Below are 112,758 nucleotides of genomic sequence, written 5' to 3' on the forward strand. Positions count from 1 at the left end.
TCACCTGGCTGCCGAAATCGACGATGAGAACGGTGTCGGGATGGGCTGTCTGGGTCATGTCGGGCCTTCAAACAAGCTTGATCATGGCGAGCCTTTAATCAAAGCCCGTCCTCTGCGCAACGATTAGATTGCACCCCGACAATTCCGGGCTTTCAGAGCCGGATTTCGCCCGTGCCGATCGCTGTCTCAAGCCTGTCGATGACGCCGGCGAGCTTCTCGTCGATGACATCTAGATATTCCGTCCAGTCGTTGACGTGCTTGAGTTCCGCCTTACCGTCGGAAATGCCGCGAAGCGCGATGAGCGGCACGCCGAAAGACTGGCAGGCGCGTAGCACCGCATAGGTCTCCATTTCCACCATGTCGGCGTCGATGCCGTCATAGGCGGTGCCGGAGACGATGTTGGCGCCGGTCGAAAGCCGGGCCTCCTTGATCCCAGGAATGCGCAGCGGCAGCGAAACGACGGCGGGAAGGTCGAGAAACGGCGTCGCGCCTTTCTCGAAACCGAGCACCGAGGCGTCCATGTCGCGGTAGCCGACCGATGTCGCCTGATAGACTTCGGTCTGTTCAAGCTTGGCCGCACCCGCCGAACCGAGCGAGACGACGAGATCAGGCAGAGTGTCTTTGGAGGCAAGGCCTGCCAGCGTCTTCGTCAGCGTGACTGCGGCCTCGACCGGTCCGACGCCGGTCATCAGCGGCGCGATCCGTGCCTTGAGATGAGGACCGTACTCGGCATCGACAGCCATGACATAGAGAACCTTGCGGCCGGCGACGTCCTTCATTTCGACCTTCATCCTTCGATACCCTCGCGTCCGCGGATGACCATCATCGTGCCGGTCATCGAGGCGATCAGCTTGGCCGGCCCGTCCGAGCGGATGGCGTAGCCGCGCCCGTCGGAGACGATGATCGTCGTGCCGGGCTTGGTGACCTCGCCGCGAAACAGGAAGCGCTCGCCGCGCCCCGGCGACAGCAGGTTGACCTTGAATTCGATCGTCAGGATAGAGGCGTCGGGGTCGATGACGGAATAGGCGGCATAGGTGCCGGCCGAATCGAGCGCGGCGGAGATCACGCCCGCATGCAGGAAGCCGTGCTGCTGCGTCAGCTTTTCGTCAAAGGGCAGCTCGATCTCGACGGTACCCTGCTCGACCAGCGTCAGTTCTGCGCCGATCGTTTCCATGGCCGCCTGCCGTGCGAAGCTTTCCCTTATGCGCCTGCGGAAATCTGGGGGATCGCTGTCGTCCATCAGTCTGTACGGCCCTGGCTGTCGCGGCAGGCCCGATTGCCTCCCATATCGATCGACGGACAGTGGCACGGCCGCACCAGTGCGACAAGCTCAATTCATGAGGAAAATCGAGCCGTTGAGTACGGTCGCGAATGCCACCCAGGCGAGATAGGGCAGGAAGAGCAAGGCCGAAGCGCGGTCTCTTTGCCAGCTTGCGACGATGACACCGGCGACTGCGATCAGCAGCGCGATGATGACAATCAGTGCCGACGCGATGTCCTGCAGGCCGAAGAACAGCGGCGACCACAGGAAGTTGAAGATCATCTGCGCGAGCCACAATCGCATCGCGGCGGTACGGCGATGGTCAAGAAACAGCCGGGCGCCGACGATGCCGATCATCACGTAGAGCACCGACCAGACCGGGGCGAAGATCCAGTTGGGTGGATTGAAGACCGGCTTTGCCAGTGACTGGTACCATTCGCCGGGGATGTTGTTGTAGCCGATGAGAAGCCCGAGACCGAGAACGGCAGCGATGAAGACTGTGTAGACGAGGGGTCTGTTCATGGCGTCGACAGATAGAGTGCCCTGATGCGCTTTCCAGCGGGGGCTGCTGTTTCGAAGCGACCATGCGCCACCTATATCTCTGCCATGAAAAGCTTCCGACGCATCGACATCCGGCCGGCCGGTCCTGATGACATCATGATGATCGCTTCCGTCATCGTCGAAACCTGGCGATCGACGTTTCGCGGGCTGATTTCCGATGCCTTCCTCGATGCCATGAGCATCGAGGAACAGGCGTTGCGCCATGCCCGGCGCATGCGCGTTGTCGACGTTTTCCACCTGGTCGCGGTCGACATGAGCACGAACCGGGTGATCGGCTTTGCCAATTATGGAAAGGCCCGCTCGATGCCGCCGCGCTTCGACCGCGAACTCTATGCGCTTTATATCCTCAAGGAGTTTCAAGGGGCCGGCATCGGCTCGGCGCTCGTGCGCAGCGTCGCGGCCCACTGCCGGGAGCTGGGCGGCGCGTCGCTGTTTGCCTGGGTGCTTTCCAGCAATCCGAACCGAGCGTTTTACGAACGCCTGGGGGCGGTCGCCGTCGGCCAGGGCCAGGTCAGCCTCGGCGGTGAGAACCACGATCAGACCGCCTATCGATGGGACAATTTGGCAAAGCTGGCCGGCGAGGGTCGCTTCTCCGCGTGACGTGGGCCGTCAGTCCCGGCCGAGCCGGACGATATGCTGGTCCCAGGCGACACGGCTTTGACGGTCCTTGAAGCGGCCGTCATAGGACGACACGGCAAAACCATGCTCGGCCGCCGCGACACCGGCGGCGTCGGTCACGCGCTCTTGCCTCAACACCGCACCCGTGCGGGCATCGAGCGTCACGGCAACGCCACCCTTGGGCGAGGTGAGGCCGATCAATCCCTCCTGGCGGTTGACGGCTATGGCGCCGACATAATTGGCCAAGGCCTCGGTCGTGCTTTCGGGCAGCGACACGAAGGCGAGATCTTCGCCATGGGAAAAATGGCCGACGAGCGGCGGCAGGTCGTCGCGCGCACCTTCGTATTGGCAGGCAAACCAGATTTCGCCCTTCGGGCCGATATCGACGTGGCGGGTGGAGAGACGGTTGAGTTCGCCCGGCAGTATGTGTTTTTGGATCAGCGCGCCGGTCTCGGTGTCGACCAGTGTCAGGCTCGGTTCCATATGGTCGAGATTGAGCTTGGTGCGGCCGAAATCCGGATGAGTCTCGATGCCGCCATTGGCGATGGCCAGCATCCGTCCATCGGCGGAAAGCGTCATGTCATGCGGGCCGATGCCATAGGTCGGGAACTCGCCGATGCGGGCAAAATGTCGGCTGCCGTCGTAGATGCCGATCATGCCGCGATTGGCGGCAAAGTCGTTTTCGGTGGCGTAGAGCAGGCGGCCATCGGCAGAAAAGCAGCCATGGCCATAGAAGTGCCGGCCCTCGGCGGCCGCGATGACCACCGGCTCGGCGCTGCCGTCGGTCGCAAGGATCATCGCATAGGTGCCGGGGCGGCGGGAAAACGCCACCGTCCGTTTGCTGGCGGCTGAATGGGCCATGCCGTGGGCGCGTGCCGGAAGCGCCGTGCGCTCGACGATCTCGCCGGCCTCGGTCAGTGTGGCAACGCCATAGCTTCCGTCCGGCGCCATGAAAGCGGAGGCAAAGACCGCGTCGGCGCGCTCGAGCGCAAAGGCGCCGCGAGCGCCGAGCGTCGCCACCCAGGCGGCGCCGGCCATCTTGATGAAATTGCGACGGTCGATCAGACCCGTGGTGGCGCGCATGGCCATTCCTCGCCTGCCATCTTATCGGACCGGCACCGGAATTCCGCCGCCGATCCTTGTCGCTACGATGTAGCAGATGACTCTGTCAGAGCCAGCCCCGCCGCTTGAAGTAGAGGAACGGCACGATCGCCGAAAGCACCATCAGCGCCAGGGCATAGGGATATCCGAACTGCCACTGCAGCTCGGGCATGACCTCGAAGTTCATGCCGTAGATCGAGGCGACCAGTGTCGGCGGCAGGAACACGACGGCAGCGACCGAGAATATCTTGATGATCTGGTTCTGCTCCAGATTGATCAGGCCGAGCGTCGCGTCGAGCAAGAAGTTGATCTTGTTCGACAGGAACAGCGCGTGGTCGCCGAGCGATGTCGCATCGCGCTGGATCAACTTGATCCGCTGCCGGCTTTCCTTGGCCGCCTTGCGCGGACCGATGCCTTCGAGCGCCACGTGATAGGCGACCAGCCGACCGATGCTGACCAGGCTTTCGCGAATGATCGTCAGAAGGTCACCCTTCTGGCCGATCTGCTCGATCAGCGACTGCAAGTCGCGTGTCTTCTTGGTGGCGCTGGCATTGGTCTTGCGGAACACTTCACGCGAAATACCGTCGACCTCGCTGCCGGCCCGCTCGAGTGCGTCGGCGGTGCGGTCGATCATCGCTTCGAGAAGCCCCAGCATCGCCAGTTCGCCAGTTTCGCAGCCTTGGCCGTTGGCCTTCTGCAGCCGGTTGGCATAGGTCTGGAACGGCTTCGGGTCGGCGTGACGTACGGTCACGAGCGTCACGCCCTTGACGATGAAGGTCACGGGAACCTTGACCGGGTAGTCGCTGTCGAGCTTGGCAACGGCCGTCATGGTCATGAACTGCGCGCCGTCTTCCTGGTAGAGCCGGTCGGACAGCTCGATTTCCTGCATCTCGTCCCGGGTCGGGATTTCGATGCCGAGTTGGCCTTCGACCAGCCGGGTCTCCTCCACGGACGGATTGAGCAGGTCGAACCAGATGACCGGCGTCGGAGAGGCAAGGCCGTCGAGCATGTCGACGAGCACGAGATGGCTGTTCTGGCTTTTGTAGATGCGCAGCATTTTGGGCTCCATAGGGCGAGTCATCCGACCGCCACGAAGCCCTGATCAATCAGGACCGAGCGGTCGTGAGCATGAAGGCTCGACTTCGACTGTCGGGGTTCATTGCAAGTTGATCCTTGTGGTGAAACGTGGCCGCGAGAGCGGACACGGGAGCGCTTTGCGCCCAAACGGGGGGATTGTCAACAGCCTCGGCTAAGGGCTGTCTGCTCAGTCGCCGTCGGCAAAGGAGAAGCCGGCGCCAAGGCCGATGGCACCGCCGAAATCCTTGTTCAGCCGGTCGAGAAGATCGGCGGTGTTGAGCGTGAGAAAATCGAGCTTGGCCCGGCTCTTGTCATCGGCGATCGCCTCGCCGATCGGACCGTCGATGGTCTGCGAGATGCCGATGACCGACTTGAAGACGAAGTCTGCCGACCCGGCGACCGAGCGGCTGTCGTTCGGAAGCAGGCTTTCCATGTCGGCCACCTTGAACAGGGTATGCAGGCCGCGGAAGTTGGCGGCGATCGAGGGCATGGTGTTTTCCGACCGCCAGTAGATCGCCGACTTCGGATGTCCCTTGTCCTGCTTGCCGTCGACGGTTCCGGCATAGAACGGCTTCAGCCGCTGGTCCTTCACCATCTCGACGCCGTGCACGAAAATGCCGAGCAGCTCGGTTGCCGCCTCCTTGCTGTCGCGAAATTGAGGATTTCCAGGGCCCGGCTTTTTCCAGGCGGCCTGGATGCCCTCAGGCTTTTGCCACTCCGCCAGGAACTCGTTGGCGATGGCGTCGAGGTTCTGCGAGATCGCCACGCCGTAGCGGCAACGGAAATCGCCGTCCTTGCTCGCCAGCACATCGGAGCCATTGCCGTAGAGCACGTATTCCAGTGCGCCCAGTCCTTGCGCCGCGACGCTCTTGCCCTTGAGCGATGCGACGTCGGTCGCCGTCTCGTCGCCCTTGGCAAGAATGGCCTGCACCTGTTTCAGGCCCGTGCTCTTGCGGTCGGGGTAGAACAGGAAGCGCTCGAAGCGGTTCTGCTCGAGCGCCGGCCCCAAACGGATGATTTCGACCGTCGACCAGGCCTGTACCAGGTCGGAAAATGCTTCTTGCGCTTTCTCCTGCGATGCCGCCGACGGGACCTCGCAAAGGGCGGCCGACGCCTTCGTCAGCAGCGCGGTCTTGTCCGACAGGTTGCGGTAGCCGGGGATAATGAAATCGTCGACCGCCCTAGCCATCACGGCTGGCACGGCAGCCTCGTTGACGACACGGGGCGACAGCGCGCTTCCCTCCTGCGCCATGGCCGGCAGGGACAGAGCGGCCAGGCAAAGGCCGAGGGCAAGCGAAGGCATATGAGACATCAAAGAGACTCCAGGAATGCGAGGAGGTCACGGCGGTCACGTGTGGAAAGCGCGGCAAAGGCGTCTCGCGCTTTTTCGCCCTCTCCACCATGCCACAGAATGGCTTCGGTAAAATTGCGGGCCCGCCCGTCGTGCAGCAGGAACGTATGGCCGCTCACCGCCTTCGTCAGTCCGATGCCCCAGAGCGGCGGCGCGCGCCATTCGCGGCCATTGGCGATACCTACGGTCTGGCCATCGGCAAGGCCGTCTCCCATGTCATGGAGCAGGAAGTCGGAATAGGGCCAGATCAGCTGGAACGCCTGTGCCTTGTGGGCAGCGTCGCGACGCGTCACGTATTTCGGGGTGTGGCAGGAAGCGCAGCCGCTCTGGTAGAAGATCTCCTTGCCGCGCAGGGTTTTTGGAAAGCTCGCCTTGCGCCGCGCCGGAACGGCCAGATTGGCCGAGTAGAAGGTGACCAGTCCCAGCACCGGGTCCGGAGCCTCGACCGCGCCGAGACGCGCCTGGACGCCGGTCGGCAGGCCGAGGCAGGCCGTTTGCCCTTCGGTGCAGTCGCCAAAACTGCGGTCGAGATCCGGGGTCGAAAGGCCGATATCGGCGGCGAAGGCATCCGCCGTCTGCTGGCGCACCGTCGGGGTCTGTGCCTTCCAGCCAAAGCGACCAAGCGCAATTTCTCCGGTCGCGCGATCGCGAACCAGCGAGGCGCGCCCGCTGATGCCGTCGCCGTCGGCGTCATCAGGGTCTGCACGGGAAAGGATATCCGCCTCATGGATCGCCTCGATCAGTCCCAATCCGATCATCTGCGGCGCCACCCGCGGCGAAAGCGTCGTTGTCGGATCAAGGGCGCCGTAGGCGAGATCGCGCACCGCATAGGTCGGCTTGCGCAGGAAGACCAGTTCGCCGTCCGCCAGCGTGACCGGCAGCTCGGAGTAGGTCATCTTCATCTGACCTTCGGCGGCAAGCCCCGGCACCGCCCTGTCCTGCAACTGCGCGCCGTAAATCGGGTCGGGGAAATTGGCCATGTCGTAGGTCGCCAGCATCTGCCGTTCGCCGTCGTTGCGCGGCGCCCGGGCGAGCCGGTAGAGCATCGAGGTGCCGTCGCTGGCGCCTTCGGGCGGGCCGCCACGCCCATCGCGCGGATGGCAGCTGAGGCAGGACCTTGCATTGTAGAGCGGCCCCAGGCCATCGGACGCCTGGGTTGACGAGGGCGAGGACACCCAGAGCTTTTCGAACAGCGCATCGCCCAGCTTGAATCCCTCTTCATCCTCGAAAGCCAAGTTTGCGGAAAACTGAGTGAAGCTGTCCTGATCGTTCGGGGCGATCGACGTTCCGGCTCCCGCCGACATCGCCTCGTATCGTTCTGCCTTGGAGAAATCCGTGACCGGCACAGTGATCGCCTCGACGCGGCGAAGGTCGGCCTCGGAGAGATCGTCGCGCTTGTGCTTGAGCGCGGAGGTATCGTCTGACGCCTGAACTGCCGCCGCAACAAGAAACAGCGCCAGGAGCGACTGCAGAAGGGAGCGGGCAATGCATGCGTTCATCGATTGAGGATCGGGCCGCGTCCGTAACGGCGCGGCCCGCCTTTTCAGCTTATTGGAAAACAGCGTTAGGATTATCCAAGCTGTCGGAACCTTCAAGCTCAATCGTGCCGAGGTCGAGCGACGCGATGACGCGCTGCACGGTCTTGGCCTGGGCGATCAGGCCGTCGATCGCGGCCTGGACGGTGGCGTTGCCCTCGGCATTGCCTTCGCCGATCATCTGGTCGTAGGCCTCGACGGTTTCGGCGCGCTTGGCCATCGCCTGCATCTTCTCGACCGTGGTGGCGAGATCCTTGGTCATTTCCTTGTCGAGTGCCGCGTCCTTGGTGGCAACGAGTTCGGAAAGCGAGGCGCCGGTCAGCTTGGTGCCGTCGACGCGGGTATATTCGCCGGTATAGGCCGACTGGATGCCGATCGCGTCGTGCAGGTGCGAGTTGTGGGTGTTGTCGGAGAAGCAGTCGTGCTCTTCTTCCGGGTCATGCAGCAGGATGCCGAGCTTCATGCGCTCGCCTGCAAGCTCGCCATAGGAGAGCGATCCCATGCCGGTCAGGATGGCGGTCAGGCCAGCCTTCGGATCGGCTTCGACGGCCTTGGTCGCCGCGCCATCCGGCGTCCAGTTGGCAACCATTTCCTTCAGGTCCGAAACGAGCAGTTCGGATGCAGCCTTCAAATAGGCGCCACGCCGATCGCAATTGCCGCCGGTGCAGGCCTTGGTGTCGTAATCCGTGTAGGGGCGGTTGCCGGCGCCAGCCTTGGTGCCGTTCAGGTCCTGGCCCCAGAGCAGGAATTCGATGGCGTGATAGCCCGTGGCGACGTTCGCCTCGATGCCGCCTGCTTCCTGTAGGGTACCCGCCAGCAGTTCCGGCGTGATGTTGGTGGCGTCGACATCCTTGCCGTCGATCTTGATCGTCTTGTTGGCGATCACGTTGGCGGTGAAGAGACCGTTCTCGTCGCTCTCGCTGCCGTAGCTCGGATCGACATAGTCGATCAGGCCTTCGTCCAGCGGCCAGGCGTTGACCTTGCCTTCCCACTCGTCAACGATGGCGTTGCCGAAGCGGTAGACTTCCGTTTCCTGGTAGGGGTGGCGGGCCTTGAGCCAGGCTTCGCGCGCCGCCTTCAGCGTTGCTTCGCTGGGGGTCGCGATCAGCGCGTCGATTGCCTTGTCGAGCGCCTCAGCGGTGATCAGCGCATCTTCGAACTTGGCGTGCGCGACGACGGTGTAGTGCTTTACAACGGCGGCCGCATCGGTGGCGGCCTGCGCCGGCTGCAGGGCCAGCGTCGACGTTGCCGTCATGAGCGCCAGCGCCGCGGCGCGGATGAAATTCTTGGTCATGACCCTCTCCTGTTCTTCTCCCGGCGTGACCGGAACGGACACCGCGGGACGGCGTCATTGCTCGGCAATGGGTCGTGGAAAATCCCCCGCCGACCCGCCGGAGCTTGATTGTCATGAACCAAAAGTAAACTGGTGTCAAAGTGTATAGTTTAGAACGTTTTCAATCTGATGCCGGCGGTTTGGCGCAGTGTCGAAGCCGCCGGCGAGGCGCTCAGGCCTTGCGCTGCATCAGGCAGAAGAAGAAGCCGTCGGTGCCGGTGGAAGCCGGCGTCAGCGTCACCGTCTTCATGTCGGCGGACCATGGCTGCGGCTTGTCGGTACCGAATAGCCCGGCCCAGATGTCGGCGGCCGACAGGATCTCGAATTCCGGATTGTCTTCGCAGAAGCCGTAGACTTGCGCCTCGTTCTCCTCGGGAAGCACCGAGCAGGTGACGTAGATCAGGTGTCCGCCCGGCCGCACGAACTGCGCAGCACTTGCCAGCGCTTCTTCCTGCTGGGAGATCCGCTCTTCGAGGTTCTTCTGGTTGAGCCGCCACTTGGTGTCGGGGCGGCGACGCCACGTTCCGGTGCCGGTGCAAGGCGCATCGACGAGAACCCGATCGAAACGGCCGGCAAGCGGCGCCAGGCTGTCGGCGGAATCGTGTACCTGGACATTGCGCGTTCCAGCGCGCTTCAGCCGTTCGATGATCGGCGCCAGGCGCTTGCGGTCGGTGTCGTAGGCGTGCACCTGGCCCTTGTTGTTCATCGCAGCCGACATGGCGAGCGTCTTGCCGCCGCCGCCGGCGCAATAGTCGAGCACCTGTTCGCCTTCCTGCGGGAAGGCGAGATCGGCGACGATCTGCGATCCCTCGTCCTGGACTTCGAACCAGCCTTTCTGGAAGGAAAGCTCGGCGGTGACGTTCGGCAGGCGCGAGGCGCCTTCGCCGGCGGGAATACGAATACCGTTGCGGGCGATCGTTGCGGCTTCAGCGCCGCTGCGCTCCAGCGCCTTCAGCACCTTGTCCCGGGTCGACTTGAGCGTGTTGGCGCGCAGATCGAGCGTCGGACGCCCGGCGAGCGCCTTGGCTTCGTCGAGCCAATCCTCGGAGAAGTTTTCCTCGAAGGATGCCTGCACCCATTCGGGAATGTCGCCCTGGATGTGGGGCGCGGCATCATCGAGGCGGCGCGTCGCGAAGGCCTGCGCCATGTCGGCGGACGGCATCTCGGGTGCGAATTTGTCGCCATCGAGTTCGGCCGCCAGCGCTTCGGGGGAAAAGCCCCACTGGCGGTACATCACGGCGTGGCCGAGAGCGGCGGCGCTGTCGCTGTCCATCAGGTAGGCGTGGGAGAGCTTCATGCGAAGCGCGTCATAGACGATGTTGCCGATCGCCGATCGATCGCCGGAGCCGGCGAAGCGATGGGAAAGGCCCCAGTCCTTGAGTGCGTCGGCGACCGGGCGCTTCCGCTTTTCGATGTCCTCAAGAACCTCAATGGCTCCAGCGAGCCTGCCGCCCAATCGCATCTTCGATCAACTCCTTTTTCGCCGTGGTAGCGGCGATGGCATCGAAGAGCAAGACGCTGGCCGGGATTAAACGCGGGGAAGTGGCGAGGAACAGTACTTCTCAAAGCAGAACCGCCCGGATCGGATGCCGGACGGAAGTATTTTACGATCAGGAATTGACGACGCGATAACAGATGCTGGCGTGGCCGGAGCTGATCATGCCGATCTGCGAGGCGGCTGCTTTGGAAAGATCGATCACACGGCCACGGATGAACGGGCCACGATCGTTGATGCGAACGATTACACTCTTGCCGTTGCGCTTGTTGGTGACCTGCACCTTGGTGCCGAATTTCAGACTGCGATGGGCGGCGGTGAGGCGGGCGGCGTTCATACGTTCGCCGGAAGCCGTCTTGGAGGTCAGCGCATACCAGGAAGCACCGCCGCAGCCGGCGCCTGCTGCCTGGCTGTCGGAAACGGAACCGAGGCCGATCCCGGCGGTGAACAGCGCTGCCGCAGCAACAGTCTTGATTTTCGCTGGCGTCAAACTGGCGACCCTCGGTTAGAGCTCTTGGGCTGGAGCTCTTGGTTAATTCTGTCGAAGATCGCTAATTGGGGCGAAAAATGGCGAAAACGTGCTTCAACCATTTACGTTTTATTAGGATCTATTAAAAAAGGACGAAAATTAAAAAACGAAGATTGTTTGAAATAGTTTAAATAGAACCCGGAAGTTCTTTGGAATCAGCGGTTGAACGCGCTAAATGCGGCGCGCACGCGAGCCGAGATATCGGCTTAACGAAAAAAATCATTAAAAATTTCGAATTGAACGAATCGTCCGGAATCCGGATGGTCAAAAATGCGTCACTACCGCTGTGGTTGCATTCAATTCGCCGAGTATAGAATGAATATCTCACGAAGGTCACAATTAAGCGCCTCCGTGAGATCACCATTACTAACGATCATGCTATCGACAATGTTCCATTGCGAACGGAATATTTTGACTGGTTCGCGCAGCAATTGTTCATTGGCCGCGCCAGCTGTCCGTCTGCCACATTTGCGCAAGCGAGACGCGATAATCGGGATAGGCGAGTTCGAAGCCGGTTTCCCGCAGGCGTGCATTCGAAACGCGCTTGTTTTCGCCATAGAAGGATCGGGCCATCGGCGAAAGCTCGGCGGTTTCGAACGGCATCTCGGGCGGCGGCTCGACGCCCATCAGCCGCGCGGCCTCGGCAACGATATCCTGCGGTGGTGCCGGCTCGTTGTCGGTGATGTTGAAGATCCCACCCTGAAGTCTTTCGGAGAGGTAGGATGTGGCAGCGCCGATATCTTCCACACGAATGCGATTGAACACCTGGCCGGGCTTGATCAGCCGGCGGGCCGTGCCGTTGGCGAGATTGCAGAAGGCGTTGCGTCCGGGGCCGTAAATGCCGGAAAGCCGTAGCACAGCGACGGGAACAGCGTGTTTGGCGCCGAAGGCAAGCCAGGCGTCTTCCGCCTCGACTCGCTCCACCGAGCGCGCCGAGACCGGTTTGGACAACATGTCTTCCGTCACCCACTGACCGCCATGGTCGCCATAGACGCCGACGGTGGAGAGATAGCCGATCCAGCGAAGGGCAGGGGCAAGCGTGGCGAGGTCGGTGCTGCCGGGGCGGAACATCGGGTCGCCGTCGCGGCCGGGAGCGATCGACTGGATCAGATGGGTCGCCTGCCGCAAGGCGTCTGCCAGTTCGTCGGAAACCGTATCGCCGTCGAAGACGATCGGGCGGATGCCCGCTTTTGCGAGTTTGGCAGCCTTTTCCGCACTGCGGGTCGTACCAGTGACGCTATCGGCCTTGTCGGCCAGTGCGCGCGCGATCGCCATGCCGGAATAACCGGCGCCAAGAATCAGGACATGCATCGGCTTACTCCCGCCATTTGCCATTCGGACAACACTTCTTCGTCGCTCTCCGCACCGCATTGCCTCTCATGGGCCGCAAGCGCATCGGGCGAGATCAATAGTGACAAAGCCCACACCGCCATCGCCCTCACCATCGGGGAGGTATCGCTGGTCAACGTCTTGCAGGCTGCGACCAGGCTGTCATCGCCGGAATTGCCCGCTGCGATCAAGACATTTCTGACGAAGCGGTCACGCCCGATGCGTTTGACCGGCGAGCCCGAGAAGAAGGTCCTAAATGTCGGGTCGTCGAGGGTCAGGAGAAAGGCGAGCGACGGCGCCTTCAGGTCATCGCGCGCCTTCAGTTTCATCTCCGACGCCTGCTGCGCGAACTTGTTCCAGGGGCAGGCGGCAAGACAGTCGTCGCAGCCATAGATGCGATTGCCGATCAGCGGACGCAGCGTCGGGTCGATCGGCCCCTTGTGCTCGATTGTCAGGTAGGAAATGCAGCGCCGCGCGTCGATGCGGTAGGGGGCGGGGAAGGCAGCGGTGGGACAGGCGTTGACACAGGCACGACAGGAGCCGCAATGGTCGCGCTCGGCGGCGTCGAAGGCAAGTTCCGCCGTGGTGAACAGGCTGCCGAGAAACAGCCAGGAGCCGAACTCGCGGCTGACGAGATTGGTGTGTTTGCCTTGCCAGCCGATGCCTGCCTTTTCGGCGAGCGGCTTTTCCATCACCGGTGCCGTGTCGACGAACACCTTCACGTCTTCGCCGGCACGTGCCGCAAAGCGGGTCGCGACCTCTTTCAGGCGGCCCTTGATGATATCGTGATAGTCGCGGTTCTGGGCATAGACGGAGATCGCACCGCGATCCGGCTGGTCGAGGATGCCGCGCGGGTCTTCCTCCGGGCCGTAGTTCATTCCGAACATGACGACCGAGCGCACGTTGCTCCAGAGGGTTCGCGGATCGGAGCGGCGCTCCGCCGTTTCGGCCAGCCATTCCATCGTGCCGTGGAAGCCCTCGTCGAGGAATTCCACGAGCCGCGCCGGCGCCTCCGGTATGGCATCGGGCCGGGTGATGCGACAGACGTCGAAGCCCTTGTCGGCCGCCTCGGCCTTCAGGAATTCCGTCAGCTTCTGCCGCCGTCGCTCCTGGTTTTCAGCCTTGGCAGCACTGCCGGGCACGGCACTATCCTCAGAAATCGAGATCCGCATAATGCGGAACCGGTGTGATACCGCGCACGCGCTCGGAGAGCAGCGGGCGGAAGGAGGGGCGGGACTTCAGCCGCTGATACCATTCCTTGGCGGTCGGCGCGTCCGACCAGTCGATCTCGCCGAGATAGTCGAGCACCGAAACCGTCGCGGCCGCCGCAAGGTCGGCATAGGAGATCCGGTCGCCTGCAAGCCAGGGCCGCGACCCGGCAAGCCACGACAGGTACTTCATGTGCTGGCGGATATTGGCGCGCGAGGTGCGCAGCACCTTGCTGTCAGGTGCGCCGCCGCCCTGGTCCGGCGTCATCTGCAGTTTGAAGATGCGCTCGCGCACCAAGGGGCGCGTCACGTCGGCTTCCATCTTGTGAAGGAACCATTCGGCCAGCCGGCGGATTTCGGCGCGCTGGAACGGATCTTCCGCCAGAAGCCGCCGATCCCGCTTCATGATGCCGTTCGTCTCGTCGAGATATTCCGAGATGATCGTGGCGCCACAAAGCGCCCTCATACTGTCGTCAACATAGACCGGTAACGTGCCCGCCGGATTCAGCGTCAGAAAGTCTCGCCGGTTTTCCCAGGGCTGTTCCTCGGTCAATTCCGTCTGGTAGCCGTATTCCGAAAGGATCAGGCGCACGAACCGCGAAGCGGAGGACATGGGGTGATGGTACAGTGTCGGCATCGATGATCTGGCTTCTTATGGTCTTTTTTCAGGGAACGTCAGCGTGGCGGCGCATGCGTCTGGCCACGGCTCATCAGAAAAAGCTATAGGAACTTGTGGTGGCAAACACAAGCGAATCAGCCTTTTCCTCCCACTCCAAAACTTGTCAGGAAAATCTTATATATGGCGGATCAATCGATCATCAGCGCGCTCGTCCTCGGTCTCATCGAGGGATTGACGGAGTTCATCCCCGTGTCTTCGACGGCGCATGTGCTCCTCGCCGGGCACTTCCTCGGCTTCAGATCGCCGGGCAACACCTTTGCCGTTCTGATACAGCTCGGCGCCATCCTGGCGATCCTGCTCGTCTATTTCCAAAGACTTCTGTCGATCGCACTGGCGCTGCCGACGAGCGTCAAGGCCCGCCGCTTCGTCGTGTCGGTGCTGCTCGCCTTCCTGCCGGCCGCCATCATCGGCGCAATCGCCCATGACTTCATCAAGACCGTGCTGTTCGAAACGCCGATCCTGATCTGTGTCGTGCTGATCATTGGCGGCTTCATCCTGCTTGCGATCGATCGGATGCCGCTGACGCCGCGCTACACCGACGTCATGGACTATCCGCCGTCGCTGGCGCTGAAGATCGGCCTGTTCCAGTGCCTGGCGATGATTCCCGGCACCTCGCGCTCCGGTGCGACGATTGCCGGCGCTCTGCTGATGGGAACGGACAAGCGGTCGGCGGCGGAGTTCTCGTTCTTCCTGGCCATGCCGACGATGCTCGGCGCCTTCACGCTCGACCTCTACAAGAACCGTGATGCGCTGTCGTTCGACGATTTCACACTGATTGCCGTCGGCTTCATCGCGGCGTTCGTCGCCGGCATCTTCGTCGTCCGCTCGCTCTTGGACTTCGTCTCGCGCCGCGGCTTCACGCCATTTGCGATCTGGCGCATCGTCGTCGGCACCGCCGGCCTTATCGGCCTCTGGATGCTCGGCTGAGAACAGCTACTGCATAATTCTCTAAATCGGATCCGATTTAAGGGCGAAATTATGCAGCAAATATAAAGAGATACAGCGTCCTTTGCGCGTCATATTTGACGCGCGGCGCTGTAAAAATAAAACCGCGTGCGTTTCAGATGAAACGCACGCGGTCCCTGGCCCCCGCCAAAAACTTGTAGCTAATCGCCCGATGGGCGCCGGCTTACTTGCCGGAAAGGTCGATCGACGCCGTCGTGCACGGGTCGACGCCATAGGCCGGCGTGCAGCCCTTGCGGCTGCTCGCGACCGTGTTCGGCGCGACGAAGGAGCCAGCCAGAATGATCAGTGCCGCAGACGCAAAAAAGATTGCGATCGACTTGCCCATGGACGCCATGCCTTTCGAGAGTGATGCTGCCGCCGCCGAGACTTACCTGTGATCGGGGCGCGGGGCGGTTTTTATGCGTTGGATATGTCTTGATCAATATCAGGACATGTTGAATCTGCGGTAAATGCCATTCGCTTTTGTCACTGCGGCAGAACTGCAACGCTGTTGCCTTGATGACACAATAAAACAGCCGCCGGCAGGGCCGGCGGCGATCGAAAGAGGCTTTCTGGGCTGCTGCCTCAGGCGGCGCGGCCGCTGCGTGTATACTGGCCCTGCGGGCGATAGCGCACGAGATAGGTCGACAGGATCGATTCCAGCATCGTCGGCGTGATGCCGATGCCGCCAAGCGTCCGGCCTTCGGATTCGGCCTTGGCCGAGACGATATTGTCGGATTTCAGCAACACCACCTGGTCGGGCGTTATCGGCGGCGTGATGAAGGGGATCATCGACGCGACGCGGCCCATCAGCGAGGCGATGCCGAAGGGCACCGATACCAGCGAGCGCTTGCGATCGATGGTCTGGAGCATGATCTCGAGACATTCGCGGAAGGTGAGGACGTCAGGTCCGCCGAGTTCGTAAATCGTGCCAGCCGACAGCTTGCCGTCGACCGAGCGGGCAACGACCTCGGCGACATCGGTGACATAGACCGGCTGGAACTTGGTGTTCCCGCCGCCGATCAGTGGCAGCGCCGGTGCGAACCGGGCCATTTGGGCGAACTTGTTGAAGAAGCCGTCCTCCGGTCCGAAGACGATCGACGGGCGCAGGATGATCGCGTCCGGCAGCGTTTCCAGGATCGCGGCTTCGGCACGCCCCTTGGTGCGGGCGTAGCTCGATTCCGACTTGGCGTCCGCGCCGATCGCCGAGATATGCGTTAGCTTGGCGCCGACATTGCGCGCGGCTTCCGCAACCGCTCGGGCGCCGAAATCCTGCACGGCGTCGAAGGTGTTGCGGCCGCTCTCGAACAGGACGCCGACGCAGTTGATGACATGGTCGGAGCCTTCGACGGCGCGGTCGACCGACTTGCGATAGCGCAGGTTGGCCTGGACGAACGAGATCTGGCCGACATTGCCGAGCGGCTGCAGGTGGCCTGCAAGATCCGGCCGGCGAACGGCAACGCGGATGCGGTAGCCGCGCTTGGCGAGTGCACGTACGACATGACGGCCGACGAACCCGGATCCGCCGAAAATCGTCACCAGCGGCGGAAGGTTGGACAAGGTCATGGGAAGTGCACTCCTGATCTCATTTGGAAGAATTGTTTGCTACATAGCCCAACAGCCGCGAGAGGTGAAGGCCAATCCTCGCGGCGGGCGGCGTTGCCGTGGTTGGCAACACTCGTCGGTCAGATGCCCTCGACGACCACCATCTCGGCGTCTGCCACCTGTTGGCGGATCGCCGCGGCAATCTGGTACTCGGGGGAATTATAGCAGTCGACAGCGGCCTGAAGCGATGGAAATTCGATGACGACGTTGCGGGCGCGAACCCCACCTTCCAGCCGCTCGAATTCACCGCCGCGCGCCAGGAAATTGGCGCCGTATTTCTCGAAGGCCGGCTTTGCGGCCGCCACATAGTCCTTGTAGCGTTCGGGGTCTCGCACATCGACCCGTGCGATCCAATATCCTTTTGCCATGCTGAACTCCTCGTCTTCAGGCATCGAAAGCAGACGGGAGTGTTACTTCCGGCAAATTCCGGGCAAGGTCAAGCGGAACGGTTGCAGAGGGCGGCGATGTACGAGAGGGATCGCCGACCTGTTGCACGCGGGTGTCACGATCAGCGCGAAAGCGCGCCGTTCATCTCGTCGAGGATGCCGCGCGCGGCGACAAGCGGATCTGCGGCTGCGACGATTGGGCGCGCGACGACGAGGTGGCTCGATCCGGCCTTCAGCGCGTCGGCGGGTGTCATGACGCGCTTCTGGTCGCCCTTCTCGGCTCCGGCCGGGCGGATGCCTGGGGTCACCAGAGCCATGTCGGGGCCGATGATCTTGCGCACCGCGGAGGATTCCTCGGCCGAGCAGACGATGCCGCCCATGCCGGCGGCACGGGCCTGTTCGGCCCGGCGCAGCACCAGCGTGTGCGGGTCGTATTCGTAGCCCGCATCGATCACGTCCTGCTCGTCCATCGAGGTGAGCACGGTAACGCCGAGCAGGCAGAGATCCGATCCCCTGGCTGCCTCGACCGCCGCCTTCATCGCCTTGGGGTAGGCGTGCAGCGTCAGCATCGACATGCCCATCTTGACGATGTTCTCGACGCCCTTGGCCACCGTGTTGTCGATGTCGAGCAGCTTCATGTCGAGGAAGACCTTCTTGCGGCTTGCGGCCAGATCGCGGGCGAACTCGAGCCCTCCGGCAAACACCAGTTGGTAGCCGATCTTGTAGAAGGTCACGTCGTCACCAAGCGTGGTAACGATCTTTTCAGCCTCTGCGATTGTCGGAAGATCCAGGCCGACGATCAGTCGGTCGCGTGCGGTCTCGGTCATGTCGCGGTCACCCCCTGCCAGAATTCCATCGGGGTCCAGTCGCATGTGAGGGCGCGATCCGCAAGACGGAACGCGAAGAGATTGCCGCCGCCGCCGCCCTTCTGGTCGGCGCTTCGGCTGATGGCGGTGCCGCCCAGCTTGCACTTCAAGAGGGTACCGACGCCGCCATGGCCGACGAAAGCGATCGGGATTTTGGCGTCGTGTTCGTCAAGGATACGAAAGACGGCAGCCGAGATGCGGGCCTGCGCGTCGACGGCGCGCTCCCAGCCGTTGAAGCTTTCGTTCGGATTGGCGAAGAACCAGTCCGCCGCCCTCTCGAATTCCGGGGGCGGCAGGAAGCCGGTGGCCGAGCGGTCGTTCTCGCCCATCGTGTCGTCGGTCTCGATCGCGACGCCGGCCGCTCCGGCCAGAAGGTTCGCGGTCTCGATCGCCTTGGTCTCGTCGCTCGAAACGATCCGCCCGAGCGTTCGAACCCACGGCTGCCGCGCCGTCGCTTCCGCTCGCGCATATCCGATCTCCGACAGTCCCCATTTCGGCACGGGAACTGCCGGATCGATCTGCACTTGCGGGTGCGTGATATACAGACCGAACAATGGTGTGCCCTGTCAGTGCGCTTTGCGGTAGACCCAGAGCTGCGCCGGGGGAATGTTGCGCACGACGAAATCGAGATGCTGGATGCTGTAGCGGTCGGGCATGGCAACCACAGGCGACAGCGGACCATAGGAGATCTGCACGACGGGACGGCCGACCGGGATGCGCGACAAAAGATCCACGATCAGCTCGACGCGACGATGCATCGGGAAATTGAGCAGCGGCACGGCAGACACGACGCTGTCGAAGGTCCGGTCCGTCATCGCGCCAAGCGTCTGCTTGAGATCGAACGCGTCGCCGTTGATGAAGTTGACGCCGGCAAAGTTTGCCTTGAGCTGCTGGTAGAAGTCGGTGGAGTACTCGACGGACACCAGATCTTCCGCTGCTAGACCGCGCTCCAGGATCGCCTTGGTGATGACGCCGGTTCCGGGGCCGAGTTCAAGAACCGGCAATCCGGAATGGGGATTGATGACGCTCGCCATGCGGCGGGCGGTGACGGAAGACGTCGGAAGGATTGCCCCGACCGCCTTCGCATTGCTCATCCACCCCTTGAAGAAACGGATCTCCTCGTCGAATTTCCGGCCAAGCCGTTCCTTCACCTTCACGCGCAAATTCATTGAACCCCTCAAAACCGTCGTCCTCTCATACGGATCGTCCGGTTCCGCTGATTCGAGCGGGGAACGGACATTGCAGACATAATGTGATCCCATCTGCGGCAAAAACAAGTCTGTCTACGCCTGAAAGCGTCGTCTTATCAACAGCACGCGAATATCAGCGCCAACAAAAAACCCGCCACGCGCGGCGTGACGGGTCTTAATTTTTCACCGCGGCACGGGCGGCTAAACCCGCATCGGCATCAGCACGTAAAGCGCGTCCTCGGCCGCCAGATCGCGCACCAGCGTCGGCGAGCCCGGGTCGGCCAGCATGAAGATGGCGTCGGTTCCCGTCAGCTGCGAGGTGATGTCGAGCAGGTATTTTGCATTGAAACCGATTTCGAGCGGGTCGTGCTCGTAGCCGACCGGCAGCTCTTCCGTCGCGCTGCCCGAATCCGGGTTGTTGACCGTCAGCGTCATCTGGCCGTCGGCCAGCGCCAGCTTCACGGCGCGTCCGCGTTCGGAGGAAATCGTCGAAACGCGGTCGACGGCCTGGGCGAAGGACTGGCAATCGACGCGCAGTTCCTTGTCGTTGTTGGCCGGTATAACGCGCTGGTAATCCGGGAAGGTGCCGTCGATCAGCTTTGAGGTCATCACGATCGAGCCGATCGTCAGGCGAATTTTGGCGTCCGATACTTCGAGCGTCACGATGATATCGGGGCTGTCGAGTAGCTTCTGCAGTTCGCTGACGGTCTTGCGCGGAATGATGATGCCCGGCATGCCCTCGGAGCCGGACGGCGCTTCGACGTCGGCGCGCGCAAGGCGGTGGCCGTCGGTTGCCACGGCGCGCAGCTTCAGGTCGCCCTTGCTCTCGACCGTGTGCACGAAGATGCCGTTGAGATAGTAGCGGGTCTCCTCGGTCGAGATCGCGAACTGCGTCCGGTCGATCAGCATCTTCAGGTCGGTCGCCTTGAGGCGGAAGGTGTGGGAGAAGCTGCCGGCCGTCAGGTCGGGGAAATCGGATTGCGGCAGGCACTGCAGTGAGAATTTCGAGCGGCCGGAGGCGACCGTCATCGCTGTGCCTTCGGCGTTGGTCGCCAGCAGCACTTCCGAGCCATCGGGCAGCTTGCGCACGATGTCATAAAGCAGGTGCGCCGGAACCGTGGTGGCGCCGGCCTGTTCCACCTGCGCCGGCGTCGCCTCGGTGATCTCGAGATCGAGGTCGGTCGCCTTCATCTCGAGGCTCGCGCCGTCGGAGCGCAAAAGAACGTTCGAGAGGATCGGGATCGTGTTTCGCCGTTCGACCACGCGGTGAACGTGGTTCAGCGACTTCAGGAGATTGGACCGCTCGAGAGTAATGCGCATGGGATGCTACCGCTTTCAACCGTTGCTGGGCGGGCGAGGCTCCCGCCGCAGCGTCAACTGCGAGTGTCCCGGCCGACCGACCGGAAGGATGTGGACCGGCAAAATGGCAGAAACAGCGCCTGAAAAGCAAGGGGTTTGACTGGCGCTGTCCCCAGATGACGCACCAGCCGGCCGCTTGGCGCCCTTGCTCTGCCATGTCGGCTCACTCATAAAGACTAAAACCGGTCAGCCGGCATCGCCATCAGGAAGCTGCAGTTGGAAAAACATAAGACGTCGGACGCCTCGGATGGGCAGAAGCAGCGCAGCTATCGGCTGCACAATGCCAGCATTCCCGCGCGTCCGCTCGATGTCGCGCTCTATCTGGTGGCGACGCCGATCGGCAATCTTGGCGACATCACCCTGCGGGCGCTTGAAACGCTTGCCGGCGCCGACGTGCTCGCCTGCGAGGACACCCGCGTCACCCGCGTGCTGCTCGACCGTTACGGCATCGTCAACCGGCCCTACGCCTACCACGAGCATAATGCCGACGAGGTCGGCCCGCGGCTGCTGGCGGCTCTTGGCGAGGGCAGATCGGTGGCGCTAGTCTCCGATGCCGGCACGCCGCTTGTCTCCGATCCCGGCTATCGCCTGGCGCAGCTGGCGATCGATGCAGGCTATCGCGTCGTGCCGATCCCAGGCGCCTCAGCCCCGCTTGCCGCCCTTGTCGGTTCGGGCCTGCCCAACGACGCCTTTCTCTTCGCCGGTTTCCTGCCGACCAAGGACAAGGCCAAGCGCGATCGGCTGCAGGAGTTGGCGACGGTGCCGTCGACGCTCATGTTCTTCGAATCGCCGCACCGGATTGCCGCCACGGTGGCGGCTGCCGCCGCCGTGCTCGGCGAAAACAGAAAGGCGGCCGTGTGCCGCGAACTGACCAAGACCTTCGAGGAATTCCGCCGTGGCACGCTCGGCGAACTCAAGGCGTTTTACGACGATGCCGGCGCGGTCAAGGGCGAGATCGTGTTCGTGATCGGCCCGCCGGACGCGCCGCCGGAACCGGAGGCCGCCGACGTTGATGCGCTGTTGACGCGGCTCATCGCCGATATGTCGACCGGCAAGGCGGCGACCGAGGCAGCAAAGCAGACGGGCCTTCCGCGCAAGGAGCTTTACGACCGGCTGCTGGAACTCAAGGGCCGCCATGGCGACTGAAGGGCCCGATCGACGCAGGCTTGGGGCTCAGAGGCGCGGTCGGTTCGCCGAGTATCGCGCGGCCCTCTGCCTGATCGTCAAAGGGTACCGCATCGTCGCCATGCGTCATCGCACCAAACTGGGCGAAATCGACATCATTGCGCGGCGGGGTGATCTCATCGCCTGCGTCGAGGTCAAGGCCCGGCGCTCGGCCGACGACGGGGTCTTCGCCGTCACCGGAACGGCGCAGCACCGCATTCGCGCGGCCAGCGATCTCTGGCTCGCACGCCAACCCGATTTCGCCAGGCTTTCCGTCCGTTACGATATCATCACGGTGACACCCTGGCGCTGGCCGCGACACCTGCCCGATGCGTTCTGAACCGGCGCGGGATGAGGGAAAATGATTGCGGTGTTCCGCCCGCATCCCGTCTTGGAACAGATTCGCGAATTTGTAATCGTCCCGACATAAAAGCGTTACCGGCCTGTCATTGAAGGCCACTAGTCCACTGCCATCCGCAACTCGGTGGAGAGGACCAGTCATGTTCAAGAAAATTTCACTCGCAGCTTTCACCCTTGCTTTTTCGGCAACCTCGTCGCTAGCCGCAACCAATATTACCTGGTGGCACGGCATGGCCGGCCGCAACGGCGAGGTCATCAACGAGATCTCGCAGAAGTTCAACGAAGCCCAGAGCGCCTGCGCGCTGACCCCGGTTTCGAAGGGCACCTATGAGGAAGCGCTCGCTTCCGGCATCGCCGCATTCCGCTCTGGCGAACAGCCGAACATTCTGCAGGTCTTCGACGCCGGTGCAGCGACCATCATCAACGCCAAGGGCGCCGTCGTTCCCGCCGAAGATCTGATCATCAAGGCCGGCCACAACTTCGACCGCAATGCCTTCATCGACGGCGTGCGCTACTTCTACGCCGATAGCGAAGGCAAGTTCGTCGGCATGCCGTTCAACTCGTCGGCCCCGATCATGTACGTGAACGACGAAGCCCTGAAAAAGGCCGGCGTCGAAGCACCGAAGACCTGGGAGGAGTTCGAGGCTGCAGCACCGAAGCTGAAAGCCGCCGGCTACATCCCGCTCGTCCAGTCGCAGCTCACCTGGCAGTTCACCGAGAACTTCTTCTCGCGCAACAACATCCAGTTCGCCACCAACAACAACGGCTACGACAGCGTCGCCGACACCAAGCTCAAGGTCACCGATCCGAACCTGGTCATGATGTTCGACAAGCTCAAGGCCTGGAAGGACGAAGGTTACTTCGCCTTTTACGGCGCCGGCTGGAACGACAACCAGAAGGTCTTCGAAGAAGGCAAGGCTGCATTCTGGATCGGTTCGTCCGGTTCGTTCGGCGGCCTGCAGAAGACGGCGCAGATGCCGTTCTCGGCGACGTTCCTGCCCTACTGGAACGCAATCGAGGGTGCCGGCACTAACTCCTTCATCGGCGGCGCGGCACTGTTTGCCATGTCGGGCAAGTCGGACGAGGAAAATAAGTGCGTCGCCGACTTCTTCCAGTTCCTGACCTCGCCTGAAATCCAATACTTCTACCACAAGGCAACCGGCTACGTGGCCATCACCAAGGCAGCCTACGAGCTTGCCCAGAAGGACGGCTACTACAAGGAAAAGCCGGTCGCGGAAGTCGGCATCAAGCAGCTGATGCTGCCGGCCGGCGACTGGTCGAAGGGCTACCGCCTCGGCTTCTACCCGCAGATCCGCGAGATCATGGAACGCGAATACGGCCGCATCTTCTCCGGTGAAACCACGGTCAAGGACGCCTTCGACACGATCGAGAAGGACGGCAACGAGCTGCTCGCCCGCTTCGCCAAGACGGCTGGCTGATCTCGATGACCTCTGGAACGGAAAGCCTCCCCGCACCGCGGGGAGGGACGGGAACGGACGGGCGTCGCTTCGGCGCCCTCCGGCTGTTCGGCGGCAAACCGAAGGACGGCGACGCGACTGCCAAGCGCGTGCAGTTCTCCTCGCCTTACCTGCCCTACCTCTTTCTCGCGCCGCAGCTGGCGATCATCTTCGTGTTCTTCTACTGGCCGTCGATCCAGGCGATCCAGTCGTCCTTTTATCTGGAAGACCCGTTCGGCTTCGGCTCGACCTTCGTCGGCATGGCGAACTACACCGACGTGCTGAAGTCGGGCGAATATCTGGGCATCTCGCGCTTCACGGCGATCTTCACCACGCTCGTCACCTTCTTCGCGCTGTCGATCGGCCTGTTGCTCGCCGTCAAGGCGGATGGGGTCATCCGCGGCAACGCCACCTACAAGACGCTGCTCATCTGGGTCTATGCGATCGCGCCCCCGGTTGCCGGCCTCATCGGCATGATGTTCTTCGACCAGCATATCGGCCCGATCGTCGAGCTTGCCCGCTGGTTCGGCTGGGATATCAAGGTCGGTCTCAACTATTTCGATACGGCTTTTTCGATGATCGTCGTCTCGGTCTGGAAGCAGATCCCTTACAACTTCATCTTTTTCCTCTCCGGCCTGCAGGGTATTCCGGTCGCGGTGCGCGAGGCGGCGGCCATGGATTGCCGCTCGGGCTTCCGCCGCTTCTGGACCGTGATCCTGCCGCTGCTCGCGCCGACCGCCTTCTTCCTTCTGATCATCAATGTCACCTACGCACTGTTCGACACCTTCGGCGTCATCGACGTCATGGTGAAAGACAAGGCGGCGAACAATCCGATCACCCTTGTCTACAAGGTCTACATGGACGGTTTCCGCGGCAACGACCTTGGCGGCTCCTCGGCGCAGTCGGTCATCCTGATGCTCATCGTCTTCGTGCTCACCATCTTCCAGTTCCGCTTCATCGAGCGGCGCGTGCACTACAATTGAGGCGGGGCCGATGTATCGCACCAAGTTTTTCGACCACGTCATCCTCCTCACCGGCGTCTTCATCATGGTGGCACCGGTCGTGGTCGCCTTCATGACGTCGACGCACGAGGCGGCGGATATCCACCGCAACGGCCTCAGCCTCAGCTGGGGCGGCCATTTCGTCGAGACCTACGAGACGGTGCTCACCCGCAAGGGCGGCTTCACCGGCAAGATCACCGGCCTCAACATGATGATGAACTCGATGATCCTCGGCCTCGGCTTCGCGCTCGGCAAGATCGTCTTGTCGATGCTGGCCGCCTATGCGATCGTCTATTTCCGCTTCCGGCTCGCGACCTTCTTCTTCTGGATCATCTTCACGACGCTGCTCCTGCCGCTCGAAGTGCGCATTCTTCCCTCCTACGAGGTGATGAACACGCTGAAGCTGACCAACACCTATACCGGCCTGATCGTGCCGCTGCTCGCGTCGGCGACGGGTACCTTCTATTTCCGTCAGTTCTTCAAGTCGGTGCCGGACGAATTGCTCGAGGCAGCGCGCATCGATGGCGCCGGCCCGTTCAAGTTCTTCATCGACGTGCTGGTGCCGCTGTCGCGCACCATGATGGCGGCGATCTTCATCATCATGTTCGTCTATGGTTGGAACCAGTATCTCTGGCCGACATTGATGACCACGGACGAAGGTTTCTTCACGCTGGTGCGCGGCATCAAGCAGATCCTGCTCGTCTGGGTCGGCTCGAACATCCCCGATTACAACGAGGCCTTTGCTCTGGCGATCCTTGCCATGCTGCCGCCGGTCCTGATCGTGGTGATCTTCCAGCGCTGGTTCATCAAGGGCCTGACGGAAAGCGACAAGTAGACAAAGGAGAGGCGAAGCCGTCTTTGCCGCTTCCTCAAACCGCAATTTACCAACGGAGGCAGCCATGGCGGCCATCACCATCGCCGAGGTCTCGAAGATCTATACCGGCAACGTCGAGGCGGTAAAGTCCGTCTCGATCGATATCGAGGACGGCGAGTTCATCGTGCTTGTCGGCCCGTCCGGCTGCGGCAAGTCCACGCTTCTGCGCATGGTCGCAGGCCTTGAAGGCATCTCGAAAGGCACGGTCAAGATTGGCCCACGCGTCATCAACGAGGTCGATCCGGCTGAGCGCGACATCGCCATGGTTTTCCAGAACTATGCGCTCTATCCGCATATGACGGTCTACCAGAACCTCGCCTACGGTCTGAAGAACCGCAAGACGCCGAAAGCCGAGATCGACGCCCGTGTAGCGGAAGCCGCGCGCATGCTGGAGATCGAGCCCTATCTCGACCGCAAGCCGCGTGCGCTTTCCGGTGGCCAGCGTCAGCGTGTGGCCATGGGCCGCGCCATCGTGCGCAAGCCGGCAGCCTTCCTTTTCGACGAGCCGTTGTCCAACCTCGACGCCAAGCTGCGCGTTTCCATGCGTGGCGAGATCAAGCGGCTGCAGAAGCGCCTCGGCACCACATCGCTTTATGTCACGCACGACCAGCTCGAGGCGATGACGCTGGCCGATCGGCTTGTGGTGTTCAACGGTGGCCGGATCGAGCAGATCGGCCGCCCGCTCGATGTCTACCATCGCCCGGCCTCGACCTTCGTCGCGAGCTTCATCGGCTCGCCCGCCATGAACCTGATCAAGGGCCGCATCGAAGGCTCGCGCCTTTCTGTCGGCACCTACAGGATCGAGCTTGGCGACAGTGCGCCGGTCGAAGGGCCGGTCACCGTCGGCCTGCGCGCCGAGGACCTGCGGCTTGCCGCCGTCGGCGAGGATGCGATGCTGTTTCAGGTCGACTATGTCGAGGAACTCGGCGCGCAACGCCTCGTCCACGGCACCATCGAGGATCAGGCGCTGACCGTGGCGCTTTCTCCCGAAATTCCCTTGTCCGGCGATCTTGCTGTCACGATTGCAACGGGCCGCCTGCATTTCTTCTCGCCCGAGAACGGCAAGCGACTGGAGCGCGGAACGTCTTTCGCCAATACTGCCGAAAGCGCTCGTCCCGTCAGCCTGGAGCCGGCATTGTGATCGAAAAGACTGTCATCAGCCTCACCGTGCCCTCGCAGGAAACCCGCGCCGGTTTCACGGCGATTGAACGTTCGATCGCAGCCCATGATGCCGTGATGGCAGCACTTCCCGAGATGAACAGCATCGAGATCGGCGGCGCGCCGTCGTCGGGCGAGCCGCTTGCCTTTCCGTTTACCATCGCCGCCTGGAACCTGGAGCGCTGCCTGTTTGCGCCGGAAAGTGCCGCGCATCTGGCGGCAACCGACGCGCCGGTCGTGCTGCTCTCGGAAATGGACAACGGCATGGCCCGCACCGGCCAGCGCCACCCGACCGCGGAGGTCGCAGCCACGCTCCAGATGCAATATGCCTACGGCGTCGAGTTCATCGAGCTCGGCCTCGGTTCCGATACTGAACTGGAATTCTGCAAGGACGACTTCAACGAAAAGGGTTTTCACGGCAATGCGTTGATGGCTGCGGTGCCGCTCGGCCGGCCGTTCATGCTCCGCCTCTGGGGCAAACGGCTGTGGTTCATGGATGGCGGCGATCAGCCGCGCGTCGGCGAACGCTTTGCCATCGGCGCGGTGATCGAGACGCAAGCCGGGCCCTTCGTTGCCGTTTCCACCCATCTCGAAAGCGCCACCACGGCGCCCTATCGCGAGCGCCAGGTGAAGGAACTGATCGAGGCGCTCGATGAAGCCTTCCTGGCCTTGCCTGTGCTGATCGGCGGCGACCTCAACACCGGCAACCACGCTGGCGGTGATTTCGAGGCCGAAGGGCTGTTCACCACGAGCGCTGCGCGCGGCTTCACCCGCCATGGCGGGCCGATCGAGCTGATGACGACCCGCCCCAGCCTGATCACGCGCTGGCCGGAGCGGGCGATGAAACTCGACTGGTTTCTGTCACGGGGCTTGAAGATCGGCGAAAGCGGGATCATTCCTTCGCTCGACGCGGACGGCCGTCCGCTTTCGGATCATGATCTCATCACCTGCGTCATCGAGGGCTTTGAATAGCCTTGCCGCTGAAGCGCTCGATGCTTGGCGCTCGAGCCTTGCCTAAGGCGAGTCCGCATTCTACATGTTGCGGGCATTTCTAGAGCGGGATGAGGAAACGTTTGCTCGGTTCTCCGCCCGCATCTCGCTCTAACGTATTAATATCGATCACGTTTATGACCTTGGATCGGACCGCTCCAAGGTCATCGCGATCTAACGGGGATAGGAAGATGGCGAAAATCGTCAATGTCGGGGTCCAGATGGACCATGTGTCGGGCATCAACATCGCAGGTGATTCCACCTTCGCGATGTGCCTTGAGGCACAGGCCCGCGGCTACCGGCTCTTCCACTACACCCCGGAGAAGCTGTCGCTGCGTGACGGCAAGGTTTTCGCCACTGCGCAGCAGATGACGTTGCGCGACGTCAAGGGCGACCACTTCACGCTCGGCGAGCCGGAACGGCTTGATCTTTCGACCATGGACGTGATCCTGTTGCGCCAGGATCCGCCCTTCGACATGGCCTACATCACCTCGACGCATCTGCTCGAGCGCCTGCATCCGAGGACGCTTGTCGTCAACGACCCGGCCTGGGTGCGCAACTCGCCGGAAAAGATCTTCGTCACCGAATTCGCTGATCTGATGCCGAGGACGCTGATTACCCGCGATGCCGCCGAGATCGCGCGATTCCGCGAGGAAATGGGCGACATCATCCTGAAGCCGCTCTACGGCAATGGCGGCGCTGGTGTGTTTCATTCCGCGCGCGACGATCGCAACATGTCGTCGCTGCTTGAAATGTTCGGCCAGATGTTCCGCGAGCCCTTCATCGCGCAGGAGTATTTGCCGGCGGTGCGCAAGGGCGACAAGCGCATCCTGCTCGTCGACGGCGAGCCGGTCGGCGCCATCAACCGCGTGCCTGCCGAGCACGACGCCCGCTCCAACATGCACGCCGGTGGCCGGCCCGAGCCGACCGAACTGACGGCGCGCGAGAAGGAAATCTGCGCCCGCATCGCACCGGCGCTGAAGGAGCGCGGCTTCCTCTTCGTCGGTATCGACGTCATCGGCGACTACATGACCGAAATCAACGTGACGTCGCCGACCGGCATCCGCGAAGTCAAGAAGTTCGGCGGCGCCGACGTCGCCAGCCTGCTTTGGGACGCGATCGAGCGCAAGCGCGCCTAGCGCAGGCGGCGCACGTGTTAGACGACAGGCGCGCGCTGTAGCCACGAGATGCTACCAGCGCGCAGACGCGCTCTGGCCGATCCCGATCGTGGTGCTGATTGGCTGGCGTCCATCACCGAGCTGTTGCAGACGCTCTATGGGAACAGGCTCCCAGCAATACCGTTCCAAAAAGGCCAGCCGAGCGAGTGCTCCCTGGACCGTGATTGGTTGCTTTGTCAGCCTATGCGCGGGCACCCGCGTCGCGTACCGAAGATGATGCGATTGCGTTCGCCACGGCTGCCGATTCCGCGAATTTCAATAATCTCCTGCGACGTCCGGCCGACGCGTGGATTGCGAAGATATCTTTGGGCTTTGTTAAGCGCCTGGCGCGGTGTGCACTGATAGGCTTCCGGCGGTCGGCGGCGATATTGCTGCTCGCCCCAGCCGTCGTCTTCGTCATAGTACCGGGGCTCGTCATAGTAGCGTGGCTGATCACGGTAGCGCGGGCCACCGCCGTCGATATAAATATCCAGATCCTGGGAAGCTGCCGCTCCTACTACGAAGGTGCACGCGATGGTGGCTATCGCACATGTTTTGATCATCCTGATCATAGGGCTCTCCTTTGACTGCCCGAGCATTTTACCGACGGAATCATGAACGGGAGCAAAACGGTTCACTGGACGACAATCACTCCCTGGCCGGTCGGCAGCGTCAAAATCGCCTGACCGTTTTTCCTCGCAAAGTCGTTCCACATCGCGTTTTGTTCCTCGCTGCCGCGGAACGCATAGTCATCGAGAACGATTGTTGCCCCCAGTACGAGATTGTCCCACACTCGTTCGATGCATTCCTTCTCGTATTGCGCGACGTTCAGGTCGATCGAAAGATAGGCAATGTTTCCGAGCGGAACGCCTTCGAGGGTATCGGGCAGCACGCCGCGAATGAGATGTGCATTGGGGAAAGGTGCAAAGTTGCGCTTCGCGACCTCAAAAACGTCCTCGTAGATGCCGGTGTTTCGCTGCGTTGTCAGGCGGCGTTCCACGTCGGTCATGTGCCCGTGCGGGATGCCGCCGAACGTGTCGAACAGCCAGAATTTGCGATCGAGCGCTTCGAAACCGAGATACCGGCACACCGTCATTGACAGAAGACCGGCGTTCACGCCGAATTCCACAAAGTCGCCTTCCAGGCGAAGCGCCCGCGATGCCGCCCAACAGCACGTGTGCGCGCGCCAGCGAACATCGGGAACGCGGCCGCGCTTCCGCCAGGCCTCCCGGTTGCCTTCCTCGGCAATGGTCCATGCTGATGCAAACTGCGGCTCGTCCATGAACGACGTGTTCTTGTTCGTCGTCCTGAGGCCGTCAGCGGCATACCCAGGCAGCGTTTTGTCTCCATGTAGAAAGTATCGAGTGCGCTTTTTCAGTTCGCGGATGCCAACCATCATCAATCCCCTCTGGAAACATGAGGACTAAGTAGGCGTTCGAATGGCATCGGCAATCCGCCTGTGGCCGCTTGGATCCAAGTTGAGCGCAAGCGGTTGATACGTTTCGAGACCGATTGCGAACGCGCGCCGATGGCCGGCGGGCGATCTCTGGGTTTCAGCACGTCTGGTGACGGTGGGACGGTCGAGCGATGTGCTGCTCAAGCATCTGCGCGACGCAAGGCGTGATGTTCTGTTATTGTTCTTGTTTTTGTGTGTTTTCCGTGCAAGATTTATCGCTGCAACCACCGGGGTTGCGGCGGCATGGCGGGCCGCCCTGGTCGAAGAGGCGGTCATGGTTGCGCGGGTCAGTACGGTTGCATTCCAGGGGATAGAAGGTGTGCCGGTCGACGTTCAGGTGATGGTTGCACCCGGGCGGGTCGGCATGCAGATCGTTGCCTGCCCGACAAGGCCGTGGCCGAAAGCCGCGAGCGGGTGCAGGCAGCCCTTCATGCGTCTGGTCTAGCGCTGCCAGCCAAGAAAGTCACCGTCAATCTCGCGCCCGCGGATCTGCCCAAGGAAGGCAGCCACTTTGATCTCGCGATCGCGCTAGGGCTGATGGCCGCGCTCGGTGCCATCCCCGGCGACGCGCTGAATGGCTATGTGGTGATCGGCGAGCTCAATCTCGACGGTACGGTCGCGGCCGTCGCCGGCGCGCTGCCGGCCGCAATTGGCGCCAATGCGCTCGGCAAGGGGCTGATCTGTCCGGCCGAAAGCGGTCCGGAGGCCGCCTGGGCCGGCGCCGAGATCGATATTCTTGCACCCCGCAGCCTGATCGCCATCGCCAATCATTTCAGGGGCACGCAGGTGCTCTCCCGGCCGGAGCCTGCCATTCGCGCCGGCGCTACCGATCTGCCTGATCTTGCCGATATCAAGGGACAGGAGAGCGCCAAGCGGGCGCTCGAAGTCGCCGCCGCCGGCAACCACAATCTGCTGATGGTTGGACCGCCGGGCTCGGGCAAATCGATGCTGGCCTCGCGTTTGCCGTCGATCCTGCCGCCCTTGACGCCTGCCGAGCTTCTCGAAGTCTCGATGATCCACTCGATCGCCGGCCAGTTGCCGGGCGGCAAGCTGTCCGACCGGCGGCCGTTCCGCACGCCGCACCATTCCGCCACCATGGCGGCGATGATCGGTGGCGGCTTGCGAGCGAAACCAGGCGAGGCATCGCTCGCCCACAACGGCGTTCTGTTCCTTGACGAGTTTCCCGAGTTCCCCCCGCAGGTGCTTGATGCCCTGCGTCAGCCGCTGGAAACGGCGGAATGCATCATTGCCCGTGCCAACCATCGCGTCACCTATCCCGCCGCGATCCAACTGGTGGCAGCGATGAACCCGTGCCGGTGCGGCATGGCGGGTGAACCCGGCCGCACCTGCGCCCGTGGCCCGCGCTGCATGAGCGATTACCAGGCGCGCATCTCCGGCCCGTTGATGGACCGGATCGATCTGCGCATCGACGTACCGGCTGTCAGCGCCGCAGACCTGATCCGGCCGATGGCGGCAGAGGCCAGTGCTGCTGTGGCAAGACGTGTCGCCCGCGCCCGGCAATTGCAGATCGATCGCTTCGCCGCGCTCGGCAGTCGCGAGCCATCCAGCAACGCCCGCTGCTCGACGGCGATGATCGAACGCATTGCCGAACCGGATGCAGCCGGCCTGCAGTTGCTGCGCGACGCTGCCGAAAAACTGAAGTTCTCAGCGCGCGGCTACCACCGCGTCCTGAAGGTGGCGCGTACGCTCGCAGATCTCGATGGCAGCGCGACCGTCGGCCGGCTGCACTTGGCCGAAGCGATCTCCTACCGCATCGCCGGCGAGCGTCTGCAAGCGGCCGCCTGACGGTCGTTGACGGCGTCGGGCAGTCGCCGTCCGCGTTACCTGCAATTGCGGTTTCGGAAGTCGGCGACTTTGCTTTTGTATGCTGCCGCACAATTCCTGACATGCGCATCGACCCAAGTTGGAAACTAACGGGGCAAGTTTGGAGCCTTGCCGCGTCCACTGGGCGCCATGTCTGACTGGCGGAGTCGCGGCGCTCTGCGGCGATGGTCGTCCTTCGTTGCAGGTTCTCTCGAGTGGTCATTGCAACGCTTCTTCCGCGCTTGCCGTCGGCAATAGGCGGAAACGGTCGAGTGCCCTATCTTGATGACGGCACCGGATACTTGCCGCACTGCTCAATTTGGGAGGTTTGTCATGACGAACGGTTCGCTCAGACGAACGGATAGCGCCGAACGTGTGATCGTGGCGTCCGCGCAGGTGGTTTATCTGGCACTGCTTGATCCGAAAGCCGTGACGCGATGGCTGCCCCCGGAGGGGATGACGGGCCATGTCCATGCATTTGAGGCGAAAGAGGGCGGTCGCTATCGCATGGCGCTCGTCTACGATAAATCCGAACATGGCAATCGCGGCAAGACGTCGGATGAGACCGATATTGTCGAGGGGCGCTTCGTCGAGTTGCGCCCGAATGAACGCGTCGTGCAGCAGGTGGAGTTCGAATCCGAAGATCCGGCATTTGCCGGGATCATGACGATCACCTGGGCACCGGAGACGATATCCGGTGGCACCCGGGTGCGTGTAACCTGCGCGAATGTTCCTGAAGGCATATCGCGGGAGGATCACGAGGCGGGTCTTTCATCGACGCTTGCCAATCTTGCTGGTTTCACCGAGCGAAACCCCAGAGCATAGCTTCCTAAAGCATGTCGCGCAAAAGTGTGCAGCGGTTTTGCGATAACGACATGCGCAAAAACAAGAGCTTAAAGCGCAGAAAGCGAATCTGAAAGATCGCGGCGCGAAAAGCATGTCGCGCAAAGTGTTCAGCGGGTTCGCGATCACGACATGCGCAAAAAACAAGAGCTGAAAGGGCAGCAAGCGAATCCTGGAGATCGTGAAGCGCTTTCGAGCGCTTCGAGAAAAAGTACGAAGCGGAATCTCGTCAGAATTCGTAAAAACAAGAAGATAGAGCGCTTTTGCGCCTCCGTTTAAACCGGAACATTCTCAATGAAGAGAACGGATGCCGGTGTTTCAGGCCAGCGACGTGGTTTGAAGGTCCGGTTTGGCGCACGCGGGGCCGGCGGTGACGCCCGCAGTCCAGCAGTGGGCAACAAAAAAGGGCGCCCGAAGCGCCCTTTCGTTTGCACTTTGCAATGATCGGCTTACGCGCCCAGGCCTTCGAACAGAACCGTCGAAAGGTACCGCTCGGCAAAGGATGGGATGATGACGACGATGTTCTTGCCGGCGTTTTCCGGGCGCTGGCCGATCTCGATGGCGGCGGTGAGGGCCGCACCCGAGGAGATGCCGACCGGCACGCCTTCGAGCCGGGCAACGAGCCGGGCGATCTCGACGGCTTCGCCGCTGTTGACGGTGACGACTTCGTCATAGACGCTGGTGTCGAGGATCGCGGGCGCGAAGCCGGCGCCGATGCCCTGGATCTTGTGTGGGCCAGGGTTTCCGCCCGAAAGCACGGGCGATTCCTCTGGCTCGACGGCGATCACCTTGATCGACGGCTTGCGTGCCTTCAACACTTGGCCGGCGCCAGTGATTGTGCCGCCGGTGCCGATGCCCGAGACGAGGATGTCGACGCTGCCGTCGGTGTCGTTCCAGATCTCCTCGGCCGTCGTCTTGCGGTGGATTTCCGGGTTGGCCGGGTTTTCGAACTGCTGCGGGATGATGGCATACGGCAAGGTCTCGACCAGCTCCTGCGCCTTGGCGATCGCGCCCTTCATGCCCTTGGCGCCCTCGGTCAGTACCAGCTCGGCGCCGAACAGCGCCAGCATCTTGCGGCGCTCGACCGACATGGTTTCCGGCATGGTGAGGATCAGCTTGTAGCCCTTGGCGGCGGCGACGAAGGCGAGCGCAATGCCGGTGTTGCCCGAGGTCGGCTCGACCAGTGTCGTGCGGCCGGGAACGATCTTGCCCTGCGCTTCCAGGCTCTCGATCATGGCAACGCCGATGCGGTCCTTGACCGAAGCGATCGGGTTGAAGAATTCGAGCTTGGCGAGAAGGTTGGCCTTCACGCCCTTTTCCTTGGCAAGCTTGTCGAGCCGCACGATGGGAGTGTCGCCGATCGTTTCCGTGATCGAGGAGTAGACGCGGCCGCGGCCGGGCTTGCGCGTGTCAGACATTAAGTTTCTCCCTTGGGTGTGACGATTTGGTTGTGACAATAGGGGCCATGCCCGTTCTATTCCAGAACGGTAACCGCGACGCGACGATCAGCCGGAGGAAAAACCACCGGCGGAAGCCCAGTCCGGGGAATGTTTTTTCAGGCGGCGCGGGTAGCGATATAGGCGGCGGTGCCTGCCAGCACGCCAGCGGCAACGCGGTTCAGCGCCAGCAATGCCTTGGGCTGTTTGAGCAGCGTGCGCGCCCGTGCGGCAAGCAGGATATAGGGCAGAAGCACGGTCAGCAGCACGAGGAACGTCGCGATCAAAAGCAGCCCGTATTCGCGCGGCCCGATCACCGCAATGTCGATCAGCGTCGGCACCAGCGCCACATAAAACAGCATTGTCTTCGGGTTGCCGAGCGTGACCAATAGGCCCGAAAGGAACGACATCGACACGCTTGCGGATGTCTTCGCCTTGATGTCCCGCGGCAACAGGCCGGCGGTCCAAAGCTTCCATGCGATGTAGCCGAGGTAGAGCACGCCGGCGAACTTGACGATCAGGAAAGCGGTCGTGAAGGTCTGGGCGATCAGCGCCAGGCCGAGCACCACGGCGGTCAGGTAAACCATGTCGCCGAGGATCAGGCCGAGCCCCATGAAGAAGGTCTCGCGAAAGCCGGAGCCGAGCGCTCGCGCAACGAGCGCCGTCACGCCGGGGCCGGGAATGATGGCTGCGATGAAGAGAGCGCCGCTATAGGCAAGCAGGGCTGCAAGCGTCATGATCGTTCCTCCCGGGTGGCGACGCCGCTTTTACCAAAGAGCGTCGAAAATGGAAATCGGGATCGGCGGGCGAGCGGCAATTTCGCGACAAAATTGATCGGGTGACAAGTCTGGCGTTGCCCGGTTTTTGGAGATGCGTAGAGCTTTGGGAAATACTCAATAAAGGCGCGCGTTATGCCCGAGATCCAAAACATCATCGGCTTTGCCCTCATTGCTCTCGGCATGGTGCTGACACCCGGGCCGAACATGATCTACCTGATCTCCCGCTCGATCAGCCAGGGGCCGGCGGCCGGCCTGATCTCGCTTGGCGGCGTCGCGCTCGGTTTCGTCGTCTATATGGTCTCGGCGGCGCTCGGCATCACCGCGCTGCTCTTGGCCGTGCCTTTCGCCTATGATGTCCTGCGGCTCGCCGGTGCCGGATATCTCGTCTATCTCGCCTGGCAGGCGGTCAGGCCCGGCGGGCGCTCGCCGTTCCAGATCAAGAACCTGCCGAAGGACGGTCCGCGCAAGCTGTTCCTGATGGGCTTCCTGACGAGCCTGCTCAACCCGAAGGTGGCCGTGCTCTATCTCTCGCTCCTGCCGCAGTTCATCCGCCCGGAGGCGGGCAATGTGCTGGCGCAGTCGATGATCTTCGGCTCGATCCAGATCGCCACCAGTGTCTCGGTCAACGCGATGATTGCGCTGGCGGCAAGTTCTATCGCCGCCTTCCTGGCCGGGCGTCCCCTGTTCATGGTCGTGCAGCGCTGGGCGATGGGCACGGCACTGTTCGGCTTTGCCCTCAGCATGGCCGCCGAAGCGCGCCGTTGACACATGTCGCGCAAAAGTGGGCAGCGGCTTTGCGATCACGACATGCGCAAAAACCAAAGCTTTAAGCGCAGTCAGCGAATCCTACTGCATGTTTCGTTAAATCCTATTCGATTTAGCGATAAAAACATGCAGCCATTCAAAGTGCTACAGCGACCTTTGCGCGTCTAATAGGACGCGCGGCGCTGTAGAGATCGCGACGCGTTTCAGATAAGCGGCCTCTATCGGGCTTCAGGCAATTCGCTGCCGCGCGCCGCTCTACGGCGACACGCGGCGTGGTCTTTCCTATTCGAACACCGGCCGCATGAAGCTGCGCTCGTAGCTGACGATGCAGCGCGTCTTTTCGCCGAAGGCGAAAGCCTCCAGGCATTCCGGGTCCTTGGCCATTTTCCCGCGATAGACTTCATATTCGGCCAGGCTCGGGAAGGTGAAGAGCGCCAGTGCGATGTTGTTTGCGCCCTCGTGCGGCATGAAATAGCCGTGATGGGTGCCGCCGAGCCGGTTGACGAGCGGTATCCAGAGCTTGGCGTAGTGCTCGAACTCGGCCAGCTTGTAAGGGTCGATAACGTATTTCAGATAGCAGGTGATCATGCGGTTCTCCCTTCGCGTCTCCGCTTGATAGGCGAGGGCAGGCGAAGTTTCCAGCCGAGATTCATGCCGGCTGCGGCGACCAGGATGGCGATCGAACCGAAGATCTGGATCGGCTGCAGCGCATGGCCGAAAGCCAGCCGATCGACGACGATGGCAGCGATCGGGTAGATGAAGGATAGCGCCCCGGTCATGTGCGTCGGCAGCCGCTGGATCGCGCCGTAAAGCAGCACATACATGATGCCGGTATGGATGACGCCGACGGCAATCAGGATCGACCACTGTTCGGCGCCGGAAGGTGCCGGGGCGGCAAGCGCCATCGGCGCCAGCATCAGCGTGCCGGTGACCACCTGGATCAACGCGATCAGATGCGGAGGCGTTCCCTTGAGCAACTTCGTCAACAGGGCCGCGATCGCGTAGAAGAAGGCGGCACCGATCGCAAGCGCGATGCCGATCAGGTAATCCTCCGGCGCAAAGCCGCCGCCGGGCTTGGCTGAAATGATCGCCAGCATGCCGGCAAAGGAGATCGAAAGCCAGAACACCTTGGTCGCGGTGATCTTTTCGCCGAGGAACAAGGCTCCGAGCCCCAAAAGCATGAACGGCTGGGTGTTGTAGACCATCGTCGCGATCGAGATCGAGGCATGCGAATAGGCCGCAAACAACAAGAGCCAGTTGACGACGATGGCGATGCCGCCGGCAATCGACAGGAGCACCGTCCGCCGGGTGAAATGGCGCCGGTCGAGCAGGCCGAGCATGGCCGCGATCGCCACCAGCGTCACCGCGCCGAATACGCAGCGCCAGAAGACGACGCTCGTCACCGGCTGGCCCGACATCAGCACGAACCAGCCGATCGTGCCCGATATCAGCATGGCCGCCGTCATCTCCGCACTGCCTCTTTTAATGTCTGCGCCCATGGCGATCACTCCTCGGTTGAGGCTCCAAGATTAATCGGCCAGAGCGCAGGTTTATATGGAGGATCGCAGGTGTTTCTGCTATTATACCTCATCATCTAAGATGGTTTCGATCTTTTGGCTTATGAGGTTGCCCATGCTCGATGAACTCGATCGCCGCATTCTGGGTATCCTGGCGGCGAATGCGCGCGTGTCGCTGAAGGAGCTGGCGCAGGAGGTGGGTCTGTCCTCGCCAAGTGCCGCCGAACGTTTGCGCAAACTGGAGGAACGCGGCGTCCTCGACGGCTTCACCATCGCCCTCAATCCGGTGAAGCTTGGTTATCCGCTGCAGGCGATCATCCGCGTGCGGCCGATGCCGGGCATGCTGCATATCGTCGAGAAATTGATCCAGGAGACGCCGCAGATCGTCGAATGCGACAAGGTCACCGGCGACGATTGCTTCATCGCCAAGCTGTTCGTGCGCGATATGGGGGAACTGGACACGCTGCTCGATCGCATCGCCGAGAAGGCGCAGACCAATACGTCGATCGTCAAGTCGACACCGGTCAAGCGGCGCTTGCCGCCGCTTATCTGATCCAACGTTTCGAGATCACGCAATTCCGGACGGAAAACCGCTTCGCACTTTTCCTGGAAATGGTCTAGACGCCCGTGGAGCCGAAGCCACCGGCACCGCGTGCCGTGTCGCTGGCGCTGTCGGCTTCCCGAACGCTCACCTGTGTCACTGGCGCGATCACCATCTGCGCAATGCGCATGCCGCGTTCGATGACGAAGTCCTCGTCGCCGAGGTTGACCAGCAGAACCTTCACCTCGCCGCGATAATCGCTGTCGATCGTGCCCGGAGTGTTGAGGCAGGTGATGCCGTGCTTGAAGGCAAGGCCCGAGCGCGGACGGATCTGCGCCTCATAGCCGGCCGGGATCTCGAAGATGAAGCCGGTCGGCACCAGCGCCCGCTTTCCTGGCGCAAGCGTCATCGGCTCGCCGACTGCCACTGCGGCGCGCAGGTCCATGCCGGCAGCACCCTCGGTCTCATAGGCCGGCAGGTCCAACGCCTCGGCATGCGGCAGGCGGATGAAGGTCAAGGCGGGTTTTGTCTGGGGCGTGTGCATGGTCATCGTTTCATAAGCCGGGCGCTCACTGCGCCGGTCAATTGCATAATGAGGGCTGAGCCTGTAAAGACGCCGCAACTCACAGGAATCTACGACATGGCCGAAAGTCTCGCCGAGGCGGTCTCCCGCCGCCGCACATTTGCGATCATCGCCCACCCGGACGCGGGTAAAACCACACTCACCGAAAAGCTGCTGCTGTTCGGCGGCGCCATCCAACTCGCCGGCGAGGTCAAGGCCAAGAAGGATCGCATCCAGACCCGTTCGGACTGGATGAAGATCGAGCGCGAGCGCGGCATCTCGGTCGTCACCTCGGTGATGACCTTCGAATATGGCGGCAATGTCTTCAACATTCTCGACACCCCCGGTCACGAAGACTTCGCCGACGACACCTACCGCACGCTGACGGCGGTCGATGCGGCGATCATGGTCATCGACGCGGCAAAGGGTATCGAGCCGCGGACGCTGAAGCTGTTCGAAGTCTGCCGCATGCGCGACATCCCGATCATCACCTTCGTCAACAAGATGGACCGCGAGAGCCGTGACCCCTTCGAGATCCTCGATGAAGTCGAAGAAAAGCTGGCGCTCGATTGTGCGCCGGTGACCTGGCCGATCGGTCGCTCCAAGACCTTCTGCGGCTCCTATCACCTTGCCGACAACACCGTGCGCGGTGCCGATACGCAGGAAGTGCTGACCAGGGTCAACGGTCCTGAGATGGTGGCTCACCGCCTGCCGGAAAACGAGCGCGATGCTTTCATCGAAGAGACGTCGCTGGCGATCGAGGCCTGCAAGCCGTTCGACAAGAAAGCCTTCCTTGAAGGTCACCTGACGCCGGTCTTCTTCGGCTCGGCGCTCCGCAACTACGGTGTGCGCGACCTGATCAACGCGCTTGGCGAGATCGCCCCGCCGCCGCGCGACCAGGTTGCCGACACGCGCACGGTGCATGCGACCGACGACAAGATGACCGCCTTTGTCTTCAAGATTCAGGCGAACATGGACCCGAACCACCGCGACCGCATCGCCTTTGCGCGCGTCTGCTCCGGCAAGCTGGAGCGCGGCATGAAGGCGCGGCTGTCGCGCACCGGCAAGCAGCTGGGTCTGAGCGCCCCGCAGTTCTTCTTCGCTTCACAGCGCCAGCTGGCCGACACGGCCTATGCGGGCGATGTCGTCGGCATTCCGAACCACGGAACCCTGCGCATCGGCGACACGCTCACGGAAGGCGAACATCTCGTTTTCCAGGGCGTGCCGAACTTCTCGCCGGAAATCCTGCGCCGCGTGCGACTTGAGGATGCGATGAAGGCCAAGAAGCTGAAGGAAGCCCTGCAGCAGATGGCGGAGGAGGGCGTCGTGCAGCTGTTCTCGCCGGAAGACGGCTCACCGGCGATCGTCGGCGTCGTCGGCGCGCTGCAGCTCGACGTTCTGAAGGAGCGCCTGCAGGCCGAATACGGCCTGCCTGTCTCCTTCGAAATGTCGCGCTTCTCCGTCTGCCGCTGGATTTCGGCCGATCAGCCTGGTGACCTCGACAAGTTCGTCACTGCCCGTCGCGGCGATATCGCCCGCGACCTCGACGGCGACCCGGTGTTCCTGGCGCAGGACAGCTTCTCGCTGCGCTATGAGGCTGAACGTTATCCCGCGATCAAGATGGTCGCGATCAAGGAATATCACGTCGCCAAAGCGGCGTGAGAAGGCGGCGTGAACGATGACACTGTCAGCCGGCGGCGTTCGCCGGCTGACCATCGGCCGATCAGAAGGCCGACATGCGCAGCGCCAGCACCAGCTGCGTCACCCTGAGGGTTATGAAGACGTAGATCGCCAAAAGCAGGATCTGCAGCGCCAGGTGCCGGCGCACCTTCGACAGCCTGTGCAGACCATCCGCCAGGTTGAGCAGAAACAGGACTGTGCCGATGACGGAGACGATGTAGCCCGCCACGGCGATGTTGGGCAGGCCCTTGATCTCCAGGCTGCGGCCATTCTCGATCGCATGCATGCCGGCGGCGATCACCAAGGTCGCCATCACCAGGTTGCGCACATGGCGAAAAATCTCTTCGAGCCCGCCATTATCGAACAGCATTCGCCGCGCCAGACCGAGTTTTGATCGCGTACCTTCAGTCATCATCGCCTCTTGCTCGCCGCATGATCCTTAAATCGGGGTCGAGTTAAAGGCGGAACTTTGCGGCAAATTTAAAGAACGGCAGCATCGCGCCCCTTTTGACGTGGGGCGCTGCAGGCTGCCGGGAGGCTGCGATAGTATGACCGGTGGCCTTGCGTCAAAGACTCTCATGTGTGGCAAAGGCAAACCGCGGCGCCGCTCGGCTGAGCAGCATAGAGGTCGGGCGGACATGCCAGGCGGCGGCGATGGCTTCCTCCAATGCGGCAACGAGTTCGGCCACGTCAGCCGCTGCGGTTTCATGCAGCGCCTCCGCGACGATGAGGGCCGACGTGGTCTGCGGGTGGATCGCCGAATAGCCGCTTTGCCGGTTGGTCCATCGGCGCGCATGGGCGCGTCCCTCCGCATCGCGAAAGATCACTTCATCAGGTTCAGGGTGTTCCGTTTCACCGGAGAAGGTTGCATAGACCTCGTCTCCGCCCGCGCGGGTAACCTCGAGATTGCCGGAGATGCGGGAAACGTCGAAGACGGCGATGGGCATGGCAAAGGCCAGCGACACGGCGTTGCACAGGTCGATCAACGGATGGATCGACGGCAGGTCGCCCTCCTTCCTGAACCGGCGCAGCAAGGCTTCGGACGCGCAGCGATACTGCGTCGGCTTCAGTCCCATCCTGGCGAAGGTGCGGCGCCACGCCTGAATTTCCGCAAGTTCGCCTTCGGCGCGCGTTGCAAGAACGTCCCTGGCGATCGCCTGAAACCGCTCGACGGCATCGGCGACCGAAACGTCGCTGCGAATGCCCTCGACGTGGAGCGCGCCGGCTGCAAGCTCGGGAAAATCACGCCAGATGCTGTCTGAATGCTGGAAATGCATGGGATGCCTCGAAGTGGAAGAGATGATGACGGCGTCAGCTCTGCGTTTGGCCGGCAGTCTTGGGCCGGAAATGCGGCATGGCAAGACTGAGGACGGCGACAAGCACGCAGCCGATGCCGGCGAGCTGGTTGATGCTGACGGGTTCGCCGAGAATGACGAAGGCCAGCAGCACGGCGGAGACGGGTGCAAGAGCGGTGAAAACCGAGGCTTCCGTTCCGCTCACCCTGGCGGATCCTGCGTACCAGAGGATGAAGCCGGCAACGGTCGGGACCAGGGCATAATAAAGCACGGCTGCCAGCGACTGCATCGTGACCCCTTGCTGCGACGGCGCTTCGAACAGAGCGGGCACGATGGCGACGGCAACGCCCATGCCGGCCATGATGGTGGACAAGGCGAGAGGTGCGATCGGCGTTCGGATGCGTTTGTTGATCAGGATGAACAGCCCTTCGCAGATCACCGCGCCGAAGACGAGAGTGATGCCGAGCGGCGAATGGTGTGCACCATCGTCGGGCCGAAGCACGATGGTCAGAACGCCCGCTGCCGCCAGCCCGATCGCGACAAGGGTCGAGCGGCTGGGCCGTTCGCCGAGCAGCAGGATGGCGATTCCGGCAGAGACGACCGGTAGAGTGCCGATAACGACGCCGGCATCCGTCGCCGAACTGTAGCGCAACCCGGCAATCAGAAGTGTCGTGTAGCCGACGCTGCCGGCTCCGGCCTGCAAGAGCAGGATCAGCCACTCGCGCCGCTCCAACCTTGGCCAAGGCGTGCCGGTCAGTCGCACCAAGGTGAAGAACAGCGGAAAGGCGACCGCGAAGCGCAAGGCGGTGGCGCTAAACGGCGGTAAGCCGGAAGCGATCAGCTTGCTGGCAATCACCGTGCTGCCGACCGTGATCATCGCCAGCGAGAGGTAGAGGTATCCCTGAATTTTTTCCGTCATGCGGCCACTCCTGCGTTGGCGCGCAGAAAACCTCATCCGGATCTTTCGGTCTTGAACGGAATTGCAGGCGTTAAGGCGTGGCGAGCAAAACTGTGTAGCGATTCTGCATTGACGACATCCGCGAAAACAAGAACGCAAAGCGCGTCTTCAGGTCAATGGAATGCATCGGCATAGGCGCCCGGCGAAATGCCGTACTTGCGCACGAAGATTCGGGTCATGTGGCTCTGGTCGGCAAAGCCGCCTTCCACTGCCGCCTCGGCAAGCGGCACGCCCCGCGCAATCAGCCGCCGCGCCAGATCGATGCGGCGTTGCACGAGATAGGCATGCGGCGTGAGCCCGAAGGTTTTCGAAAAACCGCGCACCACCTGAAATCGGCTGAGGCCGGTTGCCTGCGCAAGGTCGGACAGGGTGATGGCGACGGTCGGATCGTCGTCGATCAGGCTTTGCGCTCTGCGCATCGCCGACGGCACATGTCCGCCATGCGTTTTCCCCTCACGCACGCGCATCACATCGGCCAGCAGCGTCAGGACGTGCTCCTCGCCCTGCATCCCCGTCCGATCGCCATCGGGTGCGGTGATCGCGCTAAAAAGAGCCTGGAAGTGTTTCGACGTTCGCTCATCATGGAAGGCGGGAGCGGTGAATTCTGCACTTCGCGTCCTGCCCTGGCTGATGTCCTCCATGGCGTCGGCGATTGCGGAAGGCTCGAAATAGAGCATCCGCCAGGACCGTCCCGCATCGCCGATCGGCATGCCGTCATGGACCTCGCCGGGGTTGACCGTGATCATGTCGCCGGCGCCGGCTTCCACCATGCCGCGACCGCTCAGCGATTTCTGGGCGCCCTGGTGGATGAGGCCGATGCCGAATTGCTCATGCGTGTGGCGGGCAAACACGTGCCCCGACGCCGCCTCGACGGCCTCGATGCCGCCAATGCGGCCGGGGAATATCGTGAATCGGCCCTTTGCCATCGCCTCGCCTGGTCGGGCACTGGTGGCCCGTCGGATGTTTCAGTTCTTTCTTACACCGGCCGCGCCTTTCCGGCCATGGCGATCGACTGTAACCGCTGCGACGGCCGCAAGGTCGGCGCGACAATGGGCGCAGGCATGGGCTGATGCTTTTGTCCTTCCGGCGTTGCAATCGACGGCCGCATGCTTAAATTCCGCCGTCGAATGACGATGACGACCGGAGATGTGCCGAATGCTGGACCTGCGCGTTCACTTCCTCGAAGCCGATGGAGCCCTTGCACAATGGCGCGAGCAGATCCTCGCAGACGTGCAAGTGACGGCAGAGCGTGTCGGCGGCCGCGTTTCCGCGGCCGACAGGGCTGCGCCCGTCGATGTCATCGTCGAGCGCCGGCCGGGCGAGACGATTCCGGAGCTTGGGTTGTCGGGTGCCTGCTACCGCCGCGGGCTCGTGACGGTCACGCTCGATCCGGACAATCCCAACTTCGCCGCCAGTCTCGCCAATGGCGAGCTGCGAAAGACGCTCACGCACGAACTTCACCATTCCTTCCGCCACGCGATGTGCGGTTATGGTTTCAGGCTGGGAGAAGTCTTGGTCACCGAGGGCCTGGCGGACGCTTTCGACGCCGAGATCAACGGTGGCGATGGCAATCGCTGGAACCACGCTATCCCTGCCGAAGACTGGTTGGGGGTTATCGAGCAGGCCGAGCTGGAGCTCTGGGCCGACGCCTACAACCACAGCGCCTGGTTCTTCGGCTGGAGCAGCCATGGCAACCCGCTTCCCCGCTGGGCCGGTTATTCGATCGGCTATCATCTCGTCAAAGCCTACCTCGCGGCCAACCCGGACGCGCGTCCGTCGCAGATGACCGGAACCCCGGCACCCGAGGTGATCGGCCAAGCCTGGGCACACTTGAAAATAAGGATGACGGCCGAGGCATGACCGGGATTAATCCCTGTCGTGACCGGGCAGTGCACCGACGTCGTTGATCCAGGGCAGGGCGGACGAGCGCCAGATCTGTGATTTCGGGGTGAGCTCACGGCGCTGGTTGATCGTCCCGAGGCGAATGCCGACCTCTTCGGCGTCCTCGTCCGTGCCGGTGGTGTAAACCGGCGAACCGCAGTTCGGGCAGAAGAACTGCAGCCGCTTGCGGCCGTTCTCTGCGGTCTTGACGTAGAGCTTTGGTTCGCCCCCGGTCAGTCGGAAATTCTCGCGGGCCGTGCCGGCCGACACCCGGTAGGCCGTTCCCGTCAGTTGCTGGCAATCGGTGCAGTGGCAGATCGCGACATCGTCCGGATCGATCTCCGCCTCATAGGTCACGAAGCCGCAATGGCATTGTCCGTCGATCCGCATGGCAAAGCCTCCCTGAAAGACCATAACCTAGAGCGTTTCCGTCCTAAACGGAGTCACGGAAACGCTCCATTTTTCGCATTTCCTGAAGGAAAGCCGCTTCGCACTAACGGCTCTGGGGCGGCCCGCTTCCGTCCATCCCAGTGCAACGGTACGGCACGGTGCCGTACGGATCGGCGCACACCTAAGGTCCTGATCGGTAGGTGCGCCACGTCGCTCCTAAACGCCGGTAAACAGCCACTCGTGTTCGCGGGCGTTGTGGAACTTCCAGACCCGCTTCGGCCCGGCCATGACGTTGAGATAATAGACGTCGTAGCCGTGCACGGCCGCAACGGGGTGATATCCCCTCGGCACCAGCGTCACGTCCCCGTCTTCCACCGCCATGGTCTCGTCCAGCGAGCGATCGTCGGTATAGACGCGCTGCACGGCAAATCCCTGCGGCGGGTTCAGGCGGTGATAATAGGTTTCTTCCAGGTAGCTCTCGGCGGGCAGATCGTCCTGGTCGTGCTTGTGCGGCGGGTAGGAAGAGGTGTGTCCGCCCGGCGTGATCACTTCGACCACCAGCAGCGACTGGGCGGAGCTGTCGTCCTCGGGCATGATGTTGGTGACATAGCGGGTGTTGGTGCCCTTGCCGCGGGTCAGCTGCGGGTGTGTTCCCGGCTTGATCACCTTGGCCTTGAAACCCTCGCCGCCCGGGGCCGAGCAGATCGCAAGATCGAGATCGGTCGTCGCCGCCACTTGCCAGCGGCTGCCCTTCGGCACGTAGACGGCATAGGGCTGCCCCTCGAACGGCGTCATGCGCTCACCGAGCTCGCCGAAATCCTCGCCATCGACCGAAACCTTCGCCTTGCCCGAAACCAGCACAAGGCAAATTTCCTTGTCGCCCGCCTCGCCCTGCGTCGTCTCGCCCGGCTTCAGCCGATTGAGCGCGAAACCGACATAGGTCCAGCCGGCGCTTTCGGGTGTGACGTTCTGCATCAGGCCGGACTTGGCCTTCGGTTTGACGAGCAGTTTGGACATTTGGGGGTCTCCTGACTTCTTACTTGGCGGCGGCATTCTTGGCCTGCCCCTCACCCTAGCCCTCTCCCCGCAAGCGGGGAGAGGGGATTCTGGAGTGCGCCTGATCTTCTTCGCCTTACGCTGCGAGGGGGGGCGCGGAGCTAGCGGCATTTCCCTTCTCCGCGCGAGCGGGAGAAGGTGGCGGCAGCCGGATGAGGGGCGTTCCCCTCGAACCTGGCAGCCGGATGAGGGGCTGCTAAGCCCGATCGAGCCCGGCTTCCTTGGCAAACGCCTTCAGCGATTTCAGTCCGAGCGACTGATACTCGAAGGGATTGCGCACGGCGGAATCCTGCTCGGCTTCGATCACCAGCCAGCCATCGTAATTGTGTTCGGCGGCGATTTTCAGGACGGGGAGGAAATCGACGCCGCCTTCGCTGTCGCCCGGAACGGTGAAGACGCCGCGGCGCACGCCTTCGAGGAAGGAGAGGCCTTCGCCTTCGACGACCTTGCGCACGGCAGTGCGCACGTTCTTGCAATGGATATGGCGGACGCGGTGCATGCATTTTTTCGCAACCTCGGCCGGGTCGGAGCCGCCGAACCAGGCATGGCCGGTGTCGAGCAAAAGCTTGGTTGCCGGACCGGTGTTCTGCATCAACAGGTCGATTTCCTCGCCGGTCTGGACGATCGTGCCCATGTGGTGATGGTAGACGAGATCGACGCCCTGGTCGGCGCAATATTGCGCGATCGCTTCGAGGTCTGCACCGAATTTCTTCCACTGGTCTGCCGGCAGCACCGGCTTGTCGTTGGCGACCGACTTGGTGTCATCGCCGTGAATGGCGTTCGAGGTCTCGCAGACGATCGCCACCTTGCAGCCATTGTGCTTCAGGAGGTCGAGATGCGGCTGGATCGCCTTCTTCTCTGTCTCGACGTCATGGGTGAGCAGGTTGGTCGAGTGCCAGCCGGAGACGAAGACGAGGTCGTAGGAGGCGAGCTTTGCCTTCAGTGCTTCCGGATCGGAAGGCATCTTGTGGCCCTTCTCGATGCCGTCGAAGCCGATCTTCTGGCAATCGGAGAGGCAATCCTCGAGCGTCAGATGCGCGCCGATCGAATGATCGTCGTCGTTGCTCCAGGCGATCGGATTGGTTCCGTAGCGGATCATGTCTTTCACTTTCTCTTGCGTCATCCGCTTGGGGCGGAAGGTTTGTTGTGTCTCACTCGTACGGCAGGGGAGGGCGACGATGGCTCCTCATCCGGCTGCCGCCACCTTCTCCCCGCTTGCAGGGAGAAGGGATATGCCGCGCTCTCCGAAGTTCCCTCTCCCCGCAGGCGGGGAGACGGTTAGGGTGAGGGGCATAAATGCGCAACGGCGCCCACGTGGACAACGCGGGCGCCGAAAGGGCAATCTCAGCCAAAGCGCTGGGAGGTCAGCGCCTTCTCGTAGCCCTTGCGGGCCTCGTTGACTTCCGTACGGTTGGAAACCTCGGGGACTGCGACATCCCACCAATGGCCGCCTTCGTCGGTGGTGATCAGCGGATCGGTGTCGATGACGATCACGGTCGTGCGGGCTTCGCCTGCCGTTTCCTTCAGCGCCGATTCCAGTTCGGAAATCGAGCCGACCTTGCGGGTGAGCGCGCCCATCGCCGCGGCGTGCGCAGCGAAATCGATCACCGGCAGCTCGACATGGTGCGTGTCGCGCAAGAGGTTGTTGAAGTTGGCACCGCCGGTTGCCATCTGCAGCCGGTTGATGCAGCCGTAGCCGGCATTGTCGAGCAGCACGATGGTGATCTTGGCGCCGAGCATGATCGACGAGGCGATCTCTGAATTCAGCATCATGTAGCTGCCGTCGCCGACCATGACGATGACGTCGCTGTCGGGGCGGGCGAGCTTGGCGCCGAGGCCGCCTGCGACTTCATAGCCCATGGTCGAGAAGCCGTATTCCATGTGGTAGCCGCCGGGCGTTTCCGCTTGCCAGAGCTTGTGCAACTCGCCGGGCAGCCCGCCTGCCGCACAGACGAGGACCGTCTCCGCTCCGCCGCGTGCACGCTGGACCGCACCGATGACCTGTGCGTCCGAAGGCAGCGCCGCATTCGTGGTTGCCGTCGCCTTGTCGGCGGCCTTCAGCCACTCGGCCTTGCCGGCCTTGGCCTTGTCGGTCCAGGCGGTGTCGGCCTTGTGATTGCCGAGCCCGGCGGAAATGCGTTCGAGGCCGATGCGCGCATCGGCGACCAGCGGCAGCCCCTCATGCTTGGCCGCATCGAACGGCTGGACATTGAGGCCGACGATCTTCAGCCCTTCGTTCTTGAACAGCGACCAGGAGCCGGTGGTGAAGTCCTGCAGCCGCGAGCCGACGGCGAGCACGACGTCGGCCGCTTCCGCCAGCTGGTTGGAGGCTGACGTGCCGGTGACGCCGACCGAACCCATGTTGAGCGGATGGCTGTGCGGCAGGGAGGACTTGCCGGCCTGGGTCTCGACAACCGGAATGCCATGCTTTTCCGCGAAGGCGGCCAGCGCCTTGCTGGCTTCCGAATAGAGCACGCCGCCGCCGGCGACGATCACCGGCTTCTCGGCTGCCTTCAGCGCAGCAATAGCAGAGGCGAGCTCATCGGCATCGGGCTCGATGCGGCGCGAAGACCAGACCTTCTCGTCGAAGAAGGCTTCCGGATAGTCATAGGCTTCCGCCTGCACGTCCTGGCAAAGCGAGAGCGTGACCGGGCCGCAATCGGCCGGATCCGTCAAAACCTGCATGGCGCGACGCAGCGCCGGGATGATCTGCTCCGGCCGGGTGATGCGGTCGAAATAGCGCGAAACCGGACGGAAGCAGTCGTTGGCCGAGATCGTGCCGTCGGCAAAACCTTCCACCTGCTGCAGCACCGGATCGGGCCTTCGATTGGCGAAGACATCGCCGGGCAGGAAAAGAACGGGCAGGCGGTTGACGTGGGCAAGGGCTGCCGACGTCACCATGTTCAGCGCCCCGGGGCCGATCGAGGTGGTGCAGGCCATGAAGCGGCGGCGGAAGCTCGCCTTGGCAAAGGCGATCGCGGCATTGGCCATGCCCTGCTCGTTCTGGGCGCGGTAGGTGGGCAGCGTATCCTTGATGCCGTGCAGCGCCTCGCCGACGCCGGCGACGTTGCCATGGCCGAAGATGGCGAAGACGCCGCCGAAGATCGGTACCTTGTTGCCGTCGATGACGGTCATCTGGCGGGTCAGGAACCGCGCCACGGCCTGTGCCATGGTCAGGCGCACGGTCTTCTGGCTCATACTCTGTTTCCTCCTCGTGGCGAAATCGTCCCGTTTCGCCGACTGTATAATTTCTCAGATCGGAATCGAGTTAAGGACTCCGCCGATCCTACGCCGCCTTTGTTTCACCCAGTTGCAGCCAGAGATCCACCAGCGCCTTGAATTTTCCGGCCATGTCGGCGATCGCCTGCTCGTCGGTCATGGTGCCGCCGAGCCAGGCCTTGCTGGCATCGGCAAAGATGGTGCGGCCGACGGCAAAACCCTTGACCGTCTTCGATGTGCGGGCCGCGGCAAAGCCGTCCTTCAGCGCCTCGTAGGGGGCTTCGAGGCCGAGCAGCACGACGCCGCGGCAGAGCGGATCGCGCTTTTCGATGACCGCATCGATCGCTGCCCAGGCGCTGCGGCTTGCCTGCGGCTCGAGCTTCCACCAGTCGGGCTTGAGGCCGGCATCGTAAAGCTCGTTGAGCGCGCGCGGAATGGTCTGGTCGTCGAGCTTGCCGTGTTTGCCGGCGATGATCTCGATCAGGATTTCGCGGCCGACCTTGCGAGCCGCCTCGAAGGCCGAGCGCAGCTTGGCCACCTGCGTCGCTTTCATCTCGGCCGGGTCGTCCGGATGGTAGAAGGACAGCACCTTGATGCAGTGGTCGACCGGCCAGTCGATCAGGCGGCTGCCGAGGTCCTGGCTGAATTCGAACTGCAGCGGCCGCGAGCCCGGAAGCTCGATCGGCTTGCCGATCCAGAAGTCGCGGTGGGCGCCGGCAGCATAAAGCGCGTCGCGGCCGTATTTGTCGTCGATCAACATGCCGAAGCCGGAACGGCCGGCCGCCACCTGTGCCGCCGCCTTGACTGCCAGAACCTTGAAGGCCGGGATGCGGGCAAGTAGCTCCGGGTTGCCGGCGGCCACATCTTCCAGCTGGCTGCGATGGTCGATCGCCAGCGCCATCAACAGCGGGATTTCGCGGCGGCGCGTGGTCGCCCAATGCACGTGATTGATCGCCTCGTCCTTGCGCAGCGCCCGTTCCTTGCTGCCCTTCTCCAGGAAGAACTGCAGCTCGGTCCAGGTCGGGATCTCAGGCGCGCAGAGCAGGCGGGAGACGGCAAAGGCGCCGCAGGCGTTGGCCCAGGTCGCGGAGGTCGCATGCGGTTCGTTCTTCAGCCAGCCGCGCAGGAAGCCGGACATGAAGGCGTCTCCGGCGCCGAGCACATTGTAGACTTCGATCGGGAAACCCTTGCCGACGATGCCGTCTTCGAGGTTATCGGAAATCGGACCGTCATAGACGATACAGCCCATCGGGCCGCGCTTCAGGACGATCGTCGCCGTGGACAGCGCCCGGATCGTCTTCAGCGCTTGCAGCAGGTCGCTTTCGCCCGACGCGATCAACACTTCTTCCTCGGTGCCGACGATCAGGTCGCAGTCGGCGAGAACTGTCTTCAGATGGGCCGAGACGCGGTCGGAGGCGATGTAGCGGCTTTCGCCGGCATCATGGCCGGCAAGGCCCCAGAGGTTCGGGCGGTAGTCGATGTCGAAGACGATCTTCGCGCCGTTTTCCTTGGCGATACGCATCGCCTTGCGCTGCGCCGCATCGGTGTTGGGCTTGGAAAAGTGCGTGCCGGAAACCAGGATGGCCCGCGCCGAACGAATGAAGTCTTCAGAAACGTCGTCTTCGCACAGCGCATTGTCGGCGCAGTTGTCGCGGTAGAACAGCAGCGGAAAGGACTTGTCGTTCTCGACGGCGAGGATGGCGAGCGCCGTCAGGCGCTCCGGGTCGGTTACCATGCCGCGGGTCTCGACGCCTTCGCGGGTCAGCTGCTCACGAATGAAACGGCCCATCTGCTCGTCGCCGACGCGGGTCAAAAGCGCCGACTTCAACCCGAGCCGCGCGGTGCCGACGGAGATGTTGCAGGGGCAGCCGCCGACCGATTTGGCAAAGCTCGCAACGTCCTCAAGCCGGGTGCCGATCTGCTGGCCATAGAGGTCGACCGATGCCCGGCCTATGGTGATGAGGTCGAGCGGCTTTGCTCCCTGTGGCGAAACGTTCTGGCTCACTGCTTCCTCCCCGCGGACGCCTTTGCGGCCCCGACCATTCTCGTTCTGTGGGTGATGCAGGTATGAAACATAAATTCCGGCGTTTCGTCAATATAGAATTTTCATTCTATCCGTTCTATTCCGTCCTCGTCTCTTCAAGCAGGCGGCGACGCTTCTCGGCAATGGCGACTGTCAGCGCCATGGCGAAGGCCATGCTGGCGGAAAGCGAGCGGAAGCCGGCGTGATCCGCCTCGACCAGTTCGAACCAGACCTTGGAAGATTCCGCCAGCGGCGAGAACGCCGAGTCGGTCAGCGACACCACCGGCACCTTGCGCTCGGCAAGCAGCCGCGCCTGGGTGGCGCTTTCGGAGGCGTAAGGCGAGAAGCTGACGGCAAACGCGGCATCGTTCTTGCCAGCCATCGCCAGCATGTCGTCATCGATGCCGGCGGCCGTGCCGACCAGCTGGTATTTCACCTTCAGCTTGCCGAAGGCATAGGCCATGTAGCTGGAGATCGGATAGGAGCGGCGCTTGGCGATCAGATAGACCGTCTCGGCCTTGGCGAGGATGTCGACCGCGCGCTCAAAGGCTTCCGGGTCGACCGAGGTTGCGATGTTGTCGAGCGAGCGGTGGGCGGCGGCGACGAAGCCGTTGAAGATCGAGCCGCTCTCGAGCTTGCTGTGTTCGTTCTCGCTCAGTGCCTTCAGCCGGTCTTCGTAGCCAGGCGTGCGCTCGCGCAGGCGGGCGCGGAAAATCTGTTGCAGGCTGGAGAAGCCCTCGAAGCCGAAGTGCTGGGCAAAGCGCACCAGGGTCGACGGCTGGACGTCGGCCGAGGTGGCGATGCTTGCGGCGGTGCCGAAGGCAATCTCGTCGGGATTGTCAAGCGAATAGGCGGCCACCTGCTTCAACCGTTTCGGCAGCTGCGCCTTTCGCTCCAGAATGACCGCCTTCAGCGCTTCGAAATCCTGCGGGACCTCCGTCGTCGTTTCAGGCGTTGCCATTCTTGTCTGTCTCCAGTCTGACCCGTGTTCTCTAGTGACCTCACACTAATCGAATAGCGGCGGCTGGGATAGAACAGGCATTCCATTTTTTGCCGCCTTTTCCATTCCGACTTTTCGTCAGCCGATCTGGACCCATTCGTTGGTCTTTGCCGATTGATAGGTGGCCGAGAGCACCTTCTGCACCTCATAACCCTCGCGGAAATCGGTCGATGGCGGTTTGCCCTTGGCGATCGCCTCAAGGAACTCGTTCACCTCGATGGCCTTCAGATCATTGAAGCCGATCTGGTGGCCGGGTGCCACGCAGAAGGCGCCGTAGGGCGGATGCTCGGGCCCGGCCCAGATGGTGCGGAAGCCGCGGCTGCGAATATCGTCGCCGGTGGAGTAGACGCGGATCTCGTTCAGGCGCTCCTGCGTGAAGACGATGCTGCCCTTGGAGCCGTAGATCTCGAAATCGTGCTGCATCTTGCGGCCGGTGGCGATCCAGTTGGCCTCGAAGCTGCCGGTCGCGCCGTTTTCGAAGCGCACGAAGGCGCGGGTGATGTCGTCGACCTCGACGGCGCGCATCTCGCTGGCGCCGGCAGAGACGGGGCGCTCAGGGATCTGGATGATGGTTTCGGCAAGCACCGATTTGATCGGCCCGACGAGGTGACGCATGGAGGCGATGATGTGGCTGCCGATATCGGCAAGCGCGCCGCCGCCGCTGGCCGGGTTCAGCCGCCAGCCCCACGGCACCGAGGCATCGGCCATGAAGTCTTCGGCATGGACGCCGCGCATGGAGCGGATCTCGCCGATCTCGCCGCTCTCGATGATGTCCTTGGCGAGGAAGATCAGCGGGTTTTTCAGGTAGTTGAAACCGACCTGGGTCGTGACGCCGGCCTTTTCCGCAGCCGCGACCATTTCGGCGCAGTCAGTGACCATCGGCGCCAGCGGCTTTTCGCAATAGACATGTTTGCCATGGGCAATGGCCGCCAACGCCATCTCCTTGTGCAGAAGGTTCGGCGTGGTAATGTCGATGATGTCGATGTCGGGGTCGGTCAAAAGTTCGCGCCAGTCCGCCGTCGCCTTGCGAAAGCCGAGACGCCGGCGGGCGTTTTCCGCGCTTTCGGTGGTCACATCGGCAACCGAAACCAGGTCAAGCTCGAAGGGCAGATCGAACACCCGCGCGGCGATGGTAAAGCCGAGCGCATGCGCCTTGCCCATGAAGCCCGTGCCAATCAGGCCCACACCCAGTTTCTTCTTGCTGCTCATGCCATTCCTCCGGGGTCAACGACCGTGTCGTGGCTCGGAATGAAATGAAATGTGCAAGATTTGTCAACATGGAATATTTGTTCGAAAATATATTGGAGGTCTATGGAGGCGCCTTGGTTGATGTTTCTGTCGAGACAGCGCGATCGGGTGGCCGAGAATACGGTCCCGGCAGAGCCTGGATGAATTTGTTAACGCATTTTTACCATGTTTCGTCGGAACATCGCTCATGGTTAACGAATCGCATCCGTATGAACGGTGCGAAACCGGAGTGATTTCAGCATGTGCCGCTGGGCAGCCTATCGCGGGGAGCCGCTCTATCTCGAGGAACTGGTGACCTCTCCGGCGCACTCGCTGATCGAGCAGTCCCATTGCGCCACGCGGGCAAAGACGGCGACCAACGGCGACGGCTTCGGCATTGCCTGGTACGGCGACCATCCGGAACCTGGGCGCTACCGCGACATTCTCCCCGCCTGGTCCGACTGCAATCTGAAGAGCATTGCCCGCCAGATCCGCTCGCCGCTGTTCCTCGCCCATGTGCGGGCGTCGACCGGTGGCGGCACCCGGCGCGACAACTGCCATCCCTTCGTCTTCGGGCGCTGGTCCTTCATGCACAACGGCCAGATCGGCGACTTCGAACATCTGCGCCGGCCGATGGAGAGCATGCTCGACAACGACCTCTATTCGGCCCGCACCGGCACGACGGATTCCGAACTCCTGTTCCTGCTCGCCATGCAGTTTGGTCTCGACCACAATCCGCTCGGCGCGATCGCCGAAGCGCTGGCCTTCATCGAACAGCTTGCCGAACATCTGGAGCGCCAGGTTCTGGTGCGCTTCACCGCCGCCTTCTCTGACGGCAACGATCTTTATGCGGTGCGCTATGCCTCCGACTGGAAGGCGCCGACGCTCTACGCAGCACCCATGGGCCCGAGCGGCGGTTACTGTCTTGTCTCCGAACCGCTCAACGACGACGACGGCGCCTGGGTCGAAATTCCTGACGGCACGGCCGTGATCGTCGGCGAAAACGGCGTCGATGTCAGGCTGTTCTCGACGCAGGGCGCGCCGGTACGCAAGCACCGTTCGGCCTGAGGCTTTCAGCATATCGGTGGGCAGTGAGCGGCCCCTCATTCGGCTGCCGCCACCTTCTCCCCGTTTTCACGGGGAGAAGGGATACGCCGCACTCGCGCGTTCCTTTTGCTGCGGATGCTTCATCCACACAGGGCACGTTCCCTCGCCCCGCCTGCGGGGAGAGGGTTAGGGTGAGGGGCTTTTTGGCCAGGTACGGCGATTGATCAACCCTGTTCTCTTCGCTCCAGCTCAGCCGCAATCAGCGCCGCCAATTTTTCGGCAACCGCTTCCTTGTCCATCTCCGGCCAGTCGTCGTTGCCGTCGGCCGAGATCAGCTTCACCCGGTTGCGATCGCCACCCATGATGCCGGTTGCCGGCGAGACGTCGTTGGCGAGAATGTAATCGGCACCCTTGCGCTCGAGCTTCGAGCGGCCGTTGTCGGCGACGTTCTCCGTCTCGGCGGCAAAGCCGACGACCAGCTTCGGCCGGTTTGCATGGTGGCCGACCGTCTTGAGGATGTCCGGGTTCTCGGCCAATTGAAGCGGTGGCGGCGCTTCGCCCGGCTTCTTCTTGATCTTGTTGCCGGCCGCACTTGCCACCCGCCAGTCGGCAACGGCCGCGACCATCACCGCAACGTCGGCGGGAAGGGCGGCAAGCACTGCATCGCGCATTTCCTCGGCGCGCTCGACATGGATCACGTTGACACCTGTGGGGTCGGGGATCGTCACAGGGCCGGACACCAGCGTCACATCCGCGCCGAGCCTGGCGAGCGCCGCGGCAATGGCGTGGCCCTGCTTGCCCGACGAGCGGTTGGCGATGTAGCGCACCGGGTCGATCGGCTCATGCGTCGGGCCGGATGTGACGACCGCCTTGCGTCCGGCAAGTGGCTTCGCGCCGCCTGCAAGCAGGTTTTCGACGGCAGCGACGATCGCCAGCGGCTCGCTCATCCGTCCTTCTCCGGCCTCGCCGCTCTCCGCCATTTCGCCGGCTTCAGGGCCGATGAAATGGATGCCGTCGGCGGCGAGCGTCGCGCGGTTGCGCCGGGTTGCCGGGTGCGCCCACATCTTCGGGTTCATCGCCGGCGCGACCAGCACCGGACGGTCGGTGGCCAGCAGGATGGTCGAGGCGAGATCGTCGGCATGACCGTTCGCCATCTTCGCCATCAGGTCGGCGGTAACAGGGGCGACGACGATCAGATCGCATTCGCGCGCCAGCCGGATATGGCCGACATCCTGTTCGTCCTCGCGCGAAAACAGCTCGAGATAGACATGCGAGGCGGAAAGCGCGCCGACGGCAAGCGGTGTCACGAACTGTTGCGCACCTGATGTCATGACTGGCCGGACGCTGGCGCCGCGCTCGCGCAGCCGGCGGATAAGGTCCAGGCTCTTATAGGCCGCAATGCCGCCGGAGATGATCAGGAGAATGCGTTTGCCCGACAGTGTCATTGCGTCCCAGCCTTGCGGCCGCCTTCTTAACCGGAGTTCTTTCCGGTTCAGCCATGGTGTTCAACAGCATCCCTTTCGACGGCTTCGCCGGCGGAGGGACGCGGTTGCAGCGACCCTACTTGAGCGTTTCATCGGGCGCAACGTGTCTGGCCGAACGCCACAATTGCAGCCGTGGCGGCGCACGCCTGGAGGGGCGTTCGGCGATCCTTGCGCGCCGGCAGCAGGTCACCCGATCCAGATGGCGCGCCTGGCCGCGTTCCCTTTCTAGCGGCGAATATCCCTTGGTATCTCACTGCCGAAGGCGCATAGTGCATCCATCATCGACCGATCGAACGGGCGTCGGTGGCTGAGAGATCGTTACGCTTTCGCCCCAACTGAGGAGATCGCGTGATGCACCCCATCGACGGATTTCGTGGGCGACCGATCCTTCCCGAGGAATTCCCGATGGTTGCCGATGTTTTTCGGGATGCCGTCCGGGTGCGATACCCGGCGCTTGATCGCGAAGAGGGCGAGGCAATCCTGGCCCGACTCATGGACTTGCACCACAGCCGTGTCGAAAGTCGGCTGCCCCTGGTCCAATAGCTGTCGACCTTCGGATCTGCCGTCCTCAGCAGCCAAAACGCGTCGCGGATGCCGCTCCAGATTTCCGCGCGGGCCTCCTGCACCTCATAAGATGACACGCAGGCGATCGCGTGGCCCGGCCCCAACGGCCGTCGGGCATTTCGACGCCAGGGAGAATGCCATGCTTCATACCTTTGCACTGCATATTCGCCGCTATGACTACGCGCTTGCCGCAATCAAGATGTCGCTCATCCTGTCCCTGCTGGTGATCGCGCTGATCACGCTGAACGGTCTCGTCTGGTAATCGTCCAAAGGCGGTACCATCTGCTCCAGACCGGGCGACCACGCTCGTGTGCCGCCCACACTGTGTTCCAATACCATCTCCAATCGATCAGTGCCGAACGCGGCCGGATCTGGCTTCAAAGCAAGCAGAATGCCGGTTGCACGGGCGCCAAGGATGTTTCCAGACTGAGCGGCGACCAAGTGCTCACGGTTCGCGGCGAGCGGCTATGGCATCCTTGCCTTGAAGAAAACACGATCGATGTTATCTTTGCATCGATAGAAATTACCACAGGATACACGCATCGATGGATTTCCACCTGACAGCAAAGCCCACTCTTTTTGCCATCAGGGAAATCCGTATCCATGCCTGTTTCGATCTCGCTCTCCCATCTCACCTGGTCAACGCCTGACGGCCGCAGCCTCTTTTCCGACCTGAGCCTGACGTTCGGCCCGGCGCGCTCTGGCCTTGTCGGGCGCAATGGCGTCGGCAAAAGCACGCTGCTGAAGCTGATTGCGGGAACACTCCAGCCGCAGGCCGGCACAGTCTCGGTCGACGGCAGCCTCGGCATCCTGCGCCAGACGGTGCAGGTCGCCGAACAGGAGAGCGTCGCCGACCTCTTCGGCATTGCCGATGCGCTGGCGCTTCTACGCCGAGCGGAGGAAGGCACCGCCAGCATCGACGAGCTGTCGATTGCCGACTGGACGCTGGAGGCGCGACTGGCCGCAGCGCTCGCTCGCCTCGGGCTGGAGGCAGAAGCGCAGACGCCGCTCTCATCGCTATCCGGCGGGCAGCTGACCCGTGCCAAGCTGGCGGCATTGGTCTTTGCCGATCCCGATTTCATCCTGCTCGACGAACCCACCAACAATCTCGACCGCGCCGGGCGCGAGGCAGTGATCGAGCTGATGGCGAACTGGCGTGGCGGCGCCATCGTCGTGAGCCACGATCGCGAGCTTCTCGACACGATGGATGTGATCGTCGAACTCACCTCTCTCGGCGCCACCAGCTACGGCGGCAACTGGAGCCACTATCGCGAGCGCAAGGCGATCGAACTCGCATCGGCCCGGCACGATCTTGCCGACGCGGAACGACGCCTTGCGGAGGTCGACCGCAAGACGCAGGAGCTCGCGGAGCGCAAGGCCCGAAAGGATAGCGCCGGCCGCAGAAAGCGCGCCAAAGGTGACGAGCCGCTTCTGCTGCTCGATGCGAAGAAGGAGCGCAGCGAAAAGACGGCGGGCGACAACGCGCGGCTTTCCGAGCGGCGACGCGATCAGGCGCTCGGCGATCTTGCCGCCGCCCGCGAACGCATCGAGATCCTCCAGCCGTTTTCGGTCCGGCTGCCTTCGACCGGGCTGCCGCCCGGCCGTGCCGTTCTTCAGGTCGATGATGTCAGCGCCGGTTATATCCCGGACCGTCCGGTGCTCGCCAATCTGTCGCTGACGATTGCCGGGCCGGAGCGGGTGGCGATCACCGGCCGCAACGGTTCAGGCAAGACGACGTTTCTGTCGCTGATGTCAGGCAAGCTTGCTCCCTGGTCGGGTCAGGTTCGGGTTCTGACGGACTTTGCCATTCTGGATCAACAGGTGAGCCTGCTCGATCCGCAGGTGTCGATCCGCGACAACTTCCGCCGGCTCCATCCCGGCGCCGGCGAAAACGCCTGTCGGGCGGCGCTCGCGCGGTTCATGTTCCGCGCCGACGCGGCACTGCAGCGCGTCTCCAGCCTGAGTGGCGGGCAGATGCTGCGTGCGGGGCTCGCCTGCGTGCTTGGCGGCGAGAGCCCGCCTGATCTCCTGATTCTCGACGAGCCGACCAACCATCTCGATATCGATTCCATCGAGACGGTGGAGGCGGGACTGCGGGCTTTCGACGGGGCGCTCATCGTCGTCAGCCACGACGAGGCGTTTCTGGAGGCGATCGGCATAACGCGCCGGATCGATCTGACGACCCCGTCGGCAGGTCGTCGCTCGAACGTTCGTTAAAGGCGGATGATTTCGGGCGGCACGCCGGCAGTGGGCGCTACTGCGCCCATTTCACGTCGCCGGTAAAGGCGATCGTCAGCCAGCGATCGCGCCCGGCCTCGCCGATTTCCGCGCCGATCTCGGCGCGGATCGCATCGAGGCTCGCAAGCGTATCCACCCGGGTTTCGGCCGATCCGATCAGGTAGATCTCGATCAGCCGGGCCCTGCCGACCTTGGCGACGTATGTGCGATAATCGGCAAAGCCGTGGCGGCTGGCGGCATTGCGCGCTGCCTCGCGCACTTTCTCGTCCAGTTCCGCCGGGGCGACTAGGAAGATTTCCTTCAGCGCGGCATAGACGGTCTTCAGCGGAAGCGGGATCAGGCAAAGTGTCAGAACCACCAGAATTGCCGGGTCGGCATAGGGCGTCCAGTCTTCATAGGCGGTGCCCTTCAGCATCGCGGCGACCACGAAAGCAACAAGCAGGGCTGCGGTAATCGTGCCCGACATCGCCCAGGCACGCACATCCAACGCCAGGAATTCCGAGCCGATCGTGCGGTTCGCCCGCCGCCCGTAGATGAACATCACGATGCAGATGACGACGACGACGGCGGCATAGGCGATCGCCCAGTCGAAGGCGAGTTCGCGGCCGCCCGACAGCAGCGAGTCGACGGCGTTGATAAGGGCGTAGAAGGAGAGCGTCGTGAGTAGGCCGGCGTTTAACAGCAGGACCATCGGCTCGATATGCCAGAAGCCCATTTGAAAGCGGCTGCTTTCCCGTGGGATCAGCCGCGTCACTCCCAGCGCCAGCAGCGTCATGGCGGCGTCGACGACGGAAAACACCCCGTCGAACACGATCGACACCGATCCGGACAACAGGCCGAACAGCACGCCTGTCGCGCCGACGACGATGGTGGCGGCGATCGATCGCTTGAGGACGGTTTGTTCGGTGGCGGTGGTCATGATCTTGTATTCACTCCTGTTTCGACGCGGTGCTTAGGCTGTGCCAGTGACGAAATGGTGACGGTGATCACGCAGACGAGGCGATGGTAGCGCTTCCGGTTGGCAAGAAAAAGCGGCGGCAGCGCTGCCCTGCGGCGATCTCGTGTCGCACCAGGGAGGCGATCGATGAGCCCAAGCATGATGATTGTGAACACGAATACCACCCCTGCGTGGGGCAATGCTGCCTCCGGCCCTAGGCGAATTGACCGAAGCGCATGAGATCTCGGCCGACGGCGCTGCCATCGAGCGCATCGGTGCGTGCCGGCGGGGCGGCGGCATGGAATGGCCGATTGCAAACAGGAGCGCGCTTGCCGCTGAAAGCAGCGCGAACAGCAGGAACATGCCGGCGCCGCCGCTTGCGCCGAGTGCAAGGCCGCCGATGAGCGGCCCAAGGAAATTGCCGACGGTGGACAGTGAATGGGCGCCGAAATAGGTGCCGCGATTGCCGGCATCCTGCCGTCGACCAGCACATATTCCGAGGGCACGACGAGCACCTCGCCGATGGTGAAGAGGATCATCGAGGCGACCAGCATTTCGACGCCGGACGAGGCTGCAAAGCCGATTTCACCAAGCAGGAACAGCAGGCAGCCGAGCGACAGCGCCTTGAGCGCGCCGATCCTTTCAATGACGAAGCGGGCGGGCGTGCTGGCGACGAGCACCGTTGCTGCGTTGGTCGAAACCAGCAGCGCGAACAGGGTGACGCCATCCTCGAAGCCGGTGTTGAGATATTGCGACAATGTCACCGACCATTGACCATGAACGGCCAAAAGCAGGGTGCCGCCGATGACGAAGAAGATCAGTCGGCGGTCGCGCAAGGCAGCGACAAGCCCGCGCCAGCCGCCCGTGGTGTTGGACCCCGGTCCCGTCTCGACCGCCCGTCTGTTGCTCGCTTCCGGCACGGTGAAGAACAGCACGAGGCCGAAGGCCGCATGCATGATGCCGGCAATGATGAATAGGGTCGAATAGGCAGCGCCGACCCAGACGCCGATCAACGGCCCGACGGCCCAGCCGGCATTGATCGCCAGATAGCGCCAGGAGAATACCCGCAGGCGCAGATGCGCTGGCGCGGCATCGCTCATCAATGCGCGCGAAACCGGTTCATAGACGGCGGCGGCAACCGCAGAGACGATATGCGCCAGCGCGAAGGCGGCGATCGAGTGCGCCAGCCCGAGCCCCGCCAGCGCCAGTCCGGCCATGAAGAGCGCTATGGTCAGCACACCCGTTCGGCCGATGCGATCGGACAGGCTGCCGGCAAACGGGCTGATGATCGCGCCGAGCAGGGGGCCCGCGCCAATCAGGACGCCGATACCTGCCGGGGTAAGGCCAAAATCCCGCTGCAGGCGGATCGCGAGGAAGGTCAGGCTCATGCCCTTGGCGATCGTCACCACGCCGGAGCCGGCGATGAGAAGCAGCGCCACCAGGCGGCCCGTGCGTTCGGAAAAGGCATTCATCGCAGCACCCGCGGGCTGGGCCGCCGAAGTTCTCCGAGGAACGCTGGGCGGCAGGGAGGAGAGGGCAATCTCACCTTCGCGATTACACTCGCCGCGTGTGTTCGGCAAGGGCTCTGGTTGTCGAGACACCGTCGGTCGGCGTGAGCAGGCGGGTTGTTCCGGCGCCTCACTGCCTTTGCCGTGCCCGTCCGCCCGTCGGAGGCACCACCGGCCGGCGCTGGCAGTGGCCGCCGCAGGGGGCTGCCCAAGCTGTGGCTGGGCTTGACCGGTGCCGGCCGCTTGTCAGCCCTCTTTTTGACGATGCTGCCATTCCGCATAGAGCGGTGCCAGGTCGTTATCGTCGACCGGCACATGGCGAAAGCGCATCGACTGTTCGCCAAGGGGTTTTGCCAGTTCGGCATAGACTGCCGCCGTCGACAGCCCGTAGGGTTCGGCGTCGGCATTCGAGTGGGCGTAGGCGATCTCGGTGATGCCGGCCATGCGCATGGCCGCAATGCACATCGGGCAGGGTTGGCCGCTGGCATAGATCGCAACGCCTTCAAGACGGGGAGACCCGAGGCGCTTTGCCGCCAGGCGAAGGGCATTCATCTCGGCATGCGATGTCGGATCGCCGGTTTCAAGCATCTCGTTGACGCCGCTGGCGATAACCTCGCCGTTGCGAACGGCAACCGCGCCGAAGGGACGGCCACCTTTTTCGACATTGGCGCGGGCAAGGGCGACAGCCTCGCCGAGAAAGCGTCTTTCCTGCTTCATGTCCCCTCCGATTTCAACGGGCGCCGGCGGCGGTAAGCAGCTTTTCAATCCGGCCATAGCCGCGCTGCCGGGCGTGGCTCAATGGGCTCACGCCCTCGCCATCGGCAAGATTGACGTTCGCGCCCGCGTCGATCAGCAATCGCACGATCTCCGTATGCTTTTCGCCGCCGGTGCCGAGAATGATGGCTTCGATCAGCGCCGTCCAGCCCAGCCGGTTGACGTGATCGACATCGACGCCCGCCTCGATCAGCGTCTTCACCGTTTCGACGTGGCCGCGTTCTGCCGCAGGGATCAGCGCCGTGCCGCCGTAACGGTTGGTGCTTTTGAGGTCGGCGCCGTTGGCAAGCGTCAGCTTCAGGATTTCGAGATGGCCGCGCGCGCCAGCATAGAGGTAGGGACTGTCCTCGATCTTGTCCTTCGCATTGACATCCGCGCCGGCTTCGATGAGCGCGCGGGCAGCGTCGATGCGGTTTTCGTGTGTGGCGACGAGCAGAGCGGTCGCGCCGCTTGCGTCACGCGCGTCGAGCGTTGCTCCGCGCTTGATCAATTCGCGCAGTTCGGCGGCGTTGCCGGCCGAAGCTGCGGCAATCATTTCCTTTTCAAGCATGGCGGCTCCTGCAGCGGCGGGAAGAAGGGCTGAGGCGAAGAGTGCAATCCCGAGCAGCCACCCGGTCGATGGTGAGTTCATGGGGGTCATTCCAGTCGTTTAGCCAGTCGTTTGGCCAGTCGTATGGTCAGCCGGGCAAACGGCGCCCGGCTGCAGGTTTTACTGCATAACCCCTGAAACCAGCATCAATTTGCGGTGAAGTTCACCTGCGAAATTGAAGCTTCTGAACGCCATGTCTGACGCACGATGCAATAATAAATGACCGCCTTGAGCCGGTCGCTTGTATTTTCAAGGGAGGGGCAGGGCGGACTGACGCGGCAACTCAGAGCATCGATCGGCTGAGACCGCCGTCGACGGGAAGTGCCACGCCCGTGACATAGGCCGCGGGCCGGCCCGCGAGAAATGCGGCGGCAGCGCCGAATTCCGCCGGCGTTCCATAGCGGCCGATTGGAATATCCGCCTGGCTGCGCGCGGCAACCGTGGCGATATCGACGCCTTCGTTCTCGGCGTCCATGCGGTCGAAGCCCAAGGTGCGGTCGGTCGCAAGCCGCCCCGGCAACAGCATGTTGACGGTCACGCCGTCGGCGGCGACTTCGCCGGCCAGCGTCTTCAGCCAGCCGGCAACAGCGCTTCGAAGCGCGTTGGAGGCGGTCAGGCCCGGGATCGGCTCGCGGATGCTGGTCGAAGCGACGGCAATGATGCGGCCGAAACCGCGCTCCCTCATGCCGGGCAGAACCCGGCCGGTGATGCGCATGCCGGCGAGCACCATGGTCTCGAACTGCGTCCGCCAGAACTCCGGCTCGATGGTGGACGCAAGCGACGGCGGCGGCCCGCCGCCATTCAGGATGAGAATGTCGATCGCGCCGAAATCGGCGGCGAGCCGATCGAGCAGCGCGTCGAGGCTTTCGGGCTTGGAAAGATCGAGCGCAAAACCGCGGGCGCTCGAACTGAGCTCTGCTGCGACCTTTTCGGCCGTAGTTGCGTCGCGACCGGTCACCGCGACGGCAACGCCTTCAGCCGCGAGTGCTTCGGCGATGCCGCGTCCAAGCCCCTTGCTGCCGCCGAGCACGAGCGCCTTCTTGCCTGTGATGCCGAGATCCATGACGGTCTACCTTCCCATGCGATTTGCGTTGCTGCTTTTGGAGCCCGGCAGCGACGCGGCGTCAATGGGGTAAGCGGATGGGAACCGGCAATTCGGATGAAGGTGATGAGCGCCAGACGTCGAAAAGCCCGGCCGGAAACCGGCCGGGCCTCGTGTCCCTCGCCCCTTGCTATTATTAACGGCAGATGCGGATACGCTCGTAGTAGACATTGCCGTAGTGATCGTAGCGCCTGACTTTCTTGATGAAGCAATAGGGGCGATACTCGTCGTAGTAGCCACCGTAATAGCCGTCGACATAGCCGATCTGGCCGCTCCAGCCATGGCCGTAGGCGCCGTTGCTGAAGCCGATCGTCACACCGCCAGCCTGTGACGGCGCGGCAAAGGAAACGGCTGCGGTGATTGCGACGGCCGCGGCGATGATGATCTTGCGCATGGTGTTCTCTCCTCCAGGGATGAACTCCCGTCATCCATGGGGAGAAGATCGCATGTCGTCTGCTTATTCGCAGTTCCGGATGGAACATGGTTGCAGCCGGCGGCAGAACCGAAAGCCCTGCCACCTCTTCCTCACCACCCGGACGCATGGTCCGGCCGCGATCAGGCGCGAATGCGCGCCATCGCCAGCACGTCGGCCAGCACGCCATTGCGCAGAGCATAGGCCCTGTGCGTGCCTTCGGGTTCGAAGCCGGTCTTGCGATAAAGCGCGATTGCCGCTTCGTTGTCGGTAAAGACGGTCAGCTCGATGCGGCTGATCCCAAGCCAGTTATCGGCAGCATCGATCAGAGATGTAAGAAGTGTCTTACCGATGCCTTCGCCGCGGTGGTTGTCATCGACGCTGATGCCGAGCACGGCGGAGTGATGCCGGCGCCCCTTATTGCGGTGCAGACCGGCCATGCCGACGATGCGGCCGTCGCGCTCGGCCACGATCACAGTGTTGTCCTCCGACAGGCCCTCCATCCACTTGCGCGTCTGCTCCGGTGTCGAATAGGGCAGTCTGAGCGTGCCGGAGCGGATGCCCGGCTGGCTCATAAGTGCGGCGATCGCTTCCCAGTCGACGACGCGCGCCGCTCGAATCCTGAGTGTCGGGGAGGGGGTGGCTTCGGTCATTGTTTCCTCATCAGCTCGCTGGCACCGAGGAAACAGGACCAAACCCTGCTCGCCTCGGCAGGGTTGGTCGGGGGACAGTCCGTTTAACGCACGTGGTCTCCCGCACACCCCTGGATATGCGTGCAAAGCACCATTGCGATCATCGAACGATTGTCCATGTCGGAACGATAACAAGCGGCAGTGGAATTGCAAGCCGGTTCGGCGACCGGATTGCCGGTGGCGCTCAGGTCACCTGCCAGGCGATATAGACGAGCGTGGCGGCAATCAGCCACAGCGCCAGGCGGCCGGAGCGCGTGTGGCGTGCCTCGGCCTTGCCGATGGCATGCGCCGTCTCGGCGTCGAACCGTAGGCCGTTTTCGCTCATGGCCATGATCTCGCTGGAGAATTTTTCCGTGCGGGCGGCGATTTCCGGTGCTGCTTCGGCCAGACGAAGGGCCGCGTGCAGGCCGTCGCGCAGGTCGGTGACGATGCGCTTCGGTCCGAGATTGTCGCGGATCCACTTGCCGACCACAGGCTCGGATGCTTTCCACATGTTGAAACGCGGATTGAGCGTGCGCGCGACGCCCTCGACGACGACCATGGTCTTCTGCAGCATGACCAGTTCCGGCCGTGTCTGCATGTCGAAGAGCTCGGTCACCTCGAACAGAAGCGTCAGCAGCTTTGCCATCGAGATGGTCTCGGCCGGCTGGCCGTGGATCGGCTCGCCAATGGCGCGGATCGCCTGGGCGAAGCTCGCGGCATCATGATGCGACGGCACGTAGCCTGCCTCGAAATGCACGTCGGCGACCCGCTGGTAGTCGCGGGTGATGAAGCCGAACAGGATCTCGGCGAGGAAGCGGCGTTCCTTCTTGCCGAGACGGCCGACGATGCCCATGTCGACGGCGACGATATGGCCGGCATCGTCGACGAACAGGTTGCCCTGATGCATGTCGGCGTGGAAGAAGCCGTCGCGCAATGTGTGGCGGAGAAAGGACTGGATCAGGGTGTCGCCCAGCGCGTCGAGATCGTGGCCCGCCGCCTTCAGCCCGTCGATATCCGACATCTTGACGCCGTCGATCCATTCCATGGTGACGACGTCGCGGCCGGTGCGTTCCCAATCGACCTTCGGTACGCGAAAGCCGGAATCTTCCTTGGTGTTCTCGCCGAGTTCGGAAAGGGCGGCTGCTTCCAACCGAAGATCCATTTCGATCTTGGTCGTCTGCTCTAGCGTCTTGGTGACCTCGACCGGTTTCAGCCGCCGCGTATAGGGCAGGAAACGCTCCTGCATGTGGCTGACGAGATACATCGCCTCGATATCGGAGGCAAAACGCTGGCGGATGCCGGGGCGGATGACCTTGACGGCAACCTTGTCGGGCCGGCCGTCGCGCATGACGATGGCCGGATGAACCTGGGCGATCGAGGCGGCCGCCATCGGCAGGGAAAATTCGGCGTAGAGGTCTTCGACCTTGCGGCCGAGCGATCCCTCGATCGCGGCCTTGGCTTCGCTTTGCGGAAAGGTCGCCATCTGGTCCTGCAGCAGCGACAGGTCAGCGGCAAATTCCGCGCCGACGACGTCGGGGCGGGTTGCCAGGAACTGGCCGATTTTCACATAGGAGGGGCCGAGGCGTGCAACGGCGCGCGACAGCCGGTCGCTGCGCTCCTCGCCTAGCACCTTGCGGCGGGCGAAAAGCCCGGCTGCCTTCTGGGCGAAACGGGCAAAGGGCGGCAGGTGTTCGGTCGGGACCGCCGAGACGACGCCTTCGCGCACGAGAACCCAGCCGATCCGCACGAGGCGGACATATGCTCCAGCTGTGCTCATAAGATCAGATTTTCCAGCCGGAATGCAGCGCTGCGATGCCGCCGGTGTAATTGGTGAAGGAGACGCGCGAGAAGCCCGCCTCCTTGATCATGGCGGCAAAATCGCGCTGGTTCGGGAACTTGCGGATCGATTCCACCAGATACTGATAGGGCGCTTCGTCGCCGGTGATCAGCTTGCCGAATTTCGGGATCGCGTTGAACGACCATGCATCGTAGAAACGGTCGAGAAGCGGCATCTCCACTTCGGAGAATTCGAGCACCAGCAGTCGCCCGCCGCGCTTCAACACACGATAGGCTTCTTTGAGCGCGACATCGATACGCGGGACGTTGCGGATGCCGAAGGCGATCGTATAGGCGTCGAAGGAATTCGCGTCGAACGGCAGTTCCTCAGCATTGGCCTCGACAAAATCGAGATTGGCCGAAAGCTTCTTCTTTTCCGCCCGTTCCGCGCCGACGGCGAGCATCGAGCCGTTGATGTCGAGAACCGTCGAATGCGCCTTGCGGTCGGAGGCTTCGATGATGCGGAAGGCGATGTCGCCGGTGCCGCCGGCGACGTCGAGCGTCCTGTAGCCCTCGCGGCGCGGCGGATTGAGCGCGGCAATCATCGCATCCTTCCAGGCGCGGTGCAGCCCGGCCGACATCACGTCGTTCATGATGTCGTAGCGCTTGGCCACCTTATGGAAGACGTCGTTGACGAGCGGCTGCTTTTCGCCCGTACCGACGTTGCGGAAACCGAAGGAGGTTTCCATTCCGCCATTGGCCGATACCCGCTGATCCGTCATACGAAGAACTCCACCTGAACCAATTTTTCCGGCACCATAGCGAAATCGTCCGACCCGCGCTATCTCGGGGGCAGGGCCATGGCTGCGGCATAGCGCACCCCTATAGGATAAGTAGCCCGCCAAGGAAATGCCAACGGCCGGGCTTATGGTGGTTAAGAATGCCGGGCGTGTGGTGGTTAAGAAAGAAGGAGACGACGCATGCCGGAACTGCCGGAGGTCGAAACGGTAAAACGGGGTCTGGCGCCGACCATGGAAGGCGCGCTCCTCGTCAGTGCAGAACTGCGTCGGCCGGATCTGCGTTTTCCCTTCCCTGTCAATTTTGCAGCCACCGTTGCCGGTCAGCGCATCGTCTCGCTGTCGCGCCGGGCAAAATATCTGATGATCGATCTGGAGGCCGGTGACGTCATCATTGCCCATCTCGGCATGTCAGGTTCGTTCCGTATCGAACAGGGCGCGCTGCCAGAAACGCCGGACGAATTTCACCACCCACGCGCCAAGGATGAGAAGCACGATCATGTGATCTTCCATCTGGAAGGTGCCGTCGGCCCCGCCCGTGTCATCTATAACGATCCGCGCCGTTTCGGTTTCATGGATCTCGCCCGACGGGACACGGTGGCGGCCCACGCCTTCTTCCGCGCACTCGGGGAAGAGCCGACCGGCAACGCGCTCGACGCCGCCTATCTGGCGGCACGCTTTGCCGGAAAGGCGCAACCGCTGAAGGTAGCCTTGCTCGACCAGAAGAATATTGCCGGCCTCGGCAATATATATGTGTGCGAGGCGCTCTGGCGTTCAGGCCTGTCGCCGCTGAAGCCGGCAGGCGCCCTCGTCGACAGCCAAGGTGGGTCGAAGCCGGAACTGCAGGGCCTGACCGTTGCAATCCGCGAGGTCATTGCCGATGCCATCGCCGCGGGCGGCTCGTCGCTGAAAGATCATATCCAGGCCGACGGATCGCTCGGCTATTTCCAGCATTCCTTTTCCGTCTATGACCGGGAAGGGGAGGCTTGCCGCACGCCGGGTTGCGGCGGTACGGTCGCCCGCATCGTGCAGGCGGGACGCTCGACGTTTCATTGCCCGCGCTGCCAGAAATGAACATCCGGGTCCGGCCGGACCCGACCGCTGACACGAATTCGGAGGAGACGACAATGAGTTACGAGACGCTGCTGGTCGAGACGCGCGGACGCGTGGGCCTGGTCACGCTCAATCGCCCGCAGGCGCTGAATGCGCTGAACTCGACCGTTATGCGCGAGCTTGCCGCGGTGCTGAAAGCGTTCGATGCCGATAACGAGATCGGCGCCGTTGTTGTCACCGGTTCGGAGAAGGCCTTTGCGGCCGGCGCCGACATCAAGGAGATGCAGACGCTGGACTTCGTCGAAAGCTATCTCGGCGATTTCATCGGCGGCTGGGATCAGGTGGCTGCTGCCCGCAAACCGGTCATTGCAGCCGTTTCCGGCTACGCGCTCGGCGGCGGGTGCGAACTGGCGATGATGTGTGACTTCATCATCGCTTCCGAGACGGCAAAGTTCGGCCAACCGGAAATTACCCTTGGCGTCATCCCCGGCATGGGCGGGTCGCAGCGCCTCACCCGTGCCGTCGGCAAGGCGAAGGCGATGGACCTCGTCCTCACCGGACGGATGATGGACGCGACCGAGGCGGAACGCGCAGGACTCGTTTCGCGTGTGGTGGCGCCGGAGAAATTGATGGAGGAAGCGCTGGCTGCGGCCGAGAAGATCGCATCGTTCTCGCTGCCGGCGGTGATGATGGCAAAAGAGGCCGTCAATCGCTCGCTGGAGCTCACGCTTGCCGAAGGCCTGCGGTTCGAACGGCGGCTTTTCCATTCGCTGTTTGCCACTGAAGACCAGAAGGAAGGCATGGCCGCCTTCGCAGCGAAGCGCAAGCCGGAGTTCAAACACAGGTAGATCAAGGGGCGACGCGCAGTTTTCTCCAAATTGCGCGTTGACGGGGCGGCCGTTTCTCGCTATATGCCGCCCTCAGTTTGGAACGCCAAATCTGGGCTTTCCGATAATGCTCCCGAATTGCTTTGATGACAGGTCGCAGTGACCCGGCACGGCGAGGGCGGAGTTCATGTCAGTTTTCGAAGAGAGGCATCAATGGCCAATACAACTTCGGCGAAAAAGGCGACCCGCAAGATCGCACGCCGCACTGCAGTGAACAAAGCCCGCCGTTCGCGCGTCCGTAACTTCGTCCGCAAGGTCGAAGAAGCGATCGCAACCGGCGATCAGGCGGTCGCAGCCGCAGCCCTGAAGGCCGCTCAGCCCGAGCTGATGCGCGCTGCCATCAAGGGCGTGCTGCATTCCAACACCGCTTCGCGCAAGGTTTCGCGCCTTGCACAGCGCGTGAAGGCACTTTCGGCCTAATCCGGCTAATAAAAATCTGTTAATTGAAAGCCCGACCCTTGCGTCGGGCTTTTCCGATTCATACATGTGTCATCACGATGGTTAACCTGCACGACATTTCTCGTGTCAATGCGATGACAGAATTTCTATAGGAATTTCAGAGACTTACGAGAGGTCCTTGGTGATAGGGTGTCTCTGGCTGGGGGTCTTCTGGGCCCGTGATGAGTCAAGCGAATTTTTATTTTTTTTCTTTTTCGCCAGCTAATCAAAGAGCCGAAAATCAAAACCCTTGATTCAAAAGCGATTCTTCCCGGACTCGGATTGCGGCAAGCAAAAGGCAGCATGAGAGTCAACGGGCAGCGCTTAAGGTTGCGTAAAAATCGCGATTGATCTTGCCCATCGATCCTGCCTAAATGCCCTCCACAGGGGACACAGACCATATCTGTAAAGGGAAGTACGGAGGCCATTTCAACGAGATGGTTTCAGGCTTTCTGTTCCCTGTATCAGGGCGGCTCCACGTCGTTCAATCAGACAAGTCGAGAACGAAAAACCGGATGGCCCAACCATTCCGGACGAGGACATTTCGACTTCTGGTTGCCGGTGGCGCCACTGCTCAAAGTCAGGTGCAAGCGGTGCCTGACGAGAGATAGAATCCAGCGCTCGGCTGTCCGCTTCGTACGAGGGTGCGAGACAGTTGTCGGCGAGGAGGAGGATCCGGCACGGTCCAGGGCGGACTGGGGGATTTGTTGACAATGAGGCGCGAGGGGACATCAGCCGGCCGGCAAGGCCTGGCAGATGCGCGTAGCGCGCACCCGGTCGGGAGATGAGGAGCCCGGTTGGATTGCGACTGTGACGTTCGGTGAAGCGGCATGACCTCGATGAGGAAGCCGTGGGTGCCGGACATAAGAGATGGGGCCGGCAGAGATGACGGCGTCTGAACATAATCGGAAGGCGGCAAAATGCGGATGAACTTGGTGACGGCGGCGGGCGCGTTTCAAAAGAACGGCGACGTATTTCAGGCCGGAAGCAATCTATCTCAGGCGGCGGGAGATAAGCACGACATGAGGCATGACGCACTGTTCGAACGAGTGAGTGCGCGTTTGAAAGCCCAGGTCGGTCCCGATGTCTTCGCCAGCTGGTTTGGGCGTCTGAAGCTCCATTCGGTTTCCAAGAGCGTCGTGCGTCTCTCGGTGCCCACGACATTCCTGAAGTCCTGGATCAACAACCGCTATCTCGATATCATCACCCAGATCTTCCAGCAGGAAGACGGCGAAATCCTGAAGGTCGAGATCCTGGTGCGGACCGCGACCCGTGGCGCCCGTCCGGTTTCACAGGAAGAGACGCTGCCGCAGGCAACGGAATCGGCTCCTGCAACGCCCGCACGCCGTCCGACGACGGCGCAGTCCGTGGCTTCGGTCGCAGCCTCTGCGGTTGCCAGCGTTCAGCGGCCGACCCAGGCGCCGCTTTTCGGCTCGCCGCTCGACCAGCGTTACACCTTCGACAGCTTCGTCGAGGGCTCTTCCAACCGCGTTGCGCTTGCAGCCGCCCGCACGATTGCGGAAGCCGGCGCCGGTGCCGTGCGCTTCAACCCGCTGTTCATTCATTCAAGCGTCGGGCTCGGCAAGACCCACCTTCTGCAGGCGATCGCCATCCAGGCGCTGCAGAGCGCCCGCGCTCCACGCGTCGTCTATCTGACGGCCGAATACTTCATGTGGCGCTTTGCCACCGCAATCCGCGACAACGACGCGCTGTCGCTGAAGGAATCGCTGCGCAACATCGACCTCCTCGTCATCGACGACATGCAGTTCCTGCAGGGCAAGTCGATCCAGCACGAGTTCTGCCATCTGCTGAACATGCTTCTCGACTCGGCCAAACAGGTCGTCGTCGCCGCCGACCGCGCTCCTTGGGAGCTGGAATCGCTCGATAGCCGTGTTCGCTCGCGTCTTCAGGGCGGTGTCGCCATCGAAATGGACGGACCGGACTACGACATGCGCCTCGAAATGCTGAAGCGCCGTCTCGACTCCGCTCGTCAGGACGATACTTCGCTGGACATTCCCGGCGATATCCTGAGCCATGTTGCACGCAACATCACCGCCAGCGGCCGCGAACTCGAAGGCGCCTTCAACCAGTTGCTCTTCCGTCGCTCGTTCGAACCGCATCTGTCGATCGAACGCGTTGACGAACTGCTTGGGCATCTCGTCAATGCCGGCGAACCGCGCCGTGTCCGTATCGAGGACATCCAGCGTGTCGTTGCCAAGCATTACAACGTATCGCGCCAGGAGCTGGTGTCGAACCGCCGCACCCGCGTCATCGTCAAGCCGCGTCAGATCGCGATGTATCTGTCGAAGACGCTGACGCCGCGGTCTTTCCCGGAAATCGGCCGCCGCTTCGGTGGTCGCGACCACACGACCGTTCTGCATGCGGTGCGCAAGATCGAGGAGTTGATCTCCGGCGATACCAAGCTCAGCCATGAGATCGAGCTTCTGAAGCGCCTGATCAACGAATAGGCGCGAGATAGATTTACTTTCCGATTGCGAGAAAGGCCCGGGAAACCGGGCTTTTTTCGTTTCAGGCGCCGCGTGCCTGCGCGACGATCCAGGCACGGAATGCTGTGACGGCCGGCCGGTCGAGGGCCGATGGCGGATAGACCAGGTGATAGGCGAGATCGGTGGCGATGCCGGTTGGAAACGGCGCGACCAACACGCCTTCGGCAAGCTCGCGCGAAACCAGCGACAGGCGCACGAGAGCGACGCCATCGCCGGCTCTTGCCGCCTCGATGGCGCCATTGCTGTTGACGAACACCGGACCGCGCGTCGTGTCTATGCCTTCGGCGCCGACGGCCTCCAGCCACAGCTGCCAATCCGACCTCTGAACGTCATACAACAGCACATGGGCCGAAAGATCGGCCGGCGTGGTGAGCGGATGCTTGCGGGCAAGGGCCGCGTTGACGACCGGCACCAGCTCGTCATCGATCAGCCGCTCGCTCGTCAGACCCTCATAGCGACCGAAACCGTGGCGGATAGCGATATCGACGCCATCTGACACGAAGTCGGTCAGCCGGTTCGAGGCGCTGATGCGGATGTCGATGCCGTTGAGACGCTGCTCGAAGTCGCTGATCCTCGGCACCAGCCATTGCGCCGCAAAAGTTGGCGTGCAGCTCACCGTCAGTACCGGCGCGCGATTTCGCGCCGTCAGTTCCTCTGTCGCTTCCCGCATCATCCGGAAGGCGCGGCGCAGCGTCGAAAAATAGGTGCTGCCATCCTCGGTCAGAACCAGTTGCCGCGGCCGTCGCTCAAACAGCATCACACCCAGCGTCTGCTCCAGTTCACGCACCTGCAGACTGACCGCACCAGGTGTGACGCTGAGCTCGCGCGCCGCGAGCGTCACACTCAGGTGTCGGGCCGTGGCCTCGAATGCGCGCAGTGCTGCAAGGGAAGGAAGAGGTGTCATTATGATTTAGCCATACTCAATCATGGAAAGAGAAATGCTCGTTTGTGCAAACACTAACATGCTGACACTATTTATGTAAATCGAAGTCAACCAATATGGTTGTTTCAGATGAAGGCGAAGAACTAAATCATAGGAGGGTATGGAGATGCCGGAAACACTTAAGGCGAAGGTGATGGGACCCGGTGAATGGGCCATGCTGATCACACTGTCCCTGTTGTGGGGCGGCTCGTTTTTCTTCGTCGGCGTTGCGGTCAAGGCGCTGCCGCCGTTCACCATCGTTGCCCTGCGGGTCAGCCTCGCGGCGACGGCGCTTTTGATTTTCCTGCGCTTCACCGGCCGCGCGATGCCGCGCGATCCCCGCATCTGGCTTGCCTTCTTCGGCATGGGTCTGCTCAACAACCTGATCCCGTTTTCGCTGATCGTCTGGGGCCAGACTCATATCGCCAGCGGCCTTGCCTCCATCCTCAATGCCACCACGCCACTCTTCGGCGTCGTCGTCGCCCATCTGCTGACCGACGACGAGAAGCTGACCGCCAACAAGCTCTCCGGCGTGTTGATCGGTTTTCTCGGCGTGGCGGTGATGATCGGGCCTGCAGCGCTCGGCGGGCTCGGCTCGAATGTGCTGGCGCAGTTCGCCGTGCTGGGAGCTGCCCTTTCCTACGCCTTTGCCGGCGTTTTCGCCCGTCGTTTCAAGCGGATGGGCGTTGCGCCCATCGTCACCGCGACCGGGCAGGTCAGTGCATCGAGCATCATGCTCGTGCCGATCGCGCTGCTCGTCGATCACCCCTGGACCCTGACCGTGCCGGGCCTTGAAGTATGGGGAGCGATCATCGGCATTGCCTTGATCTCGACCGCGCTTGCCTATGTGCTGTTCTTCCGCATCCTGGAAACGGCGGGTGTCACCAATCTGATGCTGGTGACGTTTCTGATCCCGGTCAGCGCCATTCTGCTCGGCGCCTTGTTCCTCGGCGAAAACCTCGAGCCCAAGCATTTCTTCGGCATGGTGCTGATCGCCGCCGGCCTCGCCGCTATCGACGGTCGCCTGGTCCGGCGTTTCCGTCGCAAACAAACGGTCGATCCGGATCTCGCCTGCGGCGAAAATATCTGAAATCAGGCAAGCTCATGAACGATCGCGGCGGTGCGCAGGCACCTGCCGCGATCATTGCGTTTGGGCCCGTGATTGCAGGTATTTTTTTTGGCGGTCTTGTCGACTATCTCTTCTCCAGATCGTCCTTGTTACAGGAGCAGGAGAGTTCCAATGCTTTACGCCGTATTTTGTTACAACCAGGAAGACGTCACTGCCAACTGGACCAAGGACGAGGACGACAAGGTCATGCGTGACCTTGCTGCCGTCCAACGCAAATATGGCGATGCCGGCAAGCTCGGGCCGGTGGCGCGGTTGTTGCCGACCACGGCGGCAACGACGCTCCGCCACGCCGTTGGCGAGACCGTCGTCATCGATGGCCCATTTGCCGAAACGAAGGAGCAGCTGCTCGGCTTCTATGTCGTCGATTGCGCTTCACTGGACGAAGCGCTCGATTTCGCCCGCGAGCTCAGTGCGGCCAATCCTGCAGACGGCTCCTATGAAATTCGTCCCCTTGCCATCTACAAGCCAAGTGAGTTTCCCTCATGACAGACACGACCTGGATCGACCTCGCACTTGTTTCCGCTCGGCCGCAGGCAATGGGCGCGCTTCTGCGCTATTTCCGCAATCTCGATACGGCCGAGGAAGCATTCCAGGAGGCCTGTATCCGGGCATTGAAGACCTGGCCGAAGAGCGGCCCGCCGCGTGACCCGGCCGCCTGGCTGATCTTCGTCGGTCGCAACAGCGGCATCGACAAGGTGCGCCGGCAATCTCGCGAGACCGCGTTGCCGCCGGAAGAATTGCTCTCCGATCTCGAGGATCAGGAGAGCGATCTTGCCGAACGTCTCGATGGCTCCCACTACCGGGACGACATTCTCAAGCTCTTGTTTGTCTGCAGCAATCCGGTCCTTCCGGCAACGCAGCAGATCGCGCTGGCGCTGCGCATCGTCTCCGGCCTGTCGGTCAAGCAGATTGCCCGTGCCTTTCTCGTCGGCGAGGCGGCGATGGAGCAGCGCATCACCCGGGCAAAGGCCCGGGTCACCGCCGCCGGCATCGCCTTCGAAACGCCTGACGCGGCCGATCGGTCGGAGCGGCTGGCGGCCGTCGCAACCATGATCTATCTGGTTTTCAACGAGGGCTATTCGGCGATGAACGGGCCGGACAGCGTCTCGGCCGATCTTTGTGAGGAGGCGATCCGGCTCGCGCGGCTGCTCCTGCGGCTGTTCCCCTCCGAGCCAGAAATGATGGGGCTGACGGCTCTGCTCCTGCTGCAGCACTCACGCTCGCGCGCACGTTTCGATGCCGATGGCGGCATCATCCTGCTCGATGATCAGGATCGCAGCCTTTGGAAAAAGCCTCTGATCATCGAGGCGCTGGCCATGATCGACAAGGCGGTGCGCCATCGCCAGCCGGGTCCCTACCAGATCCAGGCCGCGATCGCCGCCTTGCATGCGCGTGCGACGCGCCCGGAAGAAACCGATTGGGAAGAAATCGACCTGCTCTACCAGGCGTTGGAGCGGCTGCAACCGTCGCCGGTCATCACGCTCAACCGCGCCGTCGCAGTGTCGAAGAGGGACGGGCCTGAAGCGGCGCTCGCGCTGATCGAGCCACTTGCCGAAAAACTCGCGGGTTATTTCTACTTCCATGGGTTGAATGGCGCGCTGTTGAAGCAGGCAGGCCGGGTTCGCGAGGCGCGCGTCGCCTTTGACCGGGCGATCGCGCTGGCCACCAATGCCGCCGAGGCCTCCCACATCCGCATGCAGCTCGATCATCTGAGCAAGGATGCGGGCGAGAAAAACCTGGCCACTGAAAAAAGATAAAAAATCTTGTCGGCGGTTGTCGGAACCGTGGCTGCAACTTCGTCCTTGGACTGAACCCGCTGACGGAGAAACAAACAATGACCGTTGTCACTGAAATCAAACCTGCCGACGACCGCGAACTGGTCATCACCCGCCTGATCGATGCGCCCCGCGCGCTCGTCTACCGCTGCTGGACGGATGCCAAGCTGCTGAAGAAGTGGTTCGCGCCTTCGCCGTGGACGACGCCGGAGGCAAAGCTCGAGGTTCGCGCCGGCGGCGCCAACCGCATCGTCATGCGCTCGCCCGAGGGCGAGGACTATCCCAATCTCGGCGTCTATCTCGAAGTGGTGCCGAACGAGAAGCTGGTCTTCACAGACGCCTTCACCGATGCCTGGTCGCCATCCGACAAGCCGTTCATGGTCGTAACCATCACCTTCGAGGACGTCGGGGCCAAGACCCGCTACACCGCACGGGTCCGCCATTGGTCCGTCGAGGATCGCGAAGCCCACGAAAAGATGGGCTTTCACGAAGGCTGGGGCCAATGCGCCACCCAGCTCGAAGGGGTAGCCAGGCAACTCTGATCAAGCCCAGGGCTCGACGGCCGTCGCCCTCGCGCCTGCCACCATCGGGAAGGGAGACCCGCCATGTCCGTGATCGACAACAAGAGTGCCGCCGTCGCCGAAATCCGTACGGTGATCGATGATTGGGCGGATGCCATGAGGGTAAAGGACGCCAAGCGCGTCATCGGCCATGGGACGCCTGATTGTGTCCTCTTTTCGCTGGCGCCGCCGCTGAAGTCGTCCGATGCCGGCGAGGGCGGGCTCGAACAGTGGTTTTCCACCTGGCGTGGACCGCTTGGCTATCGCTTCGGGGATCTCGATATCTCGGTCAGCGGCGATGTCGCATTCGTCAGTATGCTCACCGAACTTTCCGGCGAGAAGATCGATGCCGGGAAAATGTCGGTCTGGTTCCGCCAGACCCTCGGTTTGAAGCGCATGGCTGCCGGCTGGAAGATCGCACACCAGCACGAGTCCGTGCCTTTCTACATGGATGGCAGCCTCAAGGCAGCCGTCGATCTCAATCCGAAATCGACGGTCGACGGGCAAGCGCCGGCGCCGCCACCGATGCTAGGCCCGATCGCCTACCTCTGCGTCGAGGATGCGTACGCGACCGCTGATTTCTACGTCCGCGCCTTCGCCGCAACGGATGGCGGGCGGATGCTCGCCGAAGACGGTAAACGGCTGATGCATTGCCATCTGACGATCAATGGCGGTGCATTGATGCTCAACGATCCCTTCCCGGAACACGGCATGCCCTATGCCGCGCCGCAGGGCGTCGTGCTGCATCTGGTGGTCGAGGACGCGCAATTCTGGTGGGATCGCGCGGTTGCCGCCGGCGCCGAAGTGACGATGCCGCTTGCGGTCGCCTTCTGGGGCGACCTCTATGGCCAGCTGCGTGACCCCTTTGGCATCCGCTGGGGCATCGTCGGACCGGCCAAGAAGACAGACTGAAGAACGATTTGTGACAACGGGAAACGAGGAGAACTCCCCGAATGAACACTGCTCTTGTTATGACGGCTCCGGCTGGAAAAATGGTGATCCTCGGCCGCGTGCTGAGCGGTCTGGTTGTTGCGTTCCTGGCCTTCGACGGAGCGATCAAGCTCGTGCCACTGGACGTGGTGACTGAGACTTTGGCGGTGCTCGGCTATCCCGCCGATGTTGGCCTTGCGCGTCTGCTCGGCGTACTCACGCTTCTGTGTGCGCTGCTCTATGCGATCCCGAGAACGTCGGTCCTCGGCGCCATTCTGCTCACCGGTTATCTCGGCGGTGCCATGGCGACGCATCTGCGCGCGGATAGCCCTCTTTTCACCCATCTGCTGTTCGGGTTCTATCTCGGCGTCATCGCCTGGGCTGGCCTGTGGCTCCGAGACCGTCGCGTGCGCGCGCTGATCCCGTTCAAGAACGAGCAAGCCTAAGGAGAATTTCGCGATGAGCAAAACGGTTAGCGACTACATTGCAGGCCTTTCCGGTACGCCGGCTGCCGTGGCGAAAGAGTTGCACGGTGCCATTCTTGCCGCCGGCGGCACCAGGGACAGCGTGAAATGGGGCCATCCGATCTATGAGGCCGGCGGACCGGTCTGCCTGATCAAGGCTGCCAAGGACTATGTGACGCTCGGCTTCTGGCGCGGCGCCGATATGCTCGATCTCGACCCACGACTGGCCAAGGGCGGCGGCAAGGGCGACATGGCCTTCATCAAGGTGAAAGCGACCGGCGAGGTCGACGGCGCCCAGGTGGCGCGGCTGGTAGCCAAGGGTATCGCCCTCAATGCCGAGAAGGGCGATCCGTTCAAATCTTGAACGACGAAACAAACTTGCAAAGGGCGCTCCGAAACAGAGCGCCTTTCTCTTGTCCGATGCAATACATCTTCGCGGGACCGGATAATTTCCTTCCAACACCCGCGAGGCACGATGATCCTCTATTACCAGACCCATTCCCCTTTCGCCCGCAAGGCACTCGTCTTCGCCCACGAGGTCGGCATCGCTGAGCGACTGGAGGTGATCCACCACGAGACCAGCCCGACGCTGCGCAATGAAGAGGTCCATGCCGAAAATCCACTCGGCAAGGTGCCGGTTCTCTTGCGCCCCGAGGATGCGGCGATCTTCGATTCCGACGTCATCTGCGCCTATTTCGATACGCTGCATGATAGCCGCAAGCTCATCCCCGAAAGCGGCGAGGCGCGCTGGCATGCCCTGAGATTGCAGGCCGTGGCGCAAGGGCTGGCGCAGGCGGGGATCGGGTTGCGTTGGGAAACGGAGCGACGCCCGGAAGCCTTGCGCTATCCGGCGCTCGCCGACGGCTATGCCGAAAAGATCGAGCAGACCTATGACTGGCTGGAGCAGACGCTCGATGTCGACGCGCCGCTTGATATCGGCCACATCGCGCTCGCCACGACCCTGTCCTGGATGGCGTTCCGTGACCTGCCGTCGTTCCGTGACCGGACGAAGCTGAGCGTCTGGTTCGATGCCTTCGAGGAACGACCATCGATGCGCGCGACGCCGCTCTCCGGCGAGACCCACGATTGAGCCTTCGGTTTCCTTGCGTTGGATGCAGGCAGGGCGGCCGCTAAAACATTTGCGTCTCAGACGGTGGCATCGAGACGCGATATTTCCTTGCTCTACGCATTTCCTGACGGAAAACCGCTTCGCACTTTTCCTGGAAAAGCGCTAGCAGGCGAGGTCGGCGACGACGGCGTCGAGAATCAACATGCCGGAAGGCGTGCAGCGCAGGCGGGAATTTCCCAGCCGCTCGATGAACCCGTGGTCGATCAGGAACTGCTCGCGGTCTGGATCGGGATCGCGGCCGGACAGCGTCTGCCAGCGGGCGAGATCGACGCCTTCCTTGAGGCGCAGGCCCATCAGTAACAATTCGTCGGACTGGGCCTCGAGGTCGAGCACTTCGCGCTCGACCATGCCGTGGCCGTAGGTTTCGACCAGCCGCAGCCATTCCTCCGGCTTGCGCTCGGTCGCCGTCGCCAGCTTGGCGCCGCCGACGCTGAGGCGGCCATGGGCACCAGGCCCGACGCCGGCATAGTCGCCATAGCGCCAGTAGGTGAGGTTGTGCCGGCTCTCGGCACCAGGGCGGGCATGGTTGGAGACCTCGTAGGCGGGCATGCCGATCGCCGCCGTGATGTCCTGGGTCGCCTCGTAGAGGACCGCCGATTGCTCACCATCAGGAACGATCAGCTTGCCGGCCTTGTGCAGGCCGAAGAAGGGCGTGCCCTCCTCGATCGTCAGCTGGTAGAGCGACAGGTGGTCGACGGCATAGGAGACGGCCTCCTTGAGCTCGCGTTCCCATTCCTCGACCGTCTGGTTGGGGCGGGCATAGATCAGGTCGAAGGACATGCGCGGGAAGATCTCGCGCGCCAGCCGGATCGCTTTCAGCGCGTCTTCGACATTGTGCAGCCGGCCGAGAAATTTGAGGTCCCGGTCGTTCAGCGCCTGCACGCCGAGCGAGACACGGTTGACGCCGGCCGCGCGATAGCCGTGGAAGCGCGTCGCCTCGACACTCGAAGGGTTCGCCTCCATGGTGATCTCGATGCCATCGGGCACATGCCATTCGCGGGCGATGCCCGAGAGGATAGCGTCGACCGTTGCCGGATCCATCAACGACGGCGTGCCGCCGCCGATGAAGATGCTGGTGACGGTGCGTGGACCGGAAAGCTCACGCGCCTCCGCCATTTCCTTGAGGAAAGCGGCGACGAAACGCGGCTGGTCGATCGGCTGGTGGCGCACGTGGCTGTTGAAGTCGCAATAGGGGCATTTGGCCGCGCAGAACGGCCAGTGCACATAGATCCCGAAACCGGGATCCATGCCGTCACCGAGTGCCGATAGCGTGGCCGTCTGCATCGTTGCGTCTCTCATGCGGTAGATCACGTTGACCTTGGGCCGATCGACCCGAAGTCATGACTGCGATCGCTTCTAACAAATTGGAGCGGGATGTTGCGGAAAACCGCATACACGTTTCCTCAGCCCGCTCCAAGGCAGGTTTCGGCGAAGATCTTGAAGGCGCGGGCACGGTGCGACAGCGCTTCAGCATCGCCCGGCTTCCAGCCGTGTTTCTCGTCCGCGCTCATCTCGCCGAATGTAGTGTCGTAACCCTTCGGCTGAAAGACCGGATCGTAGCCAAAACCCTGGTCGCCGCGCGGCGGCCACACGACATGGCCCTCGACCTCGCCGCGGAAAAGTTCGACATGGCCGTCTGGCCAGGCAAGGCAAAGCACCGAGACGAAACGGGCCGTGCGTTTTTCAGGCGCACTTGCGCCCTTGCCCTGCAGCGCCTTTTCGACCTTTTCCATCGCCATGGCGAAATCGCGGCTGCCGTCTTCGCGTTCGGCCCAGTTGGCGGTGTAGACGCCAGGTGCGCCATCAAGTGCGTCGATCGCCAGGCCGGAATCGTCCGAAAGCGCCGGCAGGCCCGAGGCCTTGGCCGAGGCGAGCGCCTTGATCGTCGCGTTTTCCTCGAAGGTCGTGCCGGTCTCATCCGGTTCGACGAAGTCGAGGTCGGCTGCCGACTTGGCCTCGAAGCCGAGCGGCCCGATCAGGTCGCGGATCTCGCGGATCTTGCCGGCATTGTGGCTGGCGACGATGAGCGTCTTGTCATCCAGTGTGCGCATGATGTGTCGTCTCTTAAAAGATGCGGCGCGAAGGCCGCGGTTCATTCGATGGACCAGAGGCCCGGTTCCGCGCATTCGAGGCTGTTGCCGGCCGGATCGCGGAAGTAGAAGGAGCGCGTGCCGTTCGGCCAGACAACATCGGCTTCGATCGTGACACCCGCCGTTTCCAGCTTGGCCCTCCAGGCGTCGAGTGCCGACGCGGAAACGCGGAAGCACATGTGGCCCTGGCCGGTGGTGCCGTGCGGCGGCACCGGCAGGGCCGCATCCGGCGAAGGCGGTTTGACCGTTTCCGCAGGATTGAAAATCAGCAGAACGCCCGAGCCACAGCGAAAGAACACATGTCGGTTCTCCCGCCGTGTAATCTTCTCCAGCCCCAGCACACCGCTGTAGAAGGCCTCGGCGGCGTCGAGATCCGACGCATAGAGCGCAGTCTCAAGAATGCCATCCAGCGCCGGGGCCATCGTCTCCGTCCTTCTCGTCAGCCGGCGATCGCCTGCTTCTGCAGTGCGACAAGCTCGGCAATGCCGGTCTTTGCCAGTCCGAGCAGGCTTGCGAATTCCGCTTCGCTGAAGGGTTTGCCTTCGGCCGTGCCCTGGATCTCGACAATGCCGCCGGTGCCGGTCATGACGAAATTCGCGTCGGTCTCGGCGGCGGAATCTTCGAGGTAGTCGAGGTCGATGATCGACTGGTTGGCGAAGATGCCACAGGATATGGCGGCGACATGGTCCTTCAGGACCTTCTCGACCTTCACCATGTTGCGGGCTTCCATCCACTTCAGGCAGTCATGCAGCGCCACCCAGGCGCCGGTGATCGAGGCCGTGCGCGTGCCGCCATCAGCCTGGATGACGTCGCAGTCGATCGAGATCTGGCGTTCGCCGAGTGCGGGCAGATCGACGACGGCGCGCAGCGACCGGCCGATCAAGCGCTGGATTTCCTGGGTGCGGCCGCTCTGCTTGCCGCTCGAGGCTTCGCGACGCATGCGCTCGCCGGTGGCGCGCGGCAGCATGCCGTATTCGGCCGTCACCCAACCCTTGCCGCCGTTGCGCAGCCAGGCCGGAACCTTTTCCTCAAGGCTGGCTGTGCACAGCACGTGCGTATCGCCGAATCGCACCAGACAGGAGCCTTCCGCGTGCTTGGAGAAATTGCGCTCGAACGAAACCTTGCGCATTTGGTCGATTTTTCTGCCGGATGGCCGCATCATCAAACTCCTATCGTATCTGGTGAGCCTTCTAGAGCATGGCGCAGCCAAAGGGAACCGGTGGACAGCCGGGGATCGGGGCGATTTTTCCCTTTTGCTATCGGGCGCGGGGATCACTATATTTCCGGCGGCAGGATTGGCCTGCGAACATGGAGCGACATGGTACTGCGCAATCCCGGAGTGACCGATATCGCGGCGGCGCTGGACGAGCGTTCCGGTGAAATCTTCCGTCGCATCGTCGAAACCTATTTGAACAGCGGAGAGCCTCTCGGCTCACGCAACCTTTCGCGGTTGCTGCCGATGTCGCTGTCGCCGGCGTCCGTGCGCAATGTGATGAGCGACCTCGAAGATCTCGGGCTGATCTATTCGCCGCACATCAGCGCCGGCCGCCTGCCGACGCAGACGGGCCTGCGTTTCTTCGTCGACGCCTTCATGCAGGTCGGCAATCTCTCCCCAGAAGATCGTGCTTCGATCGATCGGCACGTGCGGTTGAGCGACCATGCCCAGCCGGTCGATACGCTGCTGGCAGAGGCAAGCCAGATGCTGTCGGGCATGTCGCGCGGCGCCGGCCTCGTGATCACCGCCAAGAACGATCCGGTGCTCAAGCATGTCGAATTCATCCGGCTGGCGCCCACCAAGGCGCTGGCCGTGCTCGTCGGCGAGCATGACCAGGTCGAAAACCGCATCATCGAGCTTCCCGCCGGCGTGACGAGCTCGCAACTGACGGAAGCAGCGAACTTCTTGAATGCCCATCTCGCCGGCCAGACGATCGGCGAGGTGCGCTCGCAGCTCGAAACCGTCAAGCAGACCGTGCGCAGCGAACTCGATGCCCTGTCCCAGGAACTGGTCGAGCGTGGACTGGCGATCTGGTCGGGCAACGAGGGCGATGAAAAGCCGGCACGGCTGATCGTTCGCGGCCGGGCCAACCTGCTCGAGGGCCTGGAGGGAACCGAGGATATCGACCGCCTGCGCATGCTCTTCGACGACCTGGAAAAGAAGGACAGCCTGATCGAGCTGCTTGACCTCGCAGAGAGCGGCCCGGGTGTCAGGATCTTCATCGGTTCGGAGAACAAGTTGTTTTCATTGTCCGGTTCGTCGCTGATCGTTGCGCCCTATCGCGACAGTGAAGATCGCATCGTCGGCGCCGTCGGCGTCATCGGTCCGACGCGGCTCAACTATTCGCGCATCGTGCCGATGGTCGATTATACCGCGCAGTTGATGTCGCGGCTTTCGCGCTGATCAGGCGCTTTTGGCCACAGGCAGCATTGAACCCTTGATTTTTCGGCCCTAAACCTCGATATCGGCATCAAATCCAGTCACTGGGCATTTTACGCCATGCGGCCATCGTTGCGCGCGGGCGTCGGAATGCGGAAGACAAGACAGACGAACACCGGAGAACGTCATGACCGACGAAACAAACAAGCACGGACACGAAGCTGCCGCGACCGACGAGGCAGTCAACGATACGCCCGAGGTTGTGGAAGCGGCGCCGGTTGCCGAGCCCGATCCGCTGGAGCTTGCAAGGGCTGAGAACAACGACCTGCGCGACAAGTATCTAAGGCTCGCCGCCGAAATGGACAACCTGCGCCGCCGCACCGAACGCGACGTCAAGGATGCCAAGTCCTATTCCGTTGCTGGTTTTGCCCGCGACATGCTCGCCGTCTCCGACAATCTGCGCCGTGCGCTCGATGCCATCCCGGCTGAAGCGAAGGAAGCCGGAGAAGCGGGCCTTACTGCCCTCATCGAAGGTGTCGAGATGACCGAGCGCGCCATGCTGTCGGCGCTGGAACGTCACGGCGTGAAGAAGCTTGAGCCGGAAGGCCAGAAGTTCGACCCGAACTTCCACCAGGCAATGTTCGAAATCCCGAACGCCGACGTGCCGAACAACACGGTGCTGCAGGTCGTTCAGGCCGGCTACACCATCGGCGACCGCGTGCTGCGCCCGGCCATGGTCGGCGTATCCAAGGGCGGCCCGAAGGCGGCAGCTACGGAAGGCGACAGCCCGGCGGCCTGAGCTGCGGTCTGATCCATTTCAACGCCGCGCGTCCACTCGGATGCGCGGCGTTTCTTGTTTTCGGCAATCATATCAACCGAACAACTGCCGCAGGTGATCGTTGAGGAAACGGCCCTCCGGGTCGACTTTCGCCCGTAATGCCCGGAAATCGCCGGATCGTGGATAGAGCGCAGTCACGTCCTCCGCGCCGAGGAAATGCAGCTTCCCCCAATGCGGCCGCGAGCCGTATTGGCGCAGGATCGTATCGACGTCTTTGAGATACTCCCAATAGTCCGTGCCCGGCTCGCCCGAGACGGAAAGCGTGATCGAATCCTGCTCGTAGAACGGGCTGATCCAGCCGGTGTCGCCTGCGGTGAAGCGGTATTCGATCGGGTAGATGCAGGTCGGGTGCTTTTCCAGCATCAGCTTGCGCACAGCTTTTACAGCCTCCTTGCCGTGGGCGATGGGCACCGCATATTCAAGTTCGTGGAAGTTCGGCACATACTCGATCGGATAGATCTCCGAGGAATAGGCGATCTTCTCGAACCCCTGCTCCATCGGCGGCCGGTCGGTGATGTCGATCACCTTCATCTCGCAGACGTCGGACGTCTTGTCCGTCGTCGAAACCGACGCGGTATCCGGCAGGCAATAGCAATGCCGGCTTTCGGAAACCGGGCACCAGAAGAAGCCGAAGTGCCGATGCTTGGCGGCGAGTTCGTCGTGCTGCTCGATCATCTCGTCGAATGTGCAGCGCCAGAGCTTTTCATGCAGGTTGTAGCTGTCCATCGCCTGCAGCGTGATCTCGGAGATCACGCCGAGCATGCCGATCGAGACGCGGGCCGCCTCCAGCAGGTCCGGCGTCGTCTCGTCGACGACGAGAATGCTGCCGTCGGGCTCAACGAGCCGCATGCCGACGATCTGCGAGGCCATGTTGCCAAGTGCTGCTCCCGTGCCGTGGGTGCCGGTGGTGAGCGCCCCAGCCAGCGCCTGGCTGTCGATGTCGCCCTGGTTGATCAGCGAGAGGCCGTTCGACTTCAATACCTTGCCCAATTGGTTGATCGTCGTTCCCGCCCGGACCGAGACGCGTTTGCGCGCCTGGTCGATGGCGACCACGCCCTGCATGTTGGCAAGCGTCAGGTGGAGCCCGCTGGTCAGCGCCACCGGCGTGAAGGAATGGCCGGAGCCGGCGCAGCGCACATTGAGCCCTTGCGACGTCGCCTCGCGGACCATTTCGGCGAGCGCCGCCTCGCTCTCGGGTGCACCGCGCTGGCGCACGATGCAGGATTGGTTTCCGACCCAGTTGCGCCAGTGGCCGCCCGTCTGAAGCATATCTTTCCCCTCTCTCAGACCGCTGTGAAGCAATTGTCGACGAACAGATGCGTGCCGTTGACGAAGCTTGCCTCGTCGCTGGCCAGAAACAGCGCGGCATTGGCGACCTCTTTCGGGTCGCACATCCGCCCCTGCTGGGCAGCGATCGCCGCTTCCGAGACATCGACGCCGTATTTACTGAGGCCCACCAGTTCGCGCTTGCCGTGATCGGTGGCGATGAAGCCGGGGCAGACGGCGTTGCAGCGGATGCCGCGGTCGCGGAACTCAACCGCGATGGCACGGGCGAACATGTGGCAGGCGCCCTTCGTCGTGTCGTAGAGCACTTCCATCGGCGTCGCCGCCACGGCCGAGATCGACGAGGTGCAGACGATGCTGCCGCCGCCGGCGGCGAGCATCCCTGGAAGCACCGCCTTGGTCATCAGGAACATGCTGCGCACGTTGACGGCCATCAGCCGGTCCCATTCGTCCTCTTCCGTCTCCAGAAAGGGCCCGACCGCCAGGATGCCGGCATGGTTGAAGAGAACGGTGATCGCGCCGAAGGCTGCTTCGACCGCCTTGACGGCCGAGCTCACCTGCGCAGAAATCGAGACGTCGGCCGGCGCGAAGATCGCATCGCCGCCGTTTGCGCGGATGGCGGCGGCAACCTCTTCGCCCTTGCTGCGTGGCAGATCGACGATGCCGACCTTGGCCCCTTCGCGGGCAAAGAGTTCGGATGCGGCAAGCCCGCAGCCACCGGCGCCACCACTGATCAAAGCCACTTTTCCGGAAAGTCTGCCTGCCATCGTGTCCCCCTGTGCTCAAGCGTCGCGGCTAAACACGTGCTACGATCTTGGTCCCTCGTGGGATGAATTATTGTTGACGAAGAGGGGGCTGTCGATATCCCATGCGGGATACGGGGGTAGGGGAGAGTTCGACGCGGATGCTGGCTCGGGAGTCGGCCGATATTTCGGCCATGATCGGATTGATCGGAACACAGGATTTCGGCGGCGCGCTCGATCGCATGCTGCGCTCGGTCGCAAGCTTCGATCTCTCGGTTGCCTTCGCCTATCCCTATGATAACAGACCGATCGTGCTGCATGACGGCTACACCGCCAAGGTGTCCGCCAGCGCGCTTTCTGCCTATCTCGGCGGCGCCTATCTGCTTGACCCGTTCTATGTTGCCTGCAGCTCCGGCCAGCCGCAGGGGCTATGGCGCATGCGCGAACTTGCGCCTGACCGGTTCTTCCATTCGGAGTTTTCAAGCTCGGCCGAGGTGCATCCCTGCATCTCGATGGAAAGCGGGGTTCTGGTCGAAGAGATTGGCTTCGTCATTCCGCTCGATGACAGCGTGCAGGCCACCTATTCGCTGATGCGCGGCCGCGGCGGCACGCCGTTCAGCGACGAGGAACTGGAGCGCTTGCGGGTCTACGAGCCGATCGTGCGAGAGGCCGTGCGTTCGAACTGGCGCCAGCAAAGCCATGCCGTGGCGGCGACGCCTCGGCCCGACGACGCGATCGAAACCGCTTTCGACAGCCTCTGCGCCGACCGCCTGACCCGGCAGCAACGCAACATCGTCCGCCTGATCCTGCGCGGGCACAGCAACCTGTCGATCGGCAAGACGATGAACATCGCCGAAGGAACCGTCCGCATTCACCGCAAGAACATTTATCGCCGGCTCGGTATTTCGAGCCAGGGCGCACTGTTTCGAATTTTCATTGATCATTTGAACCGCCGTCAGCTTTACTGACGGCCGGTCCGGGCCGTGGCTCAGGCGGCGTGCGAGGTCGTGTCCTCGTTGAGCAGCGTGTAGATCGCGCTGGCGGAATCGCTCGATCGGATCTTCGCCACCATGTCGTGGTCGCGCAGTACGCGGGCGATGCGCGACAATGCCTTGAGATGGTCGGCGCCGGCGCCTTCGGGCGCCAGGAGCAGGAAGACGAGGTCGACAGGCTGGTCGTCGAGCGCTTCGAAATCGACCGGCGTGTCCAGCCGCGCAAAGATCCCGATGATCGACGGCAGGTTGTTGAGCTTGCCGTGCGGGATAGCAATGCCGTTGCCGACGCCCGTGGAGCCCAGCCGTTCACGCTGCAGGATGACATCGAAGATTTCGCGTTCCGGAAGGCCGGTGATCTTTGCCGCTTTAGCCGCCAATTCCTGAAGGAGCTGTTTTTTCGAGTTGGCCCTCATGGCCGGGATGATCGCATTTTGGTGCAGTAAGCCTGCCAATGCCATTCTTTTGTCCTCGTTCGCCGGTTAGAGCCGGACAACATCATCATAAATGCGTCGCAATGGCTCTAACCATCTTTGTCTTGGCGGGTGCCATGCACAGAAAAGTCGTATTTTCCGGCCTGTCCGCTGATCCAAGTGGCGGGAGCGCCGGCGCACCGGCACTCCCTTTTTCCACTCATCCCTTGATATTGGCGGCGTCAATCCAGCCAATATTTCCGTCGTTGCGTCTGTAGACGATATTCAACTCTGCCTTGCCGGGAGTGCGGAACATGAGGACGGGTTCATCCGTCATGTCGAGCGCCATCACGGCGCTGGCGACAGACATCGTCCTCAGGTGTTTCGAGCTTTCGGCGACGATCGTCGGTGCGTAATCCTCGGGGACTTCGTCATCCTCGAATGGCACCGAGTCCATCACTGTGTATGCCACCTCGGTACCTTGACCATTACCGTTGTGGTGGTCCTTGAGCTTGCGCTTGTAGCGACGTAGGCGCTTTTCGATGCGCTCCGACGCTGCGTCAAAGGCAGCCTGAGGGTCATTGGCCTGTCCATTCGCCTGCATAACCACGCCCGTATCGAGATGAAGCTTGCAGTCGGCGCTAAAGCGCGGTCCAGACTTTTCCACAGTGACCTGGCTTGAATATCCTCCGTCGAAATATTTGGTAACGGCCTGCTCGATCTGATCGCCAATGCGGGCGCGGAACGAATCGCCGATTTCCATCTGTTTACCGGATACACGCACACTCATGGAGTTTCCTCTCTATTTCGTGATTTGCGTAGCCAGTCTATTCCAAGCGCTCTCGTCATCCAAGCCTTTCACGCTTGCGGGAGCCTCTCTGTCGCACCTACCGGTCGTGCCGGCCGCCTGAGGAAGACCGTGTCCTCGGCAATTGCGGCGGGCTCATATCCCCTGCGTCGCGGAGAGTCAATTGAAGGTCGCAAAAAAGTTAATACGCTTTAACCTTGCGTCGTCGCTTTAGGCTCTTTTTCTTTCGCATGTCGTCGTCGCAAAACCGCTGAAAAACTGTTGCGCGACCTGCTTTAGAAGCCCGATACCTTGGCCAGCGCCCGCTTTTCGCGCCGTCGCTGCACGGAGGAGGGGATGTTCATCGCTTCGCGATATTTCGCCACCGTGCGTCGCGCGATGTCGACGCCGGCCTGCTTGAGGCTGTCGACGATATCGTCGTCGGAAAGCACCGCATCGGCGACTTCCTGCTGGATCATCATGCGGATGCGGTGACGCACGGACTCAGCCGAATGGCTGTCGCCGCCCTCGGCCGAACCGATGGAGACGGTGAAGAAATACTTCAGCTCGAACAGCCCACGCGGCGTCAGCATGTACTTGTTCGAGGTGACGCGGCTTACCGTCGACTCGTGCATCTTGATCGCATCGGCGACGGTTTTCAGGTTGAGCGGTCGCAGATGCCCGACGCCATGGACGAGGAACGCGTCCTGCTGGCGAACGATCTCGGTGGCGACCTTCATGATCGTCCTGGCGCGCTGATCGAGGCTGCGGGTCAGCCAGTTGGCGGTCTGCAGGCATTCATTGAGAAAGGCCTGGTCCGCGCTGTTCTTCTCGGTGCCGCGCGACACCGTGGTGTAGTAGGCTTGGTTGACGAGGACGCGCGGCAGGGCGTCCGGGTTGAGTTCGATCAGCCAGGTTCCGTCGGGTGCCGCCCGCACGACGATATCGGGAACGATCGCCTCGCTAACGCTGGTCTCGAAGCTCGTTCCCGGTTTCGGGTCGAGCTTGCGGATTTCGGCGAGCATATCGATCAGGTCTTCCTCATCGACGCCGCAGATTTTCTTCAAGCTGGCAAAATCGCGCCGCGCCAGAAGCTCTAGGTTGGCGATGAGGGCTTCCATCGCCGGATCGAGGCGATCGCGAAGGCGCAGCTGAATGGCGAGGCATTCGCTGAGTGTGCGTGCGAAGACACCTGGCGGGTCGAACTGCTGCAGCGTGAGGAGGACGCGGGTGACGTCGGCGCCGGATGCGCCGAGGCGTTCGGCGACCTCCTGCAGATCAGCCTGAAGATAGCCTGCCTCGTCGAGCTGGTCGATCAGGTGCTGGGCAATCAGCCGGTCGGATGGGACGGACAACGCAAAGGGCAATTGCTCCAGAAGCGTCTCGCGCAGGCTCTTGGCGCCGGCCACGAAGTCGTCGAAATCGTAGTCGCCTCCTTCGCCGCTGCCGGGCATCGATTTCCACTGGCCGAGCAGTTCCGGCGCGTCGGCGCGTTGCGGCGCCGTGTCGTCCTGGTAGACATTGCCGAAATCCGCATCGAGCTGTTCATTGAGCCGCGCCCCATCGGTTGCCGTGGCATTGTCGTAGAGATCGCGCTGGCCGGATGCCTCATCCGTTCCGCCGAAGTCTTCACCGGATGCCTGCCCCGCTTCTTCGCGGCTGCCGTGCTCGGAGCTTCCACCGAACTCGTCGTCACCGCCGTGAAGCTCGAGCAGCGGATTCTTTTCGACTTCCTGCGCGATGAAGTGGTTGAGTTCCAGATGCGTCATCTGCAGCAGCTGAATCGATTGCATCAGCTGCGGGGTCATGACCAGCGACTGTGACTGGCGCAGATGAAGGCTGGCCGACAATGCCATGCGGACGTGAAACTCCCGATGAAATCTCCACCGGTCGCATTGTTGGCGGGCCGGTTTTTCAATTGGCCCAAAAATTGCTTATTGCAGGGGTTTGGTCAAGCGCGACCGCGGGGCGAGATGCCGGATTCGCCCGCGGATCGCATCAGAGGCTGAAATTATCGCCGAGATAGAGCCGGCGCACGTCCGGATTGGTGACGATATCGTTGGCGCGGCCGTGGGTCAGCACTTCGCCGGCATGGATGATGTAGGCCCGGTCGATCAGGCCAAGGGTCTCGCGCACATTATGGTCGGTGATGAGTACGCCGATACCGCGCGACGTCAGGTGTCGCACCAGCGCCTGGATGTCGGCGACGGAAATCGGGTCGACGCCGGCAAAGGGCTCGTCGAGCAGCATGAAGGTCGGGTCGGTGGCAAGCGCTCGGGCAATTTCGAGACGTCGCCGCTCGCCGCCGGAAAGGGCGATCGCCGGCGACTTGCGCAGATGCGTGATGTTGAACTCGCCGAGCAGGTCGTTGAGCTTGCTCTCGCGGCGCTCCAGGTTCTTATCGTGCACTTCGAGAACGGCGCGGATGTTGTCCTCGACCGTCAGGCCGCGAAAGATCGAGGCTTCCTGCGGCAGGTAGCCGACGCCGAGGCGGGCGCGGCGATACATCGGCATCGTCGTCACGTCGTTGCCATTGATCTCAATCGAGCCTTCGTCGACAGGCACGAGGCCGGTGATCATGTAGAAGCATGTGGTCTTGCCGGCACCGTTCGGGCCGAGGAGACCGACTGCCTCCCCGCGGCGAACGACCAGCGACACACCATTGACCACGCGCCGCTCGCGATAGGACTTTGTCAGGCCACGCGCGATCAGTGTGCCGTCATAACGCGCCTTGTCGACCGCGTGACCGGTCGCGGCTGGTGTGGCCGCCGACGGTTTGCGGACGCGCTTGCGCTTGTGAAGGAAGGGGAGTTGCACGAGCGGGTCTACGTCAGTTCTTCTTCTGTGACTTCGGGTCGAGCTGGATCTGCACCCGACCGCCACAGGCTTCGAGCTGCGCTTCGCCCGTGTTCATCTGCACATTCAATTGGCAGCCGACGAACACGTTCTTGCCTTCCGACAGAACGACCTTCTCGCCCTTCAATACGAAGGTCTGCTTGGTCATGTTGAACTCGCCGCTGTCAGCGGTTGCCTGCTGGGTGCCGGAGCTGAGGAAGACGCGCTGGCTGACTTCGATCCGCTCGATGTCGGCGTCGCCGCTCGAGACCGAGCCTGCGCCGGACTTGTAGAAGACCGTCATGCTCCCGGCCTGAAGCGTCGTTGTGCCCTGCACGACCTTGACGTTCCCGGTAAAGATCGCCTTGCTTTCTGGGTCCTTGATTTCAAGCTTGTCGCTTTCGATCTGGATCGGCTTGTCGTTCGACAATTCGAGGCCCTTCATCTTGCTCGATGTGGCCTGGGCTGACGCGCCTGAAACGATCATCAATGCGCCGATGCCGGCAACGGCCAGGCTGGCTGAAATCCTGAAAAAAGTAGCGGGTAAAACCGACATGGATGCACCAGATCCTAATTCGTGTTCTTGCGGATGGCGGCGGGTTCGAGATTGACCCTCACCATGCCCTCGAATGTTACTATGCGTCCCTTATCCGTCATTCGCAGCCGCTGCGCAATGATCGAACCGCCCTTCATGCTGATCGCAATCGGTTGTTTTGTTTCCATTTCGCCGGCATTGATGTCCAGATAGGCCGATTGGAAATCGGCGTTGACGCCATTATTCATTGTAATCGTGAACGGGGCGTTCATGTCGAGCGTGTTGGCCCCGCGGTCGTAGATGCCGTTGGTCGCGTCCACCGTGGCGATCAGCTTTTCGTTCACCGGCATTTCGGCATGGATCGTCTGCAGCGTGATGATATCGGGATTGACGATATCCTGCAGCGCGCGCTGCGCCTTCATCGAATAGCTGATGCCCTGCTTGTTGCGCCCGGCAATCGCAGGGTTCTGCATGACGATCTTGCCATCCTCGATCGTTGCACTGTCGAGCTGCAGATCGACCGGCATGAAGGCGCGCACGAAGGAAATGGCGGCAAAGATCGCCGCGATGATGCCGGCGACGACAGGCAGGATGATCTTCAGACGCCGGACGCGCGCCGAATGCCGCGCCGCGAGCGCGTAGGCGTCCGACGAGCTCGCACCCGAATCGGCAAAGAAGCCGGGGGCTGGCGCATGATCTAACATGTGAAGACCTGTTGGTTCCGTTGCTTTCCCGCGGATCGTCGAGAACCGCATTTTACATACATTCGTGTAAGTCGTCGCAAATATGGATACTTTTTGCAGCTGCACAATGGCGCCGCAAAAAACTTCGTGAAGACAGGAAAACGGCGGGCACGGCTTTTAACCGTGACCGACCGCGTCTATTGAATATGCCACCTGCCGCGCAGATAGCATGTTCCATCGGAAACTGACAGAAGCTGCGCCAACAAATTCGGGAGAAACCCACATGGATGAACTAGCCATCGCCGATCGCCGCAGCCTGCGCAGGAAGCTGAGTTTCTGGCGCTGGATCGTCGCCGGCCTGCTCGCCGTCGTGGCATTGGTCATTCTGTTCTGGTCGGGCTGGGCGGAGACCGCAGGGCGTGCCCGCGATCATGTTGCCCGTGTGACGATTTCGGGATTGATCCAGGACGATCGCGAATTGCTGGAGCGGCTTCAACGGATCGAGGACAACGATTCGGTCAAGGCACTGGTGGTCACCATATCGTCGCCCGGCGGCACCACCTATGGCGGCGAGGTCATCTACAAGGCGATCCGCAAGGTCGCCGCCAAGAAGCCGGTGGTTTCCGATATTCGCACGCTAGCCGCCTCCGCCGGCTACATGATCGCGCTTGCCGGCGATACGATTATCGCCGGCGAAAGCTCGATCACCGGCTCGATCGGCGTCATCTTCCAGTATCCCCAGGTCAAGGAGCTGATGGACAAGCTTGGCGTCTCGCTGGAATCGATCAAGTCGCGGCCGCTGAAGGCCGAGCCGTCCCCCTTCCATCCCGCGAGCGATGAAGCCAAGGCAATGATCCAGGCGATGATCGATGACAGCTATGGCTGGTTCGTCGATATGGTGGCAGAGCGTCGCAAGCTGTCGCGCGACGAGGCGCTTCTGCTGGCCGACGGGCGGATTTTCACCGGCCGCCAGGCGCTGGGCCTGAAGCTCGTCGACAAGCTTGGCGGCGATGACGAAGTCCGCACCTTCCTGGCCGACAGGAAGGTGTCGAAGGACCTTCCTCTGGTTGATTGGGATGCGCCGCGCCGGACTCTGCCTTTCGGCCTCGGATCGGCCGTCTCGGAGTGGGTCAAGATGTTGGGATATGACGCTTTTCCGGCCATGAGGGGTCTCGAAAAAATCGGGGGTGACAAGTTGTTTCTTGACGGTCTTGTTTCGGTTTGGCAGGTTGATGCTCAATGAGGATGGCAGCATATGCCCAGCCTGATCCGTAACATGGCCGCCCGCGCCAAGTGAGCGTCGGCCATATTCTTGCGGCAATCACAATGCAGACCGAAAAAGCAAAACAAACAAGAATTTAAGGGGGCGACAGTGATCAAGTCAGAACTGGTGCAGATTGTTGCAGCTCGCAATCCGCATCTCTATCACCGCGACGTCGAAAACATCGTCAACGCGGTGCTCGATGAGATCACAGATGCGCTGGCTGCCGGAAACCGTGTCGAACTGCGCGGTTTCGGTGCTTTCTCCGTCAAGAACCGGCCGTCGCGCTCCGGTCGCAATCCGCGCACCGGCGATTCGGTTTTTGTCGAGGAAAAGTGGGTGCCGTTCTTCAAGACCGGCAAGGAGCTGCGCGAGCGGCTGAACCCGGGCATGAACGGGGACGATGAAGACTGATCATCCCGCCCGATCGTCATGAGTCCGGATTGTCGCCATCGCTGCCAAGGCCTGTCGATGATCCGGAAAACTGGAGCGGCTGAATGCTCAAGAAACTGGTCAACATCATCGTTCTCATCCCGGTCGGCGTCATTCTGATCGTGCTCAGCGTCGCCAATCGCCAGAGCGTCACGCTGGCCCTCAATCCGTTCCGGCCCGAAGACAGCGTGCTGTCCGTGAGCGCGCCGTTCTTTGTTTTCCTGTTTCTTGCCGTCGTCGTCGGGTTGATTCTGGGTGCCGCCGCGACCTGGTTTAGCCAGGGCAAGTACCGTCGGCGTGCGCGCAATGAAGCGACCGAGGCGCTGAAATGGCATCGCGAAGCCGAAAAGCACCGCAGCCAGGCAGAGAAGCTGGCCACCCAGGCGACACTCGCCGCCCCGCAGAACTGAATGGCAGGGCGGCCATGCCCTTCAGCCGGCCGCTTCCGCCGGGCCGCCGATCGCTGCGCCGAAATCCGTGAAGAACTGCTGCGCCAGCTTCTTGGCGGTCGAATCGACCAGCCGGGATCCGAGCTGCGCTAGCTTTCCGCCGATCTGCGCCTTGACGTCGTAGCGCAGCAGCGTCTCCGCACCGTCGTCGACCAGGGTCACATCCGCGCCACCCTTGGCAAAACCGGCAATGCCGCCCTTTCCCTCACCGGAGATCGTGTAGCTTTCGGGCGGGTTGAGGTTCGACAGGATGACGTCGCCGGTAAAGGAGGCCGAGACCGGCCCGATCTTGATCTTGACGACGGCCGAAAGCTCGGTCGGAGATTTCATCTCGATCGACTGACAGCCCGGGATGCAACGCTTGAGGATTTCCGGATCGTTGAGGCCGCGCCACACGGCATCGCGCGGTGCCGAGATGCGTTCTTCGCCGGTCATGTCCATGCGCTTTCCTCCCACTGACGGTGCCGTGCGTCGACAAGGACGCGCGAGGTTGATGTAATCTTTTGAATTCGCTTTACAATCCTGTCCGTAAGTTGATGCCGGACGGTGGAATTATGCAAGTGTCGCTTCCGCACCGATCTTGGCAAATCGGAAACGGCTTTGCCAAGAGCATGAGCGGTGCTATTTGCACCAACAGAAAAAGCTTCGCCTCGAAATCCGGGGTGCGGCGGCATACCTCATGGTGCAGGCCCGTTTACATCCGATATCCGGGAGGGTAGCGCCTCGTGACAAAACAAAGCCCAGGGATCTCAGCGTGAAGGAAAAGGACCGGCGGTCGAAGAATGCCTCCGTGACGACGGCGAAGGGCCGTGGTGCCGAGGCGCGTGGCGGTGGCCGCCATGAAAAGAAGCGTCCACCGTTTGCCAAGTCGGGCGATTTCAAAGAACGGGCCACCATCCAGGCAACGGCGAAAGTTGCAGAGCCGCGCGAGCGGCCTCCGCGGGCACAGCCCGAAAACGAGGCACCGGCGCGCGTCATCCCACGGCGCACCGGCGACAAGCCGGGCGAACAGGTGCCGCTCATTCTCGAAACGTCGGGTGTTTCCGGCTATCATCTGATCGACAGCGGCGCCGGCGAAAAGCTTGAGCAGTACGGACCCTATCGCATCGTGCGCCCCGAGGCGCAGGCGCTTTGGCCGCGTACCCTGCCCGCCAGTGTATGGGAGAATGCCGACGCAATCTTCACCGGCGACACCGACGAGGACGGCATGGGCCGCTGGCGCTTTCCCGGCGCCGTTCTTGGCGAGACCTGGCCGATGCAGCTTCTCGGCACCGAATTCCATGGCCGCTTCACGTCCTTCCGCCATGTCGGCGTGTTTCCCGAGCAGCTCGCCCACTGGAGCTGGGTGAAGGACCAGGTAGAGGCGGCCCGCCGCCCCCTGAAGGTCCTCAACCTGTTCGGTTATACCGGGGTCGCCTCGCTGATCGCCGCCAAGGCCGGTGCCGAGGTCACCCATGTCGACGCCTCGAAGAAGGCGATTGGCTGGGCCCGGGAAAACCAGGCGCTGGCGCGCGCCGAAAAGCTGCCGATCCGCTGGATCTGCGACGACGCGATGAAGTTCATTCAGCGCGAGGAACGTCGCGGCAGCCGCTATGACATCATCCTGACCGACCCGCCAAAGTTCGGCCGCGGTCCGAACGGCGAGGTCTGGCAGCTTTTCGACCACCTGGCTGCGATGCTCGACATCTGCCGCGAAATCCTGTCGCCCGAAGCGCGCGGCCTAGTGCTGACCGCCTATTCGATCCGCGCCAGCTTCTACTCGATCCATGAACTGATGCGCGAGACGATGCGCGGCCGCGGCGGCCGGGTGGAATCGGGCGAACTCATCATCCGCGAAGGCGGCCTTGACGGCCACGAGCCGGGACGGGCGCTTTCGACTTCTCTCTTCAGCCGCTGGGTGCCGTAATGAGCAATGACAGAAGCGAACACGGCGCAGGCCGCGTCGGACAGGTGAAGGAAGTCACCAGCCTCACCAATCCTATTATCAAGGACATCAAGTTGCTGGCGCAGAAGAAGCACCGCGACGAGACACGGTCCTTCATGGCCGAAGGCTTGAAACTGGTGATCGATGCGCTCGATCTCGGCTGGAAGATCAAGACGCTGATCTACGCCAAGGCGGCCAAGGGCAAGCCGCATGTGGAACAGGTCGCAGCAAAGACCTTTGCCCGGGGCGGTCTGGTGCTCGAGGTCAGCGAAAAGGTGCTCTCGACGATCACCCGGCGCGACAATCCGCAGATGGTCGTCGGCATCTTCGAGCAGCGCTACCGGGCGCTGAAGGAGATCCGCCCGCAGCTCGGCGAAACCTATGTGGCGCTCGACCGTGTTCGCGATCCGGGTAATCTCGGCACGATTATCCGCACGGCCGATGCGGCCGGTGCCTCCGGCATCATTCTCGTCGGGGAAACGACCGATCCGTTCTCGCTCGAGACGGTGCGGGCGACGATGGGCTCGGTCTTCGCCATGCCGGTCGTGCGCGCCAGCGCCGATGACTTCGTCAAATGGCAGAAGCAGGCCGGTGTAAAGGTCGTCGCCACGCATCTGGCCGGTTCGGTCGACTACCGGACGATCGACTACAAGTCGAAACCGGTCGTGTTGCTGATGGGCAACGAACAGGCTGGCCTTCCGGAAGAGCTTGCCCGTGAGGCCGGAGCGCTGGCCCGCATTCCGCAGGCGGGGCGTGCCGATTCCCTCAACCTGGCGATCGCCACCGGCATCATGCTGTTTGAGGCGCGACGTCATCTGCTGGCGCTGGATGCCGGCGCATGAGCGAAAAGCAGGTATTGTTTTCGCGGCCGCTCCCGATCGCGGTCTTCATCGCCCTCGCGCTCGCCGCCGACCAGCTGATCAAATATCTGGTCGAATCCTATCTGCCGTTCAATGAGGCGGTTCCGGTCGTGCCGATGCTGGCGCTCTACCGCACCTACAATTACGGCGTCGCCTTCTCGATGCTGTCGGGCATGGAAGGCTGGTTCATCGTCGGCATGCGCCTTGTCGTCGTTGCCTTCGTTCTGTGGCTGTGGCGGCGCACGCCGAAGGACAGGTTCTTCGCGCATTTCGGCTACGCCTTGATCATTGCCGGTGCGCTCGGCAACCTCGTCGACCGGCTGATCTTCGGCTACGTCATCGACTACATCCTCTTCCATACGCAGACGTGGTCTTTCGCGGTCTTCAACCTGGCCGACAGTTTCATCACCGTTGGCGCCGGCGCGATCATTCTCGACGAGCTGCTGCAGGCGAAAAAGGCAAACCGCTAAGATTTTATCGATGCGCTGAAGCCATTCGGAACGCTTGCCGTGTTAGCTGAATGGCATGAGCGAGCCGTCACGATTGCTAGAGCAGATCGAATCCGGTTTCGGTGCACAAGCCCGAACCAGCGGTGCGATGTCCGCTGCCGGCAGGGCGGACGGCATCGGATCGGTGTCGAAGCCCGTGGCATCGGCCTACTCCCTGCGTCGTCTTTCGCTGGCATCTTTGGGGGTCATCGCCTCTGGCCTCGTGCTTGCGCTCGGTATCGCCGCCGGTCTTTATCTGTTTTCCGCGGCGGTTGCGGCGGCCGGCCTTGCGGGCGTGTTGCTCCTGATCGCCGATGGCATCAGGGCCGCCGACAGCGATAGACAGTGCGTGGAGGCAAGGCACGATGGCGACTGGGATCGCCAGGAAACTTCGGCGCTGCTTTCGACCATCCACGATGCGCTCGGAGATCTGGCGATCATGCGCGGCATGGATGGCAAGATCGTCCATGCCAATGCCGCCTTTCATCGCGCCTGCGGCATCGATGATGCCAGGGGGCTGACTTGTGCCGCCATCGGCCTGAACTTCGAACCGAAGATCGAACCCAATCACTACCTCGTGCTGATTGCCGCATCCGAAGGGCTGCGCCTCTACGATTGGCACGATGTCATCGCCCGGGATCCGGCGAACGGTCGGCTGATGCGCCACAGCATCGCGCGCGATGTGACGGAGGAAGCCCGTGCTGCACGTGAACGTGAAGACGCGCGCCGCCGCGCCGAGGACGCGAGCCAGGCGAAATCGCGGCTGCTTGCAACCGTCAGCCATGAAATCCGCACGCCGCTGTCCGGCATCCTCGGCATGAGCCATCTGCTCGGCCAGACCCGGCTGTCGAGCGAGCAGAAGAACTATCTTGCCGGCATGCAGCAGTCCGGCCATGCCCTGGTACAGCTCGTCGAGGACCTGATCGATTTCTCGTCGCTGTCTTCAGGGCGTTTCCAGTTCCGGCCCTCGCGACAGGATCCGCGCGGCGTGATCGAGAGCGTCGTCGAGATGCTTTCCAACCGCGCGCATGAAAAGGGCATCGAGATCGGGGCTACCGTGACGGCCGACGTGCCGGCGCTGATGGAGTTCGATGCAGCCCGCCTGCGCCAGGTGCTGTTCAATGTCATCGGCAATGCTGTGAAGTTCACGGAGGTCGGCGGTGTTTTTGTCAGTGCCGACATCGTCGAGGATTGCGTGCAAATCCTCATCGACGACACCGGTCCCGGCATGTCGGGCGACGAACTGAAACGCATCTTTGAAGAGTTCGAACAGGCCGGCAATCACGAGCAGCGCGCCAAGGGTACGGGGCTCGGACTGGCGATCTCGCGCCGGATCATGCAGGCCTGCGGCGGCAGCCTGACAGCGTCGAGCGCGTCCGGCCGCGGCAGCCGCTTCGAGATCCGCCTGCCACTCGCCGAAGTCGAGCGGGTAGCGCCGGAGCGGCGCCAGAGGCTCGCCCAATCGCATGTCCTGGTGATGGCGCCGGATGGGCCAGCATCCGCGGCACTCTCTGCCACCATCGCCACGCTCGGCGGGCGTTGCCATCGGGCAACGACGCTGGCCGCCGCCCAGAACGTCATCTCGGATGTTCTTTCCGGCGGCGCGCCATTGACCGATATCATCGTCGATCACCGCCACGCCGGTCAGTTCAAGCAGATTCTCGCCTTGCAGCCGGCCGTCGCGCGCCTCGACGTGCGCCGGACCTACCTGATCAACCCGGAGGAGCGCAACAATCACCCTGTCGATCAGATGGACGGTTACGAGGCTTGGCTGATCCGCCCGTTGCGCGAGAAGTCGCTGGTCGAAGTCCTGCTCGGACGGTTGAAGGGTATCGAGAAGCGCGATGCCATCAACGACAACCGGCCGATCCTTCGCGAGGAACCGACAATTGCGCCCGCCAGGCAGAGCCCGCGCTGCATCCTTTTGGCGGAGGACGATCCGGTCAATGCGCTGATCGTGCGCACGGTGCTGGAGCGCGCCGGACAGACGGTCCGGCTGGTGACGGATTTTGGCGCCGTCGATCAGATCCTCTCCGGGACCGGCGATCAGGTCCAGGCGATGCCGGAACTGGTCGTCACCGATCTCAACATGCCGGGCGGCGACGGATTTTCGATGCTGAAACGCCTGCGGGAGAACGAAGCGATGCGGCCGGGCCGGCGCCTTCCGGTGATCGTGCTGACGTCCGATGCACGGCTGGAGATCAGGGACAGACTTGTCGCGGCCGGCGCCGACGTCGTACTGCCCAAGCCGGCGGATCCGCAGTGGTTGATGGCTGAAATAAGCCGCCTTCTCGAGATACGGTAAGCGCTCAAGTCGTAACGGTATCAACGCCCGAGCGGGGGGTTGTGCTCCGTTTTCATGTCACTATGTTGTTGCAGAAACGTGGTCTAAGCCCGGCAGATACGAATGATTCGGGATGACGCGGATGACGATCGACCTTCTGGATTCGACGAGCGTGGTAGACACTTCTCAAGCTTGCGTCGGCAAGACAATGACCGCCCCGGCGACCGACGTTCTCGGCCGAATAGCTAATCTTGAGACCCGGCTTGCACGCAGCGCATCGGAGATCGATGCGGCGCAGGCGGTGCGCTACAAGGTTTTTGTCGAGGAAATGAAGGCGCAGGTCGGGCCGGACGCCGACCGTCGCAAGCGCGACGTCGACAGCTGGGACGCGATCTGTGATCATCTGCTTGTGCTCGACACGGCGATCGAGGGTGATCCGGAAGACCAGATCGTCGGCACCTACCGCCTGCTGCGCCAGGACGTGGCCGAGCGCGCCGGCGGCTTCTATTCCGCTTCGGAATTCGATGTCGGAGCACTTCTCTCCCGCCACTCCAGCAAGCGCTTCATGGAGCTCGGACGCTCCTGCGTGCTGCCGGATTACCGCACGAAGCGCACCGTGGAACTGCTCTGGCAGGGTAACTGGGCCTATGCTCTGAGATACGGTGTCGATGCCATGTTCGGCTGCGGATCGTTTCCAGGCGTCGTCCCCGCCGAACATGCGCTGGCGCTTTCCTTCCTTCACCACAATATCCTTGCTCGCGACGAATGGGCCGTCGGCGCCCGCCCCGAACTGCACCGGACCATGGACATGATGCCGGTAGAGGCCATCAATCCGAAGAAGGCTCTGGCCGCCTTGCCGCCGCTGATCAAGGGCTACATGCGCCTTGGGGCCATGGTCGGCGACGGCGCGGTGGTCGACCATGCGTTCCGCACCACCGACGTGCTGATCGTTCTGCCGATCAGCAACATCTCCGGCCGCTATCTCAATTACTACGGTGCGGATGCCGGGCGGTTTGCCACGTCTGTATCCTGACAGGCGCTTGACGCAATTAACCAGATATTAAGGATGGGTTTGACTTTCGATGTCGAAAGATGGACTAGTCTTGTCAAGAAGTAATTTGGTTTCATGACGAAATTATAGAATAAATAACGGAGAGAACCGCCAGCTTCATATGAGATTGGCGTATATTGCGCTCTGTCTCCATATTATTTTCATCGCACTGGAAGTAAGTCTTCCATCATGTATTGAGCTCGACCCCTTTCCCAAGGGTGTCGAGCTCTTCTTTTGTATGCAGATCCATGCTGTTTCTGCATCGGCTCGACACACCCTGTTCATCGCTGGAGCAGGGTGTGTCCCGAAATCGGACATCAATTACCGAGTCTACATTCCGGCGTTGTAGGCAGCGATTGCCGCCATGTTGACGATGTCGGAATCCTTCGCCGACATCGAAACGATCTGCACCGATTTGTCGAAACCGACGAGCAGGGGACCGATGACGGTCGAGCCGCCGAGTTCCTGCAGCATCTTCGTCGAGATCGAGGCGGAGTGGAACGCCGGCATGACGAGCACGTTGGCAGGGCCTGAAAGGCGGCAGAAGGGATACTGCTCCATCACCCGCGAATTGAGCGCCACGTCGGCGGCCATCTCGCCGTCATATTCGAAGTCGACACGGCGCTTGTCGAGAATGTTGACCGCCTCGCGCACCCGCTCCGAGCGTTCGCCCGAGGGATGGCCGAAGGTCGAATAGGCCAGCATCGCCACCCGCGGCACGTAGCCGAGGCGCTTGGCGAGGCCGGCTGCTTCCTCGGCGATATCGGCGAGTTCTTCCGACGACGGCATGTCGTGTACGGCCGTGTCGGCGACCAGAACGGTGCGGCCGCGGCAGAGGGCGATCGACACGCCGATGACCCGGTGGCCCGGCTTCGGGTCGATGCAGCGGCGCACATCGTCAAGCGCCGTCGAATAGTTGCGGGTTATGCCCGTGACCATGCCGTCGGCATCCCCGAGCGCGACCATGCACGCGGCGAAGTGGTTGCGGTCGTTGTTGATCAGGCGCTGGGCATCGCGGAACAGGGAGCCCTTGCGCTGCAGGCGCGCGTAGAGGTAGTCGGTATAGGCTCCGACCCGCTTGGAAACCCGGGCATTGACGATTTGGATGCCGGGGCGGTCGAGATCGATGCCCTCGCGCTCCGCGGTCTCGCGCATGCGGTCCTCGCGGCCGAGCAGGATCGCGGTGCCGAGCTGCTGGTTGGCATAGGCGATCGCCGAGCGCATGACCTGCACTTCTTCACCTTCGGCAAAGACGATGCGCTTCGGCTGGCGCCGGACGCGCTCGTAGATCCGTTGCAGCGTCGAGGCAATCGGGTCGCGGCGGGCGGAAAGCTGGCGGCCATAGGCTTCGAGATCGACGATCGGCTTGCGTGCGACGCCGGTTTCCATCGCCGCCTTGGCAACGGCCATCGGGATCGCCGAGATCAGCCTCGGGTCGAAGGGAACCGGGATGATGTACTGCGCGCCGAAGCGCGGGCGGTTGCCCTGGTAGGCGGCCGCGACATCGTCCGGCACGTCTTCCTTGGCGAGGCTTGCGAGCGCTTCCGCCGCGGCGATCTTCATCGCGTCGTTGATCGTCGAGGCGCGCACGTCGAGCGCGCCGCGGAAGATATAGGGGAAGCCGAGTACGTTGTTGACCTGGTTTGGGTAGTCCGAACGGCCGGTCGCGACGATCGCGTCGTCGCGGATGCGGGCGACCTCTTCCGGGGTGATTTCCGGATCCGGGTTGGCCATGGCGAAGATGATCGGCCGCGGCGCCATCGAGCGGACCATGTCCTCCGACAGCGCGCCCTTGGCCGAAAGGCCGAAGACCACGTCAGCACCCTCGAGCGCTTCGGCAAGCGTGCGGCGGTCGGTCTTGACCGCATGCGCCGACTTCCACTGGTTCATGCCTTCGGTGCGGCCCTGGAAGATCACGCCCTTGGTGTCGCAGAGGGTGACGTTTTCCGGGTTGAAGCCCATCGCCTTGATGAGCTCGATGCAGGCGATGGCCGCGGCGCCGGCGCCGTTGCAGACGAGCTTGGTGGTCTTGAAGTCGCGTCCGGTCAACGTCAGCGCGTTGATGAGGCCGGCGGCTGCGATGATCGCTGTGCCGTGCTGGTCGTCATGGAACACTGGAATGTCCATGACCTCGCGCAGCTTCTGCTCGATGATGAAACAGTCCGGCGCCTTAATGTCCTCGAGGTTGATGCCGCCGAAGGAGGGGCCGAGGAAGCGCACGCAGTTGATGAACTCGTCGACGTTCTCGGTGTCGACCTCAAGGTCGATCGAATCGACGTCGGCGAAGCGCTTAAACAGCACCGCCTTGCCTTCCATGACCGGCTTGGAGGCGAGCGCTCCGAGATTGCCGAGGCCGAGGATGGCCGTGCCGTTGGAGATGACCGCGACCATGTTGCCGCGTGTCGTGTAATCGTAGGCGGTGGCGGGATCCTCGGCGATCGCCAGGACCGGCACTGCAACGCCCGGTGAATAAGCGAGCGACAGGTCGCGTTGCGTGGCCATGGCCTTGGTGGGGGAAATCTCCAGCTTTCCGGGACGACCCTGCGAGTGAAAATCGAGCGCTTCCTGCGCGGTGACGCTCGTCATAGTGCGATCGGTCTTGTCGGTGGCCGGCATGTTTCCTCTATCCTCCTGTGGGCGACCCTGTCGGGGCGTCTCTTTATGGTTGTCGTCTATAATTGCTTGCGGATAGTGTGCCATCTCTTTTTTCGGGACAATCATGAATTTCGTGACAGACCAATCGAGCCGCTCCGGCGAGGTGTTTTCTGCAGCCGAACTGGCGACCGAGGAGAGCCGCTCCACGGCGACGCCGATGATGGAGCAGTTCATCGAGATCAAGGCGAACAACCCGGATTCGCTGCTTTTCTACCGCATGGGCGACTTCTACGAGCTGTTCTTCCAGGACGCAGTCGAAGCCTCGCGGGCGCTCGGCATCACGCTGACGAAACGCGGCCAGCATATGGGACAGGAAATCCCGATGTGCGGCGTGCCGGTGCATGCGGCCGACGATTATCTGCAGAAACTGATCGGTCTCGGCTTTCGCGTCGCGGTCTGCGAGCAGGTCGAGGATCCTGCCGAAGCCAAGAAGCGCGGCAGCAAATCAGTCGTGCGCCGCGACGTCGTCCGGCTGGTGACACCGGGGACGATCACCGAGGAGAAGCTGCTTTCGCCCTCGGAGACCAACTATCTGATGGCGCTCGCCCGCATCAAGAGCGGTTCGGAGCCGGCCTATGCGCTGGCCTGGATCGATATCTCGACCGGCATCTTCAGGCTCGCCGAAACCGGTGAGAGCCGGTTGCTCGCCGACATCCTGCGCATCGAGCCGCGCGAACTGATCCTCGCCGACACCGTCTTCCACGACCCGGAACTGCGTCCCGTGTTCGACGTGCTCGGCCGGGTGGCCGTGCCGCAGCCGGGCGTGCTGTTCGACAGCGCCACGGCCGAGGGCCGCATCGCCCGCTACTTCGGCGTCAAGACGCTCGATGGTTTCGGCAGCTTTTCGCGCGCCGAACTGGCGGCGGCATCCGCTGCCATCTCCTATGTCGAAAAGACCCAGCTTGCCGAACGTCCGGCTCTCGGCACACCCGAGCGTGAGAGCGCTGCCTCGACATTGTTCATCGATCCGGCGACGCGGGCCAACCTCGAGCTCGTCAAAACCCTGTCGGGCGCCCGCGAAGGCACGCTTTTGAAAGCGCTCGACCGAACCGTGACGAGCGGCGGAGCGCGGCTCCTGGCCGAACGGCTGATGTCACCGCTGACCGATCCCGATCGCATCAACCAGCGGCTGGATTCGATCGAGATTCTGGCCAGCCAGCCCTCCTTTGCCGGCGATCTGCGCGATTCTCTTCGTCGCGCCCCCGACATGCCGCGTGCGTTGTCGCGGCTGGCGCTTGGCCGCGGCGGCCCGCGCGACCTCGGCGCCATCCAGGCGGGCCTCAAGGCAGCGGCAACGATCTCCCGGCTGATGGCTTCCGGCAATCTGTCTGAGGAGCTTGTCGAGGCACGGGCGGCGATCGATGCCCTGCCATCGGCCGTCCTCGACCACCTCGATACGATGCTTGCCGACGAATTGCCGCTTCTGAAGCGCGACGGCGGCTTCCTGCGGGAAGGGGCAAGTGCCGATCTCGACGAGGTGCGGGGGCTGCGCGACCAGTCACGCCGGGTTATCGCCGGGCTGCAGCTGCAATATTCCGAAGAGACCGGCATCAAGTCGCTGAAGATCAAGCACAACAACGTGCTCGGCTATTTCATCGAGGTGACGGCGGGCAATGCCGGCTCGATGACCGACACCGACGAGGGCCGCGCCCGCTTCATCCATCGCCAGACCATGGCGAACGCGATGCGCTTCACCACGACAGCGCTTGCCGAGCTTGAGAGCAAGATCGCCAATGCGGCCGACCGGGCGCTGTCGATCGAGCTTGCCGCGTTCGAGGCGATGACATCAGACGTCGTGGCGGCGGCCGAAATCATCAAGGCTGCGGCGCTGGCGCTTGCGACCGTCGACGTTTCGGCTGGCCTCGCGACGCTTGCCGAAGAGCAGAACTATGCTCGCCCCATCGTCGACCACACGCGCATGTTCGCCATCGAAGGCGGCCGCCATCCCGTCGTCGAGCAAGCCTTGAAGCGTCAGGCGTCCAACGCCTTCGTTGCCAATGGCTGCGATCTGTCGCCGCCAACAGGCGAAGAGGGCGGGGCGATCTGGCTTCTGACCGGTCCGAACATGGGCGGTAAGTCGACCTTCCTCAGGCAGAACGCGCTGATTGCGATCATGGCGCAGATGGGCACCTTCGTTCCCGCCGCAAGCGCCCATATCGGCATTGTCGACCGCCTGTTCTCGCGCGTCGGCGCCTCCGACGATCTTGCCCGCGGACGCTCGACCTTCATGGTCGAGATGGTCGAGACGGCGGCAATCCTCAATCAGGCGACCGATCGCTCGCTGGTGATCCTCGACGAGATCGGCCGAGGCACTGCGACCTTCGACGGTCTGTCGATTGCCTGGGCAGCCGTCGAGCATCTGCATGAGGCGAACCGCTGCCGCGGATTGTTCGCGACCCACTTCCACGAGCTGACCGTGCTTTCGGAAAAGCTCGGCCGGCTTTCGAATGCGACCATGCGCGTCAAAGAGTGGCACGGCGACGTGATCTTCCTGCACGAGGTCGGGCCGGGTGCCGCCGACCGTTCCTACGGTATTCAGGTCGCCCGTCTTGCCGGTCTGCCGGCTTCGGTCGTGGCTCGGGCCAAGGACGTGCTTGCCAAGCTCGAAGACGCCGATCGCAAGAACCCCGCAAGCCAGCTGATCGACGATCTGCCGTTGTTCCAGGTGGCGATCCGGCGCGAGGAAGCCAAGCCCGCTGGAAACTCCAGGGTTGACGAGGCGCTGAAGGCACTCAACCCCGACGATATGACGCCGCGCGAGGCGCTGGACGCACTCTACGCCCTGAAAAAGGAACTGAGCGCCCGGTGACGGGCATACCGTTTTTCCTGTGCATGCGTCGGTGAAAAAGGCTATACAGCGCCGCGCGCCTTTCGAGGGCGTGGCGATGAGCCTGTATTAATTTTGAAATGCTGCAACGTCCCGGTTCGGCCTTGATCGGATGGGAGCATGCAGGAATGCTCTTCATGCAGCGGACCACGCAACCAGTCGGACAGGACGCCCCTCGGCACTTCATGGGCAGACACGAAACTTCCTTTCCCGAAATTCTCGACGTCGCGGCGCTTCGGGCGAAATGCGACTTCATCGCCTCGGCCCACGCCGAGCAGCGCGAACCGATGCGTCAGGCACTGCTTGCGGCCTTCAAACAGGCAAATGTTGCAGGCCGCGCCAAGGCGCGCGAACTGTTTGCTGGCGATGGCGGCGGTATCCTTTGCGCCGAGCGTATCTCCTGGCTTCAGGACCAGCTGATCACGGTGCTGCATGATTTCGTGCTCAACGAGATTTTCGATGCCGCCAATGCAGCCCCGGCAAGCCGCATCGCTGTCGCTGCCGTTGGCGGTTACGGCCGCGGCACGCTGGCACCCGGCTCGGACATCGACCTGCTCTTCCTGCTGCCGGTGAAGAAGGCCGTCTGGGCCGAGCCCGCCATCGAATTCATGCTCTACATCCTGTGGGATCTGGGCTTCAAGGTCGGCCACGCCACCCGCACGATCGAGGACTGCATCCGGCTCTCGCGTGCCGACATGACGATCCGCACGGCAATCCTCGAGACCCGCTATATCTGTGGTTCCGAAACGCTGGCGGCTGAACTCGAAACGCGCTTCGACCATGAGATCGTGCGCAACACCGGGCCGGACTTCATCGCCGCCAAGCTTGCCGAACGCGACGAGCGCCACCGCAAGGCCGGCGACACGCGCTATCTCGTCGAGCCCAACGTCAAGGAAGGCAAGGGCGGGCTTCGAGACCTGCACACACTGTTCTGGATCGCCAAGTATTTTTACCGGGTCAAGGATTCGGCCGATCTGATCAAGCTCGGCGTCCTCTCCCGCACGGAATACAAGCTGTTCCAGAAGGCGGAGGATTTCCTCTGGGCGGTGCGTTGCCACATGCATTTCTTGACCGGCAAGGCCGAGGAACGGCTGTCCTTCGACATTCAGCGCGAGATCGCCGAGGCGCTCGGCTATCACGACCACCCCGGCCTTTCGGCGGTCGAGCGCTTCATGAAGCACTACTTCCTGGTGGCCAAGGATGTCGGCGATCTCACCCGCATCTTCTGCGCCGCACTCGAAGACCAGCAGGCCAAGGACGCGCCCGGCCTTTCCGGCATCATCGGCCGCTTCACCCATCGCAGCCGCAAGATTGCCGGCACGCTCGACTTCGTCGATGACGGCGGGCGCATAGCACTTTCGAGCCCCGATGTGTTCAAGCGCGATCCGGTCAACCTTTTGCGCTTCTTCCACATCGCCGACATCAACAATCTCGAGTTCCACCCGGCAGCGCTTCGGCAGGTGACGCGCTCGCTCGGCTTGATCAAGCCGCAGCTGCGCGAGAACGAGGAGGCGAACCGGCTGTTCCTGTCGATCCTGACCTCGCGCCGCAAGCCGGAGCTGATCCTTCGCCGCATGAACGAAGCGGGCGTGCTCGGGCGGTTCATTCCGGATTTCGGCAAGATCGTCTCGATGATGCAGTTCAACATGTACCACCACTATACGGTGGACGAGCATCTGCTGCGCGCGGTCGACGTTCTCTCGCGCGTCGAGCGCGGCATCGAGGAGGACGCCCACCCGCTGGTCGCCAAACTGATGCCGGGGATCGAGGACCGCGAGGTGCTCTACGTCGCCGTGCTTCTGCACGATATCGCCAAGGGTCGGCCGGAGGATCATTCGGTCGCCGGTGCCAAGGTGGCGCGCCGGCTCTGCCCGCGCTTTGGCCTGACGCCGAAGCAAACCGAGCTTGTCGCCTGGCTGATCGACGAGCACCTGACAATGTCGATGGTCGCCCAGACCCGCGACCTCAACGATCGCAAGACCATCGTCGACTTTGCCGAGCGGGTGCAGTCGCTCGACCGGTTGAAGATGCTCTTGATCCTCACCGTCTGCGACATCCGCGCCGTCGGCCCGGGCGTCTGGAACGGCTGGAAGGGGCAGCTGCTCCGTACACTCTATTATGAAACCGAACTCCTGCTTTCGGGCGGCTTCTCCGAGCTGTCGCGCAAGGAGCGCGCTGCCCATGCGGCAACGATGCTGAGCGACGCGCTGACCGACTGGCCGGCAAGCGAGCGCGAAGCCTATGTGCGGCTGCATTATCAACCCTATCTGCTGACCGTGGCGCTCGAGGATCAGGTGCGTCACGCCCGCTTCATCCGCGAGGCGGATGCCGCCGGCAAGGCGCTGTCGACCATGGTGCGCACGCACCAGTTCCATGCGATCACCGAAATCACCGTGCTGTCGCCCGACCATCCGCGGCTCTTGACGGTCATCGCCGGCGCCTGTGCTGCGGCGGGCGCCAACATCGTCGACGCGCAGATCTTCACCACTTCGGACGGCCGGGCGCTTGATACGATCCTGGTCAACCGCGAGTTTTCCGTCGACGGCGACGAGACGCGCCGGGCGGCCAGCATCGGCAGGTTGATCGAGGACGCGCTGTCCGGTCGCAAGCGGCTGCCGGAGGTGATCGCCAGCCGCACCAAGGTCAAGAAGCGCAACAAGGCCTTCACTGTTACGCCTGAGGTGACGATCAGCAATACGCTGTCGAACAAGTTCACGGTCATCGAGGTCGAGTGTCTCGACCGTCCCGGCCTGCTGTCGGAGATCACCGCCGTCCTGTCGGACCTTTCGCTCGACATTGCCTCGGCGCACATCACCACCTTCGGCGAGAAGGTCATCGACACCTTCTACATCACCGATCTCGTCGGCCAGAAGGTCACCAGTGAAAACCGCCAGATGAACATCGCCGCCCGCCTCAAGGCCGTCATGGCCGACGAGGCCGACGAGGTTCGAGACCGGATGCCATCCGGCATCATCGCGCCTGCCGTAGGCACGTCCTCCGCTCAAAGAACGACAAAAGCCGAAACATGAGTCTGGTCAAGAAATTTGCAACCGTCGGCGGCGCCACGCTCGGCAGCCGTCTGTTCGGCTTCATCCGCGAAACCTTCATGGCGGCGGCCCTCGGCACCGGCCCGGTCGCCGATGCCTTCAACACCGCCTTCCGCCTGCCCAACACCTTTCGCCGGCTCTTTGCCGAGGGCGCATTCAATTCCGCCTTCGTGCCGCTTTTTGCCAGGGAGATCGAGGCGAACGGCATGGAAGGGGCGCGGCGGTTCTCCGAAGAAGTCTTCGGCGTTCTCTTCACCGTGCTGTTGTTCCTGACGGTGGTGATGGAACTGACGATGCCGTTCATCGTCAGCAACCTGATCGCGCCCGGTTTCGCCAATGATCCGGCGAAGCTCGGCAATACCATCGTCTTCGCGACGATCATGTTTCCCTATCTCGCCTGCATGTCGCTTGCCGCGATGATGGCGGGAATGCTCAATTCGCTGCACCGCTATTTCGCCGCGGCGATCGCTCCGGTGTTCCTCAATATCATCCTCATCGGCATCCTCGGCCATGCCTGGTACATCGGCCAGGATCCGATTGCGGTCGGCTACGGCCTCTCCTGGGGCGTGATGGCGGCCGGTCTCGTGCAATTGGCGATCGTCTGGGTCGCGGTGCGCGACGCCGGCATCAAGATCGGCTTTCGCCGCCCGCGGCTGACGGCCAATGTCAGGCGGCTGCTGGTGCTGGCGTTGCCGGCCGCGATCACCGGCGGCATCACCCAGATCAACCTCCTGATCAACACCAACATCGCCTCGGCGCAGGAAGGTGCTGTGTCGTCGCTCGTCTATGCCGACCGTATCTACCAGCTGCCGCTCGGCGTCGTCGGCATTGCGGTCGCAACCGTGCTTTTGCCGGAACTGGCGCGCGCGCTGCGCTCCGGCAACGTCAACGAGGCCGCGAACCTGCAGAACCGCTCGGTGGAATTCACCCTGTTTCTGACGTTGCCGGCGGCGGCGGCCTTGCTTGTCATGTCGGAGCCGATTGTCCGGCTGCTGTTCGAACGTGGTGAATTCTCCGCGTCGTCGACGGTGGTCGTCGGCCATATCCTGGCGATCTACGGCCTCGGCCTGCCGGCTTTCGTGCTGATCAAGGCGTTCATCCCCGGCTTCTTTGCCCGCGAGGACACGCGCACGCCGATGGTCTTTGCCGGCATTTCGGTTGCGGTGAACGTGTCGCTGGCGCTGACGCTGTTTCCGCGGCTGGGCGCAAGCGGCATCGCGACGGCGGAAATCGTTGCCGGCTGGGTGAATGCCGTGCTGCTGTTCGGCATGCTCGTCTGGCGTGGCCATTGGGGACGCGACATTCCGCTTCTGACCCGCATTCCCCGTCTCGTCATTGCCGCGGCCGGCATGGCGCTCGCCTTGCATTATGCTCTTCAGTGGTTGGCCTACGAAGTGTCGTCGGCAGCGCCGTTGATCGTGCGCGCAACCACGCTCTGCGGTCTGGTGGCCGTCGCCATGGCGATCTATTTCGCGATCGCCTTCGGTATCGGCGGCGCTAATCTCGGCATGATCCGCCGCAACATCAAGCGCAAGGCGAAGGCCAAGGCAGACCCTGCTCCAGCGCCGGACGCAGACGCCTGAACCATCCGGTGATGAAGCGGCGATGCCTATTTTAATCGGCGTCGCCCACTCGGATTCGCACCACTTGATCGCGCCCCGCCCGACGTGCATAAGCCATGCCGTTAGCAACATGGGTGATGAACCCTGGGGCCCTCCACCAGCCTATTGAGGACGACATGAACGAATTCAAGCCGCTCGTATTTTCCGGTGTGCAGCCGACGGGCAACCTCCATCTCGGTAATTATCTCGGCGCGATCCGCAAGTTCGTGGCTCTGCAGGAAAACAACGATTGCATCTATTGCGTCGTCGACCTGCATTCGATCACCGCGCAGCTCGTGCATGAGGACCTGAAGGGGCAGATCCGCTCGATCGCCGCAGCCTTCATCGCGTCCGGCATCGATCCGGAAAAGCATATCGTCTTCAATCAGTCGGCCGTGCCGCAGCATGCGGAACTCGCGTGGATCTTCAACTGCGTCGCCCGTATCGGCTGGATGAACCGGATGACCCAGTTCAAGGACAAGGCCGGCAAGGACCGCGAGAACGCCTCGCTGGGCCTGCTTGCCTATCCGAGCCTGATGGCCGCCGACATTCTCGTCTATCGCGCCACCCATGTTCCTGTCGGCGACGACCAGAAGCAGCATCTCGAATTGACGCGCGACATCGCCCAGAAATTCAATATCGACTTCATGGAGCACATCCGTCGTGGTGGCTACGGCGTCGACATGGTCGTCGGCGAAGAGCCTGTTCATGCCTATTTCCCGCCGGTGGAGCCGCTGATCGGCGGCGCAACGCCGCGTGTCATGTCGCTGCGTGACGGCACCAAGAAGATGTCGAAGTCCGATCCGTCGGATCTTTCGCGCGTCAACCTGATGGATGATGCCGAAACCATCTCCAAGAAGATCCGCAAGGCCAAGACCGACCCGGATGCGCTCCCGAGCGAGCTCGACGGCCTCAAGGGACGCCCCGAGGCGGAAAACCTCGTCGGCATCTATGCGGCCCTTTCCGACAAGACCAAGGAAGAAGTGCTGGGCGAATTCGGTGGCCAGCAGTTCTCGGTGTTCAAGCCGGCCCTGGTCGACCTGGCGGTCGAGGTTCTGTCGCCAATCACTGGCGAGATGCGCCGCCTGATGGGCGACACGGCCCACATCGACGCCATCCTTCGCGATGGTGGCGAGCGTGCCCGGGCGCGGGCGGAAAAGACCATGAGCGAGGTTCGCGAAATCATCGGATTTCTGCAGTAAAAGGCGAAAATGAGGCCTTGCGGCGGCTTATCTGGAGTGTAATGTTCGCCGCATGGTCTCGACCCGACTCTCACGACTTGAAGGTCACCGCCGCAAATTCATGGCGGTGATCGACGATACCCCGGAATGCGGCCGCGCTGTCCACTATGCTGGCATGCGCGCCAAGAATTCCAATGGCGGTCTCGTCCTGCTCTATGTCATCGCCGACGGCGACTTCCAGCAATGGCTGGGGGTCGAGGAAATCATGCGTGCGGAAGCGCGCGACGAGGCGGAAGCGACGCTCGCCAAGGTGGCGCAGTCCGTCCGCGAGCGCATCGGAATAGAACCCGAAATCGTCATCCGCGAAGGGGCAGCAACCGAGCAGAT

Annotated in this window: 110 protein-coding genes and 1 pseudogene (2 of these 111 running past the window's edge); 47 read left to right on the forward strand and 64 right to left on the reverse strand. The window is 62.5% G+C overall.

Going from position 1 to position 112,758, the window contains the following annotated elements:
- The 4 genes from guaA to IB264_RS01165 all read right to left on the reverse strand — a co-directional run.
- Positions 1-58 carry the start of a glutamine-hydrolyzing GMP synthase gene (gene guaA, locus IB264_RS01150; RefSeq protein WP_192433113.1) on the reverse strand. The gene continues 1,505 nt to the left of window position 1, outside the view, so the window shows 58 of its 1,563 coding nt (coding positions 1-58); the start codon lies at positions 56-58; the stop codon falls past the left edge of the window.
- A 94-nt stretch (positions 59-152) separates the two neighbouring features.
- On the reverse strand, positions 153-791 hold the full coding sequence (locus IB264_RS01155) for a 5'-methylthioadenosine/S-adenosylhomocysteine nucleosidase (RefSeq protein WP_025425593.1): 639 nt from the start codon (positions 789-791) through the stop codon (positions 153-155).
- Positions 788-1,240: a PaaI family thioesterase gene (locus IB264_RS01160; RefSeq protein ID WP_025425594.1), complete on the reverse strand. Its 453-nt coding sequence runs from the start codon at positions 1,238-1,240 to the stop codon at positions 788-790. Before IB264_RS01160 ends, IB264_RS01155 begins: the two co-directional genes overlap by 4 nt.
- 90 nt (positions 1,241-1,330) lie before the next feature.
- Positions 1,331-1,783, reverse strand: coding sequence for a TspO/MBR family protein (locus tag IB264_RS01165; protein ID WP_025425595.1), 453 nt, complete (start codon positions 1,781-1,783; stop codon positions 1,331-1,333).
- An 84-nt stretch (positions 1,784-1,867) separates the two neighbouring features.
- On the opposite strand from IB264_RS01165, the gene IB264_RS01170 reads away from it, so the two are divergent.
- Positions 1,868-2,422: a GNAT family N-acetyltransferase gene (locus IB264_RS01170; protein ID WP_025425596.1), complete on the forward strand. Its 555-nt coding sequence runs from the start codon at positions 1,868-1,870 to the stop codon at positions 2,420-2,422.
- Between the two features lie 9 nt (positions 2,423-2,431).
- Here IB264_RS01170 and IB264_RS01175 read toward each other — a convergent pair whose 3' ends face one another.
- The 10 genes from IB264_RS01175 to IB264_RS01220 form a co-directional block, all read right to left on the reverse strand.
- Entirely contained in the window at positions 2,432-3,523 is a 1,092-nt protein-coding gene (locus tag IB264_RS01175) for a DUF1513 domain-containing protein (RefSeq protein ID WP_025425597.1), read from the reverse strand.
- Between the two features lie 85 nt (positions 3,524-3,608).
- Positions 3,609-4,598, reverse strand: a complete 990-nt coding sequence (locus IB264_RS01180) for a magnesium transporter CorA family protein (protein WP_025425598.1) — start codon at positions 4,596-4,598, stop codon at positions 3,609-3,611.
- Positions 4,599-4,805: 207 nt separating this feature from the next.
- Complete coding sequence (locus tag IB264_RS01185) at positions 4,806-5,930, reverse strand: imelysin family protein (protein WP_025425599.1); 1,125 nt, start codon at positions 5,928-5,930, stop codon at positions 4,806-4,808.
- The gene (locus IB264_RS01190; protein WP_025425600.1) at positions 5,930-7,468 is read right to left on the reverse strand and encodes a di-heme oxidoredictase family protein; all 1,539 of its coding nucleotides are present in this window, start codon (positions 7,466-7,468) and stop codon (positions 5,930-5,932) included. The genes IB264_RS01185 and IB264_RS01190 overlap by 1 nt, the downstream gene beginning before the upstream one ends.
- Positions 7,469-7,517: 49 nt before the next feature.
- The gene (locus IB264_RS01195) at positions 7,518-8,798 is read right to left on the reverse strand and encodes an imelysin family protein (protein WP_025425601.1); all 1,281 of its coding nucleotides are present in this window, start codon (positions 8,796-8,798) and stop codon (positions 7,518-7,520) included.
- A gap of 211 nt (positions 8,799-9,009) precedes the next feature.
- Positions 9,010-10,299, reverse strand: coding sequence for an RsmB/NOP family class I SAM-dependent RNA methyltransferase (locus tag IB264_RS01200; protein WP_025425602.1), 1,290 nt, complete (start codon positions 10,297-10,299; stop codon positions 9,010-9,012).
- 148 nt (positions 10,300-10,447) lie between these two features.
- Positions 10,448-10,822, reverse strand: coding sequence for a septal ring lytic transglycosylase RlpA family protein (locus tag IB264_RS01205; protein WP_025425603.1), 375 nt, complete (start codon positions 10,820-10,822; stop codon positions 10,448-10,450).
- A 474-nt stretch (positions 10,823-11,296) separates the two neighbouring features.
- A complete protein-coding gene (locus IB264_RS01210) occupies positions 11,297-12,172 on the reverse strand; it encodes an SDR family oxidoreductase (protein ID WP_025425604.1) in 876 nt (291 codons plus the stop codon).
- Positions 12,160-13,332 (reverse strand): tRNA epoxyqueuosine(34) reductase QueG, encoded by a 1,173-nt coding sequence (gene queG / locus IB264_RS01215; RefSeq protein WP_025425605.1) that lies wholly within the window; start codon positions 13,330-13,332, stop codon positions 12,160-12,162. Before queG ends, IB264_RS01210 begins: the two co-directional genes overlap by 13 nt.
- A gap of 10 nt (positions 13,333-13,342) precedes the next feature.
- Positions 13,343-14,035 (reverse strand): glutathione S-transferase family protein, encoded by a 693-nt coding sequence (locus IB264_RS01220; protein ID WP_025425606.1) that lies wholly within the window; start codon positions 14,033-14,035, stop codon positions 13,343-13,345.
- A 162-nt stretch (positions 14,036-14,197) separates the two neighbouring features.
- On the opposite strand from IB264_RS01220, the gene IB264_RS01225 reads away from it, so the two are divergent.
- Positions 14,198-15,004 (forward strand): undecaprenyl-diphosphate phosphatase, encoded by an 807-nt coding sequence (locus IB264_RS01225; protein ID WP_025425607.1) that lies wholly within the window; start codon positions 14,198-14,200, stop codon positions 15,002-15,004.
- Between the two features lie 202 nt (positions 15,005-15,206).
- On the opposite strand, the gene IB264_RS01230 is transcribed toward IB264_RS01225, so the two are convergent.
- From IB264_RS01230 to dnaN, 7 genes are all read right to left on the reverse strand, one after another.
- A complete protein-coding gene (locus IB264_RS01230) occupies positions 15,207-15,368 on the reverse strand; it encodes a hypothetical protein (protein WP_025425608.1) in 162 nt (53 codons plus the stop codon).
- Positions 15,369-15,607: 239 nt separating this feature from the next.
- Positions 15,608-16,588 carry a complex I NDUFA9 subunit family protein gene (locus IB264_RS01235; protein ID WP_025425609.1) on the reverse strand — a complete coding sequence of 327 codons (981 nt, stop codon included), beginning with the start codon at positions 16,586-16,588 and terminating at the stop codon, positions 15,608-15,610.
- 119 nt (positions 16,589-16,707) lie between these two features.
- Complete coding sequence (locus IB264_RS01240) at positions 16,708-16,995, reverse strand: DUF1330 domain-containing protein (RefSeq protein ID WP_025425610.1); 288 nt, start codon at positions 16,993-16,995, stop codon at positions 16,708-16,710.
- A gap of 140 nt (positions 16,996-17,135) precedes the next feature.
- Positions 17,136-17,840 (reverse strand): orotidine-5'-phosphate decarboxylase, encoded by a 705-nt coding sequence (gene pyrF / locus IB264_RS01245; RefSeq protein ID WP_025425611.1) that lies wholly within the window; start codon positions 17,838-17,840, stop codon positions 17,136-17,138.
- Positions 17,837-18,433 carry a histidine phosphatase family protein gene (locus IB264_RS01250; protein ID WP_025425612.1) on the reverse strand — a complete coding sequence of 199 codons (597 nt, stop codon included), beginning with the start codon at positions 18,431-18,433 and terminating at the stop codon, positions 17,837-17,839. Before IB264_RS01250 ends, pyrF begins: the two co-directional genes overlap by 4 nt.
- Before the next feature lie 12 nt (positions 18,434-18,445).
- Entirely contained in the window at positions 18,446-19,048 is a 603-nt protein-coding gene (gene pmtA / locus IB264_RS01255; RefSeq protein ID WP_025425613.1) for a phospholipid N-methyltransferase PmtA, read from the reverse strand.
- A 222-nt stretch (positions 19,049-19,270) separates the two neighbouring features.
- Positions 19,271-20,389, reverse strand: coding sequence for a DNA polymerase III subunit beta (dnaN, locus tag IB264_RS01260; protein ID WP_025425614.1), 1,119 nt, complete (start codon positions 20,387-20,389; stop codon positions 19,271-19,273).
- Between the two features lie 255 nt (positions 20,390-20,644).
- Here dnaN and rsmI point away from each other — a divergent pair, with 255 nt between their 5' ends.
- The 8 genes from rsmI to gshB all read left to right on the forward strand — a co-directional run bounded on the left by rsmI (position 20,645) and on the right by gshB (position 28,571).
- Positions 20,645-21,574: a 16S rRNA (cytidine(1402)-2'-O)-methyltransferase gene (rsmI, locus tag IB264_RS01265; RefSeq protein WP_025425615.1), complete on the forward strand. Its 930-nt coding sequence runs from the start codon at positions 20,645-20,647 to the stop codon at positions 21,572-21,574.
- Positions 21,564-21,932 carry a YraN family protein gene (locus IB264_RS01270; RefSeq protein WP_025425616.1) on the forward strand — a complete coding sequence of 123 codons (369 nt, stop codon included), beginning with the start codon at positions 21,564-21,566 and terminating at the stop codon, positions 21,930-21,932. The genes rsmI and IB264_RS01270 overlap by 11 nt, the downstream gene beginning before the upstream one ends.
- Positions 21,933-22,092: 160 nt before the next feature.
- A complete protein-coding gene (locus IB264_RS01275) occupies positions 22,093-23,391 on the forward strand; it encodes an extracellular solute-binding protein (protein WP_025425617.1) in 1,299 nt (432 codons plus the stop codon).
- Positions 23,392-23,396: 5 nt separating this feature from the next.
- Entirely contained in the window at positions 23,397-24,392 is a 996-nt protein-coding gene (locus tag IB264_RS01280) for an ABC transporter permease subunit (protein WP_025425618.1), read from the forward strand.
- Positions 24,393-24,402: 10 nt separating this feature from the next.
- Positions 24,403-25,245 (forward strand): sn-glycerol-3-phosphate ABC transporter permease UgpE, encoded by an 843-nt coding sequence (gene ugpE / locus IB264_RS01285; RefSeq protein WP_025425619.1) that lies wholly within the window; start codon positions 24,403-24,405, stop codon positions 25,243-25,245.
- A gap of 64 nt (positions 25,246-25,309) precedes the next feature.
- Positions 25,310-26,425: a sn-glycerol-3-phosphate import ATP-binding protein UgpC gene (locus IB264_RS01290; protein WP_025425620.1), complete on the forward strand. Its 1,116-nt coding sequence runs from the start codon at positions 25,310-25,312 to the stop codon at positions 26,423-26,425.
- Positions 26,422-27,414 carry an endonuclease gene (locus IB264_RS01295; protein ID WP_025425621.1) on the forward strand — a complete coding sequence of 331 codons (993 nt, stop codon included), beginning with the start codon at positions 26,422-26,424 and terminating at the stop codon, positions 27,412-27,414. Before IB264_RS01290 ends, IB264_RS01295 begins: the two co-directional genes overlap by 4 nt.
- 209 nt (positions 27,415-27,623) lie before the next feature.
- Complete coding sequence (gene gshB / locus IB264_RS01300) at positions 27,624-28,571, forward strand: glutathione synthase (protein WP_025425622.1); 948 nt, start codon at positions 27,624-27,626, stop codon at positions 28,569-28,571.
- Between the two features lie 215 nt (positions 28,572-28,786).
- Here the strand turns inward: gshB and IB264_RS01305 are convergent, their stop codons facing one another.
- Together IB264_RS01305 and IB264_RS01310 are read right to left on the reverse strand one after the other, a co-directional pair.
- Positions 28,787-29,161 carry a hypothetical protein gene (locus tag IB264_RS01305; protein ID WP_025425623.1) on the reverse strand — a complete coding sequence of 125 codons (375 nt, stop codon included), beginning with the start codon at positions 29,159-29,161 and terminating at the stop codon, positions 28,787-28,789.
- Between the two features lie 62 nt (positions 29,162-29,223).
- The gene (locus IB264_RS01310; RefSeq protein WP_025425624.1) at positions 29,224-29,988 is read right to left on the reverse strand and encodes a methyltransferase; all 765 of its coding nucleotides are present in this window, start codon (positions 29,986-29,988) and stop codon (positions 29,224-29,226) included.
- 331 nt (positions 29,989-30,319) lie between these two features.
- Here IB264_RS01310 and IB264_RS01315 point away from each other — a divergent pair.
- Positions 30,320-31,851: pseudogene (locus tag IB264_RS01315) on the forward strand (YifB family Mg chelatase-like AAA ATPase).
- 351 nt (positions 31,852-32,202) lie between these two features.
- Positions 32,203-32,694, forward strand: coding sequence for an SRPBCC domain-containing protein (locus IB264_RS01320; RefSeq protein ID WP_025425625.1), 492 nt, complete (start codon positions 32,203-32,205; stop codon positions 32,692-32,694).
- Positions 32,695-33,161: 467 nt separating this feature from the next.
- Here the strand turns inward: IB264_RS01320 and cysK are convergent, their stop codons facing one another.
- Both cysK and IB264_RS01330 read right to left on the reverse strand, forming a co-directional pair.
- Entirely contained in the window at positions 33,162-34,130 is a 969-nt protein-coding gene (gene cysK / locus IB264_RS01325; RefSeq protein WP_025425626.1) for a cysteine synthase A, read from the reverse strand.
- Positions 34,131-34,267: 137 nt separating this feature from the next.
- The gene (locus tag IB264_RS01330) at positions 34,268-34,885 is read right to left on the reverse strand and encodes a LysE family translocator (RefSeq protein ID WP_025425627.1); all 618 of its coding nucleotides are present in this window, start codon (positions 34,883-34,885) and stop codon (positions 34,268-34,270) included.
- 174 nt (positions 34,886-35,059) lie between these two features.
- On the opposite strand from IB264_RS01330, the gene IB264_RS01335 reads away from it, so the two are divergent.
- Positions 35,060-35,692 (forward strand): LysE family translocator, encoded by a 633-nt coding sequence (locus IB264_RS01335; protein WP_025425628.1) that lies wholly within the window; start codon positions 35,060-35,062, stop codon positions 35,690-35,692.
- 282 nt (positions 35,693-35,974) lie between these two features.
- Here the strand turns inward: IB264_RS01335 and IB264_RS01340 are convergent, their stop codons facing one another.
- Positions 35,975-36,280, reverse strand: a complete 306-nt coding sequence (locus IB264_RS01340; RefSeq protein WP_025425629.1) for an NIPSNAP family protein — start codon at positions 36,278-36,280, stop codon at positions 35,975-35,977.
- Entirely contained in the window at positions 36,277-37,191 is a 915-nt protein-coding gene (locus IB264_RS01345) for a DMT family transporter (RefSeq protein ID WP_025425630.1), read from the reverse strand. Before IB264_RS01345 ends, IB264_RS01340 begins: the two co-directional genes overlap by 4 nt.
- Positions 37,192-37,324: 133 nt before the next feature.
- Between IB264_RS01345 and IB264_RS01350 the strand changes: the two genes are divergently transcribed.
- The gene (locus IB264_RS01350) at positions 37,325-37,762 is read left to right on the forward strand and encodes an Lrp/AsnC family transcriptional regulator (protein ID WP_025425631.1); all 438 of its coding nucleotides are present in this window, start codon (positions 37,325-37,327) and stop codon (positions 37,760-37,762) included.
- Positions 37,763-37,826: 64 nt separating this feature from the next.
- Here IB264_RS01350 and dut read toward each other — a convergent pair whose 3' ends face one another.
- Positions 37,827-38,294: a dUTP diphosphatase gene (gene dut, locus IB264_RS01355; protein ID WP_107026886.1), complete on the reverse strand. Its 468-nt coding sequence runs from the start codon at positions 38,292-38,294 to the stop codon at positions 37,827-37,829.
- A 96-nt stretch (positions 38,295-38,390) separates the two neighbouring features.
- Here dut and IB264_RS01360 point away from each other — a divergent pair, with 96 nt between their 5' ends.
- Entirely contained in the window at positions 38,391-39,974 is a 1,584-nt protein-coding gene (locus IB264_RS01360; RefSeq protein ID WP_025425633.1) for a peptide chain release factor 3, read from the forward strand.
- A 61-nt stretch (positions 39,975-40,035) separates the two neighbouring features.
- On the opposite strand, the gene IB264_RS01365 is transcribed toward IB264_RS01360, so the two are convergent.
- The 4 genes from IB264_RS01365 to IB264_RS01380 form a co-directional block, all read right to left on the reverse strand.
- Positions 40,036-40,404, reverse strand: a complete 369-nt coding sequence (locus IB264_RS01365) for a hypothetical protein (RefSeq protein WP_225906196.1) — start codon at positions 40,402-40,404, stop codon at positions 40,036-40,038.
- A 154-nt stretch (positions 40,405-40,558) separates the two neighbouring features.
- Positions 40,559-41,269, reverse strand: a complete 711-nt coding sequence (locus tag IB264_RS01370; protein ID WP_025425635.1) for a B3/4 domain-containing protein — start codon at positions 41,267-41,269, stop codon at positions 40,559-40,561.
- 34 nt (positions 41,270-41,303) lie between these two features.
- The gene (locus tag IB264_RS01375; RefSeq protein WP_025425636.1) at positions 41,304-42,206 is read right to left on the reverse strand and encodes a DMT family transporter; all 903 of its coding nucleotides are present in this window, start codon (positions 42,204-42,206) and stop codon (positions 41,304-41,306) included.
- Between the two features lie 152 nt (positions 42,207-42,358).
- Positions 42,359-43,171, reverse strand: a complete 813-nt coding sequence (locus IB264_RS01380; protein ID WP_025425637.1) for an AraC family transcriptional regulator — start codon at positions 43,169-43,171, stop codon at positions 42,359-42,361.
- 229 nt (positions 43,172-43,400) lie between these two features.
- Here IB264_RS01380 and IB264_RS01385 point away from each other — a divergent pair, with 229 nt between their 5' ends.
- Positions 43,401-44,105 (forward strand): DUF2268 domain-containing putative Zn-dependent protease, encoded by a 705-nt coding sequence (locus tag IB264_RS01385; protein ID WP_025425638.1) that lies wholly within the window; start codon positions 43,401-43,403, stop codon positions 44,103-44,105.
- A gap of 6 nt (positions 44,106-44,111) precedes the next feature.
- Here IB264_RS01385 and IB264_RS01390 read toward each other — a convergent pair whose 3' ends face one another.
- The 7 genes from IB264_RS01390 to IB264_RS01420 form a co-directional block, all read right to left on the reverse strand.
- Positions 44,112-44,516 carry a GFA family protein gene (locus tag IB264_RS01390; RefSeq protein ID WP_025425639.1) on the reverse strand — a complete coding sequence of 135 codons (405 nt, stop codon included), beginning with the start codon at positions 44,514-44,516 and terminating at the stop codon, positions 44,112-44,114.
- Positions 44,517-44,732: 216 nt separating this feature from the next.
- Positions 44,733-45,533, reverse strand: coding sequence for a 5-deoxy-glucuronate isomerase (gene iolB, locus IB264_RS01395; RefSeq protein WP_025425640.1), 801 nt, complete (start codon positions 45,531-45,533; stop codon positions 44,733-44,735).
- Positions 45,534-45,768: 235 nt separating this feature from the next.
- Positions 45,769-46,671, reverse strand: coding sequence for a myo-inosose-2 dehydratase (iolE, locus tag IB264_RS01400; protein WP_025425641.1), 903 nt, complete (start codon positions 46,669-46,671; stop codon positions 45,769-45,771).
- Positions 46,672-46,916: 245 nt separating this feature from the next.
- A complete protein-coding gene (iolD, locus tag IB264_RS01405) occupies positions 46,917-48,770 on the reverse strand; it encodes a 3D-(3,5/4)-trihydroxycyclohexane-1,2-dione acylhydrolase (decyclizing) (RefSeq protein WP_025425642.1) in 1,854 nt (617 codons plus the stop codon).
- An 88-nt stretch (positions 48,771-48,858) separates the two neighbouring features.
- On the reverse strand, positions 48,859-50,796 hold the full coding sequence (gene iolC, locus IB264_RS01410) for a 5-dehydro-2-deoxygluconokinase (protein WP_025425643.1): 1,938 nt from the start codon (positions 50,794-50,796) through the stop codon (positions 48,859-48,861).
- 115 nt (positions 50,797-50,911) lie between these two features.
- Positions 50,912-51,775 (reverse strand): MurR/RpiR family transcriptional regulator, encoded by an 864-nt coding sequence (locus tag IB264_RS01415; RefSeq protein WP_025425644.1) that lies wholly within the window; start codon positions 51,773-51,775, stop codon positions 50,912-50,914.
- A gap of 117 nt (positions 51,776-51,892) precedes the next feature.
- Positions 51,893-53,023, reverse strand: a complete 1,131-nt coding sequence (locus IB264_RS01420; RefSeq protein ID WP_025425645.1) for a Gfo/Idh/MocA family protein — start codon at positions 53,021-53,023, stop codon at positions 51,893-51,895.
- A gap of 279 nt (positions 53,024-53,302) precedes the next feature.
- Here IB264_RS01420 and IB264_RS01425 point away from each other — a divergent pair, with 279 nt between their 5' ends.
- Complete coding sequence (locus IB264_RS01425; RefSeq protein WP_025425646.1) at positions 53,303-54,109, forward strand: class II glutamine amidotransferase; 807 nt, start codon at positions 53,303-53,305, stop codon at positions 54,107-54,109.
- Between the two features lie 203 nt (positions 54,110-54,312).
- Here IB264_RS01425 and coaBC read toward each other — a convergent pair whose 3' ends face one another.
- Positions 54,313-55,533 carry a bifunctional phosphopantothenoylcysteine decarboxylase/phosphopantothenate--cysteine ligase CoaBC gene (gene coaBC / locus IB264_RS01430; protein ID WP_025425647.1) on the reverse strand — a complete coding sequence of 407 codons (1,221 nt, stop codon included), beginning with the start codon at positions 55,531-55,533 and terminating at the stop codon, positions 54,313-54,315.
- 742 nt (positions 55,534-56,275) lie between these two features.
- On the opposite strand from coaBC, the gene IB264_RS35090 reads away from it, so the two are divergent.
- Both IB264_RS35090 and IB264_RS01435 read left to right on the forward strand, forming a co-directional pair.
- Positions 56,276-56,398, forward strand: a complete 123-nt coding sequence (locus tag IB264_RS35090) for a hypothetical protein (RefSeq protein WP_256435845.1) — start codon at positions 56,276-56,278, stop codon at positions 56,396-56,398.
- A gap of 341 nt (positions 56,399-56,739) precedes the next feature.
- A complete protein-coding gene (locus IB264_RS01435) occupies positions 56,740-58,353 on the forward strand; it encodes an ABC-F family ATP-binding cassette domain-containing protein (protein WP_025425650.1) in 1,614 nt (537 codons plus the stop codon).
- Between the two features lie 37 nt (positions 58,354-58,390).
- Here the strand turns inward: IB264_RS01435 and IB264_RS01440 are convergent, their stop codons facing one another.
- The 9 genes from IB264_RS01440 to ubiE form a co-directional block, all read right to left on the reverse strand.
- Positions 58,391-59,293 (reverse strand): cation diffusion facilitator family transporter, encoded by a 903-nt coding sequence (locus tag IB264_RS01440; protein WP_025425651.1) that lies wholly within the window; start codon positions 59,291-59,293, stop codon positions 58,391-58,393.
- Positions 59,290-60,891 (reverse strand): MFS transporter, encoded by a 1,602-nt coding sequence (locus IB264_RS01445; protein ID WP_144239130.1) that lies wholly within the window; start codon positions 60,889-60,891, stop codon positions 59,290-59,292. The genes IB264_RS01440 and IB264_RS01445 overlap by 4 nt, the downstream gene beginning before the upstream one ends.
- Positions 60,892-61,065: 174 nt before the next feature.
- Positions 61,066-61,536: a nucleoside deaminase gene (locus IB264_RS01450; RefSeq protein ID WP_025425652.1), complete on the reverse strand. Its 471-nt coding sequence runs from the start codon at positions 61,534-61,536 to the stop codon at positions 61,066-61,068.
- A gap of 13 nt (positions 61,537-61,549) precedes the next feature.
- On the reverse strand, positions 61,550-62,143 hold the full coding sequence (locus IB264_RS01455; protein WP_025425653.1) for an ankyrin repeat domain-containing protein: 594 nt from the start codon (positions 62,141-62,143) through the stop codon (positions 61,550-61,552).
- Positions 62,144-62,465: 322 nt separating this feature from the next.
- A complete protein-coding gene (locus tag IB264_RS01460; protein WP_025425654.1) occupies positions 62,466-63,245 on the reverse strand; it encodes an SDR family oxidoreductase in 780 nt (259 codons plus the stop codon).
- A gap of 175 nt (positions 63,246-63,420) precedes the next feature.
- Complete coding sequence (locus IB264_RS01465; protein WP_025425655.1) at positions 63,421-63,678, reverse strand: hypothetical protein; 258 nt, start codon at positions 63,676-63,678, stop codon at positions 63,421-63,423.
- Positions 63,679-63,839: 161 nt separating this feature from the next.
- Complete coding sequence (locus tag IB264_RS01470; RefSeq protein WP_025425656.1) at positions 63,840-64,349, reverse strand: GNAT family N-acetyltransferase; 510 nt, start codon at positions 64,347-64,349, stop codon at positions 63,840-63,842.
- A 223-nt stretch (positions 64,350-64,572) separates the two neighbouring features.
- Positions 64,573-66,147: a 2-polyprenylphenol 6-hydroxylase gene (ubiB, locus tag IB264_RS01475; RefSeq protein ID WP_025425657.1), complete on the reverse strand. Its 1,575-nt coding sequence runs from the start codon at positions 66,145-66,147 to the stop codon at positions 64,573-64,575.
- Positions 66,148-66,151: 4 nt separating this feature from the next.
- Positions 66,152-66,928, reverse strand: a complete 777-nt coding sequence (gene ubiE, locus IB264_RS01480; RefSeq protein ID WP_025425658.1) for a bifunctional demethylmenaquinone methyltransferase/2-methoxy-6-polyprenyl-1,4-benzoquinol methylase UbiE — start codon at positions 66,926-66,928, stop codon at positions 66,152-66,154.
- A gap of 198 nt (positions 66,929-67,126) precedes the next feature.
- On the opposite strand from ubiE, the gene mutM reads away from it, so the two are divergent.
- The 4 genes from mutM to dnaA all read left to right on the forward strand — a co-directional run bounded on the left by mutM (position 67,127) and on the right by dnaA (position 71,789).
- Positions 67,127-68,017 carry a bifunctional DNA-formamidopyrimidine glycosylase/DNA-(apurinic or apyrimidinic site) lyase gene (mutM, locus tag IB264_RS01485; RefSeq protein ID WP_057204300.1) on the forward strand — a complete coding sequence of 297 codons (891 nt, stop codon included), beginning with the start codon at positions 67,127-67,129 and terminating at the stop codon, positions 68,015-68,017.
- A 53-nt stretch (positions 68,018-68,070) separates the two neighbouring features.
- Entirely contained in the window at positions 68,071-68,844 is a 774-nt protein-coding gene (locus IB264_RS01490; protein WP_025425660.1) for an enoyl-CoA hydratase, read from the forward strand.
- 192 nt (positions 68,845-69,036) lie between these two features.
- The gene (rpsT, locus tag IB264_RS01495; protein ID WP_025425661.1) at positions 69,037-69,303 is read left to right on the forward strand and encodes a 30S ribosomal protein S20; all 267 of its coding nucleotides are present in this window, start codon (positions 69,037-69,039) and stop codon (positions 69,301-69,303) included.
- A gap of 1,040 nt (positions 69,304-70,343) precedes the next feature.
- The gene (gene dnaA / locus IB264_RS01500; RefSeq protein ID WP_025425662.1) at positions 70,344-71,789 is read left to right on the forward strand and encodes a chromosomal replication initiator protein DnaA; all 1,446 of its coding nucleotides are present in this window, start codon (positions 70,344-70,346) and stop codon (positions 71,787-71,789) included.
- Positions 71,790-71,850: 61 nt separating this feature from the next.
- Here the strand turns inward: dnaA and gcvA are convergent, their stop codons facing one another.
- Positions 71,851-72,732, reverse strand: coding sequence for a transcriptional regulator GcvA (gene gcvA / locus IB264_RS01505; RefSeq protein ID WP_038575838.1), 882 nt, complete (start codon positions 72,730-72,732; stop codon positions 71,851-71,853).
- Positions 72,733-72,877: 145 nt separating this feature from the next.
- On the opposite strand from gcvA, the gene IB264_RS01510 reads away from it, so the two are divergent.
- From IB264_RS01510 to IB264_RS01545, 8 genes are all read left to right on the forward strand, one after another.
- Positions 72,878-73,840 carry a DMT family transporter gene (locus tag IB264_RS01510; RefSeq protein WP_051509192.1) on the forward strand — a complete coding sequence of 321 codons (963 nt, stop codon included), beginning with the start codon at positions 72,878-72,880 and terminating at the stop codon, positions 73,838-73,840.
- Between the two features lie 150 nt (positions 73,841-73,990).
- Positions 73,991-74,365, forward strand: a complete 375-nt coding sequence (locus tag IB264_RS01515; protein ID WP_025425665.1) for a YciI family protein — start codon at positions 73,991-73,993, stop codon at positions 74,363-74,365.
- Positions 74,362-75,636: an RNA polymerase sigma factor gene (locus IB264_RS01520; protein ID WP_025425666.1), complete on the forward strand. Its 1,275-nt coding sequence runs from the start codon at positions 74,362-74,364 to the stop codon at positions 75,634-75,636. The genes IB264_RS01515 and IB264_RS01520 overlap by 4 nt, the downstream gene beginning before the upstream one ends.
- Positions 75,637-75,713: 77 nt before the next feature.
- Positions 75,714-76,196 carry an SRPBCC family protein gene (locus IB264_RS01525; protein WP_025425667.1) on the forward strand — a complete coding sequence of 161 codons (483 nt, stop codon included), beginning with the start codon at positions 75,714-75,716 and terminating at the stop codon, positions 76,194-76,196.
- Between the two features lie 63 nt (positions 76,197-76,259).
- A complete protein-coding gene (locus IB264_RS01530) occupies positions 76,260-77,126 on the forward strand; it encodes a nuclear transport factor 2 family protein (protein ID WP_025425668.1) in 867 nt (288 codons plus the stop codon).
- A gap of 41 nt (positions 77,127-77,167) precedes the next feature.
- Complete coding sequence (locus tag IB264_RS01535; protein WP_025425669.1) at positions 77,168-77,590, forward strand: DoxX family protein; 423 nt, start codon at positions 77,168-77,170, stop codon at positions 77,588-77,590.
- A gap of 13 nt (positions 77,591-77,603) precedes the next feature.
- On the forward strand, positions 77,604-77,972 hold the full coding sequence (locus IB264_RS01540) for a DUF1801 domain-containing protein (RefSeq protein ID WP_025425670.1): 369 nt from the start codon (positions 77,604-77,606) through the stop codon (positions 77,970-77,972).
- 111 nt (positions 77,973-78,083) lie between these two features.
- Positions 78,084-78,698: a glutathione S-transferase family protein gene (locus IB264_RS01545; RefSeq protein ID WP_025425671.1), complete on the forward strand. Its 615-nt coding sequence runs from the start codon at positions 78,084-78,086 to the stop codon at positions 78,696-78,698.
- 141 nt (positions 78,699-78,839) lie between these two features.
- On the opposite strand, the gene hemW is transcribed toward IB264_RS01545, so the two are convergent.
- From hemW to rph, 4 genes are all read right to left on the reverse strand, one after another.
- Entirely contained in the window at positions 78,840-80,021 is a 1,182-nt protein-coding gene (gene hemW, locus IB264_RS01550) for a radical SAM family heme chaperone HemW (RefSeq protein ID WP_025425672.1), read from the reverse strand.
- A 119-nt stretch (positions 80,022-80,140) separates the two neighbouring features.
- Complete coding sequence (gene rdgB, locus IB264_RS01555) at positions 80,141-80,788, reverse strand: RdgB/HAM1 family non-canonical purine NTP pyrophosphatase (protein ID WP_025425673.1); 648 nt, start codon at positions 80,786-80,788, stop codon at positions 80,141-80,143.
- Positions 80,789-80,829: 41 nt separating this feature from the next.
- A complete protein-coding gene (locus tag IB264_RS01560) occupies positions 80,830-81,249 on the reverse strand; it encodes a VOC family protein (protein ID WP_025425674.1) in 420 nt (139 codons plus the stop codon).
- A 17-nt stretch (positions 81,250-81,266) separates the two neighbouring features.
- A complete protein-coding gene (gene rph / locus IB264_RS01565; protein WP_025425675.1) occupies positions 81,267-81,986 on the reverse strand; it encodes a ribonuclease PH in 720 nt (239 codons plus the stop codon).
- A gap of 159 nt (positions 81,987-82,145) precedes the next feature.
- Between rph and hrcA the strand changes: the two genes are divergently transcribed.
- Positions 82,146-83,225: a heat-inducible transcriptional repressor HrcA gene (gene hrcA, locus IB264_RS01570; protein ID WP_025425676.1), complete on the forward strand. Its 1,080-nt coding sequence runs from the start codon at positions 82,146-82,148 to the stop codon at positions 83,223-83,225.
- 163 nt (positions 83,226-83,388) lie between these two features.
- Positions 83,389-84,000 carry a nucleotide exchange factor GrpE gene (gene grpE / locus IB264_RS01575; protein ID WP_025425677.1) on the forward strand — a complete coding sequence of 204 codons (612 nt, stop codon included), beginning with the start codon at positions 83,389-83,391 and terminating at the stop codon, positions 83,998-84,000.
- 72 nt (positions 84,001-84,072) lie between these two features.
- On the opposite strand, the gene IB264_RS01580 is transcribed toward grpE, so the two are convergent.
- Positions 84,073-85,308 (reverse strand): D-arabinono-1,4-lactone oxidase, encoded by a 1,236-nt coding sequence (locus IB264_RS01580; protein WP_025425678.1) that lies wholly within the window; start codon positions 85,306-85,308, stop codon positions 84,073-84,075.
- Positions 85,309-85,322: 14 nt separating this feature from the next.
- A complete protein-coding gene (locus tag IB264_RS01585) occupies positions 85,323-86,090 on the reverse strand; it encodes an SDR family NAD(P)-dependent oxidoreductase (RefSeq protein WP_025425679.1) in 768 nt (255 codons plus the stop codon).
- Between the two features lie 137 nt (positions 86,091-86,227).
- On the opposite strand from IB264_RS01585, the gene IB264_RS01590 reads away from it, so the two are divergent.
- Positions 86,228-87,034, forward strand: coding sequence for a helix-turn-helix transcriptional regulator (locus IB264_RS01590; protein WP_025425680.1), 807 nt, complete (start codon positions 86,228-86,230; stop codon positions 87,032-87,034).
- A gap of 20 nt (positions 87,035-87,054) precedes the next feature.
- On the opposite strand, the gene ptsN is transcribed toward IB264_RS01590, so the two are convergent.
- The 6 genes from ptsN to lptC form a co-directional block, all read right to left on the reverse strand.
- Positions 87,055-87,519 carry a PTS IIA-like nitrogen regulatory protein PtsN gene (ptsN, locus tag IB264_RS01595; protein ID WP_025425681.1) on the reverse strand — a complete coding sequence of 155 codons (465 nt, stop codon included), beginning with the start codon at positions 87,517-87,519 and terminating at the stop codon, positions 87,055-87,057.
- Between the two features lie 172 nt (positions 87,520-87,691).
- Positions 87,692-88,261 (reverse strand): ribosome hibernation-promoting factor, HPF/YfiA family, encoded by a 570-nt coding sequence (gene hpf, locus IB264_RS01600; protein WP_025425682.1) that lies wholly within the window; start codon positions 88,259-88,261, stop codon positions 87,692-87,694.
- Positions 88,262-88,554: 293 nt separating this feature from the next.
- Complete coding sequence (gene rpoN, locus IB264_RS01605) at positions 88,555-90,114, reverse strand: RNA polymerase factor sigma-54 (protein WP_025425683.1); 1,560 nt, start codon at positions 90,112-90,114, stop codon at positions 88,555-88,557.
- A gap of 142 nt (positions 90,115-90,256) precedes the next feature.
- Positions 90,257-91,075 carry an LPS export ABC transporter ATP-binding protein gene (gene lptB, locus IB264_RS01610; protein ID WP_025425684.1) on the reverse strand — a complete coding sequence of 273 codons (819 nt, stop codon included), beginning with the start codon at positions 91,073-91,075 and terminating at the stop codon, positions 90,257-90,259.
- A 13-nt stretch (positions 91,076-91,088) separates the two neighbouring features.
- Positions 91,089-91,649, reverse strand: coding sequence for an LptA/OstA family protein (locus tag IB264_RS01615; RefSeq protein WP_025425685.1), 561 nt, complete (start codon positions 91,647-91,649; stop codon positions 91,089-91,091).
- Positions 91,650-91,663: 14 nt separating this feature from the next.
- A complete protein-coding gene (gene lptC, locus IB264_RS01620; RefSeq protein WP_025425686.1) occupies positions 91,664-92,332 on the reverse strand; it encodes an LPS export ABC transporter periplasmic protein LptC in 669 nt (222 codons plus the stop codon).
- Between the two features lie 262 nt (positions 92,333-92,594).
- Between lptC and sppA the strand changes: the two genes are divergently transcribed.
- The 3 genes from sppA to IB264_RS01635 all read left to right on the forward strand — a co-directional run bounded on the left by sppA (position 92,595) and on the right by IB264_RS01635 (position 94,414).
- On the forward strand, positions 92,595-93,554 hold the full coding sequence (gene sppA, locus IB264_RS01625; protein ID WP_025425687.1) for a signal peptide peptidase SppA: 960 nt from the start codon (positions 92,595-92,597) through the stop codon (positions 93,552-93,554).
- A gap of 129 nt (positions 93,555-93,683) precedes the next feature.
- Positions 93,684-93,986: an integration host factor subunit beta gene (locus IB264_RS01630; protein ID WP_025425688.1), complete on the forward strand. Its 303-nt coding sequence runs from the start codon at positions 93,684-93,686 to the stop codon at positions 93,984-93,986.
- Between the two features lie 83 nt (positions 93,987-94,069).
- Complete coding sequence (locus IB264_RS01635; protein WP_025425689.1) at positions 94,070-94,414, forward strand: hypothetical protein; 345 nt, start codon at positions 94,070-94,072, stop codon at positions 94,412-94,414.
- Positions 94,415-94,435: 21 nt separating this feature from the next.
- Here the strand turns inward: IB264_RS01635 and IB264_RS01640 are convergent, their stop codons facing one another.
- Complete coding sequence (locus IB264_RS01640; protein WP_025425690.1) at positions 94,436-94,894, reverse strand: carbon monoxide dehydrogenase subunit G; 459 nt, start codon at positions 94,892-94,894, stop codon at positions 94,436-94,438.
- 313 nt (positions 94,895-95,207) lie between these two features.
- Between IB264_RS01640 and IB264_RS01645 the strand changes: the two genes are divergently transcribed.
- The 5 genes from IB264_RS01645 to IB264_RS01665 all read left to right on the forward strand — a co-directional run bounded on the left by IB264_RS01645 (position 95,208) and on the right by IB264_RS01665 (position 101,042).
- Positions 95,208-96,359 carry a class I SAM-dependent rRNA methyltransferase gene (locus IB264_RS01645; RefSeq protein WP_025425691.1) on the forward strand — a complete coding sequence of 384 codons (1,152 nt, stop codon included), beginning with the start codon at positions 95,208-95,210 and terminating at the stop codon, positions 96,357-96,359.
- Positions 96,359-97,219 carry an RNA methyltransferase gene (locus IB264_RS01650; RefSeq protein WP_025425692.1) on the forward strand — a complete coding sequence of 287 codons (861 nt, stop codon included), beginning with the start codon at positions 96,359-96,361 and terminating at the stop codon, positions 97,217-97,219. The genes IB264_RS01645 and IB264_RS01650 overlap by 1 nt, the downstream gene beginning before the upstream one ends.
- Entirely contained in the window at positions 97,216-97,707 is a 492-nt protein-coding gene (lspA, locus tag IB264_RS01655) for a signal peptidase II (protein ID WP_025425693.1), read from the forward strand. The genes IB264_RS01650 and lspA overlap by 4 nt, the downstream gene beginning before the upstream one ends.
- Positions 97,708-97,762: 55 nt before the next feature.
- Positions 97,763-100,030, forward strand: coding sequence for a hybrid sensor histidine kinase/response regulator (locus IB264_RS01660; protein ID WP_025425694.1), 2,268 nt, complete (start codon positions 97,763-97,765; stop codon positions 100,028-100,030).
- A 121-nt stretch (positions 100,031-100,151) separates the two neighbouring features.
- The gene (locus tag IB264_RS01665; protein ID WP_025425695.1) at positions 100,152-101,042 is read left to right on the forward strand and encodes a GNAT family N-acetyltransferase; all 891 of its coding nucleotides are present in this window, start codon (positions 100,152-100,154) and stop codon (positions 101,040-101,042) included.
- 348 nt (positions 101,043-101,390) lie between these two features.
- Here the strand turns inward: IB264_RS01665 and IB264_RS01670 are convergent, their stop codons facing one another.
- Positions 101,391-103,676, reverse strand: coding sequence for an NADP-dependent malic enzyme (locus IB264_RS01670; RefSeq protein WP_025425697.1), 2,286 nt, complete (start codon positions 103,674-103,676; stop codon positions 101,391-101,393).
- A 103-nt stretch (positions 103,677-103,779) separates the two neighbouring features.
- Here IB264_RS01670 and mutS point away from each other — a divergent pair, with 103 nt between their 5' ends.
- The 5 genes from mutS to IB264_RS01695 all read left to right on the forward strand — a co-directional run.
- Positions 103,780-106,524 (forward strand): DNA mismatch repair protein MutS, encoded by a 2,745-nt coding sequence (gene mutS / locus IB264_RS01675; RefSeq protein WP_025425698.1) that lies wholly within the window; start codon positions 103,780-103,782, stop codon positions 106,522-106,524.
- A gap of 203 nt (positions 106,525-106,727) precedes the next feature.
- Positions 106,728-109,571, forward strand: a complete 2,844-nt coding sequence (locus tag IB264_RS01680; protein ID WP_025425699.1) for a [protein-PII] uridylyltransferase — start codon at positions 106,728-106,730, stop codon at positions 109,569-109,571.
- Positions 109,568-111,172 (forward strand): murein biosynthesis integral membrane protein MurJ, encoded by a 1,605-nt coding sequence (murJ, locus tag IB264_RS01685; RefSeq protein WP_025425700.1) that lies wholly within the window; start codon positions 109,568-109,570, stop codon positions 111,170-111,172. Before IB264_RS01680 ends, murJ begins: the two co-directional genes overlap by 4 nt.
- Before the next feature lie 155 nt (positions 111,173-111,327).
- A complete protein-coding gene (gene trpS / locus IB264_RS01690; protein WP_057204292.1) occupies positions 111,328-112,392 on the forward strand; it encodes a tryptophan--tRNA ligase in 1,065 nt (354 codons plus the stop codon).
- A 52-nt stretch (positions 112,393-112,444) separates the two neighbouring features.
- A protein-coding gene (locus IB264_RS01695; protein ID WP_025425702.1) for a universal stress protein crosses the window boundary here: on the forward strand, positions 112,445-112,758 show its 5' portion. 178 nt of this gene lie beyond the right edge of the window; 314 of the gene's 492 nt are visible here — the first part of the coding sequence; it begins with the start codon at positions 112,445-112,447; the stop codon falls past the right edge of the window.

The sequence above is a fragment of the Ensifer sp. ENS11 genome (genome assembly GCF_014851895.1).
GTDB lineage: Bacteria > Pseudomonadota > Alphaproteobacteria > Rhizobiales > Rhizobiaceae > Ensifer > Ensifer canadensis.

Excerpts from the sequence above, each read along its gene's own strand:
- IB264_RS01155 (WP_025425593.1), bottom strand. The coding sequence starts at position 791 with ATGAAGGTCGAAATGAAGGACGTCGCCGGCCGCAAGGTTCTCTATGTC.
- IB264_RS01160 (WP_025425594.1), bottom strand. The coding sequence starts at position 1,240 with ATGGACGACAGCGATCCCCCAGATTTCCGCAGGCGCATAAGGGAAAGC.
- IB264_RS01165 (WP_025425595.1), bottom strand. The coding sequence starts at position 1,783 with ATGAACAGACCCCTCGTCTACACAGTCTTCATCGCTGCCGTTCTCGGT.
- IB264_RS01170 (WP_025425596.1), top strand. The coding sequence starts at position 1,868 with ATGAAAAGCTTCCGACGCATCGACATCCGGCCGGCCGGTCCTGATGAC.
- IB264_RS01175 (WP_025425597.1), bottom strand. The coding sequence starts at position 3,523 with ATGCGCGCCACCACGGGTCTGATCGACCGTCGCAATTTCATCAAGATG.
- IB264_RS01180 (WP_025425598.1), bottom strand. The coding sequence starts at position 4,598 with ATGCTGCGCATCTACAAAAGCCAGAACAGCCATCTCGTGCTCGTCGAC.
- IB264_RS01185 (WP_025425599.1), bottom strand. The coding sequence starts at position 5,930 with ATGTCTCATATGCCTTCGCTTGCCCTCGGCCTTTGCCTGGCCGCTCTG.
- IB264_RS01190 (WP_025425600.1), bottom strand. The coding sequence starts at position 7,468 with ATGAACGCATGCATTGCCCGCTCCCTTCTGCAGTCGCTCCTGGCGCTG.
- IB264_RS01195 (WP_025425601.1), bottom strand. The coding sequence starts at position 8,798 with ATGACCAAGAATTTCATCCGCGCCGCGGCGCTGGCGCTCATGACGGCA.
- IB264_RS01200 (WP_025425602.1), bottom strand. The coding sequence starts at position 10,299 with ATGCGATTGGGCGGCAGGCTCGCTGGAGCCATTGAGGTTCTTGAGGAC.
- IB264_RS01210 (WP_025425604.1), bottom strand. The coding sequence starts at position 12,172 with ATGCATGTCCTGATTCTTGGCGCCGGTTATTCCGGCATGGCGATCGCG.
- IB264_RS01220 (WP_025425606.1), bottom strand. The coding sequence starts at position 14,035 with ATGCCGACACTGTACCATCACCCCATGTCCTCCGCTTCGCGGTTCGTG.
- IB264_RS01225 (WP_025425607.1), top strand. The coding sequence starts at position 14,198 with ATGGCGGATCAATCGATCATCAGCGCGCTCGTCCTCGGTCTCATCGAG.
- IB264_RS01230 (WP_025425608.1), bottom strand. The coding sequence starts at position 15,368 with ATGGGCAAGTCGATCGCAATCTTTTTTGCGTCTGCGGCACTGATCATT.
- IB264_RS01235 (WP_025425609.1), bottom strand. The coding sequence starts at position 16,588 with ATGACCTTGTCCAACCTTCCGCCGCTGGTGACGATTTTCGGCGGATCC.
- IB264_RS01240 (WP_025425610.1), bottom strand. The coding sequence starts at position 16,995 with ATGGCAAAAGGATATTGGATCGCACGGGTCGATGTGCGAGACCCCGAA.
- pyrF (WP_025425611.1), bottom strand. The coding sequence starts at position 17,840 with ATGACCGAGACCGCACGCGACCGACTGATCGTCGGCCTGGATCTTCCG.
- pmtA (WP_025425613.1), bottom strand. The coding sequence starts at position 19,048 with ATGAATTTGCGCGTGAAGGTGAAGGAACGGCTTGGCCGGAAATTCGAC.
- dnaN (WP_025425614.1), bottom strand. The coding sequence starts at position 20,389 with ATGCGCATTACTCTCGAGCGGTCCAATCTCCTGAAGTCGCTGAACCAC.
- IB264_RS01270 (WP_025425616.1), top strand. The coding sequence starts at position 21,564 with ATGGCGACTGAAGGGCCCGATCGACGCAGGCTTGGGGCTCAGAGGCGC.
- IB264_RS01275 (WP_025425617.1), top strand. The coding sequence starts at position 22,093 with ATGTTCAAGAAAATTTCACTCGCAGCTTTCACCCTTGCTTTTTCGGCA.
- IB264_RS01280 (WP_025425618.1), top strand. The coding sequence starts at position 23,397 with ATGACCTCTGGAACGGAAAGCCTCCCCGCACCGCGGGGAGGGACGGGA.
- ugpE (WP_025425619.1), top strand. The coding sequence starts at position 24,403 with ATGTATCGCACCAAGTTTTTCGACCACGTCATCCTCCTCACCGGCGTC.
- IB264_RS01290 (WP_025425620.1), top strand. The coding sequence starts at position 25,310 with ATGGCGGCCATCACCATCGCCGAGGTCTCGAAGATCTATACCGGCAAC.
- gshB (WP_025425622.1), top strand. The coding sequence starts at position 27,624 with ATGGCGAAAATCGTCAATGTCGGGGTCCAGATGGACCATGTGTCGGGC.
- IB264_RS01305 (WP_025425623.1), bottom strand. The coding sequence starts at position 29,161 with ATGATCAGGATGATCAAAACATGTGCGATAGCCACCATCGCGTGCACC.
- IB264_RS01310 (WP_025425624.1), bottom strand. The coding sequence starts at position 29,988 with ATGATGGTTGGCATCCGCGAACTGAAAAAGCGCACTCGATACTTTCTA.
- IB264_RS01320 (WP_025425625.1), top strand. The coding sequence starts at position 32,203 with ATGACGAACGGTTCGCTCAGACGAACGGATAGCGCCGAACGTGTGATC.
- cysK (WP_025425626.1), bottom strand. The coding sequence starts at position 34,130 with ATGTCTGACACGCGCAAGCCCGGCCGCGGCCGCGTCTACTCCTCGATC.
- IB264_RS01330 (WP_025425627.1), bottom strand. The coding sequence starts at position 34,885 with ATGACGCTTGCAGCCCTGCTTGCCTATAGCGGCGCTCTCTTCATCGCA.
- IB264_RS01335 (WP_025425628.1), top strand. The coding sequence starts at position 35,060 with ATGCCCGAGATCCAAAACATCATCGGCTTTGCCCTCATTGCTCTCGGC.
- IB264_RS01340 (WP_025425629.1), bottom strand. The coding sequence starts at position 36,280 with ATGATCACCTGCTATCTGAAATACGTTATCGACCCTTACAAGCTGGCC.
- IB264_RS01345 (WP_025425630.1), bottom strand. The coding sequence starts at position 37,191 with ATGGGCGCAGACATTAAAAGAGGCAGTGCGGAGATGACGGCGGCCATG.
- IB264_RS01350 (WP_025425631.1), top strand. The coding sequence starts at position 37,325 with ATGCTCGATGAACTCGATCGCCGCATTCTGGGTATCCTGGCGGCGAAT.
- dut (WP_107026886.1), bottom strand. The coding sequence starts at position 38,294 with ATGCACACGCCCCAGACAAAACCCGCCTTGACCTTCATCCGCCTGCCG.
- IB264_RS01360 (WP_025425633.1), top strand. The coding sequence starts at position 38,391 with ATGGCCGAAAGTCTCGCCGAGGCGGTCTCCCGCCGCCGCACATTTGCG.
- IB264_RS01365 (WP_225906196.1), bottom strand. The coding sequence starts at position 40,404 with ATGACTGAAGGTACGCGATCAAAACTCGGTCTGGCGCGGCGAATGCTG.
- IB264_RS01370 (WP_025425635.1), bottom strand. The coding sequence starts at position 41,269 with ATGCATTTCCAGCATTCAGACAGCATCTGGCGTGATTTTCCCGAGCTT.
- IB264_RS01375 (WP_025425636.1), bottom strand. The coding sequence starts at position 42,206 with ATGACGGAAAAAATTCAGGGATACCTCTACCTCTCGCTGGCGATGATC.
- IB264_RS01380 (WP_025425637.1), bottom strand. The coding sequence starts at position 43,171 with ATGGCAAAGGGCCGATTCACGATATTCCCCGGCCGCATTGGCGGCATC.
- IB264_RS01385 (WP_025425638.1), top strand. The coding sequence starts at position 43,401 with ATGCTGGACCTGCGCGTTCACTTCCTCGAAGCCGATGGAGCCCTTGCA.
- IB264_RS01390 (WP_025425639.1), bottom strand. The coding sequence starts at position 44,516 with ATGCGGATCGACGGACAATGCCATTGCGGCTTCGTGACCTATGAGGCG.
- iolB (WP_025425640.1), bottom strand. The coding sequence starts at position 45,533 with ATGTCCAAACTGCTCGTCAAACCGAAGGCCAAGTCCGGCCTGATGCAG.
- iolE (WP_025425641.1), bottom strand. The coding sequence starts at position 46,671 with ATGATCCGCTACGGAACCAATCCGATCGCCTGGAGCAACGACGACGAT.
- iolD (WP_025425642.1), bottom strand. The coding sequence starts at position 48,770 with ATGAGCCAGAAGACCGTGCGCCTGACCATGGCACAGGCCGTGGCGCGG.
- IB264_RS01415 (WP_025425644.1), bottom strand. The coding sequence starts at position 51,775 with ATGGCAACGCCTGAAACGACGACGGAGGTCCCGCAGGATTTCGAAGCG.
- IB264_RS01420 (WP_025425645.1), bottom strand. The coding sequence starts at position 53,023 with ATGAGCAGCAAGAAGAAACTGGGTGTGGGCCTGATTGGCACGGGCTTC.
- IB264_RS01425 (WP_025425646.1), top strand. The coding sequence starts at position 53,303 with ATGTGCCGCTGGGCAGCCTATCGCGGGGAGCCGCTCTATCTCGAGGAA.
- coaBC (WP_025425647.1), bottom strand. The coding sequence starts at position 55,533 with ATGACACTGTCGGGCAAACGCATTCTCCTGATCATCTCCGGCGGCATT.
- IB264_RS35090 (WP_256435845.1), top strand. The coding sequence starts at position 56,276 with ATGCTTCATACCTTTGCACTGCATATTCGCCGCTATGACTACGCGCTT.
- IB264_RS01435 (WP_025425650.1), top strand. The coding sequence starts at position 56,740 with ATGCCTGTTTCGATCTCGCTCTCCCATCTCACCTGGTCAACGCCTGAC.
- IB264_RS01440 (WP_025425651.1), bottom strand. The coding sequence starts at position 59,293 with ATGACCACCGCCACCGAACAAACCGTCCTCAAGCGATCGATCGCCGCC.
- IB264_RS01450 (WP_025425652.1), bottom strand. The coding sequence starts at position 61,536 with ATGAAGCAGGAAAGACGCTTTCTCGGCGAGGCTGTCGCCCTTGCCCGC.
- IB264_RS01455 (WP_025425653.1), bottom strand. The coding sequence starts at position 62,143 with ATGCTTGAAAAGGAAATGATTGCCGCAGCTTCGGCCGGCAACGCCGCC.
- IB264_RS01460 (WP_025425654.1), bottom strand. The coding sequence starts at position 63,245 with ATGGATCTCGGCATCACAGGCAAGAAGGCGCTCGTGCTCGGCGGCAGC.
- IB264_RS01465 (WP_025425655.1), bottom strand. The coding sequence starts at position 63,678 with ATGCGCAAGATCATCATCGCCGCGGCCGTCGCAATCACCGCAGCCGTT.
- IB264_RS01470 (WP_025425656.1), bottom strand. The coding sequence starts at position 64,349 with ATGACCGAAGCCACCCCCTCCCCGACACTCAGGATTCGAGCGGCGCGC.
- ubiB (WP_025425657.1), bottom strand. The coding sequence starts at position 66,147 with ATGAGCACAGCTGGAGCATATGTCCGCCTCGTGCGGATCGGCTGGGTT.
- ubiE (WP_025425658.1), bottom strand. The coding sequence starts at position 66,928 with ATGACGGATCAGCGGGTATCGGCCAATGGCGGAATGGAAACCTCCTTC.
- mutM (WP_057204300.1), top strand. The coding sequence starts at position 67,127 with ATGCCGGAACTGCCGGAGGTCGAAACGGTAAAACGGGGTCTGGCGCCG.
- IB264_RS01490 (WP_025425660.1), top strand. The coding sequence starts at position 68,071 with ATGAGTTACGAGACGCTGCTGGTCGAGACGCGCGGACGCGTGGGCCTG.
- rpsT (WP_025425661.1), top strand. The coding sequence starts at position 69,037 with ATGGCCAATACAACTTCGGCGAAAAAGGCGACCCGCAAGATCGCACGC.
- dnaA (WP_025425662.1), top strand. The coding sequence starts at position 70,344 with ATGAGGCATGACGCACTGTTCGAACGAGTGAGTGCGCGTTTGAAAGCC.
- gcvA (WP_038575838.1), bottom strand. The coding sequence starts at position 72,732 with ATGACACCTCTTCCTTCCCTTGCAGCACTGCGCGCATTCGAGGCCACG.
- IB264_RS01510 (WP_051509192.1), top strand. The coding sequence starts at position 72,878 with ATGCCGGAAACACTTAAGGCGAAGGTGATGGGACCCGGTGAATGGGCC.
- IB264_RS01515 (WP_025425665.1), top strand. The coding sequence starts at position 73,991 with ATGCTTTACGCCGTATTTTGTTACAACCAGGAAGACGTCACTGCCAAC.
- IB264_RS01520 (WP_025425666.1), top strand. The coding sequence starts at position 74,362 with ATGACAGACACGACCTGGATCGACCTCGCACTTGTTTCCGCTCGGCCG.
- IB264_RS01525 (WP_025425667.1), top strand. The coding sequence starts at position 75,714 with ATGACCGTTGTCACTGAAATCAAACCTGCCGACGACCGCGAACTGGTC.
- IB264_RS01530 (WP_025425668.1), top strand. The coding sequence starts at position 76,260 with ATGTCCGTGATCGACAACAAGAGTGCCGCCGTCGCCGAAATCCGTACG.
- IB264_RS01535 (WP_025425669.1), top strand. The coding sequence starts at position 77,168 with ATGAACACTGCTCTTGTTATGACGGCTCCGGCTGGAAAAATGGTGATC.
- IB264_RS01540 (WP_025425670.1), top strand. The coding sequence starts at position 77,604 with ATGAGCAAAACGGTTAGCGACTACATTGCAGGCCTTTCCGGTACGCCG.
- IB264_RS01545 (WP_025425671.1), top strand. The coding sequence starts at position 78,084 with ATGATCCTCTATTACCAGACCCATTCCCCTTTCGCCCGCAAGGCACTC.
- hemW (WP_025425672.1), bottom strand. The coding sequence starts at position 80,021 with ATGCAGACGGCCACGCTATCGGCACTCGGTGACGGCATGGATCCCGGT.
- rdgB (WP_025425673.1), bottom strand. The coding sequence starts at position 80,788 with ATGCGCACACTGGATGACAAGACGCTCATCGTCGCCAGCCACAATGCC.
- IB264_RS01560 (WP_025425674.1), bottom strand. The coding sequence starts at position 81,249 with ATGGCCCCGGCGCTGGATGGCATTCTTGAGACTGCGCTCTATGCGTCG.
- rph (WP_025425675.1), bottom strand. The coding sequence starts at position 81,986 with ATGCGGCCATCCGGCAGAAAAATCGACCAAATGCGCAAGGTTTCGTTC.
- hrcA (WP_025425676.1), top strand. The coding sequence starts at position 82,146 with ATGGTACTGCGCAATCCCGGAGTGACCGATATCGCGGCGGCGCTGGAC.
- grpE (WP_025425677.1), top strand. The coding sequence starts at position 83,389 with ATGACCGACGAAACAAACAAGCACGGACACGAAGCTGCCGCGACCGAC.
- IB264_RS01580 (WP_025425678.1), bottom strand. The coding sequence starts at position 85,308 with ATGCTTCAGACGGGCGGCCACTGGCGCAACTGGGTCGGAAACCAATCC.
- IB264_RS01585 (WP_025425679.1), bottom strand. The coding sequence starts at position 86,090 with ATGGCAGGCAGACTTTCCGGAAAAGTGGCTTTGATCAGTGGTGGCGCC.
- IB264_RS01590 (WP_025425680.1), top strand. The coding sequence starts at position 86,228 with ATGCTGGCTCGGGAGTCGGCCGATATTTCGGCCATGATCGGATTGATC.
- ptsN (WP_025425681.1), bottom strand. The coding sequence starts at position 87,519 with ATGGCATTGGCAGGCTTACTGCACCAAAATGCGATCATCCCGGCCATG.
- hpf (WP_025425682.1), bottom strand. The coding sequence starts at position 88,261 with ATGAGTGTGCGTGTATCCGGTAAACAGATGGAAATCGGCGATTCGTTC.
- rpoN (WP_025425683.1), bottom strand. The coding sequence starts at position 90,114 with ATGGCATTGTCGGCCAGCCTTCATCTGCGCCAGTCACAGTCGCTGGTC.
- IB264_RS01615 (WP_025425685.1), bottom strand. The coding sequence starts at position 91,649 with ATGTCGGTTTTACCCGCTACTTTTTTCAGGATTTCAGCCAGCCTGGCC.
- lptC (WP_025425686.1), bottom strand. The coding sequence starts at position 92,332 with ATGTTAGATCATGCGCCAGCCCCCGGCTTCTTTGCCGATTCGGGTGCG.
- sppA (WP_025425687.1), top strand. The coding sequence starts at position 92,595 with ATGGATGAACTAGCCATCGCCGATCGCCGCAGCCTGCGCAGGAAGCTG.
- IB264_RS01635 (WP_025425689.1), top strand. The coding sequence starts at position 94,070 with ATGCTCAAGAAACTGGTCAACATCATCGTTCTCATCCCGGTCGGCGTC.
- IB264_RS01640 (WP_025425690.1), bottom strand. The coding sequence starts at position 94,894 with ATGGACATGACCGGCGAAGAACGCATCTCGGCACCGCGCGATGCCGTG.
- IB264_RS01650 (WP_025425692.1), top strand. The coding sequence starts at position 96,359 with ATGAGCAATGACAGAAGCGAACACGGCGCAGGCCGCGTCGGACAGGTG.
- lspA (WP_025425693.1), top strand. The coding sequence starts at position 97,216 with ATGAGCGAAAAGCAGGTATTGTTTTCGCGGCCGCTCCCGATCGCGGTC.
- IB264_RS01660 (WP_025425694.1), top strand. The coding sequence starts at position 97,763 with ATGAGCGAGCCGTCACGATTGCTAGAGCAGATCGAATCCGGTTTCGGT.
- IB264_RS01665 (WP_025425695.1), top strand. The coding sequence starts at position 100,152 with ATGACGATCGACCTTCTGGATTCGACGAGCGTGGTAGACACTTCTCAA.
- IB264_RS01670 (WP_025425697.1), bottom strand. The coding sequence starts at position 103,676 with ATGCCGGCCACCGACAAGACCGATCGCACTATGACGAGCGTCACCGCG.
- mutS (WP_025425698.1), top strand. The coding sequence starts at position 103,780 with ATGAATTTCGTGACAGACCAATCGAGCCGCTCCGGCGAGGTGTTTTCT.
- IB264_RS01680 (WP_025425699.1), top strand. The coding sequence starts at position 106,728 with ATGGGCAGACACGAAACTTCCTTTCCCGAAATTCTCGACGTCGCGGCG.
- murJ (WP_025425700.1), top strand. The coding sequence starts at position 109,568 with ATGAGTCTGGTCAAGAAATTTGCAACCGTCGGCGGCGCCACGCTCGGC.
- trpS (WP_057204292.1), top strand. The coding sequence starts at position 111,328 with ATGAACGAATTCAAGCCGCTCGTATTTTCCGGTGTGCAGCCGACGGGC.